Source organism: Fibrella aestuarina BUZ 2 (assembly GCF_000331105.1).
Taxonomy (GTDB): domain Bacteria; phylum Bacteroidota; class Bacteroidia; order Cytophagales; family Spirosomataceae; genus Fibrella; species Fibrella aestuarina.
Window position 1 is genome coordinate 6,275,815 of sequence record NC_020054.1, and the last position, 115,343, is coordinate 6,391,157.

General features: G+C 57.7%; 101 protein-coding genes and 1 tRNA gene (2 of these 102 only partly in view). 56 read left to right on the forward strand and 46 right to left on the reverse strand.

What is annotated here, in order from left to right:
- Both FAES_RS25995 and FAES_RS26000 read right to left on the reverse strand, forming a co-directional pair.
- Window positions 1-754 carry the 5' portion of an S-adenosylmethionine:tRNA ribosyltransferase-isomerase gene (locus FAES_RS25995; RefSeq protein WP_015334179.1) on the reverse strand. 443 nt of this gene lie to the left of the window's left edge, so 754 of the gene's 1,197 nt are visible here — the first part of the coding sequence; its start codon is at window positions 752-754; its stop codon lies beyond the left edge, outside the window.
- Window positions 744-1,262 (reverse strand): hypothetical protein, encoded by a 519-nt coding sequence (locus FAES_RS26000; protein ID WP_015334180.1) that lies wholly within the window; start codon window positions 1,260-1,262, stop codon window positions 744-746. The genes FAES_RS25995 and FAES_RS26000 overlap by 11 nt, the downstream gene beginning before the upstream one ends.
- 217 nt (window positions 1,263-1,479) lie before the next feature.
- On the opposite strand from FAES_RS26000, the gene FAES_RS26005 reads away from it, so the two are divergent.
- Complete coding sequence (locus FAES_RS26005; RefSeq protein WP_015334181.1) at window positions 1,480-2,046, forward strand: cob(I)yrinic acid a,c-diamide adenosyltransferase; 567 nt, start codon at window positions 1,480-1,482, stop codon at window positions 2,044-2,046.
- A gap of 79 nt (window positions 2,047-2,125) precedes the next feature.
- Here FAES_RS26005 and FAES_RS26010 read toward each other — a convergent pair whose 3' ends face one another.
- Window positions 2,126-2,539, reverse strand: a complete 414-nt coding sequence (locus FAES_RS26010) for a DoxX family membrane protein (protein ID WP_015334182.1) — start codon at window positions 2,537-2,539, stop codon at window positions 2,126-2,128.
- A gap of 289 nt (window positions 2,540-2,828) precedes the next feature.
- Between FAES_RS26010 and FAES_RS26015 the strand changes: the two genes are divergently transcribed.
- The 4 genes from FAES_RS26015 (at window position 2,829) to FAES_RS26030 (ending at window position 6,603) form a co-directional block, all read left to right on the forward strand.
- On the forward strand, window positions 2,829-3,899 hold the full coding sequence (locus FAES_RS26015) for a branched-chain amino acid aminotransferase (RefSeq protein WP_015334183.1): 1,071 nt from the start codon (window positions 2,829-2,831) through the stop codon (window positions 3,897-3,899).
- Window positions 3,900-3,992: 93 nt separating this feature from the next.
- Window positions 3,993-4,886, forward strand: a complete 894-nt coding sequence (locus tag FAES_RS26020; protein WP_015334184.1) for a ChaN family lipoprotein — start codon at window positions 3,993-3,995, stop codon at window positions 4,884-4,886.
- An 87-nt stretch (window positions 4,887-4,973) separates the two neighbouring features.
- Window positions 4,974-6,383: an MBL fold metallo-hydrolase gene (locus FAES_RS26025; RefSeq protein WP_015334185.1), complete on the forward strand. Its 1,410-nt coding sequence runs from the start codon at window positions 4,974-4,976 to the stop codon at window positions 6,381-6,383.
- 133 nt (window positions 6,384-6,516) lie between these two features.
- A tRNA-Leu gene (locus FAES_RS26030) sits at window positions 6,517-6,603 on the forward strand.
- A 760-nt stretch (window positions 6,604-7,363) separates the two neighbouring features.
- Here FAES_RS26030 and FAES_RS26035 read toward each other — a convergent pair.
- From FAES_RS26035 to nhaD, 5 genes are all read right to left on the reverse strand, one after another.
- Window positions 7,364-8,005: an LEA/WHy family protein gene (locus tag FAES_RS26035; protein ID WP_015334186.1), complete on the reverse strand. Its 642-nt coding sequence runs from the start codon at window positions 8,003-8,005 to the stop codon at window positions 7,364-7,366.
- Window positions 8,006-8,029: 24 nt separating this feature from the next.
- Window positions 8,030-8,785 carry a hypothetical protein gene (locus FAES_RS26040; protein ID WP_015334187.1) on the reverse strand — a complete coding sequence of 252 codons (756 nt, stop codon included), beginning with the start codon at window positions 8,783-8,785 and terminating at the stop codon, window positions 8,030-8,032.
- Between the two features lie 79 nt (window positions 8,786-8,864).
- Window positions 8,865-9,905, reverse strand: a complete 1,041-nt coding sequence (locus tag FAES_RS26045; RefSeq protein ID WP_015334188.1) for a YrzE family protein — start codon at window positions 9,903-9,905, stop codon at window positions 8,865-8,867.
- 156 nt (window positions 9,906-10,061) lie between these two features.
- Entirely contained in the window at window positions 10,062-10,403 is a 342-nt protein-coding gene (locus tag FAES_RS29345) for a YtxH domain-containing protein (RefSeq protein ID WP_148289455.1), read from the reverse strand.
- A gap of 474 nt (window positions 10,404-10,877) precedes the next feature.
- Window positions 10,878-12,176, reverse strand: coding sequence for a sodium:proton antiporter NhaD (gene nhaD / locus FAES_RS26055; RefSeq protein ID WP_015334190.1), 1,299 nt, complete (start codon window positions 12,174-12,176; stop codon window positions 10,878-10,880).
- Window positions 12,177-12,302: 126 nt separating this feature from the next.
- Here nhaD and FAES_RS26060 point away from each other — a divergent pair, with 126 nt between their 5' ends.
- On the forward strand, window positions 12,303-12,623 hold the full coding sequence (locus FAES_RS26060) for a hypothetical protein (protein ID WP_310589942.1): 321 nt from the start codon (window positions 12,303-12,305) through the stop codon (window positions 12,621-12,623).
- A gap of 96 nt (window positions 12,624-12,719) precedes the next feature.
- Entirely contained in the window at window positions 12,720-13,910 is a 1,191-nt protein-coding gene (locus FAES_RS26065; RefSeq protein ID WP_015334192.1) for an AsmA family protein, read from the forward strand.
- A gap of 8 nt (window positions 13,911-13,918) precedes the next feature.
- Here the strand turns inward: FAES_RS26065 and FAES_RS26070 are convergent, their stop codons facing one another.
- The 4 genes from FAES_RS26070 to FAES_RS26085 all read right to left on the reverse strand — a co-directional run bounded on the left by FAES_RS26070 (window position 13,919) and on the right by FAES_RS26085 (window position 16,412).
- The gene (locus FAES_RS26070; RefSeq protein WP_015334193.1) at window positions 13,919-14,371 is read right to left on the reverse strand and encodes a hypothetical protein; all 453 of its coding nucleotides are present in this window, start codon (window positions 14,369-14,371) and stop codon (window positions 13,919-13,921) included.
- Entirely contained in the window at window positions 14,368-15,165 is a 798-nt protein-coding gene (locus FAES_RS26075; protein WP_015334194.1) for a hypothetical protein, read from the reverse strand. Before FAES_RS26075 ends, FAES_RS26070 begins: the two co-directional genes overlap by 4 nt.
- A gap of 92 nt (window positions 15,166-15,257) precedes the next feature.
- The gene (locus tag FAES_RS26080) at window positions 15,258-15,776 is read right to left on the reverse strand and encodes a hypothetical protein (protein WP_148289456.1); all 519 of its coding nucleotides are present in this window, start codon (window positions 15,774-15,776) and stop codon (window positions 15,258-15,260) included.
- 111 nt (window positions 15,777-15,887) lie between these two features.
- The gene (locus FAES_RS26085; protein WP_015334196.1) at window positions 15,888-16,412 is read right to left on the reverse strand and encodes a hypothetical protein; all 525 of its coding nucleotides are present in this window, start codon (window positions 16,410-16,412) and stop codon (window positions 15,888-15,890) included.
- Window positions 16,413-16,714: 302 nt separating this feature from the next.
- On the opposite strand from FAES_RS26085, the gene FAES_RS26090 reads away from it, so the two are divergent.
- Window positions 16,715-19,546 (forward strand): carboxypeptidase-like regulatory domain-containing protein, encoded by a 2,832-nt coding sequence (locus FAES_RS26090; protein ID WP_015334197.1) that lies wholly within the window; start codon window positions 16,715-16,717, stop codon window positions 19,544-19,546.
- Between the two features lie 98 nt (window positions 19,547-19,644).
- On the opposite strand, the gene FAES_RS26095 is transcribed toward FAES_RS26090, so the two are convergent.
- A complete protein-coding gene (locus FAES_RS26095) occupies window positions 19,645-20,826 on the reverse strand; it encodes a cation:proton antiporter (RefSeq protein ID WP_041258418.1) in 1,182 nt (393 codons plus the stop codon).
- 162 nt (window positions 20,827-20,988) lie between these two features.
- On the opposite strand from FAES_RS26095, the gene FAES_RS26100 reads away from it, so the two are divergent.
- Genes FAES_RS26100 through FAES_RS26110 form a run of 3 tightly spaced genes read left to right on the forward strand, consistent with a single transcriptional unit; the run spans window position 20,989 to window position 24,414 of the window.
- Entirely contained in the window at window positions 20,989-22,005 is a 1,017-nt protein-coding gene (locus FAES_RS26100) for a dipeptide epimerase (protein WP_015334199.1), read from the forward strand.
- Complete coding sequence (locus FAES_RS26105; RefSeq protein ID WP_015334200.1) at window positions 22,002-23,087, forward strand: aminotransferase class I/II-fold pyridoxal phosphate-dependent enzyme; 1,086 nt, start codon at window positions 22,002-22,004, stop codon at window positions 23,085-23,087. Before FAES_RS26100 ends, FAES_RS26105 begins: the two co-directional genes overlap by 4 nt.
- Window positions 23,035-24,414 carry a serine hydrolase gene (locus FAES_RS26110; protein WP_015334201.1) on the forward strand — a complete coding sequence of 460 codons (1,380 nt, stop codon included), beginning with the start codon at window positions 23,035-23,037 and terminating at the stop codon, window positions 24,412-24,414. The genes FAES_RS26105 and FAES_RS26110 overlap by 53 nt, the downstream gene beginning before the upstream one ends.
- A gap of 236 nt (window positions 24,415-24,650) precedes the next feature.
- Here FAES_RS26110 and FAES_RS26115 read toward each other — a convergent pair whose 3' ends face one another.
- From FAES_RS26115 to FAES_RS26175, 13 genes are all read right to left on the reverse strand, one after another.
- Window positions 24,651-25,823 carry an ABC transporter permease gene (locus FAES_RS26115; RefSeq protein WP_015334202.1) on the reverse strand — a complete coding sequence of 391 codons (1,173 nt, stop codon included), beginning with the start codon at window positions 25,821-25,823 and terminating at the stop codon, window positions 24,651-24,653.
- 43 nt (window positions 25,824-25,866) lie between these two features.
- Entirely contained in the window at window positions 25,867-26,832 is a 966-nt protein-coding gene (locus FAES_RS26120; RefSeq protein ID WP_015334203.1) for an HlyD family secretion protein, read from the reverse strand.
- Between the two features lie 95 nt (window positions 26,833-26,927).
- Entirely contained in the window at window positions 26,928-28,229 is a 1,302-nt protein-coding gene (locus FAES_RS26125) for a TolC family protein (protein WP_229364538.1), read from the reverse strand.
- Window positions 28,230-28,325: 96 nt separating this feature from the next.
- The gene (locus FAES_RS26130; protein WP_015334205.1) at window positions 28,326-28,970 is read right to left on the reverse strand and encodes a TetR/AcrR family transcriptional regulator; all 645 of its coding nucleotides are present in this window, start codon (window positions 28,968-28,970) and stop codon (window positions 28,326-28,328) included.
- A 101-nt stretch (window positions 28,971-29,071) separates the two neighbouring features.
- Entirely contained in the window at window positions 29,072-30,739 is a 1,668-nt protein-coding gene (locus FAES_RS26135) for an FAD-dependent oxidoreductase (protein ID WP_015334206.1), read from the reverse strand.
- Between the two features lie 18 nt (window positions 30,740-30,757).
- Window positions 30,758-32,350, reverse strand: a complete 1,593-nt coding sequence (locus FAES_RS26140; protein ID WP_015334207.1) for a polyamine aminopropyltransferase — start codon at window positions 32,348-32,350, stop codon at window positions 30,758-30,760.
- Complete coding sequence (locus FAES_RS26145) at window positions 32,343-32,558, reverse strand: DUF350 domain-containing protein (protein WP_015334208.1); 216 nt, start codon at window positions 32,556-32,558, stop codon at window positions 32,343-32,345. Before FAES_RS26145 ends, FAES_RS26140 begins: the two co-directional genes overlap by 8 nt.
- 11 nt (window positions 32,559-32,569) lie before the next feature.
- Window positions 32,570-32,767 carry a hypothetical protein gene (locus FAES_RS26150; protein ID WP_015334209.1) on the reverse strand — a complete coding sequence of 66 codons (198 nt, stop codon included), beginning with the start codon at window positions 32,765-32,767 and terminating at the stop codon, window positions 32,570-32,572.
- Window positions 32,751-34,103, reverse strand: a complete 1,353-nt coding sequence (locus FAES_RS26155; protein WP_015334210.1) for a DUF4178 domain-containing protein — start codon at window positions 34,101-34,103, stop codon at window positions 32,751-32,753. The genes FAES_RS26150 and FAES_RS26155 overlap by 17 nt, the downstream gene beginning before the upstream one ends.
- Window positions 34,100-34,453 carry an S-adenosylmethionine decarboxylase gene (gene speD / locus FAES_RS26160; RefSeq protein WP_041258420.1) on the reverse strand — a complete coding sequence of 118 codons (354 nt, stop codon included), beginning with the start codon at window positions 34,451-34,453 and terminating at the stop codon, window positions 34,100-34,102. Before speD ends, FAES_RS26155 begins: the two co-directional genes overlap by 4 nt.
- A 57-nt stretch (window positions 34,454-34,510) precedes the next feature.
- Complete coding sequence (locus FAES_RS26165; protein ID WP_015334212.1) at window positions 34,511-35,350, reverse strand: sugar phosphate isomerase/epimerase family protein; 840 nt, start codon at window positions 35,348-35,350, stop codon at window positions 34,511-34,513.
- 118 nt (window positions 35,351-35,468) lie between these two features.
- Window positions 35,469-35,909: a c-type cytochrome gene (locus tag FAES_RS26170; RefSeq protein WP_041258421.1), complete on the reverse strand. Its 441-nt coding sequence runs from the start codon at window positions 35,907-35,909 to the stop codon at window positions 35,469-35,471.
- 64 nt (window positions 35,910-35,973) lie between these two features.
- Complete coding sequence (locus tag FAES_RS26175) at window positions 35,974-37,026, reverse strand: sensor histidine kinase (RefSeq protein ID WP_229364539.1); 1,053 nt, start codon at window positions 37,024-37,026, stop codon at window positions 35,974-35,976.
- 424 nt (window positions 37,027-37,450) lie between these two features.
- On the opposite strand from FAES_RS26175, the gene FAES_RS26180 reads away from it, so the two are divergent.
- Window positions 37,451-38,521, forward strand: coding sequence for a sensor histidine kinase (locus FAES_RS26180; protein ID WP_015334215.1), 1,071 nt, complete (start codon window positions 37,451-37,453; stop codon window positions 38,519-38,521).
- On the opposite strand, the gene FAES_RS26185 is transcribed toward FAES_RS26180, so the two are convergent.
- A complete protein-coding gene (locus tag FAES_RS26185) occupies window positions 38,518-39,615 on the reverse strand; it encodes a sensor histidine kinase (protein ID WP_015334216.1) in 1,098 nt (365 codons plus the stop codon). The two genes, FAES_RS26180 and FAES_RS26185, sit on opposite strands and share 4 nt — an antisense overlap.
- Window positions 39,616-39,873: 258 nt before the next feature.
- On the opposite strand from FAES_RS26185, the gene FAES_RS26190 reads away from it, so the two are divergent.
- From FAES_RS26190 to FAES_RS26215, 6 genes are all read left to right on the forward strand, one after another.
- Complete coding sequence (locus FAES_RS26190) at window positions 39,874-40,665, forward strand: carboxypeptidase-like regulatory domain-containing protein (RefSeq protein ID WP_015334218.1); 792 nt, start codon at window positions 39,874-39,876, stop codon at window positions 40,663-40,665.
- 20 nt (window positions 40,666-40,685) lie between these two features.
- The gene (locus FAES_RS29350; protein ID WP_015334219.1) at window positions 40,686-42,035 is read left to right on the forward strand and encodes a hypothetical protein; all 1,350 of its coding nucleotides are present in this window, start codon (window positions 40,686-40,688) and stop codon (window positions 42,033-42,035) included.
- Window positions 42,036-42,134: 99 nt separating this feature from the next.
- A complete protein-coding gene (locus tag FAES_RS26200) occupies window positions 42,135-45,170 on the forward strand; it encodes a ligand-binding sensor domain-containing protein (protein WP_015334220.1) in 3,036 nt (1,011 codons plus the stop codon).
- A gap of 50 nt (window positions 45,171-45,220) precedes the next feature.
- Complete coding sequence (locus FAES_RS26205) at window positions 45,221-45,865, forward strand: response regulator (protein ID WP_015334221.1); 645 nt, start codon at window positions 45,221-45,223, stop codon at window positions 45,863-45,865.
- Between the two features lie 122 nt (window positions 45,866-45,987).
- Entirely contained in the window at window positions 45,988-48,477 is a 2,490-nt protein-coding gene (locus FAES_RS26210; RefSeq protein WP_015334222.1) for a TonB-dependent receptor domain-containing protein, read from the forward strand.
- A 40-nt stretch (window positions 48,478-48,517) separates the two neighbouring features.
- The gene (locus FAES_RS26215) at window positions 48,518-49,834 is read left to right on the forward strand and encodes a S41 family peptidase (RefSeq protein WP_015334223.1); all 1,317 of its coding nucleotides are present in this window, start codon (window positions 48,518-48,520) and stop codon (window positions 49,832-49,834) included.
- A 5-nt stretch (window positions 49,835-49,839) separates the two neighbouring features.
- On the opposite strand, the gene FAES_RS26220 is transcribed toward FAES_RS26215, so the two are convergent.
- Complete coding sequence (locus tag FAES_RS26220) at window positions 49,840-50,178, reverse strand: cupin domain-containing protein (protein WP_015334224.1); 339 nt, start codon at window positions 50,176-50,178, stop codon at window positions 49,840-49,842.
- Between the two features lie 143 nt (window positions 50,179-50,321).
- On the opposite strand from FAES_RS26220, the gene FAES_RS26225 reads away from it, so the two are divergent.
- The 3 genes from FAES_RS26225 (at window position 50,322) to FAES_RS26235 (ending at window position 52,595) form a co-directional block, all read left to right on the forward strand.
- Window positions 50,322-51,083 carry a carboxypeptidase regulatory-like domain-containing protein gene (locus FAES_RS26225; RefSeq protein WP_015334225.1) on the forward strand — a complete coding sequence of 254 codons (762 nt, stop codon included), beginning with the start codon at window positions 50,322-50,324 and terminating at the stop codon, window positions 51,081-51,083.
- 201 nt (window positions 51,084-51,284) lie between these two features.
- A complete protein-coding gene (locus tag FAES_RS26230) occupies window positions 51,285-51,965 on the forward strand; it encodes an outer membrane beta-barrel protein (protein ID WP_015334226.1) in 681 nt (226 codons plus the stop codon).
- 15 nt (window positions 51,966-51,980) lie between these two features.
- The gene (locus FAES_RS26235) at window positions 51,981-52,595 is read left to right on the forward strand and encodes a hypothetical protein (protein WP_015334227.1); all 615 of its coding nucleotides are present in this window, start codon (window positions 51,981-51,983) and stop codon (window positions 52,593-52,595) included.
- Between the two features lie 13 nt (window positions 52,596-52,608).
- Here the strand turns inward: FAES_RS26235 and FAES_RS26240 are convergent, their stop codons facing one another.
- Window positions 52,609-53,409 carry a DUF2490 domain-containing protein gene (locus FAES_RS26240; RefSeq protein WP_041258422.1) on the reverse strand — a complete coding sequence of 267 codons (801 nt, stop codon included), beginning with the start codon at window positions 53,407-53,409 and terminating at the stop codon, window positions 52,609-52,611.
- Between the two features lie 205 nt (window positions 53,410-53,614).
- On the opposite strand from FAES_RS26240, the gene FAES_RS26245 reads away from it, so the two are divergent.
- From FAES_RS26245 to FAES_RS26255, 3 genes are all read left to right on the forward strand, one after another.
- Window positions 53,615-54,736, forward strand: coding sequence for a sensor histidine kinase (locus FAES_RS26245; RefSeq protein WP_015334229.1), 1,122 nt, complete (start codon window positions 53,615-53,617; stop codon window positions 54,734-54,736).
- A gap of 61 nt (window positions 54,737-54,797) precedes the next feature.
- Window positions 54,798-55,910, forward strand: a complete 1,113-nt coding sequence (locus FAES_RS26250; protein WP_148289457.1) for a sensor histidine kinase — start codon at window positions 54,798-54,800, stop codon at window positions 55,908-55,910.
- Window positions 55,911-56,026: 116 nt separating this feature from the next.
- Window positions 56,027-56,818 (forward strand): LytR/AlgR family response regulator transcription factor, encoded by a 792-nt coding sequence (locus tag FAES_RS26255; protein ID WP_041258423.1) that lies wholly within the window; start codon window positions 56,027-56,029, stop codon window positions 56,816-56,818.
- 5 nt (window positions 56,819-56,823) lie between these two features.
- Here the strand turns inward: FAES_RS26255 and FAES_RS26260 are convergent, their stop codons facing one another.
- Window positions 56,824-57,732 carry a DUF1338 domain-containing protein gene (locus FAES_RS26260; protein WP_041258424.1) on the reverse strand — a complete coding sequence of 303 codons (909 nt, stop codon included), beginning with the start codon at window positions 57,730-57,732 and terminating at the stop codon, window positions 56,824-56,826.
- A 115-nt stretch (window positions 57,733-57,847) separates the two neighbouring features.
- Here FAES_RS26260 and FAES_RS26265 point away from each other — a divergent pair, with 115 nt between their 5' ends.
- The 6 genes from FAES_RS26265 to FAES_RS26290 all read left to right on the forward strand — a co-directional run bounded on the left by FAES_RS26265 (window position 57,848) and on the right by FAES_RS26290 (window position 63,946).
- Window positions 57,848-59,131 carry an APC family permease gene (locus FAES_RS26265; protein WP_041259519.1) on the forward strand — a complete coding sequence of 428 codons (1,284 nt, stop codon included), beginning with the start codon at window positions 57,848-57,850 and terminating at the stop codon, window positions 59,129-59,131.
- A 189-nt stretch (window positions 59,132-59,320) separates the two neighbouring features.
- Window positions 59,321-60,085 carry a M48 family metallopeptidase gene (locus tag FAES_RS26270; RefSeq protein WP_015334234.1) on the forward strand — a complete coding sequence of 255 codons (765 nt, stop codon included), beginning with the start codon at window positions 59,321-59,323 and terminating at the stop codon, window positions 60,083-60,085.
- Between the two features lie 184 nt (window positions 60,086-60,269).
- Window positions 60,270-61,586: an ATP-binding protein gene (locus tag FAES_RS26275; RefSeq protein ID WP_015334235.1), complete on the forward strand. Its 1,317-nt coding sequence runs from the start codon at window positions 60,270-60,272 to the stop codon at window positions 61,584-61,586.
- A complete protein-coding gene (locus FAES_RS26280) occupies window positions 61,583-62,626 on the forward strand; it encodes a tetratricopeptide repeat protein (protein WP_041258425.1) in 1,044 nt (347 codons plus the stop codon). Before FAES_RS26275 ends, FAES_RS26280 begins: the two co-directional genes overlap by 4 nt.
- Before the next feature lie 119 nt (window positions 62,627-62,745).
- Entirely contained in the window at window positions 62,746-63,174 is a 429-nt protein-coding gene (gene rpiB / locus FAES_RS26285; protein WP_015334238.1) for a ribose 5-phosphate isomerase B, read from the forward strand.
- A 139-nt stretch (window positions 63,175-63,313) separates the two neighbouring features.
- On the forward strand, window positions 63,314-63,946 hold the full coding sequence (locus FAES_RS26290) for a DedA family protein (RefSeq protein WP_015334239.1): 633 nt from the start codon (window positions 63,314-63,316) through the stop codon (window positions 63,944-63,946).
- On the opposite strand, the gene FAES_RS26295 is transcribed toward FAES_RS26290, so the two are convergent.
- Complete coding sequence (locus FAES_RS26295) at window positions 63,926-65,242, reverse strand: gluconate:H+ symporter (protein ID WP_015334240.1); 1,317 nt, start codon at window positions 65,240-65,242, stop codon at window positions 63,926-63,928. The genes FAES_RS26290 and FAES_RS26295 overlap by 21 nt on opposite strands.
- Before the next feature lie 199 nt (window positions 65,243-65,441).
- On the opposite strand from FAES_RS26295, the gene FAES_RS26300 reads away from it, so the two are divergent.
- From FAES_RS26300 to FAES_RS30850, 7 genes are all read left to right on the forward strand, one after another.
- A complete protein-coding gene (locus tag FAES_RS26300) occupies window positions 65,442-66,938 on the forward strand; it encodes a M16 family metallopeptidase (protein WP_015334241.1) in 1,497 nt (498 codons plus the stop codon).
- Between the two features lie 93 nt (window positions 66,939-67,031).
- On the forward strand, window positions 67,032-69,104 hold the full coding sequence (locus FAES_RS26305) for a M16 family metallopeptidase (protein ID WP_015334242.1): 2,073 nt from the start codon (window positions 67,032-67,034) through the stop codon (window positions 69,102-69,104).
- Window positions 69,105-69,227: 123 nt separating this feature from the next.
- A complete protein-coding gene (locus FAES_RS26310; protein ID WP_015334243.1) occupies window positions 69,228-69,863 on the forward strand; it encodes a hypothetical protein in 636 nt (211 codons plus the stop codon).
- A gap of 66 nt (window positions 69,864-69,929) precedes the next feature.
- Window positions 69,930-71,294 carry an OmpA family protein gene (locus FAES_RS26315; RefSeq protein ID WP_015334244.1) on the forward strand — a complete coding sequence of 455 codons (1,365 nt, stop codon included), beginning with the start codon at window positions 69,930-69,932 and terminating at the stop codon, window positions 71,292-71,294.
- 114 nt (window positions 71,295-71,408) lie between these two features.
- Complete coding sequence (locus FAES_RS26320; protein ID WP_015334245.1) at window positions 71,409-72,167, forward strand: hypothetical protein; 759 nt, start codon at window positions 71,409-71,411, stop codon at window positions 72,165-72,167.
- 30 nt (window positions 72,168-72,197) lie between these two features.
- Window positions 72,198-72,323 (forward strand): hypothetical protein, encoded by a 126-nt coding sequence (locus FAES_RS30780; RefSeq protein WP_015334246.1) that lies wholly within the window; start codon window positions 72,198-72,200, stop codon window positions 72,321-72,323.
- Window positions 72,324-72,338: 15 nt separating this feature from the next.
- Complete coding sequence (locus FAES_RS30850; protein WP_374755364.1) at window positions 72,339-72,740, forward strand: DUF1016 N-terminal domain-containing protein; 402 nt, start codon at window positions 72,339-72,341, stop codon at window positions 72,738-72,740.
- Here FAES_RS30850 and FAES_RS26330 read toward each other — a convergent pair.
- Window positions 72,688-73,173, reverse strand: a complete 486-nt coding sequence (locus tag FAES_RS26330) for a hypothetical protein (RefSeq protein WP_015334247.1) — start codon at window positions 73,171-73,173, stop codon at window positions 72,688-72,690. The genes FAES_RS30850 and FAES_RS26330 overlap by 53 nt on opposite strands.
- Window positions 73,174-73,347: 174 nt before the next feature.
- Here FAES_RS26330 and FAES_RS26335 point away from each other — a divergent pair, with 174 nt between their 5' ends.
- Entirely contained in the window at window positions 73,348-74,985 is a 1,638-nt protein-coding gene (locus FAES_RS26335; RefSeq protein ID WP_015334248.1) for an amidohydrolase family protein, read from the forward strand.
- Window positions 74,986-74,994: 9 nt separating this feature from the next.
- Here FAES_RS26335 and FAES_RS26340 read toward each other — a convergent pair whose 3' ends face one another.
- The 3 genes from FAES_RS26340 to ruvX form a co-directional block, all read right to left on the reverse strand.
- On the reverse strand, window positions 74,995-75,798 hold the full coding sequence (locus tag FAES_RS26340) for an amidohydrolase (RefSeq protein ID WP_015334249.1): 804 nt from the start codon (window positions 75,796-75,798) through the stop codon (window positions 74,995-74,997).
- Window positions 75,799-75,897: 99 nt separating this feature from the next.
- The gene (def, locus tag FAES_RS26345; RefSeq protein WP_015334250.1) at window positions 75,898-76,476 is read right to left on the reverse strand and encodes a peptide deformylase; all 579 of its coding nucleotides are present in this window, start codon (window positions 76,474-76,476) and stop codon (window positions 75,898-75,900) included.
- 85 nt (window positions 76,477-76,561) lie between these two features.
- Window positions 76,562-76,975: a Holliday junction resolvase RuvX gene (ruvX, locus tag FAES_RS26350; RefSeq protein ID WP_015334251.1), complete on the reverse strand. Its 414-nt coding sequence runs from the start codon at window positions 76,973-76,975 to the stop codon at window positions 76,562-76,564.
- A gap of 245 nt (window positions 76,976-77,220) precedes the next feature.
- Between ruvX and FAES_RS26355 the strand changes: the two genes are divergently transcribed.
- The 3 genes from FAES_RS26355 (at window position 77,221) to FAES_RS26365 (ending at window position 79,325) form a co-directional block, all read left to right on the forward strand.
- The gene (locus FAES_RS26355) at window positions 77,221-77,682 is read left to right on the forward strand and encodes a type II toxin-antitoxin system VapC family toxin (protein WP_015334252.1); all 462 of its coding nucleotides are present in this window, start codon (window positions 77,221-77,223) and stop codon (window positions 77,680-77,682) included.
- 191 nt (window positions 77,683-77,873) lie between these two features.
- Window positions 77,874-78,158: an ArsR/SmtB family transcription factor gene (locus tag FAES_RS26360; protein ID WP_015334253.1), complete on the forward strand. Its 285-nt coding sequence runs from the start codon at window positions 77,874-77,876 to the stop codon at window positions 78,156-78,158.
- A 75-nt stretch (window positions 78,159-78,233) separates the two neighbouring features.
- The gene (locus FAES_RS26365) at window positions 78,234-79,325 is read left to right on the forward strand and encodes an alkene reductase (protein WP_015334254.1); all 1,092 of its coding nucleotides are present in this window, start codon (window positions 78,234-78,236) and stop codon (window positions 79,323-79,325) included.
- A gap of 74 nt (window positions 79,326-79,399) precedes the next feature.
- Here the strand turns inward: FAES_RS26365 and FAES_RS26370 are convergent, their stop codons facing one another.
- Entirely contained in the window at window positions 79,400-81,097 is a 1,698-nt protein-coding gene (locus FAES_RS26370; RefSeq protein ID WP_015334255.1) for a glycosyltransferase family 39 protein, read from the reverse strand.
- A gap of 137 nt (window positions 81,098-81,234) precedes the next feature.
- Between FAES_RS26370 and FAES_RS26375 the strand changes: the two genes are divergently transcribed.
- Together FAES_RS26375 and FAES_RS26380 are read left to right on the forward strand one after the other, a co-directional pair.
- Window positions 81,235-82,155, forward strand: coding sequence for a PfkB family carbohydrate kinase (locus tag FAES_RS26375; RefSeq protein WP_015334256.1), 921 nt, complete (start codon window positions 81,235-81,237; stop codon window positions 82,153-82,155).
- A gap of 126 nt (window positions 82,156-82,281) precedes the next feature.
- Complete coding sequence (locus FAES_RS26380) at window positions 82,282-82,809, forward strand: hypothetical protein (protein WP_015334257.1); 528 nt, start codon at window positions 82,282-82,284, stop codon at window positions 82,807-82,809.
- Window positions 82,810-82,836: 27 nt separating this feature from the next.
- On the opposite strand, the gene FAES_RS26385 is transcribed toward FAES_RS26380, so the two are convergent.
- From FAES_RS26385 to pyrF, 3 genes are all read right to left on the reverse strand, one after another.
- Window positions 82,837-83,349, reverse strand: a complete 513-nt coding sequence (locus FAES_RS26385; RefSeq protein ID WP_015334258.1) for a DUF6265 family protein — start codon at window positions 83,347-83,349, stop codon at window positions 82,837-82,839.
- 99 nt (window positions 83,350-83,448) lie between these two features.
- Window positions 83,449-85,500, reverse strand: a complete 2,052-nt coding sequence (locus FAES_RS26390) for an OPT family oligopeptide transporter (RefSeq protein ID WP_374755365.1) — start codon at window positions 85,498-85,500, stop codon at window positions 83,449-83,451.
- A 96-nt stretch (window positions 85,501-85,596) separates the two neighbouring features.
- Window positions 85,597-86,418 carry an orotidine-5'-phosphate decarboxylase gene (gene pyrF, locus FAES_RS26395; protein WP_015334260.1) on the reverse strand — a complete coding sequence of 274 codons (822 nt, stop codon included), beginning with the start codon at window positions 86,416-86,418 and terminating at the stop codon, window positions 85,597-85,599.
- A gap of 89 nt (window positions 86,419-86,507) precedes the next feature.
- Between pyrF and rfbC the strand changes: the two genes are divergently transcribed.
- The 5 genes from rfbC (at window position 86,508) to FAES_RS26420 (ending at window position 91,793) form a co-directional block, all read left to right on the forward strand.
- A complete protein-coding gene (rfbC, locus tag FAES_RS26400) occupies window positions 86,508-87,053 on the forward strand; it encodes a dTDP-4-dehydrorhamnose 3,5-epimerase (RefSeq protein ID WP_015334261.1) in 546 nt (181 codons plus the stop codon).
- Between the two features lie 146 nt (window positions 87,054-87,199).
- Complete coding sequence (locus tag FAES_RS26405) at window positions 87,200-87,631, forward strand: MarR family winged helix-turn-helix transcriptional regulator (protein WP_041259528.1); 432 nt, start codon at window positions 87,200-87,202, stop codon at window positions 87,629-87,631.
- Between the two features lies 1 nt (window position 87,632).
- Window positions 87,633-88,964 carry a TolC family protein gene (locus FAES_RS26410; RefSeq protein WP_015334263.1) on the forward strand — a complete coding sequence of 444 codons (1,332 nt, stop codon included), beginning with the start codon at window positions 87,633-87,635 and terminating at the stop codon, window positions 88,962-88,964.
- A gap of 19 nt (window positions 88,965-88,983) precedes the next feature.
- Window positions 88,984-90,093 (forward strand): HlyD family secretion protein, encoded by a 1,110-nt coding sequence (locus FAES_RS26415; protein WP_015334264.1) that lies wholly within the window; start codon window positions 88,984-88,986, stop codon window positions 90,091-90,093.
- A 143-nt stretch (window positions 90,094-90,236) separates the two neighbouring features.
- Window positions 90,237-91,793, forward strand: a complete 1,557-nt coding sequence (locus tag FAES_RS26420; protein ID WP_015334265.1) for a DHA2 family efflux MFS transporter permease subunit — start codon at window positions 90,237-90,239, stop codon at window positions 91,791-91,793.
- Between the two features lie 129 nt (window positions 91,794-91,922).
- On the opposite strand, the gene FAES_RS26425 is transcribed toward FAES_RS26420, so the two are convergent.
- From FAES_RS26425 to FAES_RS26445, 5 genes are all read right to left on the reverse strand, one after another.
- Window positions 91,923-92,603, reverse strand: a complete 681-nt coding sequence (locus FAES_RS26425; RefSeq protein WP_015334266.1) for a type 1 glutamine amidotransferase domain-containing protein — start codon at window positions 92,601-92,603, stop codon at window positions 91,923-91,925.
- An 86-nt stretch (window positions 92,604-92,689) separates the two neighbouring features.
- Window positions 92,690-95,047 carry a choice-of-anchor X domain-containing protein gene (locus FAES_RS26430; protein ID WP_015334267.1) on the reverse strand — a complete coding sequence of 786 codons (2,358 nt, stop codon included), beginning with the start codon at window positions 95,045-95,047 and terminating at the stop codon, window positions 92,690-92,692.
- A 107-nt stretch (window positions 95,048-95,154) separates the two neighbouring features.
- Window positions 95,155-95,802: an NAD(P)-dependent oxidoreductase gene (locus FAES_RS26435; protein WP_015334268.1), complete on the reverse strand. Its 648-nt coding sequence runs from the start codon at window positions 95,800-95,802 to the stop codon at window positions 95,155-95,157.
- Window positions 95,803-95,971: 169 nt separating this feature from the next.
- Complete coding sequence (locus tag FAES_RS26440) at window positions 95,972-98,944, reverse strand: excinuclease ABC subunit UvrA (RefSeq protein ID WP_015334269.1); 2,973 nt, start codon at window positions 98,942-98,944, stop codon at window positions 95,972-95,974.
- A gap of 98 nt (window positions 98,945-99,042) precedes the next feature.
- The gene (locus FAES_RS26445; protein WP_015334270.1) at window positions 99,043-99,483 is read right to left on the reverse strand and encodes a hypothetical protein; all 441 of its coding nucleotides are present in this window, start codon (window positions 99,481-99,483) and stop codon (window positions 99,043-99,045) included.
- A gap of 73 nt (window positions 99,484-99,556) precedes the next feature.
- Here FAES_RS26445 and nfi point away from each other — a divergent pair, with 73 nt between their 5' ends.
- The 5 genes from nfi to FAES_RS26470 all read left to right on the forward strand — a co-directional run bounded on the left by nfi (window position 99,557) and on the right by FAES_RS26470 (window position 107,897).
- On the forward strand, window positions 99,557-100,246 hold the full coding sequence (nfi, locus tag FAES_RS26450) for a deoxyribonuclease V (RefSeq protein ID WP_015334271.1): 690 nt from the start codon (window positions 99,557-99,559) through the stop codon (window positions 100,244-100,246).
- A 48-nt stretch (window positions 100,247-100,294) separates the two neighbouring features.
- The gene (locus FAES_RS26455; protein WP_015334272.1) at window positions 100,295-100,741 is read left to right on the forward strand and encodes a GatB/YqeY domain-containing protein; all 447 of its coding nucleotides are present in this window, start codon (window positions 100,295-100,297) and stop codon (window positions 100,739-100,741) included.
- Window positions 100,742-100,853: 112 nt separating this feature from the next.
- Window positions 100,854-101,387: a CvpA family protein gene (locus FAES_RS26460; protein WP_015334273.1), complete on the forward strand. Its 534-nt coding sequence runs from the start codon at window positions 100,854-100,856 to the stop codon at window positions 101,385-101,387.
- A 72-nt stretch (window positions 101,388-101,459) separates the two neighbouring features.
- Window positions 101,460-102,521, forward strand: a complete 1,062-nt coding sequence (gene rlmN / locus FAES_RS26465; RefSeq protein WP_015334274.1) for a dual-specificity RNA methyltransferase RlmN — start codon at window positions 101,460-101,462, stop codon at window positions 102,519-102,521.
- Between the two features lie 135 nt (window positions 102,522-102,656).
- Window positions 102,657-107,897, forward strand: coding sequence for a DUF11 domain-containing protein (locus tag FAES_RS26470; protein WP_015334275.1), 5,241 nt, complete (start codon window positions 102,657-102,659; stop codon window positions 107,895-107,897).
- 8 nt (window positions 107,898-107,905) lie between these two features.
- On the opposite strand, the gene FAES_RS26475 is transcribed toward FAES_RS26470, so the two are convergent.
- Window positions 107,906-108,748, reverse strand: coding sequence for a maleylpyruvate isomerase N-terminal domain-containing protein (locus FAES_RS26475; RefSeq protein WP_015334276.1), 843 nt, complete (start codon window positions 108,746-108,748; stop codon window positions 107,906-107,908).
- A gap of 161 nt (window positions 108,749-108,909) precedes the next feature.
- Between FAES_RS26475 and FAES_RS26480 the strand changes: the two genes are divergently transcribed.
- From FAES_RS26480 to FAES_RS26490, 3 genes are all read left to right on the forward strand, one after another.
- Window positions 108,910-109,167, forward strand: coding sequence for a DUF6582 domain-containing protein (locus tag FAES_RS26480; RefSeq protein ID WP_015334277.1), 258 nt, complete (start codon window positions 108,910-108,912; stop codon window positions 109,165-109,167).
- Window positions 109,168-109,564: 397 nt separating this feature from the next.
- Window positions 109,565-112,738, forward strand: coding sequence for a SusC/RagA family TonB-linked outer membrane protein (locus FAES_RS26485; RefSeq protein WP_229364541.1), 3,174 nt, complete (start codon window positions 109,565-109,567; stop codon window positions 112,736-112,738).
- Between the two features lie 13 nt (window positions 112,739-112,751).
- Complete coding sequence (locus FAES_RS26490) at window positions 112,752-114,284, forward strand: SusD/RagB family nutrient-binding outer membrane lipoprotein (protein ID WP_041259531.1); 1,533 nt, start codon at window positions 112,752-112,754, stop codon at window positions 114,282-114,284.
- Between the two features lie 104 nt (window positions 114,285-114,388).
- Here the strand turns inward: FAES_RS26490 and FAES_RS26495 are convergent, their stop codons facing one another.
- A protein-coding gene (locus tag FAES_RS26495; protein ID WP_015334280.1) for a Gfo/Idh/MocA family protein crosses the window boundary here: on the reverse strand, window positions 114,389-115,343 show its 3' portion. The gene runs 113 nt beyond the window's last position; 955 of the gene's 1,068 nt are visible here — the last part of the coding sequence; the start codon falls outside the window, past its right edge; the stop codon is at window positions 114,389-114,391.

Genomic DNA, 115,343 nt, shown 5'->3' on the forward strand with positions numbered 1-115,343 from the left:
CCTGCGTGTAGATGACCTGTTCACTGTGCATGGTATGCGCCCGCACGTCGGTCGTTTTGATCGGTTGGAACGTACCTGCGCCCACGTGCAGCGTCAGTGTATCGTGGGCGATACCGCGTTGGGCCAAGTCATCGAAAACTGCGTCGGTAAAATGCAGGCCTGCTGTCGGTGCTGCTACGGCGCCTTCCTGCCGGGCATAAACGGTCTGGTAGGCGGTACTGTCGGCTTCCGTAGCAGCGCGTTTGAGGTAAGGCGGCAGCGGCATCTGCCCCGCCTGCTGCACGATTTCAGCAAACGAAACAGGAGCGGGTTGCCAGCGGAACCGTATCTCGTTGGTATCAGCATCGGCCCATTCGGCGGTTAACACGGTATCGCCAAGGGGCATCTGCAAGACTTCATCGGCTTTCCAGCGTTTCCGGTTGCCCACCATGCACTGCCACATGGTCTCGCCCAGATCGGCCATCGCGCTGGTAATCGGGCGGTCGGCGGGGGCGGGGTTTAGCAGAAACAGTTCGACGATGCCACCGGTAGCGCGGGTAAAAAGCAGCCGCGCCGGAATCACCTTCGTATTATTGAAGACCAGATAACTGTCGGGCGGGAGCAGATCGGGCAGTTCGCGGAACGTATGGTGCGCGAGTTGGCCCTGTCGGTAGACCAGCAGCTTCGACCCATCGCGCTGCGACAGGGGAAACCGGGCAATGCGCTCGTCGGGCAGGTCGTATTGAAACTGATCGAGTACTAAATCAGGCAGCATCGTCGACCGGGGGTTTCATCATCAGCCGCACGGGTAGCGAAACGATCACGATACCCAGAATAGCGGTACTGAGCGGCAACAACCAGGCGTAATCGGAAGCGCCCACGTTGGTGCGGTTGTTATTGTTCAAGAACGAGAGTACCATCAGGCCCAGCGCCAGGATGGTATTGAACGCCGCAGCCAGGGCATAGAACCAGTCGACGTACACCGCCGCCAATTCCTGCCGGTAGCCCTGCCACTGGGCCGGATTTGGGTTCGGAATTTTGTCGGCGGGTAGTTTAGGAAACAGCTTCGCCACGGCGTTGGTGACCACATAAACCAGAATGAAGAGAGCCACACTGGTATAAAAAACGGTTTCCCGGCTGAAATACTTCACGGCTTGACCTTCTTCGTTGAACCGAAACGCAACGTCGATCGGATACGAGATATAGCTACTTAACAGCAACCCAACAAAACCCAGAATGGACAGAATCCGCCAGGTACGGATAAAAAAAGAACCAGCGCGCATAGCTTTGGTTTAACAAGTGAAAATGGGCTGCAAAGGTACGACTGTTAACTGATTGGAACGCGGATTGAACGGAAGCAGCGGATGCACACGGATTTTTATTTCAACAATGCCTGCACGCCACTTGCTTTTCTTCACCTGTGCAGGCATCTGGTTCATTCGATTAATCGGTGTATATCCCTTGCCTCCGTTTCGTCCGCGTTCACCTTACCACTGATATATGAAAATTTACACTCGAACGGGCGATGCCGGACAGACATCGCTCATTGGTGGCCGGCGGGTGAGCAAGGCCAATTTGCGAATCGACACGTATGGCACGGTCGATGAACTCAATGCCTGGATTGGGCTGCTGCGCGATCAGCCGATTAACGCCAATCGTCGGCTGCTGCTGAAAGAGATTCAGGACCGCCTCTTTACGGTCGGGGCCGAGCTGGCGACTGATCCGGGTAAGACGATCCGCAAGGCGCTGCCCGCTATCGTCGACCATGACATAACACGCCTGGAAAACGAGATGGATACGATGGATGACGACCTGCCCGAGCTACGCCAGTTTGTGCTGCCAGGCGGGCACGCGTCGGTGTCGTACTGCCATTTGGCCCGAACGGTCTGCCGCCGGGCCGAACGCCTCGCCATCGCGCTCAACGACGACGCCGAACAATTCGGCGGCCCGGTTGACCCGCTTGTGCTAACGTACCTGAATCGGCTCTCGGATTACCTGTTTGTGCTCAGCCGCAAAATGGCGAAGGAACTCGACGCCGAGGAAGTTACGTGGGAGCCGAGGGTGTAAGCCACCGTAGACAGTATGCCGTAGCGAATAAATAGGCACCGATAGCCTCTTACCTGCCACGGCATACTGTTCACGGTAATCAGTCTCTGCCCAGCATCATCCGGTCAACGGAGTAGTAGTTGGACTGATGCGCCCAGATCAGGATGAAGAAGATGATCGAATAGATCAATTGCGAGGCCACCACGTCCCATTTCTGCTGAAACGACGTACCCACGGTCAGGGCCATCATGAGAACACCCGCCACAAACGCCGATACGCGGGTGAAGAGGCCAATGGTCAATAGCAAACCCAGGATCAGCTCGATATACGACAGGGCGGTGCCAAACACATACACGGCAAAGCCAGGCAATGGGGTCTGACTAAAATCGGCCACCATTTTGTCACGAAATGCGCCCACGCCTTTGGCAAAACGGGAAATGGCATGGAACGAGAAATTGATGCCAATGGTGAGGCGTAATAAGAGGTAAGCCAAAAACTGATCAGACATTTTCATACGTACATGAGGCAAAAATCAATGAATCGACGCGGTCTGGCTCAGTAGCAGACCTATCCTATGGAAAACGACGAGTCAGGCGATTTATCCGTTTCCGCGAAGAAATTGTTTAGTTTACGGCTAACCCCGTGATACCGAGCGCGTATTTTTCTATTTTTGTTGTCAAAGCAACTAATTATGCGTTTGGCGTTTCGTGCCTGACGTTTCGCGTTACGGCAATACCCAACAGGTTGATGGTGAAGGCCAACGTTAAACGACAGACATCAGATAGCAAACGCATCCCTATACCATGACGACTGACTTGCTCCAGATTGAGATGCAGAAGGTGCCGCAGAGCCGCATCAAGGAAGTTGATTTCAACAACTTGCCCTTTGGCAAGCACTTTTCCGACCACATGTTTGTGGCCGATTATGTCGATGGCGAATGGACCGACCTGCGGATCGTGCCCTTCAGCGATTTTTCGTTCAATCCAGCCCTGTCGTCGTTGCACTATGGTCAGTCGATTTTCGAAGGCCTTAAGGCGTACAAGAACGAGGCGGGCGACGTGCTGACGTTCCGCGCCCGCGACAACTGGGCGCGTATGAACGAGTCGGCTAAGCGGATGTGTATGGCTACCATCCCGGAAGAGGTGTTCATGGGCGGTCTGGAAGCCCTGCTCCGCACCGATGCCGACTGGGTACCCAATCAGGCGGGCAGCTCGCTCTACATTCGTCCTTATATGTTTGCGACCGATGTGTTCCTGGGTGTAGCCCCGTCGAAGACCTACCGGTTCTGCATTTTCACCTGCCCGGTTGGTGTGTATTACGCCAAGCCGCTGAAAGTAAAAGTCGAACTCGACTACATTCGGTCGGCACCGGGCGGCGTGGGTTACGCCAAGTGCGCGGGTAACTACGCCGGTTCGATGTACCCCACCCTGCTGGCCCAACAAGCTGGCTACGATCAGCTGATCTGGACCGACGCGACCGATCACCAGTACATCGAAGAATCAGGCACGATGAACGTCATGTTCATCATCGACGGCAAGCTCGTTACGCCGGCCACGTCGGATTCGATCCTGCGCGGCGTAACCCGCGACAGCATCGTGCAGATTGCCCGGAGCTGGGGCATCACCGTCGAAGAGCGGAAAGTGTCGATCAATGAAGTCATCGAAGGTATTCAGAATGGCTCGGTGACCGAAGCTTTTGGTGCGGGCACGGCCGTTGTGGTGTCGCCTTTCCAGGCTATCGGCTACGAAGGAACTGACTATATGCTTCCCGAACGCGCCCCGGCCGATTCATTTGCCGTTCGCGTGAAAGACTACATGACCGACCTCCGCACGGGCAAAATTGACGATCCGTTCGGCTGGGCAGTAAAGATCTAAGCATTCCATTTTATACGTAGAGACCGTTCTGGCGGTGTGGCAACAGCTTGCCGCATCGCCAGAACGGTCTCTACGTGTTTCTACCCTATCCCTATGCGTTTACTGTTCTTTTTGTGCTTCCTGCTGACGGCAGGCTTCCGGAGCGACAGACCGGCTTACCAGCTTTTTACCCAAACGGGCAAAGCCACATCGTTCGACAAACTGGCGCGCGATGCCGCCAAGGCCGACGTAGTGCTCTTTGGCGAACTGCACAACAACCCGATTTGCCACTGGCTTCAGGTGCAATTGATGCAGGAACTGGTGCAGGCGCGGGGTAAGCAGCTTGTGCTGGGGGCCGAGATGTTTGAAGCCGACAACCAGAAAGCCCTCTCTGGGTACGTTAGTGGGCAGTTATCGGCCAAGGAGTTTGCCCAGCAGGCGCGACTATGGCCCAACTACAACACCGACTACCGGCCCGTTGTCGACTTGGCGCGCGAACAGAAACTGCCCTTCATCGCCACCAACGTACCCAGGCGGTTTGCCTCGCTAGTCGCCAGGCAGGGGCTGCCCGCCCTCGATACGTTATCGGCAGCCGACAAACGGCAAATGGCCTCCCTCCCACTCACCGTCGACCTGACGCTACCCGGCTACAAGGGGATGCTCGACATGATGGGAACCCACGGCGGGCAGGCCTCAGCGGGAACCAGCGCCCAAGCCAATGGCGCCGCCGAAAACTTTGCCCGGGCGCAGGCGCTGAAAGACGCCACGATGGCGCGGTTCATCCTCGAAAACTGGAAACCGGGCCAGACATTTCTGCACCTGAACGGCGATTACCACTCCAAAAACTTTGAGGGGATCGTCTGGTACCTGCGCCAGCAGAAGCCCGATTTAAACATTGTCACGATTTCGTCGGTTGAAGCCGAAGCCATTCTGAAAGCTAAACCCGACTGGAAAGGCCTGGCTACCTACATACTGGCAATTCCCGCCGATATGACGAAGACGTATTAAGTTTGAGGTTATAGCACCGAAGCTCCAGCTTCGGTTGCGCGACGCGGCATAGACAACCGAAGCTGGAGCTTCGGCATTACCTGAACCATGACCATTCAATTTATGGGCGCTGCCCGCACCGTAACGGGCAGTAAGCACCTCATCACAACCAGCAGCGGTTACAAAATCCTGCTCGACTGCGGCCTGTTTCAAGGCATCAACACCGACGAACTGAATCAGGAATTCCATTTCGATCCGGGCGAGGTCGACGCGCTGATTCTATCGCACGCGCACATCGATCACACAGGGCTGGTGCCCCGGCTGGTTCGGCAGGGATTTAAGGGGTCTATCTACGCCACGCCGGCTACCATCGACCTCTGCCAAATCATGTTGCGGGATAGCGCCCGGATTCAGGAAAAAGACCTCGAACGCGTGAACCGCCGCCGTCAGAACCGGGGCGAGGCCGAACTGGAACTGCTCTATGACGAAGATGACGTGCAGCAGGCCCTTGACCAGATGCAGCCGGTCGATTACGGCAAACGGACGTACCTGACACCCGACATCAGCTTTCTGTATACCGATACGGGCCATTTGCTAGGGAGTGCCGCCATCAGCCTGAGCATCAAAGAGCCGGGTGCCGACGGCAAGCCTACCGAGAAGCGCGTTTTCTTCAGTGGCGACATCGGCCGACCCGACGACAAGATTTTGCGCACCTTCGAGACGTTTCCGCAGGCCGACTACATCCTGTGCGAATCGACCTATGGCGACCGGATTCACGAGCCGGAGCCCGACATGAAAGCCCACCTGTTGCGGATTGTGCAGGAAACTTGTGTCGACAACCGGGGCAAGCTGCTGATTCCCGCCTTTGCCGTCGACCGGACGCAGGAATTAATCTACGCCCTCGATCAGCTCTCGAGTGAAGGAAAACTCCCCGTCATTCCCGTTTACATCGACTCGCCCATGTCGGTGAGTGCGACGCGCGTGATGCAGGATCATGAGGAAAACTTCAACCCAGAGATTCTGGCCTACATCAAGAAGGACGGCGACGCCTTCGATTTCCCGAACCTGCACTACATCTCCGACGTAGAAGACTCGAAGGCGATCAACAACCGGCCGGGGCCGTGCATCATCATCGCGCCCTCGGGCATGGCCGAGGCGGGGCGGATCAAGCACCACATCAAAAACAACATCGAAGACCCGAGCACGACTATCCTGTTTGTGGGCTATGCGTCGCCCAATAGCCTCGGCGGCGTGTTGAAGCGTGGCGACCGGGAGGTGACCATTTTCGGGGAGAAATTCGAGGTACGTGCCCACATCGAGGTGATGGATTCGCTCTCGGCCCACGGCGACGCCAACGAAATGCTGCAATTTTTAAGCTGCCAGAACCCTGCCGCCGTAAAAACGCTCTTTCTAGTGCATGGTGACTACGAGAAGCAACTCATCTGGAAAGGTAAACTGACCGCCGCTGGTTTTCAGCACATTGTCATTCCCGACCTGTACGAGCGGGTAGAGCTGTAGCCGCTACCTAGACCTATAAGGTTTCAAAAAACCTTATAGGTCTACCAGCCCAGCAACATTTTTTTCAAAAAACCCTTGCAAAAGGCCATTTGAGCCTATTACCTTTGCAGTCCCAACACGAGGGAAAGTATCTGCCGAAGTGGTGAAATTGGTAGACACGCACGTTTCAGGGGCGTGTGTCTTTACGGACATGCGAGTTCGAGTCTCGCCTTCGGCACCAAGCCTGCTAGATTACTAGCAGGCTTTTTTATTGTCTGGCCATGCGTTTTCACCGCTCAGTATAGAATCGGAAATAAATAGCGGTAAAGCAACGTATTCTCGTTTGTAGACAAACTAACACCATGCTTTTGCCATGACGTTTGCCTCCTTACTAGCCGTCTGCACTGGCTTGATCAGCCTGCTACAACCGAACGAGTCGACGATATCAAAACAGGACTCAGGTCGCTTAAAGTCGCCTCCCCAATACGCTTTAACGGCTAATCAGCATCAGCGAAAACGTGTCTTTTCGTTGGTGGTACGTCCAGGCAAGACACAATCAGGTACAGCCATTAATCTGCCCGTTGGTATTGATGAGCGGACCGTAATGGTTCGTTCAGGAGGAAAGCGGCTTACATCAGATGAGGGATACTTAGTCGTTCCGAGCGCAAACCGGATTCGGATACTGGACGACCGCGCCTTACAATCAGGCCAACCACTGATTATTTCTTACGAACTGCTGACACCTCTTCATAAGCCTAGTTCGCTTTAGCTAACCCTCCTTTCGATTTCTGCACTCGGCCAATACGAGACCATTATTGGCCTCCCGAACGCTGGCTGAACCAGACTGTGTGGCACCTAACGTACCCAGACAGTTACTACGCCTCTAAATGCCTCAGGGCCGTAACGCGCTATGCTAGCAAAATACGGCCCTGAGGCATTTAGAGGTAACCAAGAAGTAGCAAGATCAAGCTATGCGGCGGACAAAAGCGCCACCCAATCGATTACGGATTGGGCTTCTGCGCCGTCAGGAGCATGTCGCGGGTTACTTCTTTGTCAATGTCGATGTAGCCGGGATACTTCACCTGTTTGTTGCCCAGCATCAGTGTCGGCTTGATTTTCAGCGTAACGCGTGAGGCTGACACCTGATTGCTGCCCGCTAAATTTCGAACCAGATCGACGAAGGCGTTTCGGGTCGAGGCATTCGTTACCAGCTCATAGGCATTGGCGTTTACGGGAATAGGCACAATCACTTTTCCACCGCCCGGTGGCACTTCAACACGCTGCTGAACGGTACCTGTGGCCAACTCGTTGCCAGCCAGCAACAGCCGATACTCAAACTGATTGATCGCGGCGATGTCGTTCGTCGGGTTGACGATCTCCAGGTTGATATTGGCCCTGAACGGAACGTTCCGGCTTAACAACCCGGCCGCGACTCGGGGGTACTTGAGGGGATTGATATCGTCCAGTTGCCGGATGTCCTTGAACTCCCGAACGTCGTACCCCGCGATGGTGATGCTATCGGCGGACCGAACGGCATACTGGCTTTTACCCAACATTTTGGCCTGCTGTACCTGCCGGTTAATACCACATTGGGCAAATAACAGGGGCGTAGCCAGCAGGGCTAGTTTGAATGACAGTCTCATAGATGTACTGATTTACAGGGGTGGTTAGCGTAGTCGATACGTAAGCAGCACATTGAGCGTAGGCAGAAAACCGTGCTGACGAAGTTTGGTATCGATCTCATTATTCAGGTTGCCGTACAGCCGTTGGGTAACGCCCAGCCCATCGACCAGCGCCCGGTTCGACGAGAAGGTATTTTGGGTGGCGACAATCTTGCTCAGACTCAGCTCGGTAGCCAGGCCAAACGGCGAGTCGCCAAACTGAAACGAGCGCCCCACACGAAGACCGGCCAGCCAGAGGCTTGATTGCAGGTTGAAGACAAACGAGGGTGAGTCGAGCAGGCCGAATCCGGAAAAATCCTGCTTGAAATACACGCTAAGACCGTCAGCGGGTGTGATCGGCCCTGCCGAGAAGTAGGTGTACTGCCCAAACAAGCCGCCGTACCAGGGCGAGTTGGCGTGTATATTGACCCCGAGGCTAGCCGAACTACCGCGCCGGAACGAGCGATCGATTACCCGGCTCAGGGTCGGGTCCAGGCCAAACCCTTCCATCAACGCCAGCGTGTATCGGTCGAAGGGCGCCGCGATAAGCCCACCCTGCGCCTGCACCGAGATGCGTTGGCTGACCTGATACCGGTACCCAACGGTGTAGTTTAACGGAACCTGCAAGCCTGCAAACAAGGTATGGCTAGCGGGTAGCGGCGGCCTGACGGCCTGAACGCTGGTCGAATCCTGTCCGTAGGTTGCCGAAGAGACACCGACAAGCAGACCAAGCATCGCTATATAATGACGGGCTGTTTTCATCACGTACCAAAGAAAAGGGCCTAAAAAGAGCCGGACAGGCACCCAAATTGAGCGACAATCTGGCTCTCGTTGCTGGCTATTAACGGGTCACCCCAATGGTACGATCCATTGAATTGGCGCTGTCTTTCGACTCGGTACCCATCTTGGCACCATACCCGGCAGCAACAACCCCGATCAAAAGCCCGAAGAAGCCAAAAATGGCGGCCTTCGAGGCGGCCGAGGCGGCGGCATCCGCTGCCTGCCGTGCTTTTTCAGCGGCTTCCTGCTTTGTTTGTTCAAACTTGGCCGCAGCCTGTTTGTACGTGCTGATCCAGTTGTCGACGATCTGCTCCGACTCCGCCCGGCTTTTTCCGGTCCGCTTCATCACCACGTTTACTGCATCGTCCCGATCGACGCTGTTGACTGTATTCTGTCCTTGTTTGAAGAGTCGGCTAAACAATCCACCCGCGATATCATCGGCTGCCTGCGGGTTGGCCGCTGCCCGGTCTGCCGCTGTTTTGGCCTGCTGCCCGGCCTGTTCGGCTTTGCGCTCCAGCGTATTCGGATTCAGATTGGCGTCGCCCGTTTGCCGCAGGAGCCGGTTGGCTTCCTCTTTCAGGTCGGTCAGGTCAATGTTTTGCAAATCGATGCCGTTCTGCTTCAACTGACCTTCCACGACGTTGCCGATACCGGGCGCCGCTACTGCAACGGCCGAACCAGCGGTGCGCACCAGGCTACCCACCAGTCGGCTTGCGCCGCCAATCAGGCTGCCAACGGTTGTTGTCAGGAAGTAAATGGTCAGCAACGTGGCCAGAGACCAGGTCAATACGCCATGAATGAGCCCGTCGAACAGGCGGGGTGCACTCGCCAGGCGGCCGGCAATCCAACCACCAATAAACAGCGACAGCAGGCTGCTGATGATATACCAGACGGCGCTACCTGTGCCTAGTCCCGCAGTTGGGTTCGCTTCTGTTGCCGGGTCGACCGTGCTCAGCCCTATGCCAAGGCCCAATAAGGTTAACAGCATCTGGCTGACGATAGCCACCAGTACGCCGGCAAAAACCGCACTCCACGAGATGCGTTTCATAAAATTAGTGCGGCCGTAGACCGACTCAGTTGAGTAAGAAAGTTCGCGTTCCATAACGTTAGGTCTGAATGAAAATGAGTTTCGCCAAGCGATCGTCACCGATCTTTACTGGTGATCCTCGGTAGTAAAGACGAATCCCCAATTCGGTAAGAATCAGGGATTCTTTCATGGTTGTTGAGTAAATCAGAAAAGCCAGCAGGCTATAACTGCTTAGAAAAATCGGGTCTTATCTTTGAGTTTGTCGAACCCGTCTTTGGCATCATCAGCCAGTTGGTCGGCTTCATCGCCGGTTTTATCGGCGACAGTGCTTACTTCGTCTTTCAAGGTATTGACCGCGTCCTTTGCTTGCGACTTAGCCTTGTTCCATTGCTTCTGTACGGCATCCGTCTGATCATCAATGGATTCTGAAAGTTGGTCGCGGAGATCCTTACCCGACCGGGGCGCAAACAGCAAGCCTATGGCTAGCCCGCCGATCAACCCTGTAAGTACCCCAGCCAGATAGGTTTTATCGGTGAGGTAGTCCTGAGGGTACTTTTTTGTGTCAAAAAACATAACGTTGAGTGTATAAAAGTTGAGTACGACAATCGTCAGGTCCACACCCAAAAGATCATGCCATTTAAGTTACCCCTATACTAATTAGTTAGTAATAAGCAATTTACGGCAACTCTTTGTAACGCCTTTTACGGTATTTTGTAGATCATTATACTCAGCTTGGGGTGTGCTTGCCCCGCAAACCGTATTTATACATTAGTATATTTTTACGTAGTTTGCCCTATCCCTCATAGCCATTATATACTATGGTATATGACCAGAATCGTAGTGCCGTAGTCCTGTATCGAGCCTTAACTGGCTGACGTGCAGGCTGGCACAGAGGCAGAGCGCCGCCAGAGTAACTGACCTAAGGTGTAATGGTCATCACAACTAACCAGGGACTCGGTTAACATTGTCCCAAGCAGCGAGGTATACAGCTTTAGGAAGGCCTCAACGTCGCAGGCCATCATCTGGTCTTAGTCTGCATTCGCCCGTTTAGCCAAGCCACGTGATCATGGCCAGGTACGTTCCGGCACCGGCCAAATAGCCTAACAAGGCCAACCAGCTGATCTTGCGCAGGTACCAGCCGAATTCGAGCTTTTCCATGCCCATCACGGCCACGCCCGCCGCCGAGCCGATGAGCAGAATGCTACCGCCCGTACCGGCGCAATAGGCCAGAAATTCCCACAGTTTGTTGTCGGCTGGGTACGTTTGCAGGTCATACATGCCCATCGCCGCGGCCACGATAGGTACGTTGTCGACCACCGCCGACGCCAACCCAATCAGCAGCACAATCAGGTCGATGTTGCCCACGGTTTGGTTGAGCCAGTCGGCCATGGCGCGCAGGCTCCCTACGCTTTCCAGCGCCCCCACCGCCAGCAGAATCCCCAGAAAGAACAGCACACTGGGCGTATCGATGTTTTGCAGGGCGTAGGCGGGCGTCAGCGGTTCGCGCTCGGCCTCGTCTTTGTCTTTGTGAATCAGCTCCGACGCCACCCAGATCGCCCCCAGTACCAGCATCATGCCCATGTAGGGCGGCAGGCCCGTTACGGTTTTGAAGATGGGCACGAACAGCATCCCGCCCAGCCCGATCGACAGCATAAGGCGGCGGTCGCGGCGGGCTACCTTCGTTACGTAGGGCCGACTAACGCCCTCTTCGTCGGTCGACGGCACGAAAACGGTGGTGGTAGCGGGGTACCGATACATCAGGATCAGCAGCGGCACCAGCATCGCCACCAGGCTCGGCAGCAGCAACGTCCGGATCACATTGAGCGTGGTGATGTGCCCGCCAATCCAGAGCATGGTGGTAGTCACGTCGCCGATGGGTGACCAGGCACCACCCGCGTTGGACGCCACAATGACCATCCCGGCCATGATGCGCCGCTGATCGGGGTCGCGTACCAGTTTGCGCAGCACCGATATCATCACGATAGAGGTTGTCAGGTTATCGAGCAGGGCCGACAGGAAAAAACTGAGCAGGCTCACAATCGCGAGCAGGGTGCGGGTGCTGCGGCTGGCGATACGGTCGGTAATGAGGGTGAAGCCGTCGTGCGCGTCGATCAGCTCGACGATGGTCATGGCCCCCAGCAGAAAAAACAGGATTTCGGCAATGCTGACCAGGTGGTGGCCCAACTGCTCGCTCACGCCATGCCCAACTTGATGCCCGCTCAGCGCGTAGATTGTCCAGCACAGCACGCCCGTGATGAGGGCCGTTGCCGTTTTATTCAGGTGAATGACATCTTCGAGCGTAATCAGCAGATAACCAAGTAGAAAAGCGATCAGTAGCACAGGCAAGTGGCGTAATAGGCGTTGAGAACAGACAGTCGAGCTGGTAAGGCACAGCCGGGTGGAATGTTTGGCCTGTAGTTCCGTGTTTACGGGCTGAGACTTCGTTCATCACCCTTACTTCTTAATCCGCAATTGATTCTCGTTGTTCCCTGGCTGTGGGTAAATGGCATGACCATCTGGCCATTTGTGCTGATCCGGCGCCCCAATCCGTCGGCCCAATTGCTCAATCATGAGCGCATTCACCTCCGTCAGCAGCTCGAACTGGGCATTCTGCCCTTTTACCTCTGGTACTTTGCCGAGTATGGCTACTGGCGTCTGCGGGGCAAGGGGCATTACGCAGCCTACCGCGCCATTCGCTTTGAACGTGAGGCATTTGCCAACGACGCCAACCTAACCTATCTCAACAAAAGGCCCCTCTGGGCGTTTGTAAGACATAGGAATGATGAGGCATAACTGATGACTTAGCCTGCTCGGGCACCCTGTTGCCGCGCCAGCTAGTGCATCAGTCATACCTTATCCATTCTAGCTCGTTTTTTCCTACTCAACGTTTTGAAACGATCCGTCAAGATTTTTATCGCCCTGATCGTACTGATCGTGGTGGCTCGGCTCTTACTGCCGTATTTCGTGCTTAGGTACGTAAACAAAACCCTGGCCGACCTGGGCGACTATACCGGGCACGTCGAAGACATCGACATTGCGCTGCTACGGGGCGCTTATCAGATCAACAACCTGGTGATTCGGAAGGTCAACGGCAAGGTGAAAGAGCCGTTCGTGTCCATTCCCAAAAGCGACCTGTCGGTCGAATGGCGGGCGCTGTTCAAAGGGCGGCTTGTGGGTGAGGTCGAATGCTATAAGCCCGAACTCAATTTTGCCTTCAGTGAAAACGAAGCCACCAGCCAAACCGGCGAAGGGGCCGACTGGACGAAGGTGGTGAAAGACCTGCTGCCCATTCAGATCAACCGCTTTGCCCTGTTTGATGGTCGTATCGACCTGAAAAACCTCGTGACCAACCCCGGCTCCGACCTGTCATTGCAGAAGGTAAACGGCGAGCTGAAAAATATTCGGAACGTTGACGAGAAACCCGGCAGCCTGCCCTCGCCGGTCTGGCTCACGGGCGACGTACCTGGCTACGGAGGCACCATGCGGTTCAGCGCCAATACGTACCTGCTGAAAGACATCCCTGATTTCAATTATGACCTTCAGTTCAATGACTTGCAGCTTGTGAAGCTCAACGAACTGGCCCGCCATTACGCCAATGTCGACTTTGAAGGCGGCACGATGAGCGTCTTCTCGGAGATGGCCATGAACGACCGGAAGCTCAATGGGTATCTGAAGCCGCTCACGAAAGACATGACGATTTTCCGGCTGAAGGAGCCGGGCGAGAAACGCACCATAGGCCGGTTTTTTACCGAACTCCTGGCCGAAGGAGGCTCTGAGGTGCTGGAAAACCAGAAACGCGATCAGGTTGCCACGCGGGTTCCGCTCACGGGCACCATCGACGACATCAAAACGCCGGTATGGCCCACCATTTTTGGGGTTCTGCGCAACGCGTATGTGTCGGCCTTCGAGAAGAAATTCGACAACGACATCACCTTTACCGACGCCTTCAAGTCATTTAAGGAAAGTGTGAAGGAGAAGCGCGCCGAGCGGAAAGCCGAACGCAAACAAAAACGGGCAGCGCGCAAAGCCGAACGGCAACGTAGACGGGCCGAGCGCAAAGCGGCTAACGACAAAAAGTAGCCGCCGCGTTATTGAGCCGTGAGCAAAAAGGTAAGCGTGGTGGTATAGGCACCGCCGGGTCGAAGAATTTCCTGCCCACCGGCCAGTTTATACTCGATGGTTACCGGTACGTTGTAGGCCGGCAGCAGCGTCCAGAACGACGCCAGCGTTTGGTAGGCGGTGTTCAGCGTCACCCCACCCGTAGCGCCCGACAGGTTGGTAACCCGCAACCGCACCTGCGAGACGGGAATGCTGTACATGCCATTGTTGAGGTTACCGGCTGCTTTGACCTGTAGGGAATACACCGACAGGGCCGACAAACTCATCTGAAGGGTATTGTGCGAGAGCGTGACCCCATTGGCATAATCGGCCGTGTTGGACACGTTGATGGTTGGATTCCCGCTTATTCGAAAGCTCAATACCTGCGCATTGGCCGCCAGCGTCATCAGCAGCGCAACCAGCAGCAGTCCCCCCCTTTTCATTGCATATCGGTTTCCAGCTCGGCCACCTGCAACGGTACGTCGGGGCCACTGTCGATAATGGTAATGACCAGATACCGGCCAGCAGGTAATTTGGCGGGCAGGGGGGCCCGTACCCAGATGCGCTCACCGGGCATTGAATTGACCGTGATCGGCTCCAGTTTTACCTCTTCGGCAGTTTTCATGTTGGTCAGTTCCACGCGCATCTGGCTCTCCAGTTGCAGACTCCCCGTGTTATTCACCCGCACCCGCACCAGCCGATCCGCATTCGTTTTGGCAAACGCCACCGTGTCGATGGCGATCATTTTCTGGGTTACGTTGCGCGGTGTATGATACAGGTGCACGCCCAGCTGCACTTTGAAAATAAAGCCTGATTTCACGCCTTGGGCCTCGGCAATCTCGCGCTCGTTGATCTGCGACAGCATCAGCATGCCGTTGTGCAATTGCGCGGGCAGGGGCTTATCGGGATTGAGCGACACCAGCATGGTCTGTTCGCCACCGGGCAGCAGTTCCACGGTTTCGGGCTGCACATTGAGGTAAGGGCAGCAGGAGTTGGGCAATTTGCCCGCGGCAAAAAATTGCTTTTCGCCCAGCGAATCACGCCGCCAGTCGGCGCAGCTCGCCCGAATCACCATCCGAACCTTGGTCGGGTTCGTCAGCTTGATGCGCATGGGCGTCAGCTTCCCGTTCTGCTCGTCGAAAAAGAGTTTGGGCGGTTCAACCTGGAAGCCCGACTGAGCCCTTAGCTGACCGGCCAGCAGGCAAAGCAGCAGGCAAAAAAAAGAGGCGTACTTCATGGGGCAGCGTCGATGTTTATCAATTAGTTGATGATCATCTGTCAAAGAGTATTCCAACCCGAATCGATTCGCGGCCGACGGCGTCCTATTTTTTAATTGGCTACGGCCGTAAACGTCAGGGTGGTGGTGTAGGCCCCGGCCGGTCTGAGAAAATCCTGATTACCCGCGCTCGTCGAATAATTGAGGTTAACCTGCCGGCTGATCGACGCGGGCACACCCGTAGCCAGCGATTGGTCGGTGGTGCTGAGCGCAACGCTCGGATTGGCCGCCGACTGCCCCGTGTAGTTAGCCTGCGCCGACACGTTGCTCACCGGGATGGTGTTGGCGCCGCTCGTGAGGGTAGCGGTGGTGGTTCGTACTTTCAGGTCGTAGGCCCGGTTGCAGGTAACCGAAATCTGGTTCGGTACCGACGACGAGACGCCGTTCTTGTAATCGGTGGGGGTGGCAAAGTTCAGCGTTACGGTGGCCGTGTTGACAGTCAGTTGCAGCACGTCGGCCAGATTCACGGTCATGGTGGCGTTGCCCGACGACTGTGCCAGCACCGGACCGATGCTAAGACCGCCCGCCAGCAATAAGATCATAACGGCGCGGCGCAAAATAGTGGATTTCATCGGTTGGATAAAGCGTAATGAGGTGAGACCGAGATGAGTCAGGTTGTTAAAAAACCCCTCCCGGCCATGAGGCCTTTGGCCAGGGAGGGGCATGCAGTGCGTGGTGAGTAATTATTTCGCTGATACGGTGAAGGTCAACGTGGTCGTGTAGGTCGAAGCAGGAACCAGGAACGCTTCGTTTTTAGCGGCCGTAGCATACTGCATCGTGATGGGTTTCGACATTGACGGCGGTACGTCAGACGCCAGCACCTGATCGGTCGTCGACAGGCCCGAGATCAGCTTGGCCGATCCGATGCCCTGCCCTACCGGCTGCGCCGAGATGTTGCTGACGGGGATCTTGTTGGTTCCGTCGGTCAGGTCGCCGGCCGTTTTCACGCTCAGTTCATAGGGGCGGTTCGACGTAACCATCAGTTGGTTGTTTACGGTAGCGCTTACTCCTTTATTAAAATCTTCGGGTGTGGCAAAAACGAGGTCTACTGTTTTTGTATTTACCGTCAGTTGTAAAACGTCTTTTACCGTAATATTCATTGTCGACGTTCCGGTCGTTTGCGCTTGCGCTGAAGCAGCCGAAAAACCAACAAAAACAAGGGCCATAAAAGCGGCGGTACGAAGGGTGGCAATTAGTGAAGAATGCATGAGTATCTAAGTGTTTATTGTTAAAATCTGGTTGTTTGCACATTAAGATCATGCACCCTTCATATGGTCACACTGCAATTTATTTTTGTTGTAAAAAAAGAGGATATAACTATTTCAAGTAACTGATAATCAGCCATAAAAAATTTTACAAATAGTATCCTTGTCTATAAGTACATAAAAATTTTACCCGATAGCCTGTGACGTCACCCAATCAATTCTGTCAGTAATACTCAAATACGATAGACTGTTCATTTGTTTTACAAGCGCAGATTTATCGGTTACGACTAGCGTTATCCGGCGACATGAAAAAAATAGTATTTTCTCTGTTACTTCTCTTTTTTTGGCACACGATTTCGGCGCTCGACAATAATTATGCCGGTATTATTGGCGTGGCTCAAAAACAAGTGGATGGCACGCCGGGCGAAACGTTTTCAAACATCATTACGCTGACAAATCCCACGGATCAAAGCAGCGATTTGCGGCTAACCTTAACCGCGCCGAAGGCGTTTCGGCTGCTGACTCAGTTACCCACCAAGCTGACGCTGGGCGCGCACTCGACGCGGCAGGTCGTGCTTAAGTTCATGATCGAACGTACCTGGACGGGTGAGGCTGGTACCGTGCGCATTGAATCGGCCCAGGCCAACGTCGCCGAGCCGTCGGTTAGCCAGTTTATGGTGCAGCCCAACCGCAATGCCCCCTCGGTGTTGTCGTTCACGCTGCTCGATGACGCCCCCCTGCTGGCACCCGGCCAGGATACGCTGTTTGTGCCGGTTCGTTTCTCCAACCAGAGCCCGCACGCCCGCGTCGTGCGCATCCGGCTGTACTCGCTACCCGACGGCTTTCGGCTTCCGCGCCCCTTTCTGGAAGCCAAACTGACCAACAACCGTGACTCGACTCTCTACATTCCCTGCCTCACCACCGGCGCCCTCACCCGCGACCGCCGCTACGACCTCACGATTGAGGTGCAGGATGGCGATAAACCCGATAGATCAGGGCCGTTTCTGGGGAGTATTATCTGTCGGCCGGTACTGCTGGCGTCGGCCAAACGCTTTACCGATCGGGACTTGCTGGGCGAGTCGCCGTTTGGGGTGGCCGTGGGGGTGGGTAAGCTCGGACGGGCGGGGTTGGTCAACGAACTACGTACCTGGGGGCAGCAGACGGTGGGCAAAGGGCGTCTCGATTTCAAACTGTACTACCTCAACTACGCCCAGCTGAACTACCACGAACTGCGCGACACCTACGTGCACTACCAGCAGAACGACTTCGAGCTGCACGTGGGTAACCTCTACGACATGCATGAACTATCGCTGATTGGTGTGGGCGTGCGGGCGGCAGGTACGTTCAGCAATGGCACGCGGGTCGAAGGCTGGGCGCTCCGCAACCAGTCGAACTGGCTGGCGGGGCTGGTGCCGTTCACGGGCAACAGTGTGGCGCAGTTTCAGGCCACGCAGCCACTCGCCGACCAGACGTATTCCATGCGCGTATCGGGTACGTTGCCACTGCCGGGCGAGGCGCGCTACGAACTGAGCAGCAGTTTTTACCAGCAACGGCGGCTCGAACGGGCGGGGCTCCTGCACTACGCGGCGGCCCAATGGCGGCTCAACGCCCAATCGACGCTGAAACTGCGCGTGGGCAACAGCTATGAGTACTCACCCGCCCAAGCGGGTCGCCAGCAACTCACGGGCTGGGCGGCAGGCGGCTCGTTCAACCACCTGACCAAATCACTCGACCTCTACACCTCGGCCTACATCAGCAGCCCGGTATATGGCGGCATTCAGCGGGGAGCTACGTTGCTCGAACACAGCCTGACCTGGAAAAAATGGCGCTCGACCCGGCTCGCCTATCGTTATAGCCAGATCAAGTATAACCAGCTGGTACTGAGCACGCCCAGCGAGCTAACGAGTCGACAATACGGTAACACCGTGGCCGATCTCTACTGGGCACAGCAGATTGGGCGGTTGACGACCGTGCTGCGGCCTTACGTCTGGATTCAGGATCAGGCGCTGCCCAGCGGCGTCAATCAGCGGGCCAACTCGTACCGGCTGATGGCCTCACTACGCTACGAAACCCGGCTGGGCGCCCGGCTTGAAGCGGGCATCGACGCGGGCCGCTTCGATCTGGTGACGCCGCCAACCAATGCGTTTCGGGTACCGTCGATGCGGTATGTTGGCTCGGTGGGCTACGGCAACCTGACCCTGACGGCGCTGTATCAGCAGGGGCCTTTCCTCATCAACGATTACCAGACGGGGCAGGGTAACCCGGCGGGCTTCCGGCAGTTGTCGGTGGGGCCAACGGCGCACGTGAACCTGCTCGACGGGCGGCTGCGGGCTAACCTCGGCGCGGGTCTCACCTACAACAGCACGAGCCAATCGTGGAATGGCCTGCTCTACAATTCGATTCATTTCCAGGCCAACCCGACGCTACGCTTCAATCTGGACATCAATACCTTGTCGTATGGGCAATTGTTGTCGGAGCTATCGGCGATGCCGGGGCAGGATACGCAGCTTCGGCTTGAAGTGGCCAAGACATTCCGGCGGTTGCCGGGGCAGTCGTCGCGGACGATGCGGCTGCGGTTTTTCGAAGATGAAAACAACAACCAGCGGAAAGACGGCAACGAGCAGTACCTGCCGGATCTGGTAGTGAACGTGAATGAAACGTCGATGCTGACCGACCGCAAAGGGCAGGTGGTTTGCAAAGACATTCCGCGCGGTACCTACACCATCCGGGCGGTCAGCAAGCTGAGCACGGGTGAGCCGGTCTGGTTTCAGGATACGGTGCAGGTCGTCAACTCGGTCGAACTGGAACTGGGTATCCGCAAAACCTGGCGTACGGCGGGCCAACTGCGCTGCCAACGCGCCCGCTACGACAACCAACCCTGCGATCTGGAACAGTACCGCGTTGAAACGACCGGCGCGGCGGGCGAACTCTACCGCACTTACGCCGACGCTGACGGCCGGTTTACGCTCTACCTGCCCGTGGGTACGTATCAACTCTCGGTGATTCCGGTGCAAACGCCCGCCAACCGCAAGCAAATCACGTACAACGTAGAAACGGGTGGTCAGCAGAAACAGCTCGACATCGACCTTGCACCCAACAGCCGCCCCGTGCAATACAAGCGGTTCACGAAGAATTAAGGGTTGATGGTTAAGGTTTGACGTTTGCGCGCTCCGTTGCTCGTATTGGTTACCGCACTAACCTTAAACCTGAGCTCTTAAACTTTAAACGCTAAACCTCAAACTCCCTCTCCTTCCGGTTTGTAGCGGATAGTGCCGATGGTCATGGCGACGGAGGTGATGATGACAACAAGCGCCAGAATACCTTCCCGGAAGCCCGTTAGCTTAAGCGACGCGGGGATGTTCAGGTAGAGCAGGATGGTGATGAGCCCGCGCGGGGCAATCCAGTTGAGGGGGCGGAAACGCCCGACGTACAGCAGCCGGAGCAGCCCGCCCCGCACCGCCAGAATGACGACCACAAACAACGCCCCCACGATGAGCGCATCGGTGTCGATGAGCGCCGACAGGTTGGTCGAATAGCCGAACAGCAGAAAGAAAAACGTGCGGATGATGAAGGCCCCTTCGGCCGTCAGGTTTTTGAGTTGCTCCAGTTCGCGCTCAAACAGATCGCTCTTGAAGACCTCGGCCAGCCGACCGCGAATAAAGAGTTCGGTATTGTTCAGAAACAGCCCGAAAATCAGCACCAGCACCAGCGACGACAGCTCGTAGATATCGGCAATGGCGTACACCAGCAGCAGCACCGAAATGATGGGAAGAAACTTAACCGGGTGGTTGATCCGCCCGATCAGGTAGAGCAGGGCAAAACAGCAGATGATTGAGATAAAGCCCATGACCAGGATGTCACGCACAAACCCAAACGTCGCCGAGAGCACAGACTGATCGCTGACAATCAGGAAGTTGTACAACATGATACTGATAATGGCCGCAAACGACGTCTCGTAAATCATGAACTCCCGCTGCCCGTCGGACAGTACACGGGTGGCCTGCCCCACAATGGAACTGCTGATGATGCTGAACGGCAGGGCGTTGATCAGGCATTTATAAAACGACTCGTCGAGCAGCACGAAAAGCATCGATGCCAGCAGCAGCGTCGTGATCACGATCGACAGCAGGGCCGTGAGCCCCGTGCGCCGAACGAGGCTAAATCGCTGGGGTTCAAGGTTCAGGTCGAGGCCACCTTCCAGCACCACCAGAATCAGCGCCAACGTACCCAGCGTCGAGATGGCCTCCGGTACGTAGGGGATGGTCAGGTTGAAAGAGTTGGTCAGTAGCCGCAACAGCGCCCCCATCGGCAGCAGCAACAGCACGGGCGGCGTCCGAAACCGACGGCTCAGCAGGTCAAACGCGTAGGAGATCAGTACGGCGGTGCTAAGGGCAATGATGAAGTAGGAAGTAGCCAAAGTAAACTGGTTTGCCGTTTGCGGTTTAACGGGTAAAGTTGACTGACGCAGGCGTATGGCTGACGCTGCATTGGCTACCTCGTTAGGCAACCTTGACCCTTACACGATAAACCGCAAACTTCTTTTTGCTACCAAGTTAGGCGTGTTTGGTAATTTGAGCGCATGGAACTGATTTTACACCGCTTCGAGTTGCGGCTTCGTCATACGTTTACCATTGCTCACGACAGCCGCGACGTACAGCAGACGCTGATTGTGGAACTGCGCGATGGCCCGCTCAGTGGCTTCGGTGAGGCCACGGCTAACCCCTACTACGGCATCACCATCGACCGGATGATGACCGACCTCGGCCAGGTACGTTCGCTGGTCGAAACCGCCGACTGGACCACCGCCGAAGGGCTTTGGGAAACCGTCCACGATGGGTTGAAGACGAATCCTTTTGCCCAGTGCGCCCTCGATGAGGCCGCCCATGACCTTGTGGCCAAACGCGCCGGCCAGCCGCTTTTCAAACACTGGGGCCTCGACGATACCACGCCGCGCCCACTCACCAATTACACCATCGGCCTCGACACGCCCGAGGTGATGGCAGCCAAGCTCCGCGAACTCCCCTGGCCGGTATATAAGATTAAATTAGGTCGGCAGGAAACCGACATGGCGACGCTCCGCTTGCTGCGACAACAGACCGATAGTGTGTTCCGGATCGACGCCAACTGCGGCTGGACTGCCGACCAGACGATGGCGTTCATGCCCGAGCTGATCGACCTGGGTGTCGAGTTTGTGGAGCAGCCGCTGCCCGCGTCAGATTGGGACGGTATGGCGCGTCTCCGGGCCGACAGTCCGCTGCCCATTATTGCCGACGAAAGCTGCATCGTGGAAACCGACGTGGCCCGTTGCGCCGATTTTTTTCACGGTATCAATGTGAAGCTCACCAAATGCGGCGGCCTGACGCCCGCCCGCCGGATGATCGCCGAAGCCCGGCAGCGCGGCCTGCGCGTGATGGTTGGCTGCATGACCGAATCGAGCGTGGGGATTTCGGCCATCGCACACCTGCTCCCCCTGCTCGATTACGTCGATATGGACGGTACCCTGCTGATTACCAATGATCCGGCCACGGGCGTCACCTTCGACTATGGCCGGGTCATCTACGCAACCGATAACGGCACCGGCGCCGCCCTCCGATGAACCATCCTTTCACCATCGACCAACAGCCCAACCGGACTATCGTGCACAGCCGCGACGGCGGACCGGAGCGAACGTACCTGTTCTTCTCGGGTACGTCGTATCTGGGCATCGCCCAACACCCGCAGATGCAGGCGCTGCTGACCGAAGGCATAGCGCGCTACGGGTTGCATTTTGGCTCGTCGCGCAACGGCAACCTGCAACTGGCGATTTACGAAGAAGCCGAGCAGAAACTAGCCCTGTGGACCGGGGCGGCGGCGGCGCTTACCACCTCGTCGGGCATGGTGGCGGGGCAGGTCGTTGTCGACTGGCTGGCCCGACAGCCGGCAACCGATGCGCTCGTACTGCAAACGGCGGGTACACACCCAGCCCTCTGGCATCCGCTGCTCAAGGCCCAGACTGTGCCGTTTACGCCCGAAGGTCTGTTACCCGCCCTCGACCCCGCCGACCAACGCCCGCTTTGCATCCTGACCAACTCGGTGGATGCACTGCGGGGTGAGTACTACGATTTCAGTTGGCTGAGCAGCATTCGGCACCGGCGGGTGCTGCTCGTTGTCGACGATTCGCACGGCATTGGGGTGTTGCACGGGCGTCGGGGCATCTACCCGGAACTGGCCCAACTGGTAGAGAAGCAACTGCCCAACGTCACGTTTGTCGTGACGGCGTCGCTGGCGAAAGCGATGGGTCTGCCAGGCGGCGTGATACTGGGGCCGTCATTGCTGATCGAAAATTTGCGCCGAACGGCTTATTTCGGCGCCTGTTCACCCATGCCGCCCGCCTATGCCTATGCATTCGTACACGCCGGTCCGTTGTACAAAGACGCGCGTAAACGACTCGATGACAACGTAACGCTGGCCGAAAAACGGCTGATACCTACGGGCCTGTTTACGCACGGCGCAGGTTACCCCGTTTTCTACACCGACCACGACGAACTGTACCCGAAGCTGCTTAAACAGGGCATCTTCATCTATTCATTCGCCTACCCCACCCCGGCCGACAAAGCCAATACCCGCATCGTTATCAGCGCGTACCATGAACCCAACGACATCGACAAACTGGCCGAGGCGATTCAGCACGTATTGTAGCGTCGCCCTCCTTTGCGCCACCCTGGCAGCGACCCCGGCGCTGGCCCAATCGCCCAATCTGGGTAAAACGGACAAGCTGCTGGCCGATCTGCTGGCGAGTCGGCCGGACCAGTTCAGCGCGGTACTGGCCCATCCCGAGCGGCACGACGTGCAGATTATCTACACGCAGATCGACCGCGACGCGCAGAATCGGCCGTCGTTCCGCACGTTTCAGTACCGGGTCGATAAGGATCGTTACTTCTATCCGGCCAGTACGGTGAAACTACCGGCGGTGCTGATGGCGCTGGAAAAACTGAATAAGCTGGGTATCCCGCGCGACACGCCGATGATCACCGACTCAGCCTACAGCGGGCAAAAGCGGGTGTGGCGCGATACCACCGCCCGCAACGGAAAACCATCGGTAACGCACTACGCCAAAAAAATCCTGCTCGTCAGCGATAACGACGCTTATAACCGGCTGTATGAACTGCTGGGTCAATGTGCGTTCAACGACGACCTGCGGGCGAAAGGCTACCTCGGTCACCGGTTCACGCACCGCCTTTCGCTACCGCTAACGCCCGATCAGAACGCGCACACCAACCCGGTTACGTTTCTGACGAATCAAAACACGTCGCCCGTCGTCAAGATCAGCGATATGGGTCAGCTCACGAAAACGCTGGATACCACGCTGGCCCGGCTAATGACGTCGCTGCCCGCTCAATTTTGTGATCACACGCCTGCGCCAGCGGAGCGCATCCTGCGCGGGACCGGCTACATGGCCGGGGGTTCGTTCTACGCGGGCGATTCGCTGGTGAAACAGCCGTTCGACTTTACGGGCCGCAACTGTTTTCCGCTGGAGGAGCAACAGGCGATTCTGCGGGCGGTGCTCTTTCCCGAAGCCGTACCGGCCAATCAACGCTTTCAGCTGACGCCCGACGACTACCGGTTTGTGTACCAGCATATGTCGCAGCTGCCCCGCGAAACGCGTTGGCCCAACTACCAGGCCGACCCGGCGTTGTACGATAGCTACTGCAAATTTCTGCTGGTTGGCGACCGAAAAACGCCCCTGCCCAGTTCGATCCGGATTTTCAATAAGGTAGGCGACGCCTACGGCTACCTGCTCGACAACGCCTATATCGTGGATTTCGACAAGGGCATCGAGTTTATGGTCACGGCCATGATTTCGTGCAACAGCGACGGCATTTTCAACGATGACAAGTACGACTACGATACCGTGGGCTTCCCGTTCATGGGCAATCTGGGTCGGCTTATCTACGACTACGAAGCCACCCGAAAGAAACCCCGCCAACCCGATTTAAGCCGCTTCAAACTCACGTATGGAGAATGAGTCAACTGGTTAATTAACTGTGGAATACCGTACTTTCTGTCAACCCGACGCCAGGAGGGATCTTGAGGCATCCTTGCTCACAGGTTAGGAGACGTCAAGGTCCCTCCTGGCGTCGGGATGACAACACATCGTTATACGTACTCACTAACCAATCCGTTAAGTCGTATACATTGACGGTGTACGTTTTTCCTACGAAGACCAGTGGTATCCGGTAGAAAAAACGTCAGCCAGGTACGTTACGCTAGGGCGGGTTGGGCTGGTTTGGCCGGGCGCATTTTCCAGGCTAAGGCGCCCCAGGCTAGCGCCAGCGTACCGATGCCGTACCCAAACAGCGTCCGTAGTTCGGGGGTGATGGTGGAAAGGGGTGCGTTCAGGAAGTAGAGTTTGCGGAATGCCGACAGGTAATGTGTAAGCGGAATAGCCTGCGCCAGATGCTGCACAAAGGCGGGCATCTGGCTGGCGGGCCATGAATAGCCGCTGATGATGAACGCCGGGGTGGCTAAAATCATCAGGATTTCGGTAGCCCGAAGCTGATTGGGTACGAGCAGACTAACCAGCACGCCCAGCCCTGTGAGGGCCAATGTAAACGCGGCCACGAGTGTCAGTAGTGCGGGCAGCGACCCGATGGCCGGTAACCGGAACAGCGGGAACAAGAAGCCCAGCACAAAGGCCCATACGCCCGCGCCCATCAGCCAGTAGGGTAGCGTTTTGGTCAGCAGCACCACACCCGAGCGGTTTGTCTGTTCGGTCAACTGGTCAAACGTGTGTTCGTCGAATTCTTTACTAAACGCCAGCGCCAACACCAGCAAAAACACCTGTTGTACGATCCCTCCCGTCACGCCCGGCAGCATGTAGTAGCCGTAGTTGCCCGCCGCGTTGAAATAGCGTGTATTGTTGATACTGAACGCCTGAAACTGGTTACGGGCTTCCACGGCCGGAACGCCCCGTTTCAGCAGCCCCTCTACCTCGATACCGGCGTTGACCGTACCAAGCGTAGTCTGAACGGCTCGCGATACAAAATTGGCCGTCAGGATGTTGGCCATATTCAGGTCGACTTCGATTTCGGGTGTGCGGCGTTGCTGAATAGCCCCTTCGAAATCCTGGGGAATCGTCACGATCGCCTCATAGTCGCCCGTGGCAAAGGCGCGGCGCGCGGCGGTTTCATCGGTGAAGACCTTGCGAATACCCACGGTGGGGTTATCGGCGAGTGCGTCGATCACCTTGCCACTGAGCGGTGTACCGTTCAGATCGACCACGGCGATGGGCAGGTTGGTGACCGTTGCGTTGGTATAGGTGTAGCCTACCAGCAGCCCGAACACGACGGGACCACCCAGGAAAACCGCCATCGCCACGCTATTACGGCTGAACTGGCGAAACTCGCGGAGCAGGAGCTTGACAAACGTTTTCATACAAAACAGGGAAAGAGTGGATAATCGACTACAGGCACGCCCGTTAGTTGCGGGGCAGCAACACGGTCTGGTTGGCCAGTAGCTTCGTTTGCGCGGCGGAGTCGGTGGGTAGCAGTTTCAGTTCATACGTGGCCTCGCCCAGTTCATAGCTGGGGTAGCTGCTCGTGCGGGAGGCGTAGCTATTCAATTCCTTGATGGTGAGCAGGCGGGCCGGTACGGTCTGGTCGGTGTAGGGCAGCTTCACGGTATATTGTTGCCCCTTGGCGAACGTACCCACCTCTTTTTCGCTCACCGTAAAGCGCAGGTACGTCCGGCTATTGTCGTAGCCTGACAGCACCGCGTAGCCCGCCGGGGCCAGTTCGCCTTCGTGCACGCTGATGGTCTCGATGGTCATGGTTTGTGGCGCCACAATCACTTTCTCCCGAATAGCCGCCTGCACCTCTTTCAGTGCCCCTTCAGCCCGTAGCATGTCGCCGTAAGCCATGCGGATGCGCTCCGCCCGAACAGCCCCGTCGACCTCGTCGCGTTTGGCCTGGGTGCCCGTCAGTTGCGCTTTAGCCGACTGGTATTTGGTTTGCATTTCGTCGAATTGTTGGGCCGAAATCAGGGAATCACGGTACATATTCCGCACCCGGTTGAAGCTCTTCTCGGCCAGATCAGCCTGCTCGCGGGCAGCCAGCAGGGCGGCATCGGCCTGCCTCCGTTCGTTGGTGGTCGCGCCACGCAGGGCCATCTGGTACTGCGCCTGCGCCGACGTAAAGGCACCCCGTGCCTGCAACAGTTTGGCCTCGGCTTCAGGTACGTCAATCCGGGCCAGCGGTTGTCCTTTTTGGACGACATCGCCTTCCTTAACAAGCAGTTGCGTGATGCGGCCCGTCACCTTGGCGGTCACGCTGACAGTCTCTTTTTTTACTTTCCCCTCCAGCGCGGTGTTAAGGGGTTGGTCGTGCTGGCAGCTAGCCAGCACGAGGGTGCCCAGAGCCAGCAGGGATAAACGATTGGTTTTCATTGCAAAAAAGTGGTTTGATTTCTCTGTCCGCTGTCCTCCGTTGCTTCACCCAGGTACGTTGCTTGGCAAACGCACGACAGCCCTGTTCAACTGTTTTATTGAATGTCCGCTACCGTGAGCGTGCCGGTAGCTTCTAGCTGGGCCAACTGAGCAGCGCGTTGACTGGCGATGGCCTGCGCATTCTCGAGTTCGGCTTTCTGGAAGTCGGTTTCGGCTTCGAGGCGTTCGGTGATCCGAATCAGCCCTTGTTCATACTGTTTGGCGGCAATGTCGAGGGCTTTGCGGGCCAGGGCTACCTTTTGCTGAGCCACGTTGGCCAGTTGGTTGGCGGTAGCCAGTTCCGAACGGCTTTTTTGCCAGTTCAGCGTCAGCAGGTCACGGGTCTGGGCCATCGTGTTTTCGGCAATAATCAGGTCCTGCTGGGCGGTACGGCGCTCCGTGCGCGAGGCAAACTTGTCGAAGAGGGTCCAGCGGACGCCCACGCCGACGTACCAGTAAGGCTCGATGGCCGACAGGTCCTTGCGGTACAGTTCGTTTTTCCCGAACGCATAGACCTGCGGCAGGTAACCGGCCACGGTGGCTTTTTGCCGGTAGCGGGTCGCCTCCTGTGCCAGCGCCAGCGACTTCAGTTCTGGCCGGTTCTCGACCGACGTCAGCAGCGTATCAGCGACCAGGCGAGTCAGTTCTGGGCGAATGCCCGCCAGCTGATCGGCCGGGGTGCCCGTCAGTTGGGTCAGTCGGGCCAGCGCCAGTTGGCGTTTACCGTTCAGATCGACCCGGCGGGCCTGCAAATCCTGCACGGCCAGATCTACTTTACTGCGGTCGTAGGGCGTCGCCAGCCCTTCTTTCACGGCCTTGTTGATAAAGCGCACCTGTTCGGCCAGGCGTTTGTCGGCGTCGTCGAGTACCTGCTCCGAGCGGGCCACCAGGGCCAGTTGATCGTACGCAAGCGACACGTCGCGGATGATGGCCATCCGTTCTTTATCGGCCATGGCGCCCACCGCCTGCTGCTTGAAGGTCAACGCTTTGTTGAGCGTCGGAATTTTGGTACCCGAAAACAAGAGCATGTTGGCCTGAACGGTCGCTTTCAGGATGTTCTGAGGCTGTAGCTGCTGACTGAATTCATAGGGGCCGCTATAAATTTCTTTCGGCAGAGGCTGGTACGGCAGGCGTGGCACCGTAATGCTGATGTCACGGTCGAGGTGCGTGTAGGTCGGGTTGACCGTCACTTCGGGCAGGTACTGATTGGTGAGGGCCTGTTTTTCCAGCTGGACTTTCCGCTGCTCGGCCTGGTTGTTGGCCAGCGCGTAGCTTTTGGTCAGCGCCTGTTCGATCAGCACCTGCCGGGTTGGCGGTACCGACTGAGCCTGACCGATAGTGGCCGAAGCTATAGTCAACAGGCCAGTAAGAAGGACGGAAGCAAGTTGTATATCCATTTTACTAATTACACTTTTTATGTTTTTTCAGTTTCCATTGAAGCAAAAAAATATGCGCTACTCCCGATAGAATTTTTCGGTTAGAATGCCACGCAGCAGAATGCTCATCACCTGATCGATGCGCTCCTGCGACAGGCTCGGGATGTGGCGGGTCATCTCGGCCGGAAACTGCTCCAGAAAATCGGCGTCGGTCAATTGCTGCACCGTGCTGATAAACATCATAATGGCCAATTGCCGGGAGGTATCGTCGCGGATATAGCCCACGCGCACGCCTTCATCCACAAGTTGAGTCAGGTAGCGCAGCTGCATATCCCGCCTAAACGCGTTGATTCGGCCGTAAGCCGCTGGTTCTGTACGTTTTAAATCGGCAAAAAAGTCTTTCGTAACGCTTGAAAAGCTGGTTCCGATGTGTTGCAAGTATGTATTCAACTTTTGCCGAAGCGACAGGTCGGGGTCGTTGACGATTTCGTCGGCCCGCTGCTGAAACTGCCGGGCAAAGCGATCAATACCGGCCGTCAGGATCTCGGCTTTACCACCGAAATGATTGTACACCGTTTTCTTGCTGATTCCCAGTTCACGCACGATGTCATCGACCGCCACCCGGCTGTAGCCATAGCGAAAAAACAAACTCATCGCCGCATCGACGATGCGTTGGCCTGTATTCGACTCATCCGGGGTAGGTATGCTACCAGCTTGCTTCATAGAAACCGAAAAATACTTTTTCGTATAAACAGTACAAAGGTATAAGCTTAACCATCATCCCGCACTCCTCGTTCAAAAAAAGTGAATCTGTTTTTCTCTCGTTACGCAAGCTGCGTCAGCACGTGGCTGGCGGCGAGTATACCCTGGTGGAAGGCCTCTTCAAAAATAGACACGCCGCTGAGGTCTGAGTGTGCCATGACGATGCCGCCGGTAATGGGTTGGCGCAGTTGGGTGCGGGTGGCTCCCCAGATATAGCCGGGCGTGGGCGACACCATGCCGTGGCCCCATACCCAGACGTCGGCCTGTTGCACCTGCGCCCGCAAGCCGGGGTGAGCCGTTTCCAGTTCGTCCAGCAATTGCGACAGCCAGACTTCGCGGGCTGTTTCGTAAGCCAGCCGTCGGGCTACGGCCGGTTCGGCGTGGCAGAGCGGGCGATAGCAGGTCAGGACCCGTTGCGGGTCGTCGGTCAGGTGCTGGTGATTGGCGACAATATACCCCACCGAATCGGCGCCATAGAGTACATTGTCCCAGCACAGCGGCATACCTTTCGCTTGCGCCAGATCAGTAACCGTCAGGTTGGCTACCAGCCAGGGTGCGTAGTGGATCGCCGAGGCCAGCTTGGCCCGGTCGGGGTCGAGTTGGGCCAGGAGCCGCACCGCCACAAATTGCGGAATGGCCAAGATAACCTGCCGGGCCAACACGCGGGCCGTGGTATGTTGGCGGGTATCGTACACTAACGCCTCGAAACCCGCCTGGGTACGTTGGAGCGCGTAAACGAGCGCCTGTGACTGGATAGGCGACGCGCCCTGCTGCCGCAATTGATCGGCCAGAAAGCCATTGCCTTCGGGCCAGGTTAGTACCGCCGAGCTGTTCGCATTGGCGGCTTGCCCCCGCCGGGCCGCGAAGTAGTGCAGTCCCGCCCAGGCCGAGGTTTGTTCGGGTAGGCTGCCGTAATCGTCTTTGCAGCAATAGGCCAGATACCAGCGCAGGTATGTCGACGTGAACCCCTGTTGATCCAGGTACGTAGCGAATGAGATCGCATCGAGTTGCCGATAGGCCGGGTCGGCCGAGGAGCGATCGAGGGGGATGGCGAAGGCGGGGTTTCCATCGGTACCGATGGCCTTTTTCAACGTATCGATCAGGGCAAAAAAACGGGCGATCTGTGCTTTGTCGGCCTCGGCGATGCCTTCGCTGGGCACCAGCCCTTCCTGCCAGCGCCCGTGCAGAAAGAGGCGCTCTTCAGGGTCATGGCAGAGCGCGTAGTCGTCGTAAATGGGTAGGTCCCGATCAAAGCCGGTGATGAGTCGGCTCTCGGTCAGGAAATCGATCAGTTCGTGGTCGGTGGGGTCGGCGATGGGCAGGTAGTGCGCTCCCCAGGGGTAGGCGGTGCTCGTGTTGCGCCCATGCGCCGCGTTGCCGCCCACCTGCTCTTCCAGTTCAAGCAGCAGCACGTCCCGCACGCCCTGCTTGTGCAGCCACCGCCGCGCCGATAACCCGGCGACGCCGCCCCCCACAATCAGCACGTCGGTTGTGCTGGTTTTCGTCGGCTGGGGAAACGCCATACCGTCGCGAAACCGATGGCCTGCCGCCTGATTGGGACCCAGCAACTGCCCCGGAATGGCCGCGTCGGAGCCGGTTATCCGCTCAAAAAACGACGTCAGCGGTCCACTCGCGGCGGGCTTTCCGCTCGGCTGGCAGCCCGCCGCGCCCGTTGCCAGTGCGGCAGCGCCAAGGGTCGTCTGGGCAATAAATTTGCGGCGTGTTGGCATGAAACGGTGCGCAGTGAGTTACTGCCATTTACCCCAGTCTTCTTCAAAATAACGCACCAGCACCTGGTTGTTCAGGCGGTTCACGTCGGTGGGGAGCTCGGCCATATCGGGCGGGAAATTACCCATTTCGCCGAGGGTCTGGGCGTTTACGTACCGCAAACCCGCGGGCAACGTACCGGCAGCACGGGCAAAGGGCTCGTCAGGTACGTTACCCGTAGAGGGGTAGGCCAATACATAGCCCCATTCGCCGAACGACGGTACGTAGGCGTGGTAGGGCTGGGTCTGAAAGCCCGCCGCCTGAAGCGTATGCACAATGCACCAGAACGAGCGTCGGCCCATAAACGGCGATGTTGACTGCACGACCATACGGCCGCCGGGCCGCAGCAGCCGGGGCAGTTCGCGGTAGAAGGCCGTGCTGTAGAGCTTGCCCACGCTGTAGTTCGACGGGTCGGGGAAATCCATCACGATCAGGTCGTAGCGGGTGGTGTCGGTACGTACCCAGTTATAGGCATCGGCATTCCAGACGCGCACTTTGGGGTGGTTCAGCGCATTGGCGTTGAGGGTCGTCAGCATGCTGTTTTGCCGAAACAGCCGCGTCATGGCGGGGTCAAGGTCCACCAGATCGATCTGGCGCAGGTGAGGGTAGCGCAGCAGTTCGCGCACGGCCAGGCCATCGCCGCCGCCCAGCACCAGCACGCGGCTCGCCTGTGGCAAGTGGCGCATCGCCGGGTGCACAAGGGCTTCGTGATAGCGGTATTCGTCGACCGAACTGAATTGCAGGTTGCCGTTGAGGTACAGCCGCATTTCATGCGCGTTGCGGGTCAGCACCAGCCGTTGGTAGGGTGTGTTTTTACTGAAAATAACGGTGTCGCGGAAGGTCGCCGTTTCGGCAAAAGTCACGATGCGGTCGGCCCCGATAAACGCGACCAGCAACGCCAGCGCGGCCAGCACCACCGCGGTGCCCATCGACCGGCGGTAAGGACGCGTTTCGGCAAACTGAGCCAGCAGGTACCCCGCCACACCCACGTTGAGCAACCCGAACAGCACCGACGAGCGCACCAGCCCCAGATAAGGCACTAGCACCAGCGGGAAGATAAGCGACGCCAGCAGCGCCCCGATGTAATCGAAGGTAAACACTTTGGAAACCAGCTCTTTGAACGAGAGTTGATCTTCCAGAATCCGCATCAGTAGCGGTATTTCCAGCCCAACCAGAATGCCCGTGAGGCCAACGAGGCTGTAGAGCATGAGCCGGAACGAGGCGACGTATTCAAACAGTACAAAGAGCAGCGGGGCACTGAACCCACCGACCAGCCCCACCAGCAGCTCGACCCGGATAAACCAGCGCAGCAGATTACCCTCCACGAACTTCGACAGCCACGAGCCGATGCCCATCGAGAACAGATAGACGCCGATGATGGTCGAAAACTGCGTTACCGAGTCGCCCAGCAGGTAGCTCGCCAACGTACCCGCGATGAGCTCGTAGATGAGCCCACAGGTGGCAATGACAAACACCGCCAGCAGCAACAGCCACTGCCTCGGCGGGGCCAGCCGCCGCGCGGGCGGGGTTGTGCTGCGTTCACTCACGCCACTCGGCGGTGCCGGATCAACCATGCGAGGCGAAACCAATGATGATCGCTACGGCCAGCATGAACCCGGCCGCCATAATCGCCAGGGCCATATTCTGCTCGTCGACAATCTTTTTCCACAGATTTTCGGGCGCAATCTTTTCGATCACCACAAAGGCAATCACCAGAATGATGATACCCAGCAGTGAGTACACCACCGAGGCAACAAGGGCTTTCAGGTTCAGGTAATCCATGAGACGATTGGTTATTTATGGTAAAACGATGTGCGGCCGCGATACCCCCGGCGCCCCGACGATGACGACGTTTCTTCTTTGTCGTCGCCAAGCAGGCGGGTGCCGGTCAGTTCGGCCCAGGCGAAGACACCCAGCCCCAGCAGGACAAAAAACGGGTACAGGCCGTAGTGCCGATACAAGGTTTTCAGGCGGTTAATCATTTGACGCATTGGGGTTATAATCGCTTTGGGCCCAGCGGTCGCGTTCAAACCAGCGGCCGCGCGCAAACAGATACAGGGGGTAAAGGCCGCTCAGCAGCAGCCAGACCAGCACGTTCGAGAAGGGCGCCGGGCCCGCCGTGACGTGCACATCCAGCGACAGGTTGCCCTCGTCGGTATAGGGCTTAATGGTCAGGAAGTAGCGGCCACTCGGGATGCGCGACAGCGAGGCGTCATCGGCTTTGTCGCCCTCACTCCAGGCCTCGCCCCCATCGACGCCCTGGTAATACTCCACAGCTTTGGTAAACGAATAGGTTTTACCCGTTTTCTGGTTGATTAGCTCGGCCTCAAACTCAGCCCAGTGGTTGTTGAGGTCGGTCACGTATTCCACGCCCACATGAGCCGGACCGTTGATCTGAAACGCGTTTGACCGGACCGTGGGGCGCCCTTCGGTGGTGGCGGTATCTTTCGCCACCGAAAAATGCTGGTTCAGCACCTGCGCCGGATGCGGATTGAGCATCGCCAGAAACAGGTGCAGCACCAGCGCCCCCACCGCCCCCAGCGACCAGATCCGGATCGTCGGAAGCCAACGCTCGTCGGTGGGGTTGGGCTGAATCGCGCCGACGCCGTAGTGCGGGCGCAGTGTTTTTGCGTCCAGGTCAAAGCCTTTTTCCAACTCGTCGGCCTCTACATACCGAGCTTCGTACCAATCGACTGTGTCGCCAACCGTTTCGGCAATGAGCATCGTTGGCGGCTGAATGTATTCGTAAATGGTCAACTGCGCTTCGTCGAGCAGGTTATAATCGAACTCGCCAACTACACTGACGAGTTCGATCTGGTAGCTGTTGAAGAGCGTATACCGCCGGTTGTCGGTTCGGTCATGGACGTAGGCCCCGGCGTGAGCAGCCTGTTTGCCAAACTCAAACATGGCGTGGTGGCTCGTGTATGCTACAAGCGTATGGGTGGTTGGCTCGCTCCACATCCAATGATCGTGATACTCCGACAGAGTTCGGTACGTGCCGTCGTTGAGCAGCAGGTAGTACTCGCGCCAGTCGTACAGGGTACCGGCTTCGCGTTTGACCACGTACCCAACCAGCCGGACCCACAGGCTAAACAGGTAGCCTTCGGTACCCAGAGCGATGGCCGGTTGGCTGGTCGTTTTGTCGAACTGACGAAGAATCTGGGGCGGATCATCGTTTTCGTACTTGAAATACGTCTGGCAGTTGGGGCAACCGTAGTAGTAGCTGCCCGTTACGTCGTAATAGGTGATGGTCGTCTGGCAGCGGGGGCAATCGAGCGTGGCCGACGGTTGCGGCGTCAGGGCAGGCTCGCGTTCGGAATCGGTCATCGCCGGATCTGGTGTTTGGTGTGCTCGGTCCCCTCAAACTGCCGCAGCGTTTCGGCGTAGAACGCCTCTACCTTGGCGGCATTATCGTGCCGGAAGTTAGACAAAAACACGTCGAACGTCGCCAGGCCGAACTCCGGCCACGTATGAATCGACACGTGCGATTCGGTGAGGCATACCACCGCCGTGAAGCCACCTTCGGGAAAGGCGTGGTAGGTTTCGCCCACCTTCGCCAGGCCCAGCGCCCCAATCAGCCCGTCGAAGGTCGCGCGGCAGGCAGCCACGTCCATCAGCTGGTCGACGGGTGCCGAAAACGTAGCCAGTATGTGCAAACCGGGCTGATAGGGAGTCATCGACGGGGTTGTTGGCAGGGGCTTCAACGAGGTCATGGGCAAGTCTGGGGCATAGGCCTATTTCAGTCCGCGCAAAAAGGCGAGGCTCCGGGGCATCTGCTCCATCGAGCGCGACGATTCATCTTCGATGAAAAAATGCTTTACACCCGCCCGCTTGGCCGCCGCCATAAACTGCGCGATGCCGATGTCGCCGTCACCGAGGGCCACGTTCGTTTCCACATCGGCGTGGCCGGTGGCGGTCAGGGGCGTACCCGGCTTGCGGTCTTTCAGATGGGCCAGCGGGAAGCGTTTGCGGTATTTGTTGAGCAGTTCGAGCGGGTCCTGTCCCGGTGCTTTGATCCAGTACACATCCATCTCGAAGTTTACGTAGCGCGGGTTGAGGTTGGCGGCAAGGTAGTCGAAGTAATTCCCGCTGAAACCCGGCACGGGGCCAAATTCGTACCCGTGCGTGTGGTAGCAGAACTTGATGTTCTGATCGGCCAGTAGCCGACCGGCGGTGTTGAAGACGTCGATGGCCCGGTCGGCATCGCCCTGCGAAAAGATATCTTCGGTATGCGGAATCCAGGCGCAAACCACGTAGCTGACGCCCAGCGCTTTGGCGTCCTCAATTACCTTGGGTACGTTGCTTTCCAGGTCCTCAAAATCGGCGCCCATGCTCACGGCTTTGAGGCCGTTCTTATCCAATTCCTTCCGAAACGCAGCGGCGCTTAGCCCATACGTACCCGCCACTTCGACTTCCCGAAACCCCATCTGCTTTACGATAGCCATGGTGCCGGGTACGTCCTTGGCGAATTGCTCCCGGAAACTGTAGAGTTCAAGGCCCACCGGGGCGGACGGCTGGGCCAGCGCAGGCAGCGCCAGCCCAACAGCCAAAGCGATCAGTAGCGATTGTTTCATGTCGGTTTAGGGTGGTTCATGTATCATGGACAAGGAATGATGTATAATGATCTGACGCCGAGCCGATCATTGCCCATCATTCCTTGTCCATCGTACATTATTCATTGTACATCATACATCACTTCTTCCCCCGTTGTGCCTGCACCTCGTCGGGGGTGATGGCCGGGGCTTTGTTGCCGAAGTTACTGCGAATGTAGGTCAATACATCTGCGATTTGTACATCCGTCAGGAAGTCGTGCGAGGGCATCACATTGTCGTACGGTTCGCCTTCGATCTCTACGTTTTGCAGGCCGTTGAGCAATACGCCAATCAGGCGGGTCTTGTCGCCGTTCACCCAGTCGGTACCGCGCAGGGGTGGGTTCAGGCCGGGCACGCCGCTTCCATTGGCCTGATGGCAGGACAGGCAGTTCTGTTTATAGATCAGCTCGCCGGGTTGCGCGGCCACCACCGACTGACTGACGGGGCGGGCCGACACCGGCTTGGTGGCTTTCACGGGCTTTTTGACCTGCGCAAAACTGGTCGTTGCGGCCAGCATCAGTAGCCATACGAGTTGCTTCATGGAGTAGGCATACGCGGGCTTGTTCGTTGAGGGCGTATGATTCCCTAAAAATAGGGAGTGTTTGTCAGCGGACCGAATCATGCGGCGTTTCGAGCAGGGGCAACGTCACGCTGAAGGTATTGGTGCATTCCTCGATCTGAACAGGCCTGTCAGTCAGGTGCCGGTATTTGGCCGTCAGGTTCACCAGGCTATGCTGCGTGGTCACGATGACCCGACTTTTGCGCTGCCGGGTATTGCTCACCCGAACCGACGGCCCTGCTACCGGCTCCACCTGAATAACCAGGGGCCGGCTTGCCGACATGCTGTTGTGCTCCAGCGCATTGTCCACCAGCGTTTGCAGACACAAGGGCGGCACGCAGGCAGCAGGGGCCGGGTCGGCAGGCAGGTCGATGCGGATGGCCGCCCCGTACCGTACCCGCAGCAGCTGCGCATACGTACCCACAAAAGCCAGCTCCTCCCCCAAGGGCACCAGCGGCCGGTTGCCCGCCTGTAGCATGTAGCGGTACACCTTGGCCAAATCATCCACGACGCGTTCAGCCAGAGCGTTGTCTTCCCCGATCAGGGCCGAGATGGAACTGAGGCTGTTGAAGAGAAAGTGCGGGTTGACCTGCCCCTTGAGTGCGTCGAACTGCTGTTGCAACACGGCTTGTTGCAGGCGTTCGGCTTCGGTGGCGTTCTGTTTCCATTGCTCAAACGTGTAGAACAGGCCCAAAATGGTGCAAAGCAGCACATCGAACACACCGCCCAACACCCAGATGGCCTGCACCGTCTGCCAGGTAAACCGAACACCCGTGGCGGGCACCAGACTGTAGACCCACACATCGACGATCGCCAGCACAACCGTACACACGGCCACCGCCAGCAGCATCACCCACAAACGAGCGTGCGTCTGGCGCACGTCGGGGAAACGCGCGATCACCCGCCGCACCACCACCGTCAGGGTAATGATGGAACACCAGTACAACCCAAACACGACCAACGTACCTGCCACGAAGGTATCGAGCTGCTGAAAGTACCGCGGTCCGATAAAGAAGTAGTTGCCCAGCGGAAACAACACTGGCATCATGGCCAGGTGGTACCACCATTCATAGTGGGAAAAGAAGCGGGGGCGGGTCACGTTGAGTAGGCAGGGAAAGAAGCTGTTTAAAGATAGCGCATCAACGGGCGGCGGGCGTTAGCAGATTTGGATGTCTGGTAACAAATCAAGGATAAACTGCGCTAAATCGGGTGTCAATTGCACAAGCCGCCACGGCCCGACGCCTCATCGGCCTCCGAGCAATCAGCGGTCAACGAGGCGTCGTGCGGAGACTTACCGGGGCGTTACCGGTTGTGCCGATTCGCCTAGGCGCTGACCGCCAACGTACCTGATCTGGTCACACTACCTACAGACGAATGCCTGCCATCAGCCGGGCCAGACAGTTCAGGCCCGGTTTTGCCCAGTTGATCCGTCGTTCGTGCGCCTTGAAGCAGCTAAGGGGTTTACTTCAGCACGTCAGCGCTTACTTTTATGCCCTGTTGCGCTACCTCCCCGGTTCCTGTCAATGAACGCACCCGCCCATCCCCTGCACCAGCTAAACGACAAGTGGATGCGCATCGTGGGAGTGCCGCTCCTGGCCTTGTTGGGGCAATGGGTTATGTATGGCTACACCAGCGTCCCCTACCCCGACGACTGGCGGATTCCGTTTTTCTTCATGCTGGGATCGGTGCTGGTTTGGGAGGTCAACCGGCAGGGCATTATGCTATCGCGGCAACGCTACCCGAACCTGCCTCAAACCCGGCAGCGAGTGCTGTTTCAACTGCTTTGGTTCGTGACTTTCTCCACCCTCATCCGTATCACGCAAACGGCCTTTTACCACTGGCTAAACCTGTGGCCCACGGAAGATTACCTGCTTTTTAAGCCCTACTTTTTCAACACACTGGTGTCGGTAGTCGGCACCATTCAGGTGGCGGCCTGCTACGAGGGCATCTACCTGTATCGGTGCTGGCGGGCGTCGTATACCGAAACGGTCGAGCTGAAGAAAGAAAACCTGCAAAGCCAGCTCGAATCGCTGAAGACCCAGATCAACCCGCATTTTCTATTCAACAACCTCAATTCGCTCTCGGCCCTGATCAGCAGCGACGCCCCCCTGGCCGAGGAATTTCTGGATCAGCTGTCGTCGGTGTATCGCTACCTGCTTCAGCAGAACACCCGCGACTTGTGCCCGCTGAGCGATGAAATTCAGTTTATCGAGGCCTATTTCCACCTCATCAAAACCCGCTTCGGCGACGGCATCTGCCTGGAGATGGCCGTCGACCCAACGTACCTGTCGTTCCAGGTACCACCGCTGACGTTGCAACTGCTGTTTGAAAATGCCATCAAGCACAACATCATTTCGAGCAGCCGCCCCCTCACCATCCGGCTTTACACGCAGGACAAGTACCTGATTGTCGAAAACAATTTGCAGAAGAAAAAACTATCGGTGCCATCGAGCCAGATCGGTCTGCAAAACATCATGCTGAAATACAAACTACTCGACCAGTCGACGGTGACGGTTCATCAAGACGACCTGCGTTTTCTGGTCAAAGTGCCCCTCATCACGCCCGCCGTCGACGCTGACGCCTTGTTGCTTTAGTGAACCGCCACGATGTCGTGCACCAGCGGCAGCGTTACGCTAAACGTGGCGTCGGTTTCGTCGATACGTACCGGTGTAGTGATCAGGTGCTGAAATTGAGCCATCAGCGCCGACAGGCTGCGCTGATTTATAGCCAGGTGGCGCTTTTTTCGTTGTAGCGAGTTAACCACCGCCACCGTCAGCAATGGGCCAACCCTTACCTGAATGACCAATGGCCGATTGGCCGACATACTGTTGTGCTCCAGCGCATTGTCCACCAGCGTTTGCAGGCTCAACGGCGGCAGATACCCCGGCGGGTCGTTTACAATCACGGGCAACTCGATGCGGATGGCCGCCCCGTACCGTACCCGCAGCAGCTGCGCATACGTACCCACAAAAGTCAGCTCCTCACCCAGGGGCACCAGCGGCCGGTTACCCGCCTGTAGCATGTAGCGGTACACTTTGGCCAAATCGTCCACGAAGCGTTCAGCCAGGGCGTTGTCTTCCCCGATCAGGGCCGAGATGGAACTGAGGCTATTGAAGAGAAAGTGCGGGTTGACCTGCCCCTTGAGTGCGTCGAACTGCCGTTGCAACGCCTGATTACGCAACTGTTCGATTTCGACCTGCTCTTTTTTCCACTCCGTATAGGCGTAGAAAAGATTCAGGACAAGGCAAAAAATGCCCACGTAAGTCACGATAATCAGCCACATCGCCTTGATCGTTTGCCAGGTGAACCCGATCCGAAACAACGATAGGCGACTACAGACGTATAATTCGATCAGGTTCAGCAGCATGGCCGTCAGGCTTACCAGCCCAATCATCACCAGCGTTCGCTGCAACGTCCGCTGAGAACCCGTATAATGGGCCATGATCCGCCGAACCAGGAGCGTCAGCACCACCACCGAACTGCCATACATCAACAGCCCCACCAGGCTACCGGCTATGAAGACAGACCCCTCGCTCAAATACGATTGACCGAAAAAGAGGTAGTTCCCGATGGGAAACGACACCAGCGCCAGCGCGAGATGAAACCACCATTCATTCCTCGAAAAAAAGGCCGGGCGCGATCGCTCAACGAGCTGGTGTACGGGCAGCAGGAACCTCGGAATCGTCATGGATTGACCAATTGATTTAGTCCATTAAAACTACGGATTGTCGGCCGATCATTGTTACCTTATTTACACATAGACAAACAAATAAGCCCCCATTTCGGCTATCGAGCGCGTGGTCGGGCTACAGTTCAGGCATGGCCCGCCGCAGTTGGCAACGTACCTGCGTCAGTTGGTACCGATCCGGGTTGAATACCCCCCCGCCGATCCGTCAGTTTTGTGTCGTCAGTGCACGCTGGCAACCACAAAACAAACAGACTACTGATGAATCGCTCCCAACCCGTCTGCCTGCTCATGAGCACGGTCCTGCTGCTCGGCGGCCTCAGCCTCACGGCCTGCACGAAAACCAACATCGACCCTACCGATCCGATCGACGGTCCGGGCGGTAAGGCTGGTTATCTGGTGGGCACCGTAACCGATCCACACGGCAAGGCCCTGCCCCGGGCAACGATCTACACCGACAACACCGTCTTTAAAGGGCGGGGTTCTGAGGTGAAGACAAGCAGCGACGGCACCTACCAGCTTCAACTGGTCAAAAACCTCGGCCAATGGGTGGCCAAAGGGTACATCCTGAAACAATACAACGACCGGGTTTACAAAATCAGCCTTGACCCTGACAACGCCGATTCGTTCACCGACGCTGAAAAGCCGGTCCGCAACTTCCGCTGGAAACTGACCGGCCACATCCCCGACCTGAGTCTTGATCTGTATTACGGTGGTACGCTGGAGATGTCGCGCGACCTGAACGCCAATGAGCTGCGTGACAACGAAAACGTCGAGTTTACGCTGACGCCGGTAGGCCCGCTGATCGACGGGTCGACGGGAAAACCGCTCACCCTGCGCGCCAAACGCCGCTACGATACCTTTCTGAAAGATATCCCGATGGGCCGCTACCGGATCACCGCCGTTTATAAACCCACCGGGCAGGCCTTGCGGGTGTGCGATTATTACAACGACAGCGACTACACCTACGCCTCGTCGGTAACCGTCGACTTCACCGGCACCGAATCGGCAACCCGGGCCAACATGATGGGTATCAGCTACACCAACCGCTAACCAACCACACCGCTTTAGTCATGAAACGAATCTATCAGGCAGGGTCAATCCTGACCACCCTGCTGCTGGCCGGTTTGCTCGCCTGCCAGCCCCACGACAAGGGCATTGTTCCCAACCCCGAAAATCCCGCCACCGGCACGCCTACCCCCGTTGGCAAGCCCATTGGTACCGCTTTTACCGTCACCATCAGTCCGGCTGGGGGGGTGGTGGCCAGCCCCGATGGGAAGCTCTCGCTGACCGTTCCGGCCGGGGCCGTCAGCAAAGCCACGCAACTGACCATACAGCCCGTGGAAAATACCGCGCCCAACGGCGTTGGCCTTGGCTATCACATCAGCCCCGACACCCTCTCGTTCGCCCAGCCCCTGACCGTCGACTATCGCTATCAGGACAATGAACTGACGGGGCACTCGGCCGAGGCGATCGGGTTGGCGTTCCAGAACAAAGACAACGGCTGGCAACTGGCGCAGCCGGCCATCGTCGACAAAACGCAGCGTCGCATCCGCACCCGCCTGAAAAAAGCCCGCTGGTGGAGCCTCGTCACGCAATACCAGCTAACGCCCGATATCGACACCGCAATGGTTAACGAGGTGCGCAACCTGCAACTGATGCGGGCGATCAATGGCGAATGGCCTACCTATTCGACAACCAGCAGCAAAGACGACCTGCTGACCCCACTCGTTCGCTCGGCCGTCGCCAATCAGGATGTCCGGGGCGCTTACCTGAACGGGCAGGACTGGGGCCACGGCGAGCCCGCCGATCAGTCGTGGGGTAGCCTGACCATCGACTACCATGACGCCAAAATCCTGTATCTGGCGCCCGGCAAGAAGCCCAAAACCAACAACCCGGTCAAAATAGGGATTGCGGTGAGCACGGGCGGGGCCAACGGATTGCTCGTTTTGTTCAGCGACATGTATGTCAAAGGAGACATATCGCTGACGTTGGATGGCCGGGATTTTGGCACCAACATACTGGCGCAGGGCGCGCTGGCTAACAATATCTTGAGTCTGGCCATCCATGGCGTGGATTCGACCGGCAAAAATGGCACGATGGTCGTCTTTGTCAACGATCCCCGTGTGGGCTCGTTCAAGTGTGATCTCGACAAAACATCGGTGAGTACCACCAACGAGGCAGCTAAAAAGCTGGAAGAAACCGGCGAATCGGTCTACTCGGCCTGTAGCAAAGACAAGGCTGCGGAGTGCAGCGTCTTTCTCACGAAACTGGGTCCATCTGCTACCACCGGCTATCTGCGTGTGGAAGGGCGCGTGGCCGGAACGCTGGTAACCCGCCACGAGGAAGACAATACCTGCGGCGTCATCAAGCACATCACCACGCAGGTGCATGCCGACTTTTCGCTCCTGGTGAAGCGCTGACACCCCACAGACCGGCACGCACCCAACCGCGTCTACTCACATCTTTATGCGACCCCCACCAGTTTGCCCGGCCGCGGGTTACCGTTGTACCTTTGAGTGATGAGTGTTTCGAACCGACGGCATCCAGAAAGTGGCTGGTTACTGGCCACCCTCGTCGGGCTGTTGACCACGTTGCCGACGTTGGCCCAACAGCCCGATCCGTCGTTTGAACGCTTCACCACCGACGAAGGACTGGCCAGTGATTATGTGACGGCCCTGCTGAAAGATCGGCGTGGTTTTCTGTGGGTAGGCACCAGCAACGGGCTGAGCCGCTTCGACGGGCAACGGTTTAAAACCTACCGCCGCCGCAACGTACCCAACAGCCTGCTGGGCAATTATGTGGTCAACGAAGGGCTCACCGAAGCCCCTGACGGCATTCTCTGGATAGCTACCAACCGGGGGCTTTGCCGGTTCGATCCGGTCAGCGAGCAGTTCCGGGCCATTCCCATTCCGCCCCAGCGCGACGGGCAGGCCGACAACGATTATACCTCGCCCCTGCGCTTCGACAGGCAGGGATTCGGCTGGTTTTCGTCGAAGTACAGCCTCTACCGCCTCGACCCGAAAACCGATCGCCTGACCGCCTATCCCCTGCCGACCGTTATCGACAATGCCTACGCCGAAGCCTACATCGACCGGCGCGGGCGCTGTTGGCTCAACCACGCCGGTCGGCTCTACCAGTTTGACCCCGGCCGTGGGCAGTTCAGGCATTGTTTGGCCATAAACCGCCAGCAACAGGCCGACTCGACCGTTCAGTTTCGCAGTTTCTACGAAGACGCACAGGGGCGGCTGTTGCTATCGGGCAGTCAGGGCGTCTGGCAGTTCGAGGCGAGCCGAAACGCGTTTATACCCGCGGCCGATCTGCCCACGTCGTTTGTGTTGGCCCTGCAGGCCGATCGGCTCCCCAACGGGCAGGCCTTCTGGTGGCTGGGGGGCGGGCCAAGTGGCCTGATGGCCCACGTACCCGGCACGCAACACCCAAGCTCGTTTGAGCGCCATACCGACGACCGGCTCAGCCACAACGGCGGGGCGGCCCTAACGTTTCTGCGTGATCCTCAATCGGGCATTGTCTGGATCGGCACGGACATGGGCCTGGAAAAAGTCGATCGGTACGCCATCCGGTTTCGGCGCAAGCTACTAACCCCGGCCAGCTCCAACGCCCGCCCCGCGTTTGTGGCCTCCGTCCGGCCCGATACCCGCGACGACAACACGGCCTGGCTCGCCGTACGGGGGATGGGGCTGGTTCGTTGGAATCGGCAGTCGGGCGCGCTGACGCCGGTGTCGTTCGGTACCCAGCCCGAGCGGCGCGATGCCCTGTCGGTGGCGCAGGATGGCCGGGGGCGTGTGTGGGTAGGTATGCGGGGCGGCGTCGGGCGGTATGACCCAGCCTCGGGCCGAGCCGATTTTATCAATGCGTTTATCCCCGCGTCGCAGCGCGCCGGGCAAGGGTTTAGCGCCGTTTTTGCCGACCGGCAGGGCCGCGTCTGGCTGGGTTCCGAACACGACGGGCTCTTCTGGTACGACCCCGAAACCGATCGGATCAACCCCTGGCCGTTGCCAACGCCGCCCCGCCTGGGCTTCGTGCGCCGCATTCAGGAAGACAGCCGGGGCCGCATTTGGGTGCTGACGGGCGCAGGCCTCTATCAGCTCGACCCGCCAACGGGCCAAACGCGCCACGTTCTGCTGCACGGTGCCCCCATTCAACCCACCGATCTGCTTCAGAGCACGTTTTCCATCGACCGCCACGACGGCCTGTGGGTATCGGGCATTGGGTTTGTGGCGCGAGCCGACACCAGTGGGCGTGTACAACGTACCTACACCCTCGCCAATGGCCTACAGGCCGAGCATACCTTCGGCATTCAGGACGATGCACAGGGACACATCTGGCTGGCGACCGACGACCGCCTGCATGAACTCGACCCCCGCACCGGCCGCTTTCGCTACTACGACAAAGGCAGCGGGCTAATCGAAAAAATGGTGTTTCAGCCGGGCGAACTCAGCCTCAACCGCCGGGGTGAACTGTTCATCGGTTACTCCGGTGGCTTCAACTACGTGCAAACCGCCGACCTGCACCCCAACCCCACGCCCCCGCCAGTCGTGATCACTGACCTGCGGATCAACAACGTACCCAGATCGTTGGCCACGCCCGTAGTGCTTCAGCCCGGTGAAACCACCCTGACGCTCGATTTTGTGGCGCTGAACTTCAGCCGGGCCGATCAGAACCAGTACGCCTACCGCCTCGACGGCTTTGACCAGAACTGGGTACCCACCACCGACCGGCAGGCTACTTACACCAACCTCGCGCCTGGTACGTATACGTTCCGGGTAAAAGCCGCCAACAACGACGGCGTCTGGAACCCGACGGGCGCGGCACTAACCCTGCGCGTGGCACCGGCCTATTGGCAAACAGGCTGGTTCCGGCTGCTGTGTGGGGCGCTGGTGCTGGGCATTCTCTACGCCATCTACCAGAACCGGGAAGCCCAGCGCCGCCGACTCGACGCTGTCCGCGAACGCATCGCCAAAGACCTGCACGACGACATCGGTAGCACGCTCAGCAGCATTCGCGTCTTCAGCGACGTGGTGCAGGCGCAGATTGCCCCCGTCAGGCCCGAGGCGGTGCCGCTGTTGCAGCGCATCAGCACCAACGCCACCACGCTTTCGGAGTCGATGCAGGACATTATCTGGACGGTTCAGCCCAAAAACAACCGCCTTCAGGACGTGATCACGCGCCTGCGGGAGTTTGGGCTGCGGATGGCCGAGGCCAAAGACATCCGGTTTACGATGCAGGTAGCCGACGCCTTCGACAGCCTTACCCTCGACATGGAACAACGCCGCAACCTGTACCTTATCGGCAAGGAAAGCATCAACAACGCCATCAAATACGCCAATTGTTCGCGCATCGACATCACCCTGAGCCTCACGGGCCGACAGCTACGGATGACGATTCAGGACGACGGCGTTGGGTTCGACGCCGCTACGGCCCATGCGGGTAACGGCCTCGCCAACCTGCATCAGCGCGCCCGCGACATCGGCGGCACCTTGCACCTGACCACCGCGTCGGGCCAGGGTACACGCATCGACTTGGAGCTAACGGTGTAGGGGATGTTTGATGTTAAAGGTTACCGTTTATTGATCTTCTTTGCTGAATCATGACTGTCGTTTATTACGAAGATAACCGCGAATTACGCGAAGGCATGTCGTTCCTCATTCAGGCGACGTCGGGCCTGACGCTACTCGGTGCGTTTCCCAATTGCCACAACCTGCCCGACGAGATGCGCGCGCTCCAGCCCGACGTGGTGCTGATGGATATCGACATGCCCGGCCTGAGTGGCATCGACGCGGTGCCGCTGGTGAAAGCCACGGCCCCCAACGCTCAGGTGCTGATGCTGACGGTTTTCGACGATGACGACAAGATTTTCCGGGCCATCCGCAACGGGGCCAGTGGTTACCTGCTCAAACACACGCCCCCGTCCGACATCATCGCGGCGCTGTTCGATCTGCACCGGGGCGGCTCGCCCATGACGGCCAGCATTGCCCGCAAAGTGCTGCAACATTTTCAGCATCCGCCCGCCGCCGTGGCCCCGGTTGCCAATCAGGCCGATTATCACCTCTCGGCCCGCGAGCTGGAAATTGTGCGGGGGCTGGTGGCGGGCTACAGCTACAAACTCATCGCCGACGATCTGCACATCAGCATCGACACCGTACGTTCCCACATCCGCAGCGTCTACGACAAGCTACAGGTCAACTCCAAAACCGAGGCAATTCTGAAAGCGATGCGGGAAGGGCTGGTTTAATAGTACCCCGCTAATGTTAGGCAATGAGGCACCCGCACAGCCTCATTTTCACCCATTCATGCGATTGATGCCCGTTTGAGAAGCGGCCAACTTTGCTCCGTCAGTACACAACACTTACGACGATGCAAACCGCTACTAAACCCCTCTATCGCATGGCTTCCGGCTCCGATTTCTGCCTGCTGATCAGCCTGGGTACGTTCTTCCTGATGATCCTGCTTTCGTTTGCCCTTCAGGCGCAACAGCTGGCGTGGGTCACCATCTCTGGGCAGGTCCGCACGGCCGACGGAAGCCCCGCTTCCTTCGCGACCGTGCTGCTTACCAACGCCGCCGACTCCACCCTGGTGAAGGGCGCCGTTGCCGACGCCGACGGCCGCTACGTGATTCAGACCACTAAAAGCGGGACCTTTCGGATCGCCGCGTCGCAGGTTGGTTCGACCAACGTATACGGCCCACGATTCACGCTCGCGCCCGATCAGCTCAGCGCCGAGCAGCCCACCCTGATCCTAAGGGAGGCCGTGAAGACGCTCGGTGAAGTAAGCGTGTCCGCGAAAAAGCCCTTCATCGAACAACTACCCGACAAGACGGTGCTCAACGTGGAAAACAGCATCGTAGCGGCGGGCGGCACAGCCCTCGACGTGCTCGAACGGGCACCCGGCGTGCTGGTCGACAGCCAGAACGACCGCATCACGCTCAAAGGCCGCGACGGCACGCTCGTGATGATCGACGGCAAACCAACGTACCTGTCGGCGCAGGAAGTCGTGAACCTGCTGCGCAACACGCCGTCCAACACGGTCGAAACCATCGAACTGATTTCGAACCCATCGGCCAAATACGACGCGGCGGGCAACGCGGGGATCATCAACATCCGCCTGAAACGTGGCAGCCGGGCAGGCGGCACCAACGGCAGCGCCACCGTGGGGGGCGGGTATGGTCGTTTCCCCAAAGCCTCGGCGGGCCTGACCCTCAACCACCGCGCCGGTCCCTTGAGCCTGTTCAGCAATTACAATTACGACCACCGCGAGAGCTACGGCTCGGTGGACGCCCGGCGCATCTTTGGCGCGGGCGACTCGCTCACGACGGTGCGCAACCTCGGTTATCGGCCCAACACGGCCCGTAACCATACCATCAAGCTGGGCGCCGATTACAGCATCGGCAAACGCACGACGGCCGGTTTGCTGGTCAACGGCCTGCTGAGCGACAACGACGCCCGCATCGACAACAGCAACCTGATCTACAACGCCCGCAACGAGCTGCAACAGACGGTAACGATGGTCAACACGTCGACCCGCGCCATGCAGCGGCTATCGGCCAACGCCTATCTCAAACACAGTTTCGACACACTGGGGCGCGAACTGACGGTTGATATCGACGCGTCACGGGTGACGATCCGGCCGCAGGACGACATGGTTACCCGCTACGCCAACGCCGCCAACGAGGAAATCAAACCTGCCCTGACGCAGCGCAACCTCCCCCCCTCGACAGTAACCATCCGGGCGGCCAAAGCCGATTACGTGCATCCGCTGGGGAAAGGCGTCCGGCTCGAAGCGGGTGGTAAACTCTCGTACGTAACCTCCGACAACGACCTGCGTTTCGAGACCCTCACTAACGGCACCTACGTACCCGACCCACAGCGCACCAACCAGTTTCTGTACGACGAAACCATCGCGGCGGGCTACGTCAATGGGAGCCGGGAAGCGGGCAAGTGGCAGCTACAGGCCGGCCTGCGGGCCGAGCACACCCGGTCGGTCGGCAACTCCGTCACGACCAGCCGCGTGGTCGATCGCCAATACCTTGATCTGTTTCCGAGCGTCTTTGTCACCTACAGCGCCAGCCCCGACCATCAATGGCGGGCATCGTATAGCCGCCGCATCGACCGGCCCAACTACCAGGACCTCAACCCGTTCATCTACGTAATGGACCCGTATACCTACCGCGAGGGCAACCCGTTTCTGCACCCGCAGTACACCAACGCGCTTCAGCTCGGCTACACCTACAAAAACGAAACCAGCGTTAGCCTGAGCTATAACCACACCACCGACGTCATCACGGGTGTCAACGACCAGATGGGGCAGGTGCTGCGCGTCACGACGGTCAACCTGGCCGCGCTCGACAACGTGAATCTAAGCGTGGGAATGCCCATCAAACCGACCCGCTGGTGGACGATCCGGCCCAGTGCCGATGTGTTCTGGAATGCCTACAACGCCGCATTTGGCGGCCAACGGCTCGACTACCGCCAACTGTCGGCCAACGTGACGCTGAACCAGAGTTTTGTGTTGCCGCACGGCCTTACCGCCGAACTGTCGGGTTTCTATAACTCGCCGCTGGTGTATGGACAACTGCATTTTGGTGGGCTGGGCCAACTCAGCGCGGGTCTGCAAAAGAGCCTGTGGCGGAAGACGGCCAGCCTGCGGGTCAACGTCAGCGATCTGCTCTACACCATGCGACCCGTCGGGCGCATCAACTACGGCGCTACCAACCTGACCTTCACCAACCGGGGCGAAAGCCGCGTGGCCCGGCTGACGTTCACCTGGAATTTCGGTAACCAAACGCTGAAAACGGCCCGACAACGCCGGTCGGGTGTCGAAGACGAACAAGGCCGCATCGGGGGCTGACGCGGGCCCTCTTCCGATCATCACTAAACTACAACGAATCATGAACAGACTCGTCCTTCTCCTCTCCCTGCTGCTTATTGGCGGGGCCGTTTCGGCGCAGCCATTGACCACCGCCGAACGTACCCAAACCACCAACGCCACCCTAGCTCTGCTGAACGATCGCTACGTATTTCCGGAAGTGGCCAAACGCATGGATACCTACGTACGGAGTCGGCAACGTACCTACGATACCATTACGGACGGGCAGACGCTGGCCCGGCAGCTCACCAGCGATCTGCGCACGATCTGCCACGACAAGCACTTGACGGTCAATTACTTCCCGGAAGGTGTACCCAGTGAGCAGCTTTGGCAGAAAACTCCGACGGAGGCCGAACTCACGGCGCAGAAAGCGGCTATGCAAAAAGGGTTGTTGCGCGAAAACTTCGGCATTCTGGGCCTATCGGTGCTGAAAGGCAATCTGGGCTACCTCAATTTCAAGTACCTGGCCCCGCCCGAAATTGCGGGTGACTCGTATGTAGCCGCGCTGAATTACCTCGCCCAGACCGACGCGCTGATCATCGACCTGCGGCAGTGCGGCGGGGCCATATCCGAACACGCCATTCCGCTGTTGTGCAGCTATTTCTTCGCCGAGCCCACGCACCTCAACAGCTTCTACTGGCGCGATGGCAACCGCCTGGTTCAGTCGTGGACCTACGCGCAGGTGCCGGGGCGGCGCTACCTCGACAAACCGATTTACATCCTCACCAGCCGCCAAACGTTTTCGGGTGCCGAAGAACTGGCCTATGACCTTGCCCAATTGAAACGGGCCACCCTCGTCGGCGACACCACCGGCGGCGGGGCTAATCCCGGCGGTACCCTGCGCATCAACGACCGGTTTGCCGCGTTTGTGCCGGTCGGGCGGGCCATCAACCCCATCACGCAGACCAATTGGGAGGGCGTAGGCGTAGCGCCCGACACGGTCGTTCCGGCCAACCGGGCGCTGTACGCCGCGCAGTTGATGGCGGTTCGGACCCTCGCCAACAAACCCGGCATCGACCCCGACTGGCGCGCCGCCTTGCTAGGCATTATGGGCGAGTTGGAACGTACCCAGCCCCGCTACGTGACCCATTCGTTTGTGCTGAAAGGCCACGCCAACGCCCACGACGTGCGGGTAGCGGGTTCCTTTAACGACTGGTCGGCGCAGGCCAACCGGCTCGTGCGGCGCGGCGATGCCTGGGTAGCCGACGTAGAGGTACTGCCCGGCAAAATCAGTTATAAATTCATCGTCGATGGCCAATGGCTCACCGACCCGGCCAACCCCCGCACGGAGGGCGATGGCCAGTATACCAATTCGGTGTTCGACATCGCCGAACGTTAGAGGGATTACGACACGAAATCGGCGCGCATGGGCGTGAATACGTCGATCAGCACGCCGGCTTCGAGGCAGACGGCACCGTGGGGTTCATGCGGCGGGATGTAGTAGGCATCACCCGCCGCCAGTTCCCGGTCGACACCGTCGATGTGGATGGTAAACCGCCCGCTTTCTACGTAGCTCATCTGCGTGTGCGGGTGGGTGTGCAGCGCGCCCACGCCCCCCGCCTCGAAGGCGACTTTCACCATCATCAGGTTATCGTCGAAGGTCAAAATCTGGCGTTTCAGACCGCCACCGAGGTCTTCCCAGGTCAGGGCGCCCGATTCGACAAAGCGTTGCTCTCGTTGCATATAGCTGGTTGTTCGGGGCACAAGTTAGCCTCCTTTTTCCGCGATTGGTAACCGGCAAATCGCAGTTCATGCCTATCCCTCTTCCCGCAGGCCTAACGGCCAACCAACTTTGCTGGCATCAATAGTACTTCCTCTTTTTTACCATGAAAGCTCTCCTCAACAGTTTACTGGCCGTGGTCCTGATTAGTGCCTCGGCCTGCACCAACCCCGATGTGGTATCGCCCGAAACAAGCACGGCTGAGAAAGGCGTGGTTAAAGGCCGCGTCGTCGATAATCAGGGAAAACCCGTTGCCAACGCCGAGATCATCGCCAGCAGCACCGACTATTACAACAAAACCACAACCGCGTACACCGATGCCAATGGCACATACCGCCTGCAACTACCAACGGGCGTGGCCGAAGGGTCGTACTCGGCCAGTGGAACGGTGACGATCAAGTACCACGGCAAAAACGTCAAAATGGCCCTCTACGAAGAAAACACGCGGGTATTCTCGGCCTACGATGGCGCCGTGCGCAACTTCGTCTTCCGCCTGACGGGCAAACGCACCGCCGACGACGATGAGACGGCCACACCGCTGGGCGGCTCAGTGCAGGTGCATCATCAGGTCGATAACGTGGTCTGGGAAAACCTCGAACTCACCCTCGAGCCCGTTGGCCCGCTCGTTGACGGCAGCACCGGCCAGACGATCATCCGAACCATGCCCGCCCACGACTACTACCTGCGCGACATTCCGGTTGGACAGTACAAAATCACGGCCCGCGACAAAGTGACCGGCCAACAGCTGGGCGTTACCATCAAGGATTCGTTCAACGACTACAGCCCGTCGGTCACGGCTCTGTTCACGGAGGCAAATTTCGTCGGTGACACGTTCTGGGAAATCGTGCTGCTGGTCAATACGCTGTAGGCGGCAGGTTCATCGTAGCGCCCGCTCCCCTTTGGTGGCGGGCTTTTTTGTGGGCAAGCAGTTCATGCAGGCGACCTGACAGTCTGCGAGCTCCAACTGCCAACTCATGCATGGCGTCGTTTCGGTAGCAACGTACCCAGCCGACTTTTGACCCAGTCAAGAACCAATAACCTGCCCCCGGGCAACCTTCCTCCTTTGCGTATGATCACTCGTTTCCTCACCCTACTTCTCCTGTCGTGGCTGGTCGCCACGGCGGCACTGGCGCAGCCGGGCACCAAAAAAGTTACCGTCGGGCTCAGGATCGGCGCCAATTTCTCGAAACTCGACAACCTGTCGTACCAAACACCCCGCCTCGATCCAAACGGCCTGCCGGTGCTGTCGGGGGGTAGCGTCGTCTATGATTTTTTCCAACAGAACGACGCCCGCTCAACGGGGCTGGTGGGTGGGCTGTTTGCCCGTTTCGGCAACCGGTTCTATGTCCAGCCCGAGCTGCTGTTTTCCGTGAAAGGCGGGCGGTTCGATATCCTCCGGCAGGGGCTGGCCACCCAGTCGGTCAACGTCAAGGTCGGCACGATCGACCTGCCCCTGTTGCTGGGCGTGCGGGTGGGGCCGTTGCGGCTCAATGCGGGTCCGATGGCATCACTGACGGTGCTGAACGGGAACCTGAAAGAGGCCATCGCGCACTACGGCTCGCAGCCCATCGGCGAAACCGCCCGGCAGGCGGCAGTCGGGTATCAGGCGGGCATTGGGCTTAGCCTGGCCGGTATGCAACTCGACCTGCGGCACGAAGGTGGCCTAACCGGCAAGCCCGCCACCAGCGACGCCGGTACACAGTCGACCCGCTCGAACCTGTGGCAACTAACCGTCGGCGTCGGCTTTTAACCAATCATCAGCACCATGAACACGAAACTGCTGGGCGGTTTTGCCCTCCTCGGCGCGCCCTGTATGGCCATTGGCCTAAGTCTCGACGCCCTCTTCGGCCAGGCGCTACACGCCCCCTGGATGGGCCTCTGGGGCATCCTCTATATCTCGGGCTGGATGGCAAGCACCATCGCCCTGCGCGAACTAGGCGTTTTCGACGCCACCAGCCGGAAGGTGCGTCGCGTCGGTCATACGCTCGTTCGCCTCCTGCTCGTCACGCTCACACTGGCTAACATCCTGAACGTGTGGGAGATGGTAGCGCCTACCTACAAGCCGACCCTGTTCTATATTGTCGATTCGGGCTGGCCGCTCAGCAACCTGCTGATGCTCCCCATCGGCATCGCCGTTATCCGGGCGCGGCAACTAGATGGCTGGCAGCGGTGGCTACCGCTGACGGTTGGGCTATGGCTACCGATCACGCTGCTTGTCAAAAACGTGTCGGCCCTTCGTTACCTGCCGCTGCTGTATTCGGCCGTTGCCTGGACGTTGCTGGCCGTGGTGGTGCTGCTTGAATCAGCTCGCCAGCAACGTACCCACACCATCAGTGGCATTGCCCTGCGCGACGACGTCACCCGCCCGGCAGTGGATTAATGGACAGCTGGTCTCAGCGTTTTTTCCGGAAATCGAGCGCGTGGTTTATGGTAAGCCGAAAGCCGTTGTTGACCTCGAAAACGGGGCGGCCCGACACAGGGTCCAGATCGGCGTGTTGCACCACCTGGTTGAGCGCGTTGAGTTCAATTTGCAGCCCATCGTTGACCTGATAGCCCAGCCCAGCCGAAATCCGGTTCTGGTTGTAGATGTTCTCGCCCACGTTTTTCCCGAACCCAATGAACAGTTCGTCGAAAAAATTGATGTATAGTTCGCCATCATCGACGGTGGGGCCGTTCAGCGCCAGTTCGCCCGCGATCTGGTAACGTACCCGGTTCTGAAACTCCCAGCTCGCCGTGCGCCGGGGGTTGTCGTCGGCCAATTGAGCCAGCCAGCGTTGCTCCAGCCGGATACGGTGCGTGAGGCTCAGCCGACCGTAGGTTTCCGACAGCGACACATCCTGATGCAGCCGATGCTCGGAATAGGGCACGCCCAAATCGGCCTGCGGGTACCCGCCGTAGGGAAAGGTGGTGAAGTAGGTATAGCCAGCCCCGAGCTTCACCCGGTCCGAGGATTTATAATTGACGCCCAGCCGGGCCAGCGACTGCTGCCAGCTACGAATGAGGTCGATGCGGCGCCATTGGTATTCGGTGTGCAGCGTCCAGCGTTGGGTCAGCTTGTGATCGCCGTTGTATACATACCAGCCGATGGCGTTATGGTCGAGCAGGCGCTGCCGCTGCCCAAAGCCGTCGATCGGCAACGTACCCAGCAGGGTCAGCAGTACCAACCAGCGAAAACCAGTCGAAGTCAATGTCATGCAAAAGCGTTGAGCCATACCCGATGCTTAACCCCGTAGCGCACCGACTGTTCAACGCGTGGCGGACCGGCGGGGTATTTCGCCACAATTCATACCCGTTTTTTCGCAATTCAGGCAGCTCGTGTGCCAACTGATACACGACTGGCACGCCAGATTAGCCCTCGTTGGGGTATTTTTGGTGAAGGCATCGATTGCCCCAACGCGCATGCCCCCACTGCCAACGTACCTGTCACGCCTCTATCACACGATCCGGCACGATCCGCTCCGGCGGTATATCTACCTGCTGCTCTGGCCGTGGTTTATTCCGGTGGTAAGCTACCTGATCTTCGGCGATGCCTTACTCGCAGGCTGGCAGCCTTTTCTGAGTGGCGTGGCGGTGGTGCTGTTGCTCTCTACGCTGGCCAACGAGGTCGATACCGCGGCACTCCTGCGCATCATTCATCGCTTTCCGGGGTTCGATCAAACCGTCTGGCGGCTGGTCAGCATGGTCATCGCCTTTTCGGTGCTCAACTGCCTGCTGGCCGAGGTAAGCCTGCGGGTATTTGAGGCCACGCACTTTCTGGGCTATCGCGCCAATGCCGACACCCACAAATGGACGCAAGCCTTCGTCTTCATTTCGGGCGTGGTGGCCGCCGGGCTGGTCGAAAGCGCCTATGCCTTTACCCAATGGCGCACCCACCAATCCGACCGGCAAAGTCTGGAGCAGGATAACCTGCGCATTCAGCTCGACAGCCTCCGGTCGCGCATCAATCCTCACTTTCTGTTCAACAGCCTCAATTCGGTTTCGTCGCTGATCGCCGACGACCCCAAACAGGCCGAAGCGCTGGTCGACGAGCTCTCGAAAGTGTACCGCTACATGCTGCAGGCCAACCAGAAACCGCTGGTCGAGCTGGGGGCCGAAGTACGGTTCATCCAGTCGTACGCCCGGCTGCTCGATGCCCGCTACGGTGCCGCCCTGCAACTCCGCCTCGCCATTCACCCCGCCGCCAACGGGCTGCTGCTCCCGTCGCTGTCGTTGCAGCTGCTGCTCGATCACATCTGCCAGCACAACGCCCTCACGGCGGCTCGCCCGCTGACGATCCAGATCGAAACCTCGGGCGGAGGGCGGCTCTGGGTTCGGCACAACCGGCAACCCCGCACCATCCTGATCGACCGGCAGCTACCGGGCCTCGACGCCATCGCGGCCCGCTACGACTGGCTGGGCAGTGAGCAGATCCTGGTCGACGAAACCGACCGGCAGGTCACCGTCGCCTTGCCCCTGCTGCCCGCCGATACGGCTCCGCCACCCCTGTCCACAGTTCAAGCCACCGATTTGCCAGTTGAGTAAGGTTCCGTATCGGGTTGTCTCCGTAGCCCCATAAGTTGCCGCCGAAATCCTAACGATGAGCATGTTTTCCCTACTGATTACTCACGAGCGGTTCCGCTACCGGCCCACGAAACAGCTGAAATGGCAGTTGATTCTGCTGTTTCCGTGGTTCATTCCGTTGGTAACGTACCTGCTGCTGGGGCCGCGCTACCTACAGCACTGGCCCACCTTTGTGGGGGCTACGCTCATCAACGCCAGCATCGGGGTAACGTGCCAATTACTGCTCGACTACATCACGCAACGCATTGCCGACCGCTACCCCGGCCTGCGCCAGACCGGGCAGCGGCTGTTCTGGCTGCTGCTGTCGTTCATGACCATCACGCCGCTGTTTATTCTCGGCCCGATGTGGGCCTACGACCACGGCCACTGGTTTGGGTACGTCTATATCCCCGGCACCGTCACGCGCATTTTGCTCTTCAACGTCGTGGTCAACCTGATCTCGGTGGGGTCGTTTGAAAGTGTGTATTCGCTTACCAAGTGGCGCGAGAACATGCTCGAAAAAGAGCAGTTGAAGAAGATCAACCTGCAAAGCCAGTACGAAAGCCTCAAGAATCAGGTCAACCCGCATTTTCTGTTCAATACGCTCAACTCGCTCTCGTCGCTGATTGCCGATGAACCCGACCGGGCCGAAGCCTTCGTGGATGAGATGGCCAAGGTGTACCGCTACCTGCTGCAAACCAACCGCCGCTCCGATGAGTCGACCGATGGCGAACTGACGACCCTGACGACCGAGCTGGCGTTTATCCAGTCGTATTTCCACCTGCTCAAAACCCGCTACGGCCAGGGTATCGCGCTGGTGGTCGACGTACCCGACTCGGCCCTGCCCTGCCTGCTGCCCCCGTTAACGTTGCAGATGCTGGTCGAAAACGCGGTGAAGCACAACGTGATCCACCCGCAAAAACCACTGACCATCGAAATCCGGGCCGACGCCGATAGCCGCCTGCTGGTTCGGAACAACCTTCAACGGAAAACCACCCGCGTGCTGAGCAATCAGGTAGGACTAAGCAACATCACCGCCAAATACCGACTCCTGACGCAGGGGCGGGCCAACCTCAACCCGGCCACGGCCACCGTGATCGTCGACGAAAGCCCCGATTATTTCACCGTCAGCCTGCCGCTACTGGGGAGTGGGTAGAGGTGGTCAGTTGCCTACGGCGTCATTCATGGTCATTGGTGGTAAAAAACGATTAATGACGCCGCAGGCAACTGACGCGAAGCAAATGACCACGCATGACAATCAACGCAATAACCATGAACGTACTCATTATTGAAGACGAAGACCTCGCAGTGCGGAAGCTCCGCAAACTGGTGGCCGACGTAGACCCCTCACTACAGGTAATGGGCGTAACGGCGAGCATCGAAGACTCGGTGAACTGGCTGAACGAACACACGCCACCCGACCTGATTTTTATGGACATCGAACTGGCCGACGGGCAGAGCTTCGAGATTTTTGAGCAGATCGACATTCGGAGTCGGGTGATCTTCACGACCTCCTACGACGAATACGCGCTACAGGCCTTCAAAGTCAACAGCATCGACTACCTGCTCAAACCCATTCAGCGCGAAGACCTCGAACGCAGCCTGCGCAAGCTCCGCGAGCTAACGACCATCGACCAGAAAACGAGCGAACTAGCTGCGCCGCCGCTCAACATCGAGAAGCTGTTGCGCGAATTGCAGGGCGCTGGTAACCCCGCCGCCAAAGAATACCGCAAACGGTTTCTGGTAAAGCAGGGCCAGAAGTTGCTGTCGATCGAAGTAAACGACATCCTGTATTTCTACACCGACGAGCGGTTCAGCTTCTTCAAAACCCGTACCAACCAGAAATTCTTGGTCGATTACACCCTCGACGAACTGGCCGATTCGCTCGACCCCGCGCAGTTTTTCCGGATCAACCGGGGGCTGATCCTGACGCACGGGGCCGTTGAGCAAATTCAGCCGTATTTCGGCAATCGACTAGCCCTTACCCTCAAACCCACGTTCGACAAAGACGCCATCGTGAGCCGGGAAAAGGTGAGCGATTTCAAACACTGGATGGGAAAATGACCCGGCTAACGGCCGGTTTGCGTGGTAAACGTGCTCTCGAAAATCTTGTCGGCGTTACCCGCTTCAAAGCCCTCGCGGCGGTGAGCGCGGGTGAGTTGGTCGCTGGGTACGTTGGCAAATTCGGGCAGCACACGCCGCTCGGCAAACTCAACGTATGAACCCGCAATCCGCTGCGTGTCGCCGTTGGTAAACTCGGCCTCGACCAGCTGCGCCACGGTAGACGCCTGCCGCAGCCCGCCATCGGGGCTCACCTTCACCACCCCACCCGACGAATTGAGCCGGATGCCGCGATCCTGCAAAAAGCCCACAAACTCGTCGATGCGGTTGTAGCCCTCGGGCAGGTTGTGCACGCTGATGGTGAAGTGGTTGAGGTAGTAGCGGTTGTAGATTACCCAGGCGGCATACTCGCTTTCGGCCAGCAACGTCTGGTAGTCGGCGAGGGTGGGCGTTGGCCAGAGGGGCTGGTGCAGAAACGCATCGATCGCCGCGCCGTCCGTCAGGTCGAGGGCGTCAACGGGGTCGGCCGTGACCGTGTCGGTGTATTTGTGGATAATGGCCTGCGCCGTGGTGGATAAGTCATCGACGCGCAGCTCGCTCACGAAGATGCGGGGCAGATTGCCGCCATGGGGCCCATCCAGCGCAGGCGGGGCGTACCACCAGGCATTCAGTTTTTTCTCGACAAACTGGTAGGGGTCGCGTTTTTCGTAGCCAAGGGCCAGAAAGATCTTCTCGAACGAAGCGATACCGAGGTTGGGCACGCCCATCGTGCGGAAGGCGATATGGTCATTCTCGATGTCGGCCGCCGAGTCGATCATGTCCGCGTCGATCATGGCGTCGATGATGCGCTGCACGTCGGGCACACGCTCGGTATAGCGGCGCATCAGCCCGGAAAGAACGGTTTGTAGGGTTGTCATGAAGTTTTTAACGCGAAGTGCGCAAAGGTTGGCGCAATGTGCGCAAAGATTCTTTATTCTCGCAACCACTTCCTTCGCGCTCTTGGCGTTGACCTTTGCGCACTTCGCGTTCACGATGACAAAAATATCCTGGCAGACGGCTTGCGGGCTGGTGATCGCCAACATGGTTGGCACAGGGGTGTTTACGAGCCTTGGCTACCAGCTGGCTACCGTCCAGAATACCTGGTCGATTGTGCTGCTCTGGGTGCTGGGCGGACTGCTGGCGCTGATCGGCGCGTTTACCTTTGCCGAACTGGGCACGCACTACGCCGATCAGACCGGCGGCGATTACGTGTTTATCCGCAATGGCTTCCATCCCTTCCTGGGTTATCTGGCCGCCTGGACGTCGCTGATTGGTGGGTTTGCTGCGCCCGTCGCCATTGCGGGCAAGGCGATGGAGGCCTACCTCGCCCCTTTTGGGCCAGCCTTAGGTGGCGTCAACCTGCGGGCGCTGACGGTCGCGCTGGTAATCGGCATCGGTTTGCTGCACACGGTGAGTCTGCGGCACAGTAGCGTCTTTCAGAACCTGACCACGCTTATCAAGCTAGCTTTCGTGCTGGTGCTGCTCGCCATCGGGGTGTTAGTATCTGCCGCGCCCACCAATGCTTTGCGCTGGGATGCGGACTTTCGGCAGGAGGTGTTTACGGCGCCCTTTGCCGTTTCGCTGCTCTACGTCACCTACGCCTACACGGGCTGGAACGCCGCGGCTTACATCGTGGCCGAAATCAGCGCGCCCCGCCGCAACCTGCCCCGCGCCCTGTTGCTGGGTACGTTGCTCGTGACAGTGTTGTACGTGGGTCTGCAATTGGTACTGCTCAAATTTGCGTCGGTGGGGCAGCTCCAAAACCAGGCCGACGTGGCCGTAATCGCCCTGCAAAACCGGCTGGGGCCATCGGCGGGGCGGTGGGTGAGCGCGGGCATTGCGGGGCAACTGCTCGCCACCATGAGTTCGTATGTCTGGGTCGGGAGCCGCGTGATGCAGCGTATGGCGCAGGATTTCCCGCTCTGGCGCTTCTTCGCGAAACAGTCGGCGCAGCAGATTCCGGTGCGGGCGATCTGGCTGCAAACTGCCGTAACCCTCGTATTGCTGTTTTCAGGTACGCTGGAGCAGGTGCTGCTCTGCACCTCCTTTGCGCTGCAACTGATGGGTACGTTGGCCGTGGCCAGCCTGCTCCGGACGCCGCGCCGCCCGTCTGATTTCCACAGTCCGTTTCGGCCGTGGCTTCAGTGGGCCTACATCGGGTTCAGCCTGTTTGTGCTCGTCTTCATCCTGACCGACCGACCCCGCGAAAGCCTGACGGGCCTGGCGATCATGGCCGTTGGCGGCGCCACGTATTGGCTTGGCAATCGGAAGCATTAACTCAAGTCCCGGATACAACTGCGGTTAGCTTTTGGGGCAGTGAAGCCGAATAAACCGAAACGCTGCACGCATACCGACGGGCGGGTCTGCCAATGGCCGGGCTAAACTATTCGGCAGTTTGTTGGTCTATAGATAAATGTCGGGCGCAGGTTGCGCTACGATGTCCATTGACAAAACGCACTCAACCATATGATTCGCAAGACCTTAATCGCCATGAGCCTCGTTGCAGTGACCACCTCGGCCACGCTGGCTCAAAACGGAAGTCTCGGTCAGGCCGCGGCAGAAGGCCTCGGTTCACTCACCTTATCCGATGAACAGGTAGCCGAATATTCGCGGCAGGCCGTCGTTCAGATGGACGCCCAAAACCCCATTGCCGGACCCAACGATCCGTATACACAACGGCTCAACCGCATCGTCAGCCGGCACCGTACCATCGATGGCGTACCCATCAACTACAAAGTGTATATGGTCAAAGACGTCAATGCCTTTGCTACCGCCGATGGTAGCGTGCGCGTGATGAAGGGCCTCATGGACATCATGACCGATCAGGAGTTGCTGGCCGTGATGGGCCACGAAATTGGGCACGTGATCAACCACGACACCCGCGATGCCATGAAAGCGGCGCTGCGTCGGTCGGCTTTCCGCAACCTGCTGGCCTCGCGCTCAGGGGCGGTGGGCAACGTGGCCCGCTCGCAGCTGGGTACGTTGGCCGACGGGCTGTTCGGCGCCAAGTTTAGCCGCCAGCAGGAAACCGAAGCCGATGACTACAGCTATGGTTTCCTCAAACGAAACGGCTATAATGTACTCACGCTGGCTACGTCGTTCGAGAAACTGGCCAAGCTGAGCGGTGGTAGCGGCGGCGGCCGGGTTGCCGAGCTGGTATCGAGCCACCCCGACAGTCAGCGTCGGGCGCAGCGGGTGCGTGACCGTGCCCGTCAGGAAGGCATCCGGTAAATTTCCAAAACGAGGCGCGCGTCGTTGTGTAGAGCCATTCGCTGTACGTAATGACGCGCGCCTCGTTTCGGAACCTGCTGCCGGGCGATTGACACCGTGCAGACCAATCGATATGAGCAGGAGACGAGGGTAATCGAAAAGTCGGCATATTGCATGTACCTTGGCAGCTCCCTTTTGTATACCTATGAATGCTCAGAGTCAGATTGATAGCCTCCAGGCGGCCGTTCAGCTTTCGCCCGACAACCCAGTCTTGTGTCAATTACTCGCCGAAACCCTGCTGAGTGCCAACCGCCCCGCCGAGGCGGAACAGGCCTACCGGGAGGCGCTGCGCCTGCAACCCGACGACGTACCTCTGAAGCTGGGGCTGGCTCGGGCATTCGGGCAGAATGGTAAAACGTCGGCGGCGCTGGTGTTGCTGGAAGAACTCGCGCAGCAGGATCAGCCCACGGCCCACCTGCATCTGGCTCGTCTGCTGCTTGATCAGGGACAGGAGACCGACGCGCTACATCATTATCAACGGGCCCGGCAGCTAGACGACACCCTCTATGATGAACAGTTGGCCAATATCCAGCAGCCCGCCGACACTCCGCTGTTGGTCAACGACGTTCCTAGCGACTCGTTTGCGCTGGATGCTGAGCGCCCGGCCATCCGGTTTGCCGATGTAGGTGGCATGGATGCGGTAAAAGACGAAATCGCGCTGAAGATCATATTCCCGCTCACCAAACCCGACCTATACAAGGCGTACGGCAAGAAAACAGGTGGGGGTATCCTGCTCTACGGCCCGCCGGGCTGCGGCAAGACGTACCTGGCACGGGCCACCGCGGGCGAAATCAACGCGGCATTCATCTCGGTGGGGCTCAACGACGTCCTCGACCTGTATCTGGGCAATAGCGAACGAAAACTGCACGACCTGTTTCAGCAGGCGCGGGCGCTGGCCCCGAGTGTGTTGTTTTTTGATGAAGTCGACGCGCTCGGCGCCAGCCGCAACGACCTGCGCCACAGTGCCAGCCGCACGCTTGTCAATCAGTTTCTGGACGAACTCGATGGCGTTCGTTACGACAACGAGGGTATCTTGGTACTGGCCGCCACCAACTCACCCTGGTTTCTCGACAGTGCCTTTCGCCGCCCCGGCCGCTTCGACCGGCTGATCTTCGTGGGGCCGCCCGATGCCGCCGCCCGCGAGGCCATCCTGACCCTGTACCTGCGCAACGTACCCAACACCGGCATCGATACGGCCGCGCTCGCCAAGCGCACGGAGGCCTATTCGGGGGCAGACCTGAAAGCGGTGATCGACCGGGCCGTGGAGGGCAAGCTGCTTCAGGCGTTTAAAAGCGGGCAGGCCGTACCTCTGTCGACCAGCGACCTGCTGGAGGTGATTAAAACGCAAAAACCCAGCGTTCGGGAGTGGTTTGCCTCGGCCAAAAATTACGCGCTTTACGCCCACGAGGCCAGCCAGTATGAGGGAGTGCTTGCCTACATGAAAGCACAAAAGTGGCTGTGAACCAACCCCACGAACGCGCCAACCTGCTGGTGGAGTTAGGCCGGTATGAGCAGGCCCTGCCCGTTTTCACTGAAGCCATTCCTCAGGCAGAAGACGCCACCGAACGCGCCGAGATTTTCGCCGACATGGCCGCTTGCCTGGCCAAGCTAGGTCGGTTTGGCCAGGCCGAGCAACTGTTCCGCGATGAAGTGCTACCTTATTTAAGCACAGATGAATGGGCGATGCACCGCTTTGTCGTGATTTTGATAAACAGCGGGAAGCAGGTTGAAGCCGATGCCATCAACCAGCAGTTGCTGTCGGCATATCCCAACAGTTCGTTGCATTATGTTATAGACGCCAAGTTACTGCGCCAACAGCGGCGGTTCGTTGACGCCTGGTCGGCTATTCAGGAGGCCCGCCGACTCGACCCCGACAGCGCTTATGCGCAAGAAGAGCAATTGACCTTGCTGGCCTGCTGGCAACCGTCGTCACGTAAGCCCATCACGCCCCTGCTGGATATGGCCGTGCCCAATTGGGAGGCCGTCGTCGAAGAGGCCGTTGCCCGTGCTCCCAGTGACCCAACGATCCGACTACTGGCGGGCGAGATCTATGCCAAAAAAAGCCAGCCAGCGAAAGCTCAGCAACATTTGCTCGACGCTCTTCAACTCGACCCCAGCTACCAACCATACATCGTCAATAGTTTGCAACATGTACTCACGCTACAGCAACCACTCATGCGAGCCCTTCTCTGGCCATTCAGGCGCGTTCCCGAATCATGGGCGCTGGGTCTGGTAGTGATAGTTCCTATGCTGGCGCGTGGACTGATTGACTTAGCCAGTAGTCGGGGCATCAACCTTGTTACGTCACTGTTGGGTATTTGTCTGCTAATGCTCATCCCGACGTTGGGCATATACTTTATGTGCCGGGTGTTAGTTGAGTTTACGCCTGTGGGGCAGATCATTCTATCGGAACGGGATAAATGGCGTAATCGGCTACAATGCCTGGCTTTGTGGCTTTTTTTTGCCATAAGCACCGTGGTTGTTCTTCAAGGGCTTCGCTAGGTTATCGCTACCCAATAGCCAATTTCTACCGTACTTTGCCGGGCCAGACGCCGGGTAACGTACCTGACAACGTACCCAACGCTGGCTCATAAGAAAACAGATTAACCAACAACCTGATTATGACCATCGCCCTCGGCACCGACCACGCTGGTTTTAGCTACAAGGAACTCGTCAAAGCTCACCTCACGCAGGCTGGCCATACCGTTATCGACAAAGGAACATTCTCGCCCGACCCGGTCGATTACCCTGACTTCATCCGCCCGGCGGCGCAGGCTGTGCTCGACGGCGAGGCCGACCGCGCTATTGTGTTTGGTGGTTCGGGCAACGGCGAGGCTATGACCGCCAACCGGCTGAAAGGTATTCGTTGCGGCCTCTGCTGGAGCGAAGAAACGGCCCGCCTTACCCGCGAGCACAACAATGCCAACGTGCTGTCGATGGGTGCCCGCATGATTCCGGAAGATCTCGCCCTGCGCATCGTCGATATTTTTCTGACCACCGAATTCGAAGGTGGCCGCCATCAGGCCCGCATCGACAAACTCGACGCGTAGGGGCAAGGGGCGAGGATGGCAGGGTAAATAGCTAAGCTCACTATCTCTGCCATCCCTGCCCTTTCCCCCACGCTAACAAAATAAACACCAGGGGGGCGCGGATGTTTGGCTAGGTACGTTATGAAAAACTCGTCCAGCTATGTCGTTCCAGGAGTTAATGCTTACCTACGGCTACCCAATCCTCTTTGTGGGGGTGATGCTTGAAAGCGAAGCCTTTCTGATCGTAGCCGCCTATCTGGCCCATCGGGGCTATTTCTCGCTACCCCTTGTCATAGGAATCGCGGCACTGTCATCGTTTGCCGTCTCGCAGCTTTGCTTTTACCTCGGCCATCGGTACGGTTCGGGCTTCATCAGTAAACGCCCCGCTTGGCAACAGCGGTTTGCGCGGGTGCAGACACTCCTGCATCGCTACGGAGCGGGACTCGTGTTTGGCTACCGGGCCTTGTATGGGCTGCGCGGCTTCATTCCGGCGTCGCTTGGTCTGGCCAATTATTCGCGTTCCCGGTTTCTGCTGATCAACGGCCTGAGCGCCATTGTCTGGGCGGTTGTGGTCGCGCTGGCGGGCAATAGCATCGCCCATTACGCCGAATCGCTGTACAGTCAGATCAGGCAACATGACAAGCTGGTGATTCTCGGCCTGCTGGGTTTGGGAACGGCGTGGACGCTATACAAGCTATACCAACAACCCAGCACCAGCCCCAAGGCGTCAACCGCGGGTTTGCTGGCCGAGCCTAAGCAACAGCTGAGCCCCTTACCCCACAAACACGCTTAACGCCATCACGCCGACCAGCCCACACACCGACACGAGTACTTCCATCATCGACCAGGTTTTGATCGTGTCGACCATCGAAAGCTGAAAATAGTCGCGGAACAGCCAGAAGCCGGTGTCGTTGACGTGCGAAAACATCATGCTGCCCGCGCCGATGCTCAGCACCATCAGGTTCGGGTCGACGCCCGATTCCTTCAGTAAGGGCAGTACAATACCGGCCGTGGTAATGCCCGACACGGTCGATGAACCCACGCAGACGCGGATGATGGCAGCAATGCCCCAGCCAATGACGTAGGGGTGCAGCGAGGCGTGTTGCATCAGGTCGGCGATGGATTGGCTGATGCCCGCATCGGCCAGCACCTGTTTGAGCGCGCCCGCCCCGCCAAAAATCAGGAAGAGCATGGCTACTTCTTTCACTGAATCGGCCAGTAGATCGGCCACCTCCGCCATCGATTTGCCACGCTTGAGGCCCAGCGTAACCAGCGCCACCAACACCGAAAGCAGCATGCTCACGATGGGTTCGCCCACAAAAAGCAGCGCCTGCCTGACACCCGACCCCTCGGCCAGCAACGGGCTTACCAACGTACTGACGCTGATGAGCAGAATCGGCAGCAGCACCGTCAGGAAGCTCACCAACGTACCCGGCATCTGCTCGTCGGTGAGCTCGGGCGCAATCAACGCCTGATTGGGCGACGTCGTGTAACGTTTCAGCGTTGACCCGAATAACATACCCGACACCAGAATGGCCGGAATGGCCACGATGATGCCGTAAAACAGCGTTTTGCCCATGTCGGCGTTGAACTGCTTCAGAATGGCCAGCGGCGCCGGATGCGGCGGCAGATAGCCCTGCGTGACCGACAGCGACGCCAGCATGGGAATGCCCACGTACACCGCCGACAGCCGATACCGATGCGCCACCGCGATCACCAGCGGCGCCAGCAACAGAAACCCCACTGAATAGAACAGGGGCAAGCCCACGATGAAGCCCGTCAGCATAAAAGCCCAACGGATACGGTGGGTGCCCACCCAGCCGATCAGTGTGGTGGCGATCCGCTGCGCCGCGCCACTCTGGGCGACCAGCTTTCCCAGCATAGCCCCCAGCGCAATAATACCCAGAATAGACCCTAACGTGCTGCCGATGCCTTTCTGTACCGATTCGACAATAGCCAATGGCGTCATCCCGAGGGCCAACCCCACCCCCAGCGACACGATCAGAAAGGCCAGAAACGCATGGAGCCGGGCGTAGGAGATCAGTACCACCAACGCGGTGATACCCAGGATGGTAATTAGGAGGGACATGGCGATGGACTGGATCGGACTATACGCACTGGCCGGAATAGAAACCAATTGGTAACCGTAAGTAGAAAGCCTTATCGATCGCGGTCAGCAAATCGACAACCAACCACCATTCAACCGGTCCCCTTTCCTTTCGTGTAATCCCCGCACCGCTACGTTGTGGTATGTAACGCCAGAATTGTATTTTTATACCCTGTCGGCGATGCGAATAGGCAACTTTGGCCGGTTTTGGGTCGGTTTGCCAGTCGGTCGCCCTTTCATCATACCAAAACCGTTACTCATGAAACGTACAGTACTGCTGCTGGCAGCAGGCGTTTGCGGTCAACTTATCGCGCAGGCGCAACCCAAAAAAGCGAAGCCGACGCCTACCCAGGCGGTCGTCAGCGCCGGGGCCAAAACGGCGGCAACCACCACCCAGGGCCGCATCAAATTTTCGGAATTTGATTTGCCCAACGGCCTGCACGTGATTCTGCATCAGGACAACAGCACCCCGCTGGTGGCCGTCACGATGATGTACCACGTTGGCTCGAAAAACGAACAGCCCACCCGCACCGGCTTTGCCCACTTTTTCGAACACCTGCTTTTCGAAGGCTCCGACAACATCAAGCGGGGCGAGTACATGAAGATTGTGAAAGGCAACGGTGGCCAGTTGAATGCCAACACCAGCCAGGATCGCACGTTCTATTACGAGGTGATGCCCTCCAACAAGCTCGAACTGGGCCTGTACCTCGAATCGGAGCGGCTGTTGCACGCCAAAATCGACGAGAAAGGCGTGGAAACACAGCGCGAGGTAGTGAAGGAAGAGAAGCGGCAACGCATCGACAACCAGCCCTACGGCTCGATTTTCACCGAAGTGCTGAAGCACGCCTATACCAAGCACCCCTATCAGTGGGCACCCATCGGCTCGCTGGAACACCTCAACGCCGCCACCATCGACGAGTTCCGGCAGTTTTACAAGGATTTCTACGTACCCAACAACGCCATCCTGTCCATTGCGGGCGACATCGATCCCGCGCAAGCCAAAACGCTGGTAACGAAGTATTTCGCCGAAATTCCGAAGGGTACCAAAGCGATTTACCGCCCGTCGATTAAAGAACCGGCGCAAACGAAGGAAGTCCGCGACACGATCTACGACAACATCACGCTGCCCGCCGTGGTGCAGGCCTACCACATCCCCGCGCAGGGCACCCCCGATTCCTACGCGATGGAGGTATTGCAGACCATCCTGGCCGGGGGCGAAAGCTCACGTATGACCAAGGAGATTGTGGATAAGCAGCAGAAAGCCCTTCAGTCGGCGGCCTTCCCCGTCGCCAACGAAGACGCGGGCCTGTTTCTGACCTATTCCATCGCTAACCAGGGCGTTAAACCCGACGAGCTGGAAGCGTCGGTAAACACGGAAGTGGAGCGGGTGAAGAAAGACCTCGTCACCGACGCCGAACTGACGAAGGTGAAAAACCAGATCGAAACGAACTTCGTCAACCAGAACGCCCGCATCTTCGGGGTGGCCGAAAACCTCGCCAACTACAAGATGTATTACGGCGACGCCAACCTGATCAACACCGAAATCGACCGGTACAACAAGGTGACGAAGGAAGACCTCCGCCGAGTAGCCAACCAGTATCTCCGCCCCGAAAATCGGGTGGTGCTGTATTACCTGCCGAAAGCTGCCGAAGGCAAAGACACCGGTAAAGGCAAATAGATCAATCCCCCACCCAGACGCGAAGGGAGCTTGCTGACGTAGCAACATGCCTACGGCAGAGCTTCAGGGCGAAGAGGGAAACCCACAAAACAAATGACACTCAAACAGACCATTATGGGCCTTTCGCTGCTAACCACAGCCGCGTTTGCCCAGACTCCGCTCGATCGGAGCAAATTGCCCGCGGATGCGCCCGCGCCGCAAATCAAAATCGGGAACCCCGAAACGTTCACGCTGCCCAACGGCCTGAAAGTATTCGTGGTCGAAAACCACAAGCTGCCCCGCGTAGCCGTGAACCTGGTGCTCGACCGGGAGCCGCTGCTGGAAGGCAACAAAGTGGGAACGGCCAGCTTCGCCGGTCAACTCCTGCGCAACGGTACTAAAACTCGCAGCAAAGCCCAACTCGACGAAGAAATCGACTTCATCGGCGCCGATCTGAGCACCTCGCCCACCAGCGTATTTGGCCGGTCGCTGAGCAAAAACGCGGGTAAGCTGTTCGAACTGATGTCGGACGTGGTGCTGCACCCGGCGTTTCCGCAGGCCGAACTCGACAAGCTGAAAAAGCAAACCAAATCGGCGCTGGCATCGCAGAAAGACAACCCCAACGCCATCGCCACAAAGGTGGCCAACGTGGTGATGTTCGGCAAGAACCATCCCTATGGTGAGCAGCAGACGGAAGAGACCGTCGACAACGTGACGCTGGCCGATGTGCAGACTTACTACAATACCTATTTCAAACCCAATATTGGCTACCTCGCGGTAGTGGGCGACATCACGCCGGCGCAGGCCAAAACGTTAGTTGAGAAAGCCTTTGGCAGCTGGCAGCGTGGCGACGTACCCAAGCCAACGTACCCGGCGCCGGCAGCCGTTGGCAAAACCAAAATTGCGCTGGTCGACCGTCCGTCGTCGGTGCAGTCGGTGATCAGCGTGGGGTATCCCGTGGCTCTGAAACCCTATTCGCAGGAAACGATTCTGGCCAGCGTGATGAACGACATTCTGGGTGGTTCGGAGGCGCGCCTGTTCAACAACCTGCGCGAGAAACACGGCTACACCTACGGCGCTTACTCGAGCCTGTCGGGCGACCGGCTGGTTGGGCGCTTCCGGGCGGGTGCCAGCGTGCGCAACGCCGTAACGGATAGTTCTGTGGCCGAAATTATGAACGAACTGAAGGCCATCAGCACCACGCCCGTAACGGCCGCCGAGTTGAAGCAGACGAAAAACGCGTTTGGCGGCAACTTCATCTTCACGCTCGAAGACCCGCAGACCATCGCCAACTTCGCCATCAACACGGCCCGTTATGGCCTGCCCGCCGACTTCTTCCCCAACTACCTGAAGTATGTCGACGCCATCACCGAAGCCGACGTAGCAACGGCTGGTAAGCAGTTCATTAAACCCGAAAACGCGGTGATCGTGGTGGTGGGTAAGGCGAGCGAAATTGCCGACAAGCTGAAGCGGTTTGGCGACATCGAGTATTACGATGCCAAGGGTAATCGCGTGGAGGCGCCCAAAGCGGCCGCCGCTGTACCCGTTGGCCTGACCGCTCAGCAGGTGATTGATAAATACCTGGCGGCCATCGGTGGGAAAGAGGCGCTCTCGAAGGTGCAGGACATGACCATGCAGATGAGCACCGAGATGCAGGGCCAGAAGGTGACGATGATCCGCAAAGCTAAAGTGCCCAACAAGTCGGCTATGTCGGTGATGGTGTCGGGGCAGGAAATGATGAAAACGGTCAGCGACGGGAAGTCCGCCAGCCGCACCATGCAGGGCCGCAGCCAGAATCTCGAAGGCAAAGACCTGGACATGACCATTCAGGCCGGGATGTTCCCCGAACTCTATTTCGCCGACAACAAGGTCACCAGCGTGCTGGAGGGCACCGAGAAAGTCGACGGGAAAGATGCCTACCGGATTAAAAACAGCACGCCCGGTGGCGCCACCTGGACTAACCTGTACGACGTAAACACGGGCCTGAAACTGCAAACAATCTCGATGCAGCGCGGGCCGCAGGGCGAAACCGCCGTAGCCGTCGATTACGCCGACTACAAAGATGTCAACGGCATCAAAGTGCCCTACACGATGATCCAGCCGATGGGCCCCATGAAGATGACGCTCACTGTAGATAAAGTCGAAATCAACAAAAGCTTGAGCGATGCCGACTTCACGGTGAATTAATCCTAAACCTATAAGGCCTTGGAGACCTTATAGGTTTTACTCCATATGATTTCAAACCTATAAGGTCTCCAAGGCCTTATAGGTTTTTTTGTACCCCACACCGTAACTACAACACAATCAACTATGTACAACGTACCGCTATTACCCGGTGCTTATTATCACGTATATAACCACGCTGTCGGCGAGGATAACCTGTTCAGGGAACACGAAAACTATTTGTACTTTTTGAAGCGCTACGCTGACTACATCACTCCCGTGGCACGTACCTACGCGTATTGCCTGATGCCTAATCATTTCCATTTCCTGATACAGACTCGGGAGGAAGACGCCTTGCTGAGCCATTACAGGCAACTAAAGCAGGTACGTTCTTTTTCGCCTCATCCACCCGACTACCCCGCCTTTGTCATACAACAATTCAGTAATTTGTGTAACGGCTATGCCAAAGCGATCAATCGTCGGTATGCGCGCCGTGGCGCTTTGTTTGTGGATTACGTCCGCCGGAAGATGATCACGGAGGAGACTTACTTTACGAACTTACTGGCATACATTCATCGAAATCCCGTTCATCACGGTTTTTGTAAGACGGCCACCGATTGGGCCTACTCGTCCCTGTTGGCCATTGGCAGCACAAAGTCCACCCAATTAGAGCGCAACCAGGTACTCGACTGGTTTGGTACGCTTGAGGCATTCCTTGCTTTTCATCAACAGCCCTTAGCGCCGCCTAAAGGAGAAGATTGGGAATTTGGCGGCCACTCGTAAACCTATAAGGTCTCCAAGACCTTATAGGTTTGGAATTTCGTTGTCTTATAAAACACCTGATTCGGCATGAAGATCATCATCTGCGTTATCAGCTTTGTGGCCCTGCCTTTGGTCATGCAGGCCCAGATCCGTATCAACGACCCAACGAAGGTGGTGCAACGGCGGGTAGAGTCGGGCATCAACACCCGGGTGAACAAAGAAATCAACAGGGGGATCAAAAAGGCGGAAGACAAGGTCACCAGCAAGTCGGCCAAGAAACCCAATAGTCCGTCGGCTCCACCGGCTGAGCGCCCAACCACGAACCGAAATCCAACCGAAACCCGCCCAACGGAGACTCGTCCGGCGACATCGGGCAGTTCGGTTGGGTACGTACCTGGCACGGGCGCCACGGGCCCCTATAGTCAATTCGATTTTGTACCAGCCACCACCATTATCCTGGCCGATGATTTCAAGCATACTAAACTGGGCGATTTCCCGGCGGGCTGGAACACCAACAGCACGGGCGAAGTCGTCACAATCCGCAACATTCCGGGGCAGTGGCTTGCCCTCAGCAAGCAGGGGCAGTACATGCCCGAAAGCGTTACCGAGTTGCCAGAGGAATTTACCCTGCAGTTCAATCTGGCCTGCTCTACGCAGCTGACCGCCGCCTCAACGGCCTTCTCGACGGCGTTTGTCGCGATGAAAAAACCGGCCAAAGAATTTGCACAGTGGACCTACGGCCGCACCGAAGGCGGGCATGGGGTAAGTTTCACGCTGCATCCCTACGACACCAACGGGCAGAACGGCAACAGCGAACTGCACATCATCGCTCCGCGCGACGAACGCCTGACTAACAAAGTCGCCGTGCAGTCGTTCATGACCAAAGGGCGAAACCTCGTACGCGTATCGGTGTCGCGGCAGCAGGAGCGGTTACGCGTGTACATCAACGACGAAAAAATCTGGGACGTACCCCACGCGTTCCAGCCCAAAGTCGATTATTCGTCGATCATCTTTGCGCTGGGCGAAACGCATCAGCCCAACGAGTTTTATTACCTCAGCAACCTGCAATTGGCCGTGGGCGCCCCCAACACCCGCAAGCAACTGCTCGACAAAGGCAAATTCGTGACGCGGGGTATTCATTTCAAGGCCAACAGCGACCAGATCAAACCCGACTCGAACGGAGCCCTGCGCGACATTGCGGCCGTGCTGAATGAGAACCGCACCATCCGCGTGCTGATCGTCGATCATACCAACACGGAAAGCAGTGATGCCGACAATATGGCGCTGTCGAAGCGTCGGGCTGAAGCCGTGCGGGCCGTGCTGGCCAGCCAGTTTGGGGTCGATGCCAGCCGCCTCAGCACCGATGGCAAGGGCGAAACTCAGCCCGCTGTCCGGGCCGATTCGCCCGAAGGTCAGGCCAATAATCGCCGCGTTGAATTCATTCGTCAGTGATAGACAGGCTATTGTCTAAGGCGGGTTGAGGCAACTCAAAGCCCTGTCGTTCGGTTTTAGGTATAGTCCCCGGCTCCGTCAGCAGCTATCCCTGGCGGCGGCCTCGTTCTGCGTATGCCTCGTTTCGCGTTTGTTCTGCTCCTGTTTCTCGCCGCCTGTTCGGATAAAAAAGAGCGCCCGGCCGCCGCTGCCGACGAACCCAGCTACACGGTATTTTTCATCGACAAAAGCCTTAGCAACAGCAGCCTGGAAGGTGCCAGAGCTACTTATGAGCGGGTGATCCGGGAAGCCATCGCCGACAATGTGCATCAGAAGGGCGACAAGGTTGTCGTGTATTTCATTCACGACAACACGGCCAAAGCCCGTGCGCTTTCACTGACGGCCCGTACCCCTTTGCCCGAGGTAGAAGGCGCCAGCCCCACCGACCGCGAAGCCGCCCAGTCAGATTATGAATTGCAGTTGACCCGCGAACAGGCGACGCTTCAGCGGCAGGTACTGGCCAAACTCGATCAGGCCAATACCAACAAATCCAACCAGCATACCGACATCTGGGGGAGCCTCGACGTGCTGGCGCGCGCCGATGAGTCGGGTCGTCAGGTACGTGCCTATTACCTCAGTGATATGGTCGAGAGCATGAGCGGGGCCGATCGGCGTGATTTCCACAAAATGCCCCCCGCCAGCAACGAACAAGCCGACGATTGGGCCAAAGCCGACGCCAAGAAGCTCGGTGAGCAGTACGCCATCGGGTCGCCGAGCGTCCGACTGGTCCTGCCCTTTGCGGCTACGGCGTCGGCCAAGGAAAACAACCCTACCGTCACGCGCTACTGGCATACCCTGCTGGAAACGATGGGCGCACAGGAAGTGACGGAGTAGTACAAAGTGCCCATTTATCGATTCCCACCTATGCCCCCCTCCCATCACACCGACGACTACGGCCACCTATTGGCCGATCTTAAGACAGCCATTCGACAGGCCCGCCTGCGCGCTACCCTGGCCGCCAACGCCGAACTACTACACCTCTACTGGTAACTAGGTATTGCTATTCTGGAACGCCAGAAAGTGGCGCAGTGGGGTGATAAAGTGACAGCACAGCTAGCAGCCGATTTGCAACGTGAGTTTCCTGAGATGAAGGGTTTGTCACATCGCAACATCAAGTACATGAAGCAGTTTGCAGCGACTTATCCTGACTTCTTAATTGGGCAACGGCCCGTTGCCCAATTACCGTGGGCGCACCATGTGATTTTACTGGACAAAGTAAATTCGTCAGAGAGCCGGGCCTTTTATACTGCTAAAGCGCTGGAAAACGGCTGGTCACGCGATGTGTTGAGCCTGCAAATCAAGTCGGGATTGCACGAACCGGGGTTGGGGAGGTGCAACGCATTACGGCATGCGCCTACCGCCTGCTGGCTTTCAGTTCCATGCGGACGGTTTCGCCGCTTTTGCTGATCTCTTCTATGTTCACCACAAAGGCATTGTCGTCGAAGCGGGCAAGTTTCCGGCCTTTGCCATACAGGTCGTACCCGTTACCGTTGGTTTGAATCTCCATTTCCTGCTGGTAACTAATATTTTCGACGGCAGCCCCCTGCTGAAACACCGACTTATCAATCACCGTCGAGACGGTCAGGTCGATCCGGTTTTCGGCTTTGCGCTCCACCTTGATCTGCGACGACAGCACCGGCTTGCCATTCAGCAGGATTGGGTACTGAATCACTTGCTGTGGGTACGTTCCCGCCTGCATTTCAATCGTATTCACCTCGTACGTACCTGCCAGACGGCGGCCCCGATCGGGCGAGGTGGCGGGCGACACCGTCGAGTCGGCGGGTGATGAACAGCCAGCCATCGCCAGCAGAAAAGCCATTGGGTAGAGTAAGCGTTTCATAGACGAGTTGCGTTAAACGTAAAGTTGATTGGAACGGGGAACACGTTAAGCAATAACCTTAGCAAAGTAGCTGATTGGTAGCAGACTAGCTACATAAAGTTAGCCAACTGCCCGTGTGTTGATGCGCCTTTCGCCACGTGTGCTATCTTGCATTTCCCACAAATCGCCTCCCCCATGCGCCGCCCCTCACTGCCTCTCACAGCGCTCCTTCTTCATCTTACCTTTTTCATCTTTCATTCCACCCTGGCGCAGGTCGAGAAGGCACCGGCGCGCAAGAGCGGCGAAGGGGGCGGGCCGTATAACCGGCTCATCATCCGGGGCGTCACGCTCATCAACAGCACGGGTGCGCCACCGATGGGGCCGGTGGATATTGTGGTGGAAAAGAACCGCATCGCGCAGATTCAGCAGGTAGGCTACCCCGGCGTGGCTATCGATCCGAAAAGCCGGCCCAAAGCGGGGGCGGGCGATCAGGAACTCAACTGCGACGGCATGTATTTGATGCCGGGGTTCGTGGACATGCACGGGCATATTGGCGGACAGGCGCAGGGAGCCAATGCCGAATACGTCTTTAAACTCTGGCTCGGCCACGGCATCACCACCATCCGCGACCCGTCGGCGGGTAACGGGCTGGATTGGGTGCTGGAACACCGCGCCAAAAGCGACCGCAACGAGATTGTGGCCCCGCGCATCAAAGCCTACACGGTATTCGGGCAGGGTAGCAAAGCCCCCATCACCACCCCCGACCAGGCCCGCGCCTGGGTACGTCAGAACGCCGAACGGGGTGCCGACGGCATCAAGTTTTTCGGGGCTGAACCAGGCGTCTTTCGGGCGGCGTTGGACGAAAACAAAAAATTAGGCCTTCGCTCGGCCTGCCACCACGCCCAACTGGAAGTGGCCCGCATGAACGCGCTGGCTACCGCCAAAGCCGGTCTGACCACGATGGAGCACTGGTATGGTCTACCCGAAGCCCTCTTCGCCGACCGGACCGTGCAGGACTATCCCGCCACCTACAACTACAACAACGAGCAGAACCGTTTCGAGGAGGCGGGCAACCTCTGGCAACAGGCCGCCAAACCCGGCACCGACCGCTGGAACAAGGTGATGGATGAACTCATCGCCCTCGATTTCACCCTTGACCCAACGTTCAACATCTACGAAGCCAACCGCGAACTGATGCTCGCCCGCCGCGCCGAGTGGCACGACGACTACACCCTGCCTAGCCTGTGGCGTTTCTACGGCCCCAGCCGCATCTCGCACGGGTCGTACTGGCACAATTGGGGCACCGAGCAGGAAGTGGCCTGGAAGAAAAACTACCAGCTCTGGATGGCGTTCATCAACGAATACAAAAACCGGGGTGGACGCGTCACTGCGGGCTCCGATTCGGGCTTCATCTACCAGCTTTACGGCTTTGCCTACATCCGCGAACTGGAACTCCTGCGCGAAGCCGGTTTTCATCCGCTCGAAGTGGTGCGGGCCGCCACCATCAAAGGGGCGGAAGCGCTCGGCATGGCCGATCAGATCGGGTCGGTGGAAGTGGGGAAACTGGCTGATTTCGTCATCGTGAAAGAAAACCCGCTCGCCAACCTGAAAACCCTGTATGGTACCGGAGCCATTCACCTCAACGAGAAAAACGAAGTCGAGCGCGTCGGCGGCGTGACCTACACGGTGAAAGACGGCGTAGTCTACGACGCCAAACAACTACTCGCCGATGTGCGAGCGTTGGTAGCTGAGGCCAAAAAGAAAGAGAATTTCGAGATCACGCAGCCGGGCATTGCTCCCAAAGCCGCCCAGCAAGGATCAGGCAAGCAATGAGTACCAATCTTACTCAATTGTGAATGCATCAGCGTCGAGATAGGCGGGGAAGCGGGCGCGGAAGGCGCGTAAGTCGTCGAGTGAAAGTGTTTGTTGATGCACCACTTCGGTATCGTATTGTCGGAACAGCACCTCACCCTTGAAGTCAATCAGGGCCGTGCCGCCTGTGTAGGGGTGGCCGTTGCCGTCGGTGCCTACGCGGTTGACACCCGCCACGTAGCTGAGATTTTCAATGGCGCGGGCCTGCAACAGCGCGTCCCAGGCCGTTTGGCGGGGCGCGGGCCAGTTCGCCACATAAAGCAGCAGATCGTAGTCGAGTTGATCGGGGGCAATGAGCTGATTACGGCTCCAGACCGGAAACCGCAGGTCGTAGCAGATGAGCGGACAAATGCGCCAGCCACGCCAGGTACGTATCATTCGCGACGTACCCGCCGTGTACGTTTTCTCTTCCCCCGCCATCCTGAACAGGTGGCGTTTGTCGTAGGTGGCAAACGTACCGTCGGGCTCCATCCAGACCAGCCGGTTGTAAAACTGCCGACTGCCCCCCTCCCGGCTGCTTCCCTCCTGCACCACGTAACTGCCCGTAATGGCCGCGTTGGTTTGCTGCGCCAGTTGCCGCAGCCACCGAAACGTGGTCAGGTTCATGGGTTCGGCCACCGCCGCCGCGTCCATCGTGAAGCCCGTCGTGAACATTTCGGGCAGCACAATCAGATCGGTCGGCTCGGGCAGGTTGAACAGCGTCTCCTCAAGCATCGCCCGATTCGCAACCGGGTCGTGCCAGTGAAGGGCCGTTTGGACGAGAGTTAGGTGCATAGAGGCAATGAATAATGTACAATGAACAATGTATAATGGGCTTTCGCGTAAGCAGTGGACCTGCTAGTTCATTGTACATCGTACATTATCCATTGTACATCATTTTGAAAAACGCATCTTGTATTCCACGTCGACGTTGCCTTTGGTGATGTCGGCGAGGCGCTTTTTGAGCAGTTGCCGTTTCAGGGGCGACATGTAGTCAGTGAAGAGCTTGCCGTCGAGGTGATCGTACTCGTGTTGAATGATCCGGGCAGCAATGCCGTCGTATTCTTCCACATGCTCGTTCCAGTCGAGGTCGACGTACCTGATCTTGATGAATTCGGGGCGGTACACATCGTTTCGGATGCCGGGAATGCTGAGGCAGCCCTCTTCAAACGCCCATTCGTCGCCGTCTTCTTCCAGAATTTCGGGGTTGATGAACACCTTCTTGAACCCCACCAGAGACGGGTCGAACTCGTCATCATCGGGCGTTTCGTCTTCGTTCATGGGCGTACCATCGACCACAAACAGCCGTAGGCTCTGCCCAACCTGCGGCGCGGCCAGGCCCACCCCCGAAGCGGCATACATTGTTTCAAACATATTGTCGGCCAACGTCTTCACATCAACCTGACCTTTCTCGATCTCTTTGGCGCGCTTCCGCAGAACCGGATCGCCATAGGCTACAATTGGGAGAATCATATCACTTGTGCTTCATGGTTGCTGTTTAGCGGTTGGCGTTCCTGCTCTGGCAACAACGTCAACCGCTAAACAGCAACCATCAAACCTATTTTTTACTTTCCATAAATGATTGCAAAATGATCGTCGCGCTGACCATGTCGATGGCCCCTTTCTGGCGACGGTCTTTTTTGCTCGTACCACCGGCGATCATCGCCTGCAAGGCCATCCGCGACGTAAACCGCTCGTCGTGCTGGTAGACGGTCTGCTCGGGAAACACCGTTTTAAGCTTTTTAATTAGCCCCCGCACCGCCGCTGTCGTGTCGGTGTCGGAACCATCGGTATTGGTTGGCCACCCCACCACAAACCCCTCTACCGGCTCGGCCGCCGCATAGGCCTTCAGCCGGTCGATGAGCGTGTGGGTCGGCACCGTTTCGAGCGCCGTTGCAATCAATTGCAGCGGGTCCGTAACGGCCAGGCCGGTCCGTTTGTTTCCGTAATCAATCGCCACGAGTCGCGCCATAGTGTGGGCAAAGGTACGGCGAAAGGCGATTAGCGACTTCTTTTCGTAACTTTGTATATTGAGTTAGCTGTTATTCGGATTATGAAAGCACCCAAGCCTCTTACCGTGCGCGAACCAGATAAAACAACCAGACCGAAGAAAAAACGCAGTCTGGATAACTCGTCCTTGTTACCATTTTTCGGTAAGAGTCCTGAGGGTATTTGGGACAAGGATATCCATACGGGCGAAGGGGACAATAGCTTCTAATGGATGAGCTCATTCTTGATACGATCACGTTAGATTACCTCACCCGTAACCAGAAGGCACTTTCTTCAGCCGCCCGTAGGCGAATCGAACAAGCCGATACGGTCTATGTCTGCGTAGTCAGCATGTGGGAGCTGGCTAATCATATTCGCGAAGGACTCATCGTGTTGAACGCCGATTTCGACACGTTTTATCAGAAAGCCTTACAGACACTGGGCATTACGCTACTGGACACGCAGTGGCTGGCGCTCAACTACCTGTCTACGTTCGATTACCAAATCATTAGTAAACCCTGGCAGCGAACGATTAAAAACACATTGATAACGGGTATCAAGCAGGAACTACACAAAGACCCGTTCGATCGGATGATCATTGCTCACGGCCTGACCATGAACCTACCCGTTGTGTCGCCGGATACACTCTTCCCCTATTACGCTGATCGCGGATTGAAGGTCATCTGGTAAGATCGCGTCACGGTTCGTTTTCACCTCAAACAATGGCGGCGAATAAACGTACCAGAGGCAGCTTCGTCCCATTTGTCATTTTCTCAGAAAGGCCTTCAGATGGACAGGGATACGTTGCGCCCCTAACCAATTTTTGCGCCGCGCCGGTTCGTTCGTTGAATTATACTAGTTTTAATTCTTGTTAACCCAGTATGACTGACACCAACATGGAGTTGCGCTCAATTGAAAAAGCCACCAGCGCCATCGCCGACAAGTACCGCCTGTCGATCCTGATGCAATTGGCCAAGCAGGAAACCATGACCAGTTCCGACGTGCAGGAGCTGACGGGCCTCTCGCAGCCCTGCGTGTCGCACCACGTCAAGCAGCTGACCGACAGCGGGCTAGTGGAAGCCCAAAAAGAAGGGCGTAACCTGTTTCTGCGCCTTAACAAACCGGCTTTGCAGGAATTGGGTGAGTTTCTGAAAAACCTCGGCTAAAATTTTTCAGCAACACATCCAAACTTTTAAATCTTTAAATAGGTTGTCCATCCGAATCGTACTAACCAAATCAACATGGCAACACAGCTTTTCGAACCTGCCCAATTGGGTAATCTGACCCTTTCTAACCATATCGTGATGGCCCCCATGACCCGCAACCGGGCCACGGCGAGCCACGACGTGACCGACATCATGGCTACGTATTACGCGCAACGGGCATCGGCCGGTCTGATCGTAACGGAAGGCATTGCGCCGTCGCCCAATGGAAACGGTTACGCCCGGGTGCCGGGTATCTACACCGCCCAGCAGGTAGCCGGTTGGAAACAGGTAACCGATGCTGTCCACGCGGAAGGCGGTCGTATTTTTGCCCAGTTGATGCACACGGGGCGGGTAGGTCATCCGGTCAATATGCACGAAGGCGCACAGATTCTGGCCCCGTCGGCCGTCGCTGCTGCCGGCCAGATTTACACCGATGAGCAGGGCATGCAGGATCACCCCACGCCCGAAGCCTTCACCATTGACCAGATCAAAGCCACCATCCAGGAGTTTGTTACCGCCTCGAAAAACGCTATTGAAGCCGGTTTCGACGGCGTCGAACTGCACGGCGCTAACGGTTACCTGATCGAGCAGTTCCTGCGCAGCACCAGCAACCAACGTACCGACGAATATGGCGGTAGCGTAGAGAACAACGCCCGGTTTGCGCTGGAAATCGCCGAGGCTGTATCGACCGCCATCGGCAAGGAGAAAGTAGGCATTCGCCTCTCGCCCTATGGCGTGTTCAACGACATGCCCTACGATCCGGCTTTCGACGCCCTTTACCATTACCTCGCCAAACAACTGAACGACCACGTGGTGTACGTGCACCTCGTCGATCACGAAAGCATGGGCGCGCCAGCCGTAGCCCCGGCAATCGTTGACGCTGTTCGCGAGCATTACACAGGTACCCTCATACTGAGCGGTGGCTACACCGCCGAAACGGCCGAAGCCGCCCTCGAAAGTGGCCGCGCCAACCTGGTCGCGTTTGGTCGTCCGTTCATTTCAAACCCGGATCTGGTTGAACGCCTGAAAACCGGTGCCGACCTGAACCAGCCCGACTTCTCGACCTTCTATTCGCCTGGCGAAAAAGGCTATACCGACTACCCGACCCTGGCCGAAGTGTCCGCCTAAGTCAGGTACGTTTCCAATAAATGTAAAAAGGCCCGTCGCAAGCGACGGGCCTTTTTTGTGCTCTAGGTGGTGAATCAGGGACGTACCCGGTAGATACGATAGCCATCGCCCCCCGGCGGACCGTCGATTTCTTTGACCACCTCCACCTGTCGGCCATGCTCGGCTACGATGTCGAGGAAGGGGCGGCAATAGAAATCACGAAAACGGGCCACTTCACCGGGTTTCATCGGGTTGGTCGTGTCGATAAATAGGTATTCACCCGGTTTCGCCAGGAATTTTTGGGCAAATTCCGCATGGTCTTTCGCCCGAATAGTCAGGAACTTGTGCGTGACGTTGAAGAGATACGCCAGCTCGTAATACTTATCGGGCTGTTGTGTCATCGTGATCAACTGCGTGGTGCAGGCCCCGCCCACAATGACGAATTTCTGGTTCTGCGGGCGCGCATACTCGATCAGTTGGTTGATCGCCGCCCCGTGCAGGAACGGCTGCCGACGCAGGCCTTTGATCATAAAGAATTGCGTGGCCAGCACCAGCCCGAACAACCCCGCTACCGTCAGCCCCATGCCGATCCGGGATGCCGTTGCCGGACCAGGCAGACGTGCCCACAGCCACCGGATGGCGTACAGCCCGGACAGCGTAGCAAACGGGTAGACGGCAAAAATGTGCCAGCCATAGCGGGCCCGTTCGGTCACAAACATCTGTGCCAGCAGTGCAAACAGAATGGCCGTCGAGAACAAAAACAGGCGATCCTGCGCCGCTAGGGGGCCAATCAGCCGGGCGCGGAGCAGCAACGTACCCGCCACGACCACCGACGTACCCAGCAGTAACGTCGCCACGATGGGCTGAACGGAAAAGAGCCACTGCGGCCAGCCGCCAAAGCCAAACCAGTAGGTATACACCATCAAGCCCGAGCCGCCCATGACGTCGCCAAACAGGTCGAAGACGCGGAAGAAGGGTTCGGCCAGCCCTTTTTCGTTGCCGATTTTCTGGCCAAATACATCGAACAGCCGGTTAGCGACGAGCAGATACGCCACGGCCAGCAGGTACGTTCCTCCGATCGCCAGCAGAGCCTGCGTCCGTTTCGCCAGTCGTGCCTGCTGCCACCAGTCGAACGCCCAGCGCCCGTAGGCCACCACCAGCCCCACGTAGAAGGCGTTGATGTACCAGATGAAATTGAGTTTGTTGAACTGCCCCAACAACAAGACCACGCCAATCCATATAACGTAACGTACCCGGCTTGTTTGAACAAAGCGCAGCCATAAGGCGATCGACGCGATTTTGAGAAACAGCTCGATGGCGTTAGGGCCGGTATCAAAGCGGGTGTAATGGACAAAGCTCGCGTCGAAGGCCAGAAAAAAAACGACCACCAGCGCCATCAGCCAACCCCATTCGCGCCGGACAAGGTCGGCCAGCCAGCATAGCCCCCCGATTGTGAGCAGCGCCATTGGCAGGCGAATCGACCAGATCGACACGCCAAACAGCTTGAAAATCGGGTAATAGAGCCAGGCTTTGAGTGCCCCGATGTAGTCCATCAGCAGAATAGGTACGTCGCCCCACTTCACAAAGTTGAACAGGTCGGGGTCGACGCCGCCCAGCGCCGCGTTGCAGAACAGCAGTTCGTCGTAGCCGAGCGGAATGCCCGTAAGCCGATAACAGGCAAAAACGAGGTAGATAGCGGCGGCAAGGCCCAGCAGGAGGTAATAGAAGGCAGGCTGAGGCGAAGAAACAGAAACGGTGGCGTGAGACCGCGCAGGATCAGATACGTGATGCATACACCGTAAAATAACGGCCCGATACTGGTTAATCCCAACAATCGTTAGGCTGTGCCCGTTTTATCGGCTCTCCGCAAGCCATACCTTTCTATCGTCCACGTACGTACCTTTGCGGCTTCATTTTCAGCATAAACAGCATGAGCTTACTCACCGTGGGGTCGGTCGCCTTCGACGCACTGGAAACTCCGTTTGGCAAAACCGACAAGATCATCGGCGGCGCTGCCACCTACATTACCCTGTCGGCTTCGTACTTCACCCCCACCAATAACCTCGTTGCCGTGGTGGGCGACGATTTCCCGCAGTCAATGATCGACACGCTCGTGAGCCACGGCGTCAACGTCGACGGGTTGCAGATCCGGCAGGGCGAAAAAACGTTTTTCTGGTCGGGCAAGTACCACAACGACATGAACAGCCGCGACACGGTGGAGGTACAGCTCAACGTGATGGAAAACTTTGACCCCATCATTCCCGATCAGTACCAGAACTGCCAGTACCTCATGCTGGGTAACACGGCCCCGGCCATTCAGCATCAGGTGCTGAAACGGCTCACCAACCGCCCGAAACTGGTGGTGCTCGACACCATGAACCTCTGGATCGAGATTGCCAATGCTGACCTGAAATCCCTGCTCAAGGATGTCGACGTGCTGGTATTGAACGACGAAGAAGCCCGGCAACTCACCGGCGACTATGCGCTCGTGCGGGCTGCCGCCAGCATCCGGGCGATGGGCCCCAAAACGGTCATCATCAAGAAAGGCGAGCATGGAGCATTGCTCTTCCACGAAGACCGCATCTTTGCCGCTCCCGCCCTGCCGCTGGAAGAAGTGTTTGACCCCACGGGGGCGGGCGATACGTTTGCCGGTGGCTTCATTGGCCACCTCGCCAAAACCGACGACCTCTCGTTCGATAACCTCAAACGCGCCATCATCTACGGCTCAGCGATGGCTTCGTTCTGCGTCGAGAAGTTCGGTGCCGAGCGCATCCTGAACCTGACCCAGGATGAGATTCAGGCTCGCGTCGATCAATTCGTCCGGCTCTCGGCGTTCAGCGTGGAGATGTAATTTCGAACGCAATGGTTAGCGCTAAGTGTGCGAAGCCATTCGGCTCGTTATCAATCAGTTTACACATAAGAATGGCGCAGGGAAATTCGTTTTCTCTGCGCCATTCTTATTGATACGAACTCGACAATGCGTCGCGCTACCCATCTTTTTCTGCTGTTGATCTTGACCCAAGCCGGGTATTGCCAGGTCCAAACCAGCCATACCCTGGTAGAAAACCTCGCCTCGCGGTTTGTTTACCGCCCCCAACTCGATTCGTCGATCAACGTCAATACCCTATCCAGAGAGCAATGCAATCAGATCATCGAGCGCATGCATGTGATCGATCAGCAATACCGTAGCGAGCTCGGTTCCGATATGAGCAGGCAAGACGAGGCAGCACAAAAAGCGGGACGGCTGATGACCATCAACGACCAGAGCAATCAGGCGATTTTGCTGAAAATTCTCCATCGCTTCGGCTGGCCTTGTGATGACCCGAAGCGGCAGCTCGGCTACAAAGCATATATCATTGCGTGGCACGCCCGAGGTGATTATGATAAGATGGCGGCCTTTTATCCTTACCTGCAACGGGCAACCCGATACGGTTGCATGCACCCCGCTCACGAACAGGAATATAGCACCTGGCTAACCAACTTAAAGCGAGTGTATAGGCGATGACTCCCGCTAACCGCACACGTCAGTAGCCTACTTACGTACCTGATTGAAGATAAACAGGTCGCTGAAGGCCCATTGCCCGTCTTTCTGCTGCCCGCGTTGAATGACGAGTTGCGTGGGCGACCGACGTTCGTAGATGATGCGAATCGAGCCGTCTTCTTTCTCGAACAGCGCCTGATTTTTCTGTGCACTGATAAACGCATAGCGATCCGACTTGTCTTTTTCCTCGACCCCGATCATACCGGGTTTGAAATGCTTGACCATCGCCACCGGCCCGCGCTCCGTCTGCTCGAAGACAAACAGTTCGTAAAGCGCCGGTTTGTTGTCCTTCATCATGCGGATAAACCCGATGATGTTGTCGCTGGCCGGCGCCGTCCAGGACGCTTCAATGGGCCCGCCGTTATACGTACCCAGCCAATGGCCTTCCAGCAAAGCAACGTCGGCCAGCGAACCGCTTTTCGATGGGGCCGTTTGCGCAGCGGCCGTAAGGAGTGTCGTACTGCTCAGCAGCAGCGCCAGTAATAAAGTTGGAATCGTTTTCATCTGATCAGTAAAAGGCAAATCAGGCCCCGACTTACCACCTTAAGGCAAGCTTGCCTTAAGGTGGTAAGTCGGGCAGTACGAAAAAGTGAGAATTTTAGTCTACTCGGGTTTGCTCAGGCCCACGCGACCCAGTGTCAGGGCCAACGCGACGAACGCCAACGTACCCAGCAGCATATAGCCACCTTCGCCCAGCGCGCCCGCCAGCGCCGGTTCGAGCGACAGGCTCGACAACGCCCGGAATGCCCCTTCGTTGACCGATAGCCCCGCGACCAGCACGCCCGCGAGTGCCCCGCCCGCCACCAGGCCCGTGGCAAACAGATTGCCTTTGCTCAGGTCATCGGTTTCTTCCGTTTCTTCTTCCAGCGGTGCGCCCGAATGCTTCACGATAAACTTTTTCGTCCGCCAATCAATGAAGGCCTTGACGCAACCACCCGCGAAAATGGGCAACGTGGTCGACAGCGGCAGGTACAGCCCCACGGCAAAGGCCAGCGCACTGATGCCCACCAGTTCAAACACGAAGGCCAGCACGGCCCCTACCAGCACAAACTGCCAGTCGAGGTTAAACGATAGCAGGCCTTTGATGAGCGTCGCCATCAACGTACCCTGCGGCGCGGGGTAGCGGTCGGAGCCGATGGCGTGGGTAATCCCCTGCGCCACCAGATCAGGCGTGGGCGTGTCGAGCAGTTTTACAGTAGCGCCAACGACAATCGACGAGACAACAACGCCGACAAACAAGGCCAATTGCTGCGCGCGGGGCGTGGCCCCCACCAGATAGCCCGTTTTCAAATCCTGCGAGGTAGCGCCCGCGTTGGCTGCCGCTACGCAGATCAGGCTGCCCACCACCAGCACCGCCGGTTCGTAGGTACGTCCCGTCAGGCCGATACCAATGAAAATCAGGGCCGTACCCATGATGGTGGCGATGGTCATCCCCGACACCGGCGATGAACTCGACCCGATCAGCCCAACGATCCGGCTGGCGACGGTGACGAAGAAAAAGCCGAATACGAGCACCAGAATGGCAATCAGCAGCTTGGTCAGGTACGTGTCGCCGGGAATCTGTGGCAGCAGCACCATGATCGCCACTAACACCAGACAGCCAATCACGACGGTACGGCCGCTCAGTTCCAGATCCGTCCGCAGTACCGGGCCAGTAGCCGTTTTAGTGTCGCCCTTGCTGATCGATGACCGAAACGACGACACGATGGTCGGGATGGTTTTCAGCAGGGTCATGAACCCGCCCGCCGTAACGGCACCCGCCCCAATCTGCCGGATGTAGGCCCGGTACACCGCCGCCGCCGTGTCGGTAAACGATTGGGTTGCGGGGTTCCAGCCTCCGGGGCCACCCGCTTTGGTCAGGTCGTCGAGGTAACCGAGTTTTTGCAGTTGTAGGGCAATGGTTTCGCCCGGCACCAGCGACGCCAGCAGCGGAATCAGACCCAGCCAGGCCAGGAAACCACCCGCCACGAGCACCGCCGAAATGCGGAACCCGATGATGTAGCCGACTCCCAAGTACTCCGGGGTGATTTCGCCCGCGACCTGCGCCGACGGAAAAAAGCGATTGGTTTGCTTGGTGGCCCAGACCGGCACCTCGGCCACGATATGCAACACTTTTTGCAGAGCGGCATACAGAAACGCCGCGCCCAGCCCCAGGTAGGCCGTCCGGGCGAAGTCGCCACCGCGTTCACCGGCAATCAGCACCGACGCGCAGGCTGTGCCTTCGGGATAGGGCAAGGTGTCGTGTTCATCCACGATCAGCGACCGGCGCAGCGGCACCATCATCAACGTACCCACCAGCCCGCCGATGATCGCCAGCGTCAGGATCGTCCAGTAGTTGAAGAAGTCAGTGCCAGCGCCCTCGGTCAGAAACAAAAAACCCGGCATGGTAAATACCACGCCCGAGGCAATACTCTCCCCCGCTGAGCCGGTGGTCTGGATAATGTTGTTTTCGAGAATGGTGGTGCCCAGAAACCGGCGGCCGAGCGAAATAGCCAGCACCGAAATCGGGATGGATGCCGATACGGACAACCCGGCTTTGAGCGAGAGGTAAACGGTGGCGGCGCCGAAGAGGACACCGAAAAAGGCACCCACCAGGATGGCTTTGAGCGATAGCTCAGCCGGTGATTCGGAAGCAGGGATGAAAGGCAAAGGCAGTGGTTCGTTTAAAGTACAAAGTCCAATGTCCAAAGTTGGGATGCAAACCCGTAATCTGTTGCACTCCTACCAACTTTGGACATTGGACTTTGTACTTTAAACCAGGTACGTTGCCATTTCCTGCTGAATAGCGCGGGCTTCGGCGGCGGCCGCCTCGGCGAAATCGGTACCCGATGAGGCGTAGAGAATACTGCGCGACGCGTTGACGAGCAGGCCACCGTCGGGCGTCAGGCCATTTTTCGAGACATCGGCCAATGAACCGCCCTGCGCGCCCACACCCGGCACCAGCAGAAAATGCTTCGGGGCCAGTTCGCGGATGCGGCACAGTTGCTCGGCCTGCGTAGCCCCCACCACAAACATCAGTTGCTCGTGCGAAGCCCAGGTATTGGCTTTCTCGATGACCGTCTCGAACAGTTCCTGCGTGTCGTTGTCGACCGACTGCCGTTGAAAATCGGCGCTGCCGGGGTTGCTCGTCAGGGCCAGCAGGATCACCCACTTGCCGGGGTAATCAAAAAAGGGCATCACCGAGTCATGGCCCATGTAGGGCGCTACCGTCACGGCGTCGAAGTCGAGCCCGGCCGCCGATTTATCAAAAAACGCCCGCGCGTATAGCCCCGACGTGTTACCGATGTCGCCCCGTTTGGCGTCGGCGATGGTGAAGCAGTCGTCGGGAATATAGTCGAGGGTTTTTTGCAGGCTTTCCCAACCGCGTGGTCCCTGCGCTTCGTAGAAGGCGATGTTGGGCTTGTAGGCCACGGCATAGGGGGCGGTAGCGTCGATTATGGCCTTATTGAACGCAAAAACAGGATCGGGCTCATGCTGCAAGTGCGATGGGAGTTTCTGAATATCGGTGTCCAACCCCACGCAGAGGTAGGATTTTTTTGCCTTGATGAGTGCCGAAAGTGCCTGATAATTCATGCTTTTAATCAATTGCGGTGGGCCAAAAGTACGAACGTACCCGGCGGAAGTCTATTTTTGCTCCTTATTCAGCATCGAAACAACTTCACATGCAAGTGCGTCAAACGGCCATCGACGGCCTTATTGAATTGATTCCCCGCGTTTTCGAAGACGAGCGCGGCCATTTTTTCGAATCATACAACAAGACATTGTTCACGTCGTTGGGCCTGCCGATGGATTTTGTGCAGGATAACCAATCGTTCTCGACCAAAGGCGTGCTGCGCGGGCTGCATTTCCAGAATGAGCCTTTCGCGCAGGGCAAGCTGGTACGGGTCATTACGGGGCAGGTACTCGACGTAGCCGTTGACCTGCGGCCCGACTCGCCCACGTTTGGCCAGTACGAGACCTTCCTGCTCGACGGCAAAATGGCCAACATGGCCTGGATTCCGGAAGGCTTTGCGCACGGTTTTGTGGCGCTGGAAGACAGCATTTTCAGCTACAAATGCACCAATGTGTATAACAAAACCGCTGAAGGCGGCATCCGCTGGGATGACCCCGACCTGAACATCGACTGGGGCATTACTAACCCCAACGTATCAGAAAAAGACCAGATTCTGCCCACGTTCCGGACGCTGTTCCCCCACGTGGTGATCTAATTTTTTTTACGGCCCGCTTTTCCATCAGCCACCTGTTGCCCGATCTGGCGCCATGGGTGGCTGATCTTATAATTGCATTAAATTTCGTTTAAACGAAATTCGTTTAAACAACTATGGGTTATACCTTTACCAGCCCATCAGCCGTCATGAATAAGCCTTATCGCAATGAATATCACCGACTTATCGCCAACCTGCACAAAACGGATGGCTATATCGTCAACTATTTCGCGCAGAAACTGGCGCCGTTCGATCTCTCCGTTCAGCAGTACGTGACGCTTCGGCGGCTCTCTGAAGTTTACCCCAACAGCCTGACGGCCGGTGAACTCAAAGAGAAGCTCAACGACCTAAACCCCGACCTGACCCGACTGATCGACCGGCTCGTTGCAAAGAACCTGGTGGTGCGCGAAGTCGACCCCGACAACCGCCGCCGCGTGAATCTGCGACTTACAGCCGAGTCCAATCAGTTTGTGGAGAAGGTGGCCGTCGAGTTCAATGATTTTGAAGCGGTCGTCAGTCACCTGACCGACGATGAAGTGAATACCCTGAATACACTCCTGACTAAAATTCGTACCAAGTAAGATGAAAAAGTACCTTGTTGGCCTGAGCTTGTGGGGCCTGAGCGTTGGCGGGGCCCTGGCCCAACCCGCGCCTCAGGTGTTGCCGCTGGATCAGGCCATCCAACTCGCGTTGAAAAACAACAAAGGCCTTAAACTGGCCGACTCGCGCACCGCCGCCGCGCAGGCCCGGGCGCAGGAAGTGAAAGACCGCAACCTGCCGCAGGCCACCGCTTCGCTGGCCTATTCGCGCTACAGCCTGACGGGCCCGTTTGCCTTCGGGGAGGGTTCTGACGGCAAGCCGCTGTTTGGCATTCCGGCGGGGTCGTTTCCCGCTACCATCGGTGGTGTAACGGTCAGCAAAGAAGTCTTTGGTGGGTTTGCCGAAAAATCGGCGAAGCTCTCGGCTGACCTACTGGCGCAGGCCAGCAAACTCGATGCGCAGCGGAACCGGGAAGAGCTGGTCTACACCGTCACGGAAGCCTATTACAACATTGTGAAGCTGATCCGGTCGACGGCGGTGATCGAACAGAACATCCGGCAGTTCGATGAGCGGGAGCGCGAAGCCAAAAATTTGCAGAAAGAAGGCGTCGTGACGGCCAACGAAGTGTTGAAGATTCAGCTTCAGCGCAACAACCTCCAACTGAGCCGACAGCAGGTCGAGAAATCGCGGCAGACAGCCCTGTACAACTTCGGGCTGCTGATTGGCCAACCCGAGGATCAACCCATCTCGGTCGACACGACTCTGCGCAACCCCGCTACGACACTCGCTCCGATGAGTGATTTCCTGACGAAAGCGGTTCAGGTACGTCCCGAAGTACAGGCCAACAATCTCCGCGTGCAGGCGGCCGATGCGCAGCTTCGTACCGTAAAAAGCGCCATGTATCCGCACCTGGGTGTGTCGGCGGGCTACAACTACATCAACCCGTCGGCGCGGGTCATTCCAGAAGGCAATTCGTTTATCAGTGCCTGGAACGTGGGGGCCGGGATCAGCTACAACATCGGGTCGCTCTATAATATGAAAGGCCGATTGAACACGGCCAAAACGGCAATCGATCAGGCCACGATCGCGGGGCAGCAGCAGACCGATCAGATCCGGTCGGAGGTGGTGACGGCCTATAACAACTACCAACTGGCGCTTGAGCAGCAGACGGTGATCCGCACGGCAGTGGATCAGGCCCAGGAGAACTACCGCCTTGCCGAATCACGGTTCCGCAACGGGCTGGTTGGCTCAACCGACCTGCTTGAAGCCGATAGCTTCCTGATTCAGGCCCAACTCAACGTGATCAACGCCACCGTCGACGCCCAACTGGCTTACCAACGGCTCCTAAAAGCGAGTGGCATCAACCTTAATTAACCGTTTCCAATACAACATTATGAATACCAAGTTATTGCTCCGGGTGGGGGGCGTTATCATTCTGGTCGCTGCGCTTTTCTTCGGGTACAGTGAATTTCGGTACCTGCAACGTTATGAAACCACCGACGACGCTCAGATCGATGGCGATGTCGACCCCGTGACGCCTAAAGTGGGTGGGTACGTAAAAGCCATTCGCTTCAAGGATAATCAGTTTGTGCACGAAGGCGATACGCTGTTCGTGATCGACGATGCCGATTACCGCATCCGGGTCGCGCAGGCCGAAGCCGCCCTGCAAAGTGCACAGGCCGGTGTTGGCGTGAGCCGGTCGCAGGTGAACGTGGCTGCCGCTACCATTCAGAGTTCGCAGGCAACCGTGCAAACGGCCCGCAACCAGGTCGCTACGGCGCAGGCCAATCTGGCCGCCGCGCAGGCCCGCGCCCGCAAAGCGAGCCAGGATTTTGACCGGTACAGCCGGTTGTTAGCCGAAAAAACGGTGCCGCAGCAACAGTTCGACGCCGTACAGGCCGAGCGCGATGCCGCGCAGGCGCAGGTACAGGCCGCTCAGGCGCAGCTCCAGACGGCGCAGGCACAGGTAGCGGCGGCGGGTACCCAAACGGGGGTAACCAGCTCGCAGCGCCGGGCCACAGAAAGCCAGATCTCGGTCGTGCAGGCCACCATCAAGCAACGACAAACCGAACTCGACCTGGCCAACCTGCAATTGTCGTACACGATTGTGCGGGCACCGGCGTCGGGTGTGATCTCGAAGCGGTCGGTGCAGGTGGGTCAGCTCATTCAGGCGGGGCAGGCGCTGTGCTCGGTAGTTGGCAACGACAACCTATGGGTAACGGCCAACTTCAAGGAAACGCAGGTGGGGCAGATGCAGCCCGGCCAGCAGGTTAACATCGAAGTAGATGCCTTCGACGGCGAGAAATTCACGGGCCGGATTGGTTCGTTTGCCGGTGCCACGGGCGCCAAATTCTCGCTGCTGCCGCCCGACAATGCCACGGGTAACTACGTGAAAGTGGTACAGCGGATTCCGGTACGGATCGAATTGGACAAAAACAGTCCCCTGTTTGCCCGCCTGCGCCCCGGCATGAGCGCAACCGTGGCCGTGGATATTCAGAAGTAAAGAGTCATTTGCCTTCGGCGTCATTGATGGTCATTCGTAGTCATTCATTGTTTTTACGACCAATGACAATGAATGACTACGAATGACCATCAATGACTACGAATGACGGCGAAGCCAAATGACCACTTAATGACAGTTCAACCATGAAATTAGGCTTTGATAAATGGGTCGTTGTCCTGACAGTGACGACGGCCGCCCTGCTTCAAACCATCGACTCGTCCATCGTCAACGTGACGCTGAACCAGATGATGGGGAACCTCGGCGCATCGCTGGGCGACATTAGCTGGGTGGTAACGGGCTACGCGGCGGCCAGTGCGGTGATGATTACGATGTCGGGTTGGCTCAGCGCCAAACTGGGGCGGCGCAATTACTTCGCGGCCTCGATCGTCGTCTTCACGATTGCATCGGTCTTCTGCGGGCTGTCGACCAACGTGTGGGAACTGGTCTTTTTCCGGGTCTTACAGGGTATCGGCGGGGGCGGTTTGCTCACCACGGCCCAATCCATTCTGATTCAGACGTTTCCGAAGGAAGACATTGGTATCGCCAACGCCATCTTCGGGATGGGCGTAATTATCGGGCCGTCGATCGGCCCTACGTTGGGTGGTTACATCACCGATAACCTCTCGTGGAACTGGGTGTTCTACATCAATATTCCGTTCGGTATCCTGGCTACGGTGATGACCTACGCCTACATTAAAGAACCGGCGGAGAAAGTGGCAGCAGGGAGTATGGACTGGCTGGCGCTGATCATGCTCACCGTGGGCATTGGCGGGTTGCAGATCATTCTGGAGAAAGGGCAGGAAAACGACTGGTTCGATTCGCGCTTTATCACCCTCATGACTACCGCCGCCGTGCTGTGCATCGTCGGCTTCATCTGGCGGCAACTGACCGTCGACATCCCCATTCTCGATTTGCGGCTGCTCCGGCGGCGACGCTACGCGGTGGGTACGTTGTTCAACTTCATTCTGGGCTTCGGGCTGTTTGCGTCGGTGTTCATCATCCCGGTTTTCTGCCAGACCATTCTGGGGTTCACGGCGAGCCAAACCGGGTTGCTGCTGATGCCGGGCTCCATTGCCACCGGCCTGATGATGCCCGTGGTGGGTGGGTTGTTGCGGAAGAATTTCACCTCGCCCATCGTGTATGCCGGGATCGGTTTCCTGATGTTCTTCGGCTTTTGTTTCGACCTGTCGTTCATCAGCCTGGAAGCGGGCCCCGATTATTTCTTCTGGCCGCTCATTGTCCGGGGTATCGGTATGGGGCTGATCTTCATTCCCCTAACGACCGTGACGCTGGCCGACCTGAAGCCGGTTGAGATTCCGCAGGGATCGGCGCTATCGAACACCATCCGGCAGTTGGGCGGTACGTTCGGTACGGCCATCATGACGACCTACATCTCGACCCGGACGGTATTTCACAGCTCACGGCTGGGGGATAACATCTCGGTTTACAACCCGCTCTCGGCCGATCGGCTGCGGCAATACACGCAACTGTTTCTGTCGAAAGGCGATGCGCTGGTAACAGCCACCAGTAAGGCCTACCGGCTGCTGCAAGGGTCGGTGGTGAAACAGGCGCTGGTGATGACCTATGCCGACGCCTTCCTAATTATCGGTGGTTTTTTCCTCGTCTGCGTGCCGCTGCTATTGCTCTTCATCGGTAAGAAGATCGAAGCCCCGGCCCACGTCGAGATGGCGATGGAATAAGGGTAGTCTGGAAAGTCGGATAGCAAAGAAGTCCGTAGTCTGGATAGTCGTTTGGGTGTTGCTTACGCATTCTCACACAACGACTATCCAGACTACGGACTTCTTTGCTATCCGACTTTCCAGACTCTTTTACTTTTCAAACATCTCTTCCACCACTTTCCGGCCGACTTTGCGGGCGGAGAGTGGGTTTTGGCCCGTGATGAGGCGTTCGTCTACTTCCAGGTGCGGCATGTACGGAATCAGCGATTTGCTGTAGACCGCGCCGCGTTTTTTCAATTCGTCCTCCAGCAGAAACGGCACCTCCCCGTCGAGCCGGACGAGCTTTTCTTCCATGTTGGAAAAGCCCGTTACCTGCTTGTCTTTCAGGAAGGGCGTTCCGTCAGAGAGTGTCACGTTGAGCAATCCCGCCACGCCGTGGCAAACCGCCGCTACCATGCCGCCATGTTCGTAGACGTGGCGCGTAATGGCCTGTAAGGCTTCGTTGTTCGGGAAATCCCACATGGTGCCGTGCCCGCCCGTGAAGTAGATAATCTGGTAATCGGCGGCACGTACCTGATCGGGCCGGAGCGAATTGGCCAGTTTTTCGGCGAACACCGGATTATGCGTCCATTTATCGTTCGTGTTGTCGCGCGATTCGACGCTGCGCTGATCGAGCGGAATCGGCCCACCCTGCGGACTTACAAAGTCGAACTGGATGTTTCGATCCTGCAATTCGTCGTAGAAATGCGTAGCCTCGCTGAGCCAAAGGCCTGTCTTCTGGGGTTTGGTCGGGTAATCGGCGTGACTCGTACAAACGATCAATGCTTTCATGGCAAGGCGTGTTCAATAGGCAACGGCGAAAGTTACAGCATAACGGCGGAGGGGGCAAACCGCCGCCCCGTCTTACCCCGTCAAGATTAGCGCGTTACCATCAGTTTGTTGGTCTGGCTGTAGTCGCCGGTGTCGAGCCGATACAGGTATAAACCCGCCGGCCAGGTGCCCGTATCCACCCCGATCCGGTGCGAACCCGCCGGGTACATACCTTCGGCTAGCGTCTTGACCAACGTACCTGAACTGCTCAGCAGCCGCAGCGAGATCGCCCGCGCACTCGGCAGCGTAAACGAGATGTAGGCCATCTGACCCGCCGGGTTGGGTACGTGCCGCAGACTCACGATCGATGCTGGTTCGCTGGCCGTCAGCACCAACGCATCGGACACCGTGGTGCAGCCGTTGGTCGTTACGCGCACGGCATACGTACCCGGAGCCGTGTTGGTGAACGTCGGGCCGGTCGCGTTCGGAATCACTACTCCATTCAAAAGCCATTGATTGCCCGTAGGGCTGCTCGATGTCAGGCCATTGGCCGTGGCGGTGATGGTCGGTTTGGCCGGAATGGCGTTGATACTAACGGCGACGGGCGATGAAGCGGCACTGACACAGCCGCTGGCGTTGCGCGCCGTGATGGTGTAGTTGCCCGAGGCCGTGGCTGAATACGTCGACGACACGGCCCCCGCAATGGGGGCTCCGTTGAGCAGCCACTGGTAGCTAACTTCTGCACCATCGGCTTTCAACGACACCGCCGAACCCGCACAGACCGACGCGCTGCCTACTACGGTTACCGCGGGCGTTGCTGGCGCCGGGCTGTTGGCGATCACGACTTCATTGGAAATAAGGCTGTTACACCCGGCCGCATTCCGTACCGACAAGGCGTAGCTGCCTGCCTGCGTTACCGTCAGTGAGGCGGTCCGGTCGGGCAGGGGCGCGCCGTTGAGGTACCAGATGTACGTATCGCTTTGGGGCGCTACCAGTACCGACGAACTGCCCGCGCAAAAGGTCGTCCCCCCGCTGACGCCGATGGTAGGGCGCGTGGGTACGTTGGCACAGTTGACGTTGGTGTTGAGCAACGCCCGCAGCGTGGCGCGCCCGCCCGTAGCCACCTGAAATGGCTTGCCCATGTATGAGATCAAGCCCTCGGTTGTTTGCATCGCTACCCGACCCTCGGCGCGTTTGGCCATGTAATCGTAGTAAGCCATTTCGGTGGGCGTAAGCAGGCTTTCCGACAGCACGATAGAGGCGATGGCGTACCGTTTCTGACTTTGCGTGGCGTTGGGCACCCGTGGGCCTTCGATGGCGATAAAGTCGTTGATGCTGTAGGTATTGAACGCCGTTTTAGGGAATGTACCGCCCGCAGGTACGTTGGTTTGGTCTTTGAAGATCACGGCGGTCTGTTTTACATCGGCGGGTGCCAGTAACCCCATCATGTACAGCTCCCAGTCGTTATAGCCGCCTTCAACCGTTTTAGGGTTGTAATCCAGCCTCCAGCTATCGCCAAGGTCCACGAAGTTGTAGTTGAAATTACTGCCCTGCCTGGTGGCACCGCCGCTGTAGCCCATCACGGCCGTAGCCAAGTTGGAGATAGGCCAATGCGGAACCCCATCTTTCAAAAAGCTTTTGCTCGACTGGTTAATCCACTGATGCGCTACTTCGTGGATGTAGCCCTGATTGGCCCCGTCGAATAGGCTGGGCAGCGGAAACTGATTGTAGCCGATCAGCCGCCCCGCGCTACCAAACGGAGCACCGCCGTTGGCAGGCCCGGTACCGAAGCCAATACCCTGCACGGTGTTGTTGATCGTGGCGTGATAGCGGTTGTCTAGAAAGCCGGGCACGAGCACGTAATTGATAAAATCAAACTCGTCGGCGTGGTACTTGTAGAAGGTTTTTGTATAGGCCTGCCGGTCATTATCGGCCGGGGTGCTGATCGTCGACGGGACGACGATGTTGAAGACGTAATCCGAATACTGGGTGTTGTTGTCGATTTTTCTGGGCGTAACAACGGGTACGTCGGCGGGGAGTAGCAGAATGAACCCGTTGACCTGCGAGCTCTGCGTGGTGCCCACAAACAGGCGGATAAACCCAAAGAAAGGCTCGGCCCATTTACCAGCCGGCGGCGCGATGTTGGCCGAAAAGATGCCGTCTTTGGCTTTCTTATCGCCGTTGCTACCGTTGTCGTTCAGCGTTACCGTCGTCTGCGTGGTTTCATTAACCATGCGCAACTCGGTAGGTTGTCCTGCCGTCGTCACCTCAAGCAGGACCTGTTGCGTACTGTTGATCGGAACCACGCTCGGCGTCAGCGCATACCGGACGATACGTTCACCCGCCAACGGTTTGTTGATGGTAACCATCTGCGCCAGATCGTTGTGGCAACTTGTCGTAGACTGCGCCTGTAAGGCAGTGATCAGGTGCAGAAAGAAGAGGGCGGATAGTAGCAGTTGTTTCATGCAGCAAAACGAATTTGACTGGATCTAAAGCAGTTAGTCAGTGAAAATATACCGTTTTGCAAAAGCCCGGTCAGCGACCCGAACAGATCGCCAACCGGGCTGGCTACTTACGATCGACTCGCGACAAACAGCGCCTGCCGACTATAGGTCTGATCGGTGAGTTGATCGAGCAGGAAACGGGACAGATCAACACCCGCAATCTGCTGGCCAGGCAGGTGATGCGCCCCTACAACGTACCCAGCCGATTTGGCCTCGGGCACAATGCGAGGGACGCGCACATACGTCCAGTTGAGGGGGCTGTCGTGCAGCAACCCGTACTCAACCCGGCGGTCAGCCATCATAGCTCCGAAGTGCTGCTCCATAAAGTTGGCAGCGGCGCGAGTCGGGCCGTCGAGGGGTTCCTGCCCCGTATCGAACAGGCTCGACACGACCACATACCGGCTGATGCCCGCCTGCGCCATTGCGGCGATAATGCCACGGGTAACGGCGGAGGTAATGGGCAGCGTTTCGCCCTTCGGGTGGCCCAGCGTGCTCAGCAGGGCCGTACTGCCCGTCAGCAATTCGCGGAGCGCATCTCCATCGCGGGCATCACCCGGCAGGATCGTGAGATTAGGGTCCCGGATCGGAAATGACTCGGGCTGGCGAAGCAACAGGCGAACGCGGTATCCCGTGCGAAGGGCTTCCTGCACAAGGGGCCGCCCGGCTTTCCCGGCACCGCCCAGACTAGAAATGGTTGGTTGTGAATTGGTATGCATACGGCTAACCAGCTGATGATGGAACAATCAGACAAACCGCTCCCGGTACCGTCGAGGGCACGCTGAGCGGGCGGCGTTATGGTTAGCAGCGTTTAATGGGGTAAAAATAAAGGCCAATGATCAAGGTCCAAGCGGTTTGCCACCTGGACCTTGATCATTGGCCTTTACACTAGACTTTCCCTTTCAGGAAATCAGCCGTATAGCTGACACCTTCATCGAGTTTGGTCATCTCTTCGGGCGTCCCGGTGAAGGTAACGTACCCACCCGCGTCGCCGCCTTCTTTGCCCAAATCGATGATGTGGTCGGCGGATTTGATCACCTCCATATTGTGCTCGATGATGATCACCGAATCGCCTTGATCGACCAGCGCGTTGATGGCTTTCAGCAGCTTACGGATGTCGTGAAAATGCAGGCCGGTGGTGGGTTCGTCGAAGATGAAGAGCGTCTTGCCTTTGTTGGGATTGCCCTTAGTCAGGAACGACGCCAGCTTCACGCGCTGCGCTTCACCGCCCGACAGCGTATTGGCCGACTGCCCCAGGCCGATGTAGCCCAGGCCCACCTCCTGCAACGGCAGTAGCTTATCGACCATCTTCGGCTCGACTTTCCGGAAAAAGTCGATGGCCTCGTCGACGGTCATGTCCAGAATATCCGACACGTTCTTATCGCCCAATGTCACCTCCAGCGTTTCCTGCTTGAAGCGTTTGCCGCCGCAGCCTTCGCATTTGAGGTAAATATCAGCCATGAACTGCATCTCGACTTTTACCTCGCCTTCGCCCTGACACACCTCGCAGCGCCCGCCGTCGACGTTGAACGAAAACTGGCTGGGTTTGTAGCCGCGCGCTTTCGAAATCGCCTGATCGGCCATTACCTGCCGGAGGTAATCGTAGGCCTTGATGTAGGTAACGGGGTTCGATCGGCTCGATTTGCCGATGGGATTCTGGTCGATCATCTCGATCGCCGCAACCCGGTCCACGGAACCCGTCAGCTCGGTGTATTTCCCCGATTCTTCGCCCCCTTCGCCTTTTATGCGACTGAGCGCCGGGTAGAGCACCTTCCGAATGAGCGTCGATTTACCCGATCCTGACACGCCCGTCACGACCGCCATTGTGTTGAGCGGAAAGCGCACGTCGACGTCTTTAAGGTTGTTTTCGCGCGCGCCTTTCAGTTCGATCCAGTGCGTCGGTTTCCGCCGGAACGTCGGCACCGGCACCGTCTCCCGACCGGTGAGGAAATCGAGGGTATGAGAGTGTAATGATGAGTGATGAGTGATGAATGATGAATGGGCCTTAGTAGGCGTAGTTGCTTCACCATTAGCAGTTTCATTCATCGTTCTGCGTTCATCATTCATCATTGAGGCGATAGCCTCCCATGTTCCCTGAAACACGAGGTGACCGCCACCGGAACCGGCTTCGGGGCCGATGTCGATGATCTGATCGGCGGCGCGCATCACTTCTTCTTCGTGCTCCACCACAATCACGGTGTTGCCCATGTCGCGGAGGGTTTCCAGCACGCTCACGAGCCGCTGCGTATCGCGCGGGTGCAGCCCGATGCTGGGTTCGTCGAGGATGTACATCGACCCTACGAGCGCCGAACCGAGCGATGTTGCCAGCTTGATCCGCTGGTATTCGCCACCCGAGAGGCTGTTGGTCAGCCGGTTGAGCGTGAGGTAACCGAGCCCAACGCGCTCCATATAATCGAGCCGATTCTGAATCTCGACCAGAATCCGGTCGGCCACTTTACGATCGCCTTCGGGCAACGCAAGCGTGCGGAAGAACTGCGCCGTCTGCGCGATGGGCATCAGCACCAGATCGGTGATCGACTTGCCGCCCACTTTCACGAAGCTGGCATCGCGGCGGAGGCGTGAGCCCCGGCACTCCGGGCAGGTGGTCTTGCCCCGGTAGCGCGACAGCATCACGCGGTACTGCACCTTAAACGTCTGGCTTTCGACAAACGAGAAGAAATCGTTCAAGCCGTTGAAATACTGGTTACCCGTCCAAAGCACCTCCTGCTGTTCGCGGGACAGTTCTTTGTAGGGCCGATGAATGGGGAAGTCGAACCGAATGCCGTTGCGCAGCAGCGGTTTCAAAAACTCCTCGCTCATCTTTTCGCTCCGCCAGGGCATAATCGCCCCTTCAAACACCGACAGGTTTTTGTCGGGAATGACCAGGTCGGGGTCGATCCCCAGCACCTTTCCAAACCCATCGCAGCGGCGGCAGGCCCCGTAGGGGTTGTTAAACGTAAACAGGTTGACACTCGGCTCCTCGAAGGCGACCCCGTCCAGCTCAAACCGGTCGGAGAAATCGCGCACCTCGACGCCCACCACATCGACGCGGCAGGCACCCTCGCCCTCGTTGAAGGCCGTTTGTACCGAATCGGAGAAGCGGTACTGCGTGTCTTCGTCGGGTTGGCCGTTTTCATCCAGAATCACCGTTCCCCGGTCGATGAGGATGTACAAGTCGTTAGCGGGTAGCTGCGCATCGGCTGGGCCATCAAGCACATCCTCGATTTGAAGCACCTGCCCCTCCGAGACCAGCCGCGTGTAGCCTTTTTGCAGCAGAATTTTCAACTCGGCGGTCAGGGGGCGGTCTTCGCGCAGGTGCAGCGGTGCCATCACCATCACCCGCTGGCTTTCGGGCTGGGCGAAGATGAAATTTACCACGTCGGTGACGGTATCTTTCTTGACCACCCCACCCGAAACGGGTGAGTAGGTGATACCGACGCGGGCATACAATAGCTTGAGGTAATCGTAGATTTCCGTCGACGTACCCACGGTCGAGCGCGGGTTGCGCGACGTCACTTTCTGCTCGATGGCGATGGCTGGCGAAACCCCCTTGATGTACTCGACCTCAGGTTTTTCCATCCGGCCCAGAAACTGCCGGGCGTAGCTGCTGAGGCTCTCGACGTACATGCGCTGCCCTTCGGCAAAGAGCGTATCGAAGGCCAGCGACGACTTGCCCGACCCCGACAACCCCGTGACAACCACCAGCTTGTTGCGCGGAATGGCGACATCGAGGCTCTTTAAATTATGGACTTTCGCCCCCTTGATGATAATGAACTGTTTGGGGTCTAACTGATCAACCGACCCATTCAGGGTACCAGTGGAAAGAACGGGCTGAACGTCGGCTTCGGCTTGTTGACTCATGCGTTGGACTAGCAGATGGGCTATCTTGTTTCCAACGGAATTACAAGCCGGTAGGTTCGATTATGTTTGAGTTATAATACAACGATGGGTGGATAAACTTACAGGAGGCTGGCCAAATCCAAGCCAAGAATAATCGAATACGACGAAGCACTTGTCAGGCCACCATCGCCAAAGCGGTATCGCAACCATTCCGTAGTTTTATAGTTGTACACAAAGCCTTCACGGATACCATACAAATCGTCATCGATGAGTTGAATCACTTTGCGTAGATCAGCCTTGAGCCCATTTGTGTGGCACACTTCAATAATAATCGGCGTTTGATCGGTCTGATTATCGCGCAATGAAACGTCGGGCACCAGGCTTGCTTTACCTTCATCCAGCATCGTTTCGGGGAGCGGTTCGAGTGTGATCGTTTTCTCCCGGTGGTACATTACCCCTAAGCCGATTGTTAGCAGTGAAATAACGCGCTGGTGATCAATAGGTGCCCAAACACCATAATCCTCTTGTACAACTGACGGCGAACTGATAGGGAAATACATAAGCGTAACGAGCTAGCTATCAAATGTAAATAAACAGACACGAAACGCGACAAATCAGGCAGCTAACTTTCTCATGCTCACTCCCCTCCACGCGTGGCCCGACAGCCCCGAAGCAGCCGTAGCGCTGCAACAGCAATTGCGGCATCAGGTACGTATCCAGCCGTTGTCACAGCCCCCCGAAACCATCGCGGGCTGCGATATTTCGTTTAACAAGTTTGAAGAGACGGTCTATGCGGGCATTGTCGTGCTACGCCTCGATACGCTCGAAACCATCGCCGAGGCCACCGCTATCACCACCACGAGCTTCTCTTACGTACCGGGCCTGCTATCGTTTCGCGAAATCCCCGCCCTGCTGGAAGCCTGGGATAAACTAACCGTGATGCCCGACGTGGTCGTGTTTGATGGGCACGGCATCGCACACCCACGCCGTATGGGCATTGCCACCCACGCCGGTTTGTTCCTCGACCGCCCTACACTGGGCTGCGGTAAGTCGGTGCTGGTAGGCCGCTACGACGAACCGGCTCCCGAACGCGGCGCGTGGTCGCCCATGCTGCACCGGGGTGAGGTGATCGGCGCGGCGCTACGCACCAAAAACCGGATCAATCCCGTCTATGTCTCGCCCGGCCATCTGATCGACCTCGAAACGAGCATCGACCTCATGTTACGTTGTGATGGTGGTTATCGCCTTCCCGAACCAACCCGCCGGGCGCATAATCTGGTCAATGCCGTGCGCCGGGCCAACTTATCCGACCAGGCCCAATAGGTCTAAAAACCGACGTACCTTTGCCTATTCATTCAATCAACTACCCTGATGACACTGAAAGAACAAATCGACGCTGATATTAAAGACGCCATGCGCGCCAAGGAACAGGATCGCCTCCGGGCGCTGCGGGCCATAAAAAGCATGATTTTGCTCGAAGAAACGAAGGAAGGCGCCACCGGCACGATCTCGAAAGACGACGAAATCAAGCTACTATCGAAAGCCGTGAAACAACGCCGCGACTCAGCCGACATCTACCGCCAACAGGGTCGCGAGGACCTGCTGGCCACGGAAGAAGCCGAAATCGCCGTGATCTCGAATTACCTGCCCAAGCAACTATCGGAAGACGAACTGCGCGCTAAAGTGCAGGAACTGATCGCGCAGGTGGGTGCCACCGGACCCGGCGACATGGGCAAAGTGATGGGCGCGGCCTCGAAAGCGCTCGCCGGCCAGGCCGAAGGCAAAGCCATCTCGGCGATGGTGAAGAGCTTGTTGTAATGTATAATGAACAATGTACGATGCACAATGACTACGTAATCACCCCGCAACAGCCAGGCGCCCCCGGCGGACCGCATTGTTCATCGTACATTGTTCATTATACATTTCGCTCATGGCTACCCTCGACATTCTGATCCTGATTCCGCTCATTTGGGGGGCCTACAATGGCTACCGCAAAGGGCTGCTGGTCGAGATCGTGGCGATTCTTGCCTTCGTGGTGGCCCTGATTATTGGCTTCAAATTCCTACAGTTCGGTATCGACTTGCTGGCCCCCTACATCAGCCGCGAACTGGCCCGGAAGTTTCTGCCCTGGCTGGGCTTCTCGGTCATTTTCTTCCCGGTCGTGTTCATGATCAACCGCATGGGTTATTCGTTGCGCCGGAGCCTGCGCTATACCCTGTTGGGTACGTTCGACAGCCTCGCCGGTGCGGCGGTGGGCATCTTCACGTGGGTCTTTGGAATTAGTACGATCTTATGGCTGTTCAGCTTTATGAACGTCAGGATGCCGCCCAACCAAACCCGCGACAGTTTCATGTACCCGCTGCTGCGCCCTGTGGCGCCAAAGGTGATGAACGTAGCGACGGTCTGGATGCCTAAAGGACTGGAAGCCGGTCGGCGCTTGAAGCGTGAACGCCTGACCGAGTGAACGAGCAGCCAACGCTCGGTGCTTGCTCAGCTTGTTGACCATTCAAGTAGTCATCCTTTCGCTCTTCACGAAATGAAACAGGATATTCGTACATATAGCCCGGCGCAGTTGACCGAGTGGTTCAAACAGAACGGTGAACCGGCCTTCCGGGCCAAGCAGGTACAGGAGTGGCTCTGGAAGAAAGCGGCGCGGTCGTTTGGGCAGATGAGCAACCTCGGCCTGCCCCTGCGCGAGAAACTCGATGCGCACTTTGCCATCAACGCGCTGACGGTCGCCACCGAGCAGCGCAGCAACGACGGCACCATCAAATCGTCGTTTAAGCTGTATGACGGCAACCTGGTGGAAGGCGTACTGATTCCGGCGCTCCGTACCGACGACCAGGATAGAATGACGGCCTGCGTATCGAGCCAGGTGGGTTGCTCACTGACCTGCAAATTCTGCGCGACGGGCTACATGGACCGCAAGCGGAACCTCACCGCCGCCGAGATCGTCGATCAGGTGGTCGAAATCGACCGGCAGGCGAAAGAGACCTACAGCAGCCCGCTTACCAACATCGTCTACATGGGCATGGGCGAGCCGCTGCTCAACTACAAGAACGTGCTGGAATCGGTCGACCGGATTACATCGCCCGACGGACTGGGGATGTCGCCCAAGCGGATCACCATCTCAACGGCAGGCATTGCCAAGATGATCCGGCAGCTGGGCGATGATGGCGTAAAGACGAATCTGGCGCTGTCGCTGCATGCCGCCAACGATCAGAAGCGCGACCAGATTATGCCGATTAACGAGAGCAATTCGCTGGCAAACCTGGCCGACGCACTCAATTACTTTTACCGCAAAACCGGTACCCGCGTCACGTTTGAGTACATCGTCTTTTACCATTTCAACGACACCATACAAGACGCCAAAGAGCTGTTTGAGTTCACGAAAAAGGTACCGGCTAAGGTGAACATCATCGAATACAACCCCATTGCCGAGGCCAATTTCAAGAATACCGACCCCCAGACGCTCGACAAATTTGCGGGTTATCTGGACGATCGGGGCGTTACGGTCAACATCCGCCGAAGCCGAGGCAAAGACATCGACGCTGCCTGCGGGCAGCTGGCGGGCAAGGAAAAAGCGCAGATTAAGTAAACAGTCGAGGCTAGTATTGGCACGTTATGTTACTCGACCACGAATTTTAATATTAAAATACGGGCATATACTGCCCTATCTACTGAGTCGGGCATGTAGTTTGATGCAGCACAGGTAACTCTGCTTTGTCCAAGTATGCCTGTACGTTTACGTTTATGCCCCAGCCTGCCTACGGTTCTGCTTCTTCTGATCATTTCCGTTTCGGCACTAGCCCAAAAATCCCAGCTTAACAACCCTTTCGTCACGCGCAACGCGAGGCAACTCGATTCGTTGCGGCGGGTGATTGAGCGACAGCAGCGCCAACGTACCCAGGATCCCGCGCTGGGCCGGGTCCCGGTTGAACGCCTCGATCGTATCCGGGAGGAATTGGCCAGCCAACGGCAGGCTCGTGCGGCAGCGCCCATGACCTGGACCGAACGCGGCCCTCAGGGCGTGACCGGCACCATCCGCACCTTCCTGGTTGATCCACTCGACCCCAATGGCCGCAAAGTATGGGCGGGCAGCCTCACGGCGGGCCTTTGGGTCAATGGCAACATCAACAGCGCCGACAGCACCTGGCGATGCGTGAGCGATGGCTGGGACAACCGGGCTGTGTCGGCGCTAGCTGCCGACTCGGCCAATCCGCAGGTACGTTACGCGGCGACCGGCGATTTGCTCAGCACCCTGGGTGGCCCCGATGGCGGCGGCATCTACAAATCGACCAACGGCGGCTCGACCTGGAGCAGACTCAGTTCGACCGTTCCGACTAGTGGCACCAGCCTGCTTCAGTCGGCGTTTCTGCGCGTCAGTAAACTCGTAGTCGGGCGCGGTAGTGCTGTGTATGCCGCGACCCAGTACGGCCTCGTTCGCTCGGCTGATGGAGGCACCTCCTGGCAATTTACGCTGGCCCCCCAGCAAAACATTGGCGCACAGCCCGTTACCAACGGCGACGACCGTATGACCGACGTGGAGATGCACAGTAATGGATTACTCTACGCCGCCACTGGCACAGGCCGCATTTTCCGTTCAATCACCACGGCAGGTACGTCGTGGACCGAGGTAACGCCTCCTTCAACGGCGCCCTACACGGGTGTACGCACCGAAATTTCGCTAGGTCCGCTATTGAAACCAGGCGTTGAGGCGATCTACGCCATCAATATCGCCTACGACAACAACTACGGAGGGTACACAACTCGCTGGCTACGTCGTTCGGGCGACGGCGGTAAGACTTGGGTAACCATTGCCAAACCCGTCAATGCCAACTATTCGGGCATTGATTTTACACTGGGTTTCGGGGATAACTACCTGACGATGAACATTGCCCCCGATGATGCCAATACCATCAATATCAGTGCTTACGACCAGTTGTACCGCTCGACTGATGCGGGCAAAACTTGGTCGGCGGGTATATTTATCGACCGGACGACGGCGATGTTGCAAACGTCGACCCAACGGGTTGTCTGGGGTGGCGACGTGGCCGTTCGTTACGCTTCAGTGATGAGTACACTGGCGAAACAGGGATTCACCGATGCACAAAACGGGCGCACCAAAGGCTTCGGTGGGCTATCGGCCAATGGCGTTGCCATGCGGAATTCAGCTGGTAGCGTTTACCGGTTGATTGGGAGCCGTGGCGAACCTGGTCTGTTGGAGATGCCGGTTTCGGGGGGGAGTGCAACGGCGGCACAGGTCAGTTATCAGGCCTATCCTTTGCGCCCTTATGTCGATCAGGATGAACCTGGTTTGCAACTGGCTACGACACCCGGCGATGGTTTCCTGTGGCGGAATACAGCCCAATCCGCCGACTGGACGTACACGTCGACCTCCCTCGCCACGGGCAATACGTCGCTCAACGATCTGTCTGATTACGACAGCCGGACCAATACACTCTACTATTGGGCGGGTAACTACCTGACCGCTACCTTCGGTTCGGCCAGCGGCCCCACCGCTGATCCCGTTTTCAAAGCACTCTCGACAACATTGGCGCAACCCACGACCCTGAAAGTGGGCGCATTGCCCAATACACTTTTTGTGGCGACGATCGACGCCAAGCTTTACCGCCTGACAGCCACCAATCAGTCGACGATGGTCGTGACGGCCATTGATCGGGGGGCATTTCCGGCCAACAGCGCGATCAGCAGCATCGACGTAGGCGCGACAAACGACGAACTGATCGTGACCATGGCAAACTACGGCATCAAGTCGGTGTGGTATACCACCAACGGCGGCACCACCTGGACCAGCAAAGATGACAGCGGTTCGGGCCTGCCCGACTTGCCCGTTTACGATGTGTTGATGAACCCGGCCAACCGCAAACAGGTACTATTGGCTACGGAACTGGGCCTTTGGGCAACCGACGATATCACGGCGACCTCGCCCGGCTGGACGCTCAGCAACGGGTCGATGCCTGCCATCCGCACTGTGCAACTGGCTTATCGCGCGGCCGATGGGCGCGTAGCGGTTGCTACCGACGGTCGGGGCGTGTGGGAAACGAATGCCTGGGCCATTGCTAACCCGGCGTCACCCACCTTAACCGTAGGGCGCCTGGCACAAACGTCGGTTTGCGCCGGGAGCACCCTGCCCGTGCCTTTCACGCTTGTCAACGGCAACGGTACGCCACTTGAGGTTCGGCTATCCGATGCCCAGGGGAATTTCACGACTAGTGTGCTGGTAGGCCGTGGCACAACAAGCCCTTTGTCAGTCACCCTGCCGGCCAGCGCGACGTATGGCACCCGTTACCGCCTTCGCCTCGACGTACCCGACCTGAACCTGACGGCCATGGCCAGCCAGACGCTGACGATCAGCGACTTGCTTACGCAACAACCGTACATCGCGGATCGGCGCAATGCCGCCGATTCGCGCCTGGCGCTGATTCGGTTTACCGACGGCTACATCTGCGTAGGCGACACGGCCACCCTGTATGCCAACGTACCTGGCCGCCCGCTCTCGACATCGGCTACCTACCGCTGGGCCGTCGATGAAACCGTACTAACTGCGGCAACATCGGCCACGCTCAAAACAAGTCAGACGGGTACGTACAGCTTTACCGTGACCGAATTTGGTTGCACGGCCACCAATGCCGATGGCTTTCTACTAAAAGCAACGGATAGCCCTGCCCCTATCGTGCTGAACCCCACCCCCGACGATGGTCCCATCTGTGCCGGTCAGAAAGCACCGCTGGTAGCCAGTTACCTGGGCGAGCGGGCCGCCTACCAGTGGTTCCGGAACGAAGCAGTGATCCCCGGTGCCACCTCGGCCATCTTCTCCGCCACGCAAACCGGCGCCTATACCTACAGCGTCGCTAAAGGCTCATGTGGGGTAGCCGCCCCGCCCATTGTCCTGACGTTTAGCAAGGCCATTCTCGCCTCTCCCATCGCCGTGGTGGGCGACGTAGCGCCTACCCTTTGTGGCAGCAATACGGTACAGCTATACGCTACCCGCCAGCCCGACAGCACTGCGTATCAATGGCTTCGCAACGGCTACCCACTGGCTAGCCAAACCACGCCTGACCTGACCGTGACGGATGAGGGCGTGTACGCGTTGCAAGTATTGCGGGGTGGTTGCAAGGCTGTTAGTAGTCCAGTATCAGTAACCACAAGTACGCAGCTCGCTACCGGCTTTTATTCGTTCGGCAGCACTACCGCCTGTACCGGTGAGGGCATCTCATTGTATGCCAAACGCTACGATCAGTCGTTGCAATGGATGCGAAACGGCGTCGATATTCCGGGCGAAACCGATCTGTTCTACGAAGCCAAGACATCTGGTACGTATACACTCCGGGCTACCTCGGGCGGTTGTTCGGCTACTGCCGTGGCGGTGTCGCTGGTATTCAGCCAGACCATTACGCCTAAACTGACCAGCAACGAGCGTTGCACCAGCGTCGACCTCTCAACCCAGGACTACCCCCGCTCAGGGACCACCTCCTTTTACTGGCTGAGAAACGGGCAGGTAGTCGCTAGCGGTGATCAGTCGTACCAAACCATCTACACGTCGGGTACGTATAGCTTGTCGGTAACCAACGGCGTCTGTAGAGGTGTGTCTGCTCCCTTGGCCCTGACGATTGGCCAACCCGCTCCACCGGTCATTGAAGCCAGTGGTGCCGTGCTTCGCTGTCCCAATTCGGCAGTTGATCTGATCGTATCGAAAGGGCCCTATAGCGTCTGGAAGCGGAACGGCGTCCGCATCGACAATGCCAACAGTTTCCATTACGCCGCTACCGAGTCGGGCGTTTATACGGTGGCCTACGAAGACGGCAGTTGCACTACCGAATCAAACGCGTTAACGATCACCTTCGGGCAGTCGGCGTCGGCGACACTGGCGGGCCGTACCCTCATTCAGCCGGGGCAGTCGACCACGTTAGCCATTGGTCTGGCGGGCACAGCCCCCTGGTCGTTGTCGCTGTCGACCGGGCAACTCATCACCAACACAACCCAGAGCCCCTACTCGCTGACGGTCGCACCCGCCCGAAGCACCAGCTATTCCGTCGTCAGTGTGGCCAATAGTTGCGGCCTGGGTACGGTAACTGGCTTCGCCCGGGTGTTTGTGGGTGGCGCCGATGTATCGCTTAGCAGCTGGGTCAGCAAACGCCAAACCAGTGTAGACAGTGTCATTATTCAGACGGTACGGGTCTACAACGCCGGTCCTGATCCGGCCGAGGGGCTTGCGCTTACCAATCGCCTGCCAGCCGGTACGTCTTACGTCGGAAGCGCCTCGGGGGTCAGCACAACCAGCTACACGGTGGGTACGTTGGCGGCTGGGCAGTCGATGACGCTTAGCTTTGGCATCAAGACCAAACGTACCGGTGCTTTTGTTAACGCCGTTGAGGTGAGCGCCTGCGACACGCCTGACCCTGACAGCGAACCTGGCACAGGCACGGCCGACGGCGAAGACGATGCGACGCTGGCCGACTGGCGTACCGCTGACACCACTCGCTACTACGCGATTTCGCCCAATCCTAATGGCCGTGTCTTACCCGCAGTGGCCATGAATCAGCCCCCACCCGTTCCCAATAAAGCCGATCTAAGTCTGATGCTCTGGACCAGTCGCCGCGTAGTAGCCAGTAAGACTGACACGATTCAGGTGGTGCTGAAAATTCAGAACCGGGGCGGGTTACCGACAACCAACGTGCGCGCGTCGCTTACAATCCCTAACGGCTCGTTCAGCACCGATGGCGACAACTGGTTCTCGGTTGGAGGTAACGCTTCCCTGTCCATGAGTATGGGCCAAGTTGGCGCCAACCAATCGCTAACCAAAATTATCTACTGGATCCCGACGGCCTCGGGCCGCCTCAGTAGCGAGATCTTGAATTCATCCGTTGCAGACCCTAACTCAACACCCAACAACAGTAGCACCCGCCCCGGCGAAGACGATGAAGCCATCGCCGAGATTCGGGCGTTCTAACAGAACGGCTACATCATGACCGACCGCATACGCAACACCTGTCGGCCCAGCGCCTCGTTGCCTTCAATCTCGATGAAGGCGGCGGCTTGCTGAGCTGGCAGGTGTCGGGTAACGAGTTGCCAGGCAAAATCCCGCTCGATCCGCACGGTCACATCGGGCTGAGCCTTTGTTTCATTCACGACCAGCGCCCATTGATCGGCCAATCGGTGTAGCCACCAGTCGCCTCCCTTCAACGCCGGTATGGCGATGTGCAGCAACGTACCTGTGGGCGCTACCTGCTCGCGGTAGGCGTGTGGCAGGGCCCGCATAAACGTATCGAGCAGGGGGTGGTATAGGGCATCGGTCAGCAAGGTTTCCTGCTGCCCAACAGCCAGCCGAATCTGCTGCTGATGATGCCAGCGCTCGGTGTATTCGCGCGCCACATGAAACCAATTGGGCGATTCGGCCTGCCCGGCCCACGCTACGGAGTAAACAGCCGGTTCATCGGGAGGCAGCGCCATCACCAGCGCGTCGGCGGTGCGGCCAGCCTCGTCCAGCCAGTCGGTGAGTAATGCGGGGCTTAGTCGGCGGGTGGCACGTACCCAGTCGTTGTTGAGCCGGTTGAGGTAATCGACCAAGTCGCGGTAGGAGTGAATGGCCACCGGTTCGGGTGACGAATAGCCGTCCCGATACAAAGTGATGGTGCGTAGCGCCGTATCGAGCAGGTGCGACGCCACGTCTTTCACCGTCCAGCCTGCACAAATCGTATCGCGGTGCCAATCGTCGGGCGACAGGCTGCGCAGCAGCTCAACGAGTTTTTCGTGGAGAATGGGAAATAACGGGGCGGTTTCGACGGGACCGATCGGTTTCATAAACGTTGTCTTGATTGGGCGAATATAGATAATGACCCACTCTACCAACGTACCTGAGTGCCGATGAGCCGTGGCATTTAATTACTGAGGAAACCGAAAACCAGATGACCCACCATTTGTTATCCTACAAAACTAATAGGCTAACAAAACCATAGACAACGATGAAAACGGACCCGAACATTGACCGGCGCGACGACGTGCGCCCGGCGGAAGGCGAGCACAAATACGGCGATGTTGATTTTGCCGACCCAACCAACAAAAAATACCCAATCGATACACCTGAGCATGTACGCGCTGCCTGGAGCTACATCAATCATAAAGACAACGCAGCCAAGTACGAGGCCGATGAAGTACGGCTGATCAAAGAGCGTATTCAGCGGGCGGCTAAAAAGCACGGCGTTGATATTCAGACTGATTAACTGATACCATAGCTTAAGCCCGGTTGCCAGTAGTTGCTGCTTTCCCTGGCTAGCTGGCGACCGGGCTCTTGCTAGCACACATACTGTCAGTATTTACTTAAATAAAATGGTCATCTCCATACAGCTAATCAATTGATAATCTATTCATTTAGAAAATTAGCTAATCAGTTTAACGCATAAATGCCATGCAAATTCCCTGATTCTGTGTACACGATTTCCTGCAACTGATTGCATATTAACTTTTACTGGTTAAAAATAAACACCGCAATAGATAATAGTACTTTTTGGCGATTTAGTTTTGTTATATTTCTGTCGTAAACCTAATATCCTTTACGACATGACGAATAAATACCTATTGAGCAGACCGGGCCTGTTAGCCACCTGGCTTCTGCTAAGTATGCTTCTGTGTTGGTCAGGCGCCGTTCACGCGCAGGATCGACGTGTAACCGGGAAAGTCGTTTCCAGCAAAGATCAGCAGGGACTACCGGGCGTCACCATCTTGGTGAGAGGCTCCCAGGTTGGCACCACCACCGACGCCAACGGTGGGTTCGTACTCAACGTTTCGCCCAGCGCAACACTGGTTTTTAGTGCAATCGGTTTCACGGGCACCACGGTTGAGGTTGGCAATCAAACTCAGTTGACGGTGACGCTTCAGGAAGCCGAGCAGAACCTGGGGGAAATCGTCGTTACGGCGCTTGGTATTAAGAAGGAGTCGAAGACCCTCGGCTATGCCACCGCTACGGTCGATCCGGCGCAGATGACCACCAACCGGACCGTCAACTTCATCAACGCGTTACAGGGCAAGATTGCGGGTGTCAACATCTCGTCGCTCGGCACAGGAGCTGCCGGTACATCGAAGATCCGGATTCGGGGGCAATCGTCCTTTTCGGGGCAGAACAACCCGCTGATCGTCATCAATGGCGTACCCGTCGACAACACCAACTTCGGGCAGAACAACGGGAACGTGGGCGGCGATAACTCCATCGGCAACCGCGACCGCAACTACTCCGACGGCGGTGATGGCCTGTCGAGTATCAACCCCGACGACATCGAGGGCATGACCGTCTTGAAAGGCGGTACGGCAGCAGCGCTCTATGGCTCGCGGGCGAAGGACGGTGCCATTCTGATCACCACCAAAACGAAGGGAACGACGGGCGGTATCGGTGTGGTGTACAACTCCAACTTCACGACCGATCAGCCCCTCGACATGACCGATTTCCAATATGAATATGGGCAGGGCGAATACGGTGTACGGCCCACGGCCGCCAACCCAACCTCGGGTGTCTGGAGCTTTGGCGAGAAGTTTGAGCCGGGCAAGACGCAGGTGCTGTTTGGCGGTATTACCGTGCCTTACCAGCCCGTGCGCAACCGCATCAACACCTTCTACCGCACTGGCAGCACCTGGACCAACTCCGTAGCCATCTCGTCGGGCAACGAAAAGGGGGGCTTTAACCTCTCGCTCGCCAACCTCGACAACAAGGGCATCACGCCAAACAACACGTTTACGCGGCAAACGATCAACCTGGGTTTCAGCTACAACCTGTCGCCCAAACTGAACATAACGGGCACCCTCAACTACTCGAGCGAGTTGAACAAAAACCCGCCGCAGATTGCGCAGCAGGACAACAGCACCCCAACGGTGATCTACACGCTGGCCAACTCGATGCCGTTCGACGTGCTGGAAGCCAACCAGATCAACCCCGCCACGGGCAACGAGTTTGTGTATTCGCGGTTTATGAACCGTACTAACCCGTATTTCGTCCTCAACAACAAGTTTGAGAACATTCGGCGCGACCGCCTGTTTGGCAACATCACGGCCCGCTACAACTTCACCGACTGGCTGTATTTGCAGGGTCGGATCGGGCAGGACTTCTGGGCGCGCGATCAGGACTACAACTTCCCCACGGGGCAGGCCTCACTGGCGGCAGCACCCGCCGGTTTTGTAAACGGTGCCTACGTGCAGGAAGCCCGCCGTTTCCGCGAACTCAACAGCGATTTCCTGATTGGGGCTGACCGTAAGTTTGGCAAAATCGGGCTGAACCTCACGGCGGGTGGCAACCAGCTCTACCGGCGCAGCGATGTGAATTCGGTACTGGCTACCGACTTCATCGTTCGGGGCCTGTATGTACCACAAAACGGCCGCGTGAAAGACCCAACCTACGGCCTTACTGAACGCCGGGTGAACTCGCTGTATGGTGCGCTCGAGGTGTCGTACAACGATTTCCTGTACATCAACGCCACCGCCCGGAACGACTGGTTCTCGACGCTGGCTCCGGCCGCCCGGAGCATCCTGTACCCCTCGGTGACGGGTAGTTTTGTGTTCTCGCAGGCGCTGAAGAACGTACCTAACTGGCTTAATTTCGGGAAACTGCGGGCCGCCTATGCCGAAGTGGGCAGCGACGGCGACGTAGCGCCTTACTCCAACAACCTGTTCTACGGTGTAGCGGCCAACTTATTCCCCAATCCAGCGGGAGCCGGACAGCCGGTCGGGTTCATTACCTCCAACACGGTGCCAAGCGCGTCGCTGAAACCAAGCCGCACGGCCGAGTCGGAAGTGGGGCTCGAACTGAAGTTGTTCAACAGCCGGATCGGTATCGACCTGACGTATTACAACAAAGTCACGCGGGATCAGATCGTATCGGTGCAGTCGTCGGATGCGTCGGGCTACACCAACACGCTCATCAACAGCGGGGTTAGCCGTAACCGGGGCGTCGAACTGTTGCTGAATCTGGCTCCTGTTCGTACCCCGGCTTTCTCGTGGGATGTCACGTTCAATGGCTCGTATAACGAGACGAAGCTGCTGAGCCTGATCACCGACGACGACGGTTCGCCCGAGCGCGATTACAACAAAGACAAACTGCCCGAGCAGATCGTGGTCGGTACGGGCGTGTTTGTGGGCGATCTGCGGCAGGTAGTGGGCCTGCCACTCGGTCAGCTTTACACCTACGGCTACCAGCGCAACGCAACGGGGCAAATCATTCACGGGACCGATGGACTGCCCCTTCGGACCAACACGCCCATCTCCTTTGGGTCGGCGCTGCCTAAATACGTGGGTGGTATCACCAACTCATTTAATTACAAAGGCGTCACGCTCTCATTCCTGATCGACTTCAAGCTGGGCAACAACATGATGTCGGGCACCAACCTGAACCTCTTCCGGCACGGCTTGCAGAAAGAAACGCTGGTGGGTCGGGGCGATGCCGACAACAAAATGGTGGGTGCTGGTGTGAACGAAAAAGGCGAACCCAATACGGTTCGGGCGTTTGTGCAGGATTACTACTCGGTTGGCCGCTCGAAGAGCCTGGGCGAGCAGGTGATTTACAACGCCGGTTTCTGGAAGCTCCGCCAGATCACGGTGGGCTACGATTTCACGTCGTTGCTCCCGAAAAACCTGTTTATCAAAGGGCTTCGTCTGAATGCAGTGGCCAATAACGTGCTGGTACTGAAAAAATGGGTGCCCAACATCGACCCTGAGCAGTTTGGCTTCAGCTCCGACAACCTCATCGGTCTGGAATCGACGGGTCTGCCCATCACCCGCAGCATTGGCTTCAATCTGAATGTTCGACTATAAGCTGAACCCCATTATGAAAAAAATACAATTCCTTGCGCCCCTGATGGCCCTCGTACTGGGCGTCAGCAGTTGCGACAAAGGGTTCGATACGCTGAACGTAAACCCAACGGCAGCGACTTCGCTTAACCCGGCCTTTTTGTTTAATAATGCGTTGATCAACAGCACGTACCCAGGCTCCACGCTGATCTTCGAGCACCCGATCGTGCAGCAGTTGTTTACGCCCAACTCAGGTATCGTAGCGGGCGGTAATTTCAACATCGACAACCGGGGGCCCACCGGCGCCAACGCCGCGCTCTGGCAACGGTACTACCGCGATAATATCCGGTATCTGGTTGAGGTGATCAATCAGACCAAGTCCGATGCTAACCGGTCGAACCTGTACAATATGGCCCGGCTCTGGAAAGCCTATTCGTTTATGGTCCTCACCGATACGTATGGCGACATCCCCTACACGGAAGCTGGTTTGGGCTATATCGGTAGCAACGTTGTACCCAAATACGACACGCAGGAAAGCATCTATAACGACATCATCAAAGAGCTGACCGAGGCCTCGGCGGCGCTGGATGCGGCCAAGCCCACCGAAGCGGGTGAAGTGGTCTATGGCGGTAACATCGCCCGCTGGAAACGATTCGGTTATTCGGTGATGCTCCGGGCGGGGATGCGGCTGTCAAAAGTGAATCCGACGCTGGCTCAGGCGACGGTGCAGAAGGCGGTAGCCGGGGGTGTGTTTCAGTCAAACGCCGACAATGCGGTCCTGCGCAACGACGCCAACTACCAGAATCAGGTCGGTGTTACGCTCAACTCGACCGAAGCGGCCAACTACTACATGACGGGCTATTTTGTCGATTACCTGAAATCGACCGCCGATCCGCGGCTGGCCTCGATTGCTGTTCGGTATGTGGGGGCAAAAAGCGGCCCTGAGCAAACAGCCGCCCGCGCTAACCGCGACCCGGCTGTGCAAAAAGGCATGCCGCTGGGCTTCGACAACGGGACGATCGGCGCCCGCGCCACCGCCGACGGGCTGGCCAGCTTCTACGACTACTCGCAGCTCGACCGTACGCGCATGGGCAAACTAGCCGCCCCAACGTATTTTGTCACCTATGCCCAAACTCAATTGCTGCTGGCCGAAGCCGTCGTGCGCAACTGGACTACCGGCAACGCGGCCGACTACTACAATGCGGGTGTAAGAGCACATATGCAGCAGTTGGGCGATTATGATGCCACTTCGCTGGTATCAGACGCTAACATTGCTACGTACCTGACGGCCAATCCCTACACGGCGGCCAAAGGACTGGAGCAGATCAATACCCAATACTGGATCGCTTCGTTCCTGAATGGGCCCGAGGTATTTGCCAACTTCCGCCGCAGCGGTTTCCCTAAGCTGACGCCCAACCCCTATCCGGGCAAGGAGATTAAAGGCAGTTTCATCAACCGCCTCTCCTACCCGGATTCCGAAATTTCGGTAAACTCGGCGAAAGTCCAGGAAGCCATCACCCGGCAAGGCCCCGACAACCTCGACACCCGTGTTTGGTGGGATAAGCAGTAAACGTTAATTCGAAAAGTCCTCCGTCTACAGGCCTCCGTTGCGCTGCGTTTTCCACACTACGTGAGTTAGCAGCGTAACGGAGGCCTGTAGACGGAGGACTTTTTTTAACTAATTCTGATCGCTTGTCCGGTACGTTGCGATTCGTAAATAGCTTCGAAGAGTTGGACCACGCGGCGACCGTCCTGCGCCGTGATGGCCGGGGTACGTTGCTCGCGAATAGCTGTGCAGAAATCGGCGAGTTGAAGTGCGAAATAGTGCGTCAGTGCGTTGATTTCCCCAAACAGGGTGGTGTCTTCCTCCTTCCACTCCGCCAGCAGGTGTTCTTCGCCGGGCACCGTCCAGAGGTCGTTGACGGGTGGCTCCTGAATACCCGACCGGCCGGCAATAAACATGCTGCCGCCATCGGTCTGTACCCCCACCGACGCCCCGCTGCTACCGTGTAGGTGCACTTTGCCATAGAGCCCCGGCTTCTGGCTGTTGCTGGCGACAATGTTACCCACCCCCCCGTTTTTGAACTGCACGATGGCTACAGCCGTATCCTCTACCTCGATGTAAGGGTGGTTTACGTTGCGCCACTGCCCGTAGACCATCGTCGGCTCACCCATGTACCACAGGAGCAAATCCAACTGGTGCGGCGCCTGATTCACTAGCACCCCACCGCCTTCGTGCTGCCACGAACCCCGCCAGGGGTCCGACCCGTAGTAGGCCTCGTCGCGCCAGCCGAGCATCTGCACCATGCCCAGCGCGGGCGTACCGATCTTGCCCGCATCAATCGCCGCCCGAATCCGTTGCGACGGCGCATAGAACCGCCGCTGACTCACCACGCTCAGCACCCGCTGGGTACGTTCGGCGGTCGCGATCATGGCATCACAGTCGGCCAGTGACGCCGCCAGCGGTTTTTCCACCAGCACGTGCGCCCCGGCTTCCAGCGCGGCAATCGTGGGCTCGCGGTGATTGGGGTGCGGCGTCAGCACCACGCACACGTCGATACCTTCCCGGCTCACCATGTCCGCCACACTGGTGTAGGGCGCAATGCCGTACTGACGCGCAAAGTCGGCG

What these genes read in the sequence shown, in the direction of transcription:
- FAES_RS26100 (WP_015334199.1), top strand. Translation starts at nt 20,989, where the DNA reads ATGGAACTGATTTTACACCGCTTCGAGTTGCGGCTTCGTCATACGTTT.
- FAES_RS26180 (WP_015334215.1), top strand. Translation starts at nt 37,451, where the DNA reads ATGAACGCACCCGCCCATCCCCTGCACCAGCTAAACGACAAGTGGATG.
- FAES_RS26185 (WP_015334216.1), bottom strand. Translation starts at nt 39,615, where the DNA reads ATGACGATTCCGAGGTTCCTGCTGCCCGTACACCAGCTCGTTGAGCGA.
- FAES_RS26270 (WP_015334234.1), top strand. Translation starts at nt 59,321, where the DNA reads ATGATTCGCAAGACCTTAATCGCCATGAGCCTCGTTGCAGTGACCACC.
- FAES_RS26415 (WP_015334264.1), top strand. Translation starts at nt 88,984, where the DNA reads ATGAATACCAAGTTATTGCTCCGGGTGGGGGGCGTTATCATTCTGGTC.
- FAES_RS26360 (WP_015334253.1), top strand. Translation starts at nt 77,874, where the DNA reads ATGACTGACACCAACATGGAGTTGCGCTCAATTGAAAAAGCCACCAGC.
- FAES_RS26215 (WP_015334223.1), top strand. Translation starts at nt 48,518, where the DNA reads ATGAACAGACTCGTCCTTCTCCTCTCCCTGCTGCTTATTGGCGGGGCC.
- FAES_RS26320 (WP_015334245.1), top strand. Translation starts at nt 71,409, where the DNA reads ATGCCTCGTTTCGCGTTTGTTCTGCTCCTGTTTCTCGCCGCCTGTTCG.
- FAES_RS26005 (WP_015334181.1), top strand. Translation starts at nt 1,480, where the DNA reads ATGAAAATTTACACTCGAACGGGCGATGCCGGACAGACATCGCTCATT.
- FAES_RS26300 (WP_015334241.1), top strand. Translation starts at nt 65,442, where the DNA reads ATGCGAATAGGCAACTTTGGCCGGTTTTGGGTCGGTTTGCCAGTCGGT.
- FAES_RS26205 (WP_015334221.1), top strand. Translation starts at nt 45,221, where the DNA reads ATGACTGTCGTTTATTACGAAGATAACCGCGAATTACGCGAAGGCATG.
- FAES_RS26225 (WP_015334225.1), top strand. Translation starts at nt 50,322, where the DNA reads ATGAAAGCTCTCCTCAACAGTTTACTGGCCGTGGTCCTGATTAGTGCC.
- FAES_RS26085 (WP_015334196.1), bottom strand. Translation starts at nt 16,412, where the DNA reads ATGCATTCTTCACTAATTGCCACCCTTCGTACCGCCGCTTTTATGGCC.
- FAES_RS26260 (WP_041258424.1), bottom strand. Translation starts at nt 57,732, where the DNA reads ATGACAACCCTACAAACCGTTCTTTCCGGGCTGATGCGCCGCTATACC.
- pyrF (WP_015334260.1), bottom strand. Translation starts at nt 86,418, where the DNA reads ATGAATTATCAGGCACTTTCGGCACTCATCAAGGCAAAAAAATCCTAC.
- FAES_RS26365 (WP_015334254.1), top strand. Translation starts at nt 78,234, where the DNA reads ATGGCAACACAGCTTTTCGAACCTGCCCAATTGGGTAATCTGACCCTT.
- FAES_RS26340 (WP_015334249.1), bottom strand. Translation starts at nt 75,798, where the DNA reads ATGCACCTAACTCTCGTCCAAACGGCCCTTCACTGGCACGACCCGGTT.
- FAES_RS26075 (WP_015334194.1), bottom strand. Translation starts at nt 15,165, where the DNA reads ATGAAGTACGCCTCTTTTTTTTGCCTGCTGCTTTGCCTGCTGGCCGGT.
- FAES_RS26045 (WP_015334188.1), bottom strand. Translation starts at nt 9,905, where the DNA reads ATGGAACGCGAACTTTCTTACTCAACTGAGTCGGTCTACGGCCGCACT.
- FAES_RS26455 (WP_015334272.1), top strand. Translation starts at nt 100,295, where the DNA reads ATGACACTGAAAGAACAAATCGACGCTGATATTAAAGACGCCATGCGC.
- FAES_RS26210 (WP_015334222.1), top strand. Translation starts at nt 45,988, where the DNA reads ATGCAAACCGCTACTAAACCCCTCTATCGCATGGCTTCCGGCTCCGAT.
- FAES_RS26145 (WP_015334208.1), bottom strand. Translation starts at nt 32,558, where the DNA reads ATGGATTACCTGAACCTGAAAGCCCTTGTTGCCTCGGTGGTGTACTCA.
- FAES_RS26375 (WP_015334256.1), top strand. Translation starts at nt 81,235, where the DNA reads ATGAGCTTACTCACCGTGGGGTCGGTCGCCTTCGACGCACTGGAAACT.
- FAES_RS26015 (WP_015334183.1), top strand. Translation starts at nt 2,829, where the DNA reads ATGACGACTGACTTGCTCCAGATTGAGATGCAGAAGGTGCCGCAGAGC.
- FAES_RS26470 (WP_015334275.1), top strand. Translation starts at nt 102,657, where the DNA reads ATGCCTGTACGTTTACGTTTATGCCCCAGCCTGCCTACGGTTCTGCTT.
- FAES_RS26190 (WP_015334218.1), top strand. Translation starts at nt 39,874, where the DNA reads ATGAATCGCTCCCAACCCGTCTGCCTGCTCATGAGCACGGTCCTGCTG.
- FAES_RS26485 (WP_229364541.1), top strand. Translation starts at nt 109,565, where the DNA reads ATGCTTCTGTGTTGGTCAGGCGCCGTTCACGCGCAGGATCGACGTGTA.
- FAES_RS26290 (WP_015334239.1), top strand. Translation starts at nt 63,314, where the DNA reads ATGTCGTTCCAGGAGTTAATGCTTACCTACGGCTACCCAATCCTCTTT.
- FAES_RS26165 (WP_015334212.1), bottom strand. Translation starts at nt 35,350, where the DNA reads ATGAAACAATCGCTACTGATCGCTTTGGCTGTTGGGCTGGCGCTGCCT.
- FAES_RS26430 (WP_015334267.1), bottom strand. Translation starts at nt 95,047, where the DNA reads ATGAAACAACTGCTACTATCCGCCCTCTTCTTTCTGCACCTGATCACT.
- FAES_RS26380 (WP_015334257.1), top strand. Translation starts at nt 82,282, where the DNA reads ATGCGTCGCGCTACCCATCTTTTTCTGCTGTTGATCTTGACCCAAGCC.
- FAES_RS26445 (WP_015334270.1), bottom strand. Translation starts at nt 99,483, where the DNA reads ATGTATTTCCCTATCAGTTCGCCGTCAGTTGTACAAGAGGATTATGGT.
- FAES_RS26295 (WP_015334240.1), bottom strand. Translation starts at nt 65,242, where the DNA reads ATGTCCCTCCTAATTACCATCCTGGGTATCACCGCGTTGGTGGTACTG.
- FAES_RS26460 (WP_015334273.1), top strand. Translation starts at nt 100,854, where the DNA reads ATGGCTACCCTCGACATTCTGATCCTGATTCCGCTCATTTGGGGGGCC.
- FAES_RS26120 (WP_015334203.1), bottom strand. Translation starts at nt 26,832, where the DNA reads ATGAAAACCAATCGTTTATCCCTGCTGGCTCTGGGCACCCTCGTGCTG.
- FAES_RS26315 (WP_015334244.1), top strand. Translation starts at nt 69,930, where the DNA reads ATGAAGATCATCATCTGCGTTATCAGCTTTGTGGCCCTGCCTTTGGTC.
- FAES_RS26110 (WP_015334201.1), top strand. Translation starts at nt 23,035, where the DNA reads ATGAACCCAACGACATCGACAAACTGGCCGAGGCGATTCAGCACGTAT.
- FAES_RS26240 (WP_041258422.1), bottom strand. Translation starts at nt 53,409, where the DNA reads ATGACATTGACTTCGACTGGTTTTCGCTGGTTGGTACTGCTGACCCTG.
- FAES_RS26170 (WP_041258421.1), bottom strand. Translation starts at nt 35,909, where the DNA reads ATGAAGCAACTCGTATGGCTACTGATGCTGGCCGCAACGACCAGTTTT.
- FAES_RS26475 (WP_015334276.1), bottom strand. Translation starts at nt 108,748, where the DNA reads ATGAAACCGATCGGTCCCGTCGAAACCGCCCCGTTATTTCCCATTCTC.
- FAES_RS29350 (WP_015334219.1), top strand. Translation starts at nt 40,686, where the DNA reads ATGAAACGAATCTATCAGGCAGGGTCAATCCTGACCACCCTGCTGCTG.
- FAES_RS26040 (WP_015334187.1), bottom strand. Translation starts at nt 8,785, where the DNA reads ATGAAAACAGCCCGTCATTATATAGCGATGCTTGGTCTGCTTGTCGGT.
- FAES_RS26150 (WP_015334209.1), bottom strand. Translation starts at nt 32,767, where the DNA reads ATGCGTCAAATGATTAACCGCCTGAAAACCTTGTATCGGCACTACGGC.
- FAES_RS26245 (WP_015334229.1), top strand. Translation starts at nt 53,615, where the DNA reads ATGCCCCCACTGCCAACGTACCTGTCACGCCTCTATCACACGATCCGG.
- def (WP_015334250.1), bottom strand. Translation starts at nt 76,476, where the DNA reads ATGATTCTCCCAATTGTAGCCTATGGCGATCCGGTTCTGCGGAAGCGC.
- FAES_RS26155 (WP_015334210.1), bottom strand. Translation starts at nt 34,103, where the DNA reads ATGACCGATTCCGAACGCGAGCCTGCCCTGACGCCGCAACCGTCGGCC.
- FAES_RS26410 (WP_015334263.1), top strand. Translation starts at nt 87,633, where the DNA reads ATGAAAAAGTACCTTGTTGGCCTGAGCTTGTGGGGCCTGAGCGTTGGC.
- FAES_RS26250 (WP_148289457.1), top strand. Translation starts at nt 54,798, where the DNA reads ATGTTTTCCCTACTGATTACTCACGAGCGGTTCCGCTACCGGCCCACG.
- rfbC (WP_015334261.1), top strand. Translation starts at nt 86,508, where the DNA reads ATGCAAGTGCGTCAAACGGCCATCGACGGCCTTATTGAATTGATTCCC.
- FAES_RS26435 (WP_015334268.1), bottom strand. Translation starts at nt 95,802, where the DNA reads ATGCATACCAATTCACAACCAACCATTTCTAGTCTGGGCGGTGCCGGG.
- rlmN (WP_015334274.1), top strand. Translation starts at nt 101,460, where the DNA reads ATGAAACAGGATATTCGTACATATAGCCCGGCGCAGTTGACCGAGTGG.
- ruvX (WP_015334251.1), bottom strand. Translation starts at nt 76,975, where the DNA reads ATGGCGCGACTCGTGGCGATTGATTACGGAAACAAACGGACCGGCCTG.
- FAES_RS26255 (WP_041258423.1), top strand. Translation starts at nt 56,027, where the DNA reads ATGAACGTACTCATTATTGAAGACGAAGACCTCGCAGTGCGGAAGCTC.
- FAES_RS26070 (WP_015334193.1), bottom strand. Translation starts at nt 14,371, where the DNA reads ATGAAAAGGGGGGGACTGCTGCTGGTTGCGCTGCTGATGACGCTGGCG.
- FAES_RS26010 (WP_015334182.1), bottom strand. Translation starts at nt 2,539, where the DNA reads ATGAAAATGTCTGATCAGTTTTTGGCTTACCTCTTATTACGCCTCACC.
- rpiB (WP_015334238.1), top strand. Translation starts at nt 62,746, where the DNA reads ATGACCATCGCCCTCGGCACCGACCACGCTGGTTTTAGCTACAAGGAA.
- FAES_RS26230 (WP_015334226.1), top strand. Translation starts at nt 51,285, where the DNA reads ATGATCACTCGTTTCCTCACCCTACTTCTCCTGTCGTGGCTGGTCGCC.
- FAES_RS26310 (WP_015334243.1), top strand. Translation starts at nt 69,228, where the DNA reads ATGTACAACGTACCGCTATTACCCGGTGCTTATTATCACGTATATAAC.
- FAES_RS26335 (WP_015334248.1), top strand. Translation starts at nt 73,348, where the DNA reads ATGCGCCGCCCCTCACTGCCTCTCACAGCGCTCCTTCTTCATCTTACC.
- FAES_RS26305 (WP_015334242.1), top strand. Translation starts at nt 67,032, where the DNA reads ATGACACTCAAACAGACCATTATGGGCCTTTCGCTGCTAACCACAGCC.
- FAES_RS26275 (WP_015334235.1), top strand. Translation starts at nt 60,270, where the DNA reads ATGAATGCTCAGAGTCAGATTGATAGCCTCCAGGCGGCCGTTCAGCTT.
- FAES_RS30780 (WP_015334246.1), top strand. Translation starts at nt 72,198, where the DNA reads ATGCCCCCCTCCCATCACACCGACGACTACGGCCACCTATTGGCCGAT.
- FAES_RS26135 (WP_015334206.1), bottom strand. Translation starts at nt 30,739, where the DNA reads ATGCCAACACGCCGCAAATTTATTGCCCAGACGACCCTTGGCGCTGCC.
- FAES_RS26405 (WP_041259528.1), top strand. Translation starts at nt 87,200, where the DNA reads ATGAATAAGCCTTATCGCAATGAATATCACCGACTTATCGCCAACCTG.
- FAES_RS26480 (WP_015334277.1), top strand. Translation starts at nt 108,910, where the DNA reads ATGAAAACGGACCCGAACATTGACCGGCGCGACGACGTGCGCCCGGCG.
- FAES_RS26425 (WP_015334266.1), bottom strand. Translation starts at nt 92,603, where the DNA reads ATGAAAGCATTGATCGTTTGTACGAGTCACGCCGATTACCCGACCAAA.
- FAES_RS26025 (WP_015334185.1), top strand. Translation starts at nt 4,974, where the DNA reads ATGACCATTCAATTTATGGGCGCTGCCCGCACCGTAACGGGCAGTAAG.
- FAES_RS26220 (WP_015334224.1), bottom strand. Translation starts at nt 50,178, where the DNA reads ATGCAACGAGAGCAACGCTTTGTCGAATCGGGCGCCCTGACCTGGGAA.
- FAES_RS26130 (WP_015334205.1), bottom strand. Translation starts at nt 28,970, where the DNA reads ATGAAGCAAGCTGGTAGCATACCTACCCCGGATGAGTCGAATACAGGC.
- FAES_RS26370 (WP_015334255.1), bottom strand. Translation starts at nt 81,097, where the DNA reads ATGCATCACGTATCTGATCCTGCGCGGTCTCACGCCACCGTTTCTGTT.
- nfi (WP_015334271.1), top strand. Translation starts at nt 99,557, where the DNA reads ATGCTCACTCCCCTCCACGCGTGGCCCGACAGCCCCGAAGCAGCCGTA.
- FAES_RS26385 (WP_015334258.1), bottom strand. Translation starts at nt 83,349, where the DNA reads ATGAAAACGATTCCAACTTTATTACTGGCGCTGCTGCTGAGCAGTACG.
- speD (WP_041258420.1), bottom strand. Translation starts at nt 34,453, where the DNA reads ATGACTCCCTATCAGCCCGGTTTGCACATACTGGCTACGTTTTCGGCA.
- FAES_RS26105 (WP_015334200.1), top strand. Translation starts at nt 22,002, where the DNA reads ATGAACCATCCTTTCACCATCGACCAACAGCCCAACCGGACTATCGTG.
- FAES_RS26115 (WP_015334202.1), bottom strand. Translation starts at nt 25,823, where the DNA reads ATGAAAACGTTTGTCAAGCTCCTGCTCCGCGAGTTTCGCCAGTTCAGC.
- FAES_RS26355 (WP_015334252.1), top strand. Translation starts at nt 77,221, where the DNA reads ATGGATGAGCTCATTCTTGATACGATCACGTTAGATTACCTCACCCGT.
- FAES_RS26200 (WP_015334220.1), top strand. Translation starts at nt 42,135, where the DNA reads ATGAGTGTTTCGAACCGACGGCATCCAGAAAGTGGCTGGTTACTGGCC.
- FAES_RS26420 (WP_015334265.1), top strand. Translation starts at nt 90,237, where the DNA reads ATGAAATTAGGCTTTGATAAATGGGTCGTTGTCCTGACAGTGACGACG.
- FAES_RS26490 (WP_041259531.1), top strand. Translation starts at nt 112,752, where the DNA reads ATGAAAAAAATACAATTCCTTGCGCCCCTGATGGCCCTCGTACTGGGC.
- FAES_RS29345 (WP_148289455.1), bottom strand. Translation starts at nt 10,403, where the DNA reads ATGTTTTTTGACACAAAAAAGTACCCTCAGGACTACCTCACCGATAAA.
- FAES_RS26265 (WP_041259519.1), top strand. Translation starts at nt 57,848, where the DNA reads ATGACAAAAATATCCTGGCAGACGGCTTGCGGGCTGGTGATCGCCAAC.
- FAES_RS26330 (WP_015334247.1), bottom strand. Translation starts at nt 73,173, where the DNA reads ATGAAACGCTTACTCTACCCAATGGCTTTTCTGCTGGCGATGGCTGGC.
- FAES_RS26035 (WP_015334186.1), bottom strand. Translation starts at nt 8,005, where the DNA reads ATGAGACTGTCATTCAAACTAGCCCTGCTGGCTACGCCCCTGTTATTT.
- FAES_RS26140 (WP_015334207.1), bottom strand. Translation starts at nt 32,350, where the DNA reads ATGGTTGATCCGGCACCGCCGAGTGGCGTGAGTGAACGCAGCACAACC.
- FAES_RS26000 (WP_015334180.1), bottom strand. Translation starts at nt 1,262, where the DNA reads ATGCGCGCTGGTTCTTTTTTTATCCGTACCTGGCGGATTCTGTCCATT.
- FAES_RS26235 (WP_015334227.1), top strand. Translation starts at nt 51,981, where the DNA reads ATGAACACGAAACTGCTGGGCGGTTTTGCCCTCCTCGGCGCGCCCTGT.
- FAES_RS26090 (WP_015334197.1), top strand. Translation starts at nt 16,715, where the DNA reads ATGAAAAAAATAGTATTTTCTCTGTTACTTCTCTTTTTTTGGCACACG.
- FAES_RS26020 (WP_015334184.1), top strand. Translation starts at nt 3,993, where the DNA reads ATGCGTTTACTGTTCTTTTTGTGCTTCCTGCTGACGGCAGGCTTCCGG.
- FAES_RS26440 (WP_015334269.1), bottom strand. Translation starts at nt 98,944, where the DNA reads ATGAGTCAACAAGCCGAAGCCGACGTTCAGCCCGTTCTTTCCACTGGT.
- FAES_RS26080 (WP_148289456.1), bottom strand. Translation starts at nt 15,776, where the DNA reads ATGAAATCCACTATTTTGCGCCGCGCCGTTATGATCTTATTGCTGGCG.